The organism is Corynebacterium sp. SA-MJD20WY100 (assembly GCF_039822565.1).
Lineage (GTDB): Bacteria > Actinomycetota > Actinomycetes > Mycobacteriales > Mycobacteriaceae > Corynebacterium > Corynebacterium phoceense_A.
In genome coordinates this window covers 1-115,343 of the sequence record NZ_JBCJKS010000004.1, presented here as the reverse complement: position 1 = coordinate 115,343, position 115,343 = coordinate 1, and the positions used below count along the sequence as shown (strand labels likewise).

At 64.7% G+C, this 115,343-nt stretch carries 106 protein-coding genes and 1 pseudogene (1 of these 107 running past the window's edge); 76 read left to right on the top strand and 31 right to left on the bottom strand.

The window, feature by feature from the left end:
* The 11 genes from ruvC to ABJ196_RS03560 all read left to right on the top strand — a co-directional run.
* Positions 1-96, top strand: partial view of a crossover junction endodeoxyribonuclease RuvC gene (gene ruvC / locus ABJ196_RS03610; RefSeq protein ID WP_066493289.1) — the 3' portion only. It extends 468 nt beyond the left edge of the window; the window shows 96 of its 564 coding nt (coding positions 469-564); its start codon lies off the left edge, out of view; it ends in the stop codon at positions 94-96.
* A gap of 9 nt (positions 97-105) precedes the next feature.
* Positions 106-720, top strand: a complete 615-nt coding sequence (ruvA, locus tag ABJ196_RS03605) for a Holliday junction branch migration protein RuvA (RefSeq protein WP_347305258.1) — start codon at positions 106-108, stop codon at positions 718-720.
* Positions 721-739: 19 nt separating this feature from the next.
* Positions 740-1,852, top strand: a complete 1,113-nt coding sequence (gene ruvB / locus ABJ196_RS03600; protein WP_347305257.1) for a Holliday junction branch migration DNA helicase RuvB — start codon at positions 740-742, stop codon at positions 1,850-1,852.
* Positions 1,853-2,035: 183 nt separating this feature from the next.
* On the top strand, positions 2,036-2,389 hold the full coding sequence (yajC, locus tag ABJ196_RS03595) for a preprotein translocase subunit YajC (protein WP_347305256.1): 354 nt from the start codon (positions 2,036-2,038) through the stop codon (positions 2,387-2,389).
* Between the two features lie 280 nt (positions 2,390-2,669).
* Complete coding sequence (gene secD / locus ABJ196_RS03590) at positions 2,670-4,505, top strand: protein translocase subunit SecD (RefSeq protein ID WP_347305311.1); 1,836 nt, start codon at positions 2,670-2,672, stop codon at positions 4,503-4,505.
* Between the two features lie 3 nt (positions 4,506-4,508).
* A complete protein-coding gene (gene secF, locus ABJ196_RS03585; protein ID WP_347305255.1) occupies positions 4,509-5,645 on the top strand; it encodes a protein translocase subunit SecF in 1,137 nt (378 codons plus the stop codon).
* A gap of 56 nt (positions 5,646-5,701) precedes the next feature.
* Positions 5,702-7,324: an ABC transporter substrate-binding protein gene (locus ABJ196_RS03580; protein WP_347305254.1), complete on the top strand. Its 1,623-nt coding sequence runs from the start codon at positions 5,702-5,704 to the stop codon at positions 7,322-7,324.
* A gap of 41 nt (positions 7,325-7,365) precedes the next feature.
* Entirely contained in the window at positions 7,366-7,911 is a 546-nt protein-coding gene (locus ABJ196_RS03575; RefSeq protein WP_347305253.1) for an adenine phosphoribosyltransferase, read from the top strand.
* A gap of 87 nt (positions 7,912-7,998) precedes the next feature.
* Positions 7,999-10,296, top strand: a complete 2,298-nt coding sequence (locus ABJ196_RS03570) for a bifunctional (p)ppGpp synthetase/guanosine-3',5'-bis(diphosphate) 3'-pyrophosphohydrolase (RefSeq protein WP_347305252.1) — start codon at positions 7,999-8,001, stop codon at positions 10,294-10,296.
* Between the two features lie 213 nt (positions 10,297-10,509).
* Positions 10,510-12,579, top strand: coding sequence for a bifunctional UDP-sugar hydrolase/5'-nucleotidase (locus ABJ196_RS03565; protein WP_347305251.1), 2,070 nt, complete (start codon positions 10,510-10,512; stop codon positions 12,577-12,579).
* A 104-nt stretch (positions 12,580-12,683) separates the two neighbouring features.
* The gene (locus ABJ196_RS03560; protein WP_347305250.1) at positions 12,684-13,388 is read left to right on the top strand and encodes a YetF domain-containing protein; all 705 of its coding nucleotides are present in this window, start codon (positions 12,684-12,686) and stop codon (positions 13,386-13,388) included.
* Positions 13,389-13,482: 94 nt separating this feature from the next.
* Here the strand turns inward: ABJ196_RS03560 and ABJ196_RS03555 are convergent, their stop codons facing one another.
* The 3 genes from ABJ196_RS03555 to ABJ196_RS03545 form a co-directional block, all read right to left on the bottom strand.
* Positions 13,483-13,728 carry a hypothetical protein gene (locus ABJ196_RS03555; RefSeq protein WP_141628958.1) on the bottom strand — a complete coding sequence of 82 codons (246 nt, stop codon included), beginning with the start codon at positions 13,726-13,728 and terminating at the stop codon, positions 13,483-13,485.
* A gap of 149 nt (positions 13,729-13,877) precedes the next feature.
* Entirely contained in the window at positions 13,878-14,252 is a 375-nt protein-coding gene (locus ABJ196_RS03550; protein ID WP_347305249.1) for a hypothetical protein, read from the bottom strand.
* A gap of 373 nt (positions 14,253-14,625) precedes the next feature.
* The gene (locus tag ABJ196_RS03545; RefSeq protein ID WP_257034691.1) at positions 14,626-15,477 is read right to left on the bottom strand and encodes a peptidylprolyl isomerase; all 852 of its coding nucleotides are present in this window, start codon (positions 15,475-15,477) and stop codon (positions 14,626-14,628) included.
* Positions 15,478-16,135: 658 nt separating this feature from the next.
* Between ABJ196_RS03545 and ABJ196_RS03540 the strand changes: the two genes are divergently transcribed.
* Both ABJ196_RS03540 and hisS read left to right on the top strand, forming a co-directional pair.
* Positions 16,136-16,780 (top strand): MBL fold metallo-hydrolase, encoded by a 645-nt coding sequence (locus tag ABJ196_RS03540; RefSeq protein WP_347305310.1) that lies wholly within the window; start codon positions 16,136-16,138, stop codon positions 16,778-16,780.
* A gap of 6 nt (positions 16,781-16,786) precedes the next feature.
* Complete coding sequence (hisS, locus tag ABJ196_RS03535) at positions 16,787-18,067, top strand: histidine--tRNA ligase (protein WP_257052215.1); 1,281 nt, start codon at positions 16,787-16,789, stop codon at positions 18,065-18,067.
* Positions 18,068-18,107: 40 nt separating this feature from the next.
* On the opposite strand, the gene ABJ196_RS03530 is transcribed toward hisS, so the two are convergent.
* The 7 genes from ABJ196_RS03530 to ABJ196_RS03500 form a co-directional block, all read right to left on the bottom strand.
* A complete protein-coding gene (locus tag ABJ196_RS03530) occupies positions 18,108-18,686 on the bottom strand; it encodes a helix-turn-helix domain-containing protein (protein ID WP_347305248.1) in 579 nt (192 codons plus the stop codon).
* Between the two features lie 587 nt (positions 18,687-19,273).
* On the bottom strand, positions 19,274-20,683 hold the full coding sequence (locus ABJ196_RS03525) for an L-serine ammonia-lyase (RefSeq protein ID WP_347305247.1): 1,410 nt from the start codon (positions 20,681-20,683) through the stop codon (positions 19,274-19,276).
* A gap of 184 nt (positions 20,684-20,867) precedes the next feature.
* Complete coding sequence (locus tag ABJ196_RS03520; protein ID WP_347305246.1) at positions 20,868-21,539, bottom strand: FMN reductase; 672 nt, start codon at positions 21,537-21,539, stop codon at positions 20,868-20,870.
* Positions 21,532-22,653 carry an LLM class flavin-dependent oxidoreductase gene (locus ABJ196_RS03515; protein WP_347305245.1) on the bottom strand — a complete coding sequence of 374 codons (1,122 nt, stop codon included), beginning with the start codon at positions 22,651-22,653 and terminating at the stop codon, positions 21,532-21,534. The genes ABJ196_RS03520 and ABJ196_RS03515 overlap by 8 nt, the downstream gene beginning before the upstream one ends.
* A gap of 91 nt (positions 22,654-22,744) precedes the next feature.
* Entirely contained in the window at positions 22,745-23,464 is a 720-nt protein-coding gene (locus ABJ196_RS03510; RefSeq protein ID WP_347305244.1) for a CBS domain-containing protein, read from the bottom strand.
* Between the two features lie 100 nt (positions 23,465-23,564).
* Positions 23,565-25,112: an inorganic phosphate transporter gene (locus ABJ196_RS03505; RefSeq protein WP_347305309.1), complete on the bottom strand. Its 1,548-nt coding sequence runs from the start codon at positions 25,110-25,112 to the stop codon at positions 23,565-23,567.
* Between the two features lie 252 nt (positions 25,113-25,364).
* Entirely contained in the window at positions 25,365-26,282 is a 918-nt protein-coding gene (locus ABJ196_RS03500; protein ID WP_347305243.1) for a neutral zinc metallopeptidase, read from the bottom strand.
* Positions 26,283-26,613: 331 nt separating this feature from the next.
* Between ABJ196_RS03500 and aspS the strand changes: the two genes are divergently transcribed.
* From aspS to mltG, 6 genes are all read left to right on the top strand, one after another.
* Positions 26,614-28,416, top strand: coding sequence for an aspartate--tRNA ligase (gene aspS / locus ABJ196_RS03495; RefSeq protein ID WP_347305242.1), 1,803 nt, complete (start codon positions 26,614-26,616; stop codon positions 28,414-28,416).
* Positions 28,417-28,551: 135 nt separating this feature from the next.
* Positions 28,552-29,859, top strand: a complete 1,308-nt coding sequence (locus tag ABJ196_RS03490; protein ID WP_347305241.1) for a phosphotransferase — start codon at positions 28,552-28,554, stop codon at positions 29,857-29,859.
* Between the two features lies 1 nt (position 29,860).
* Positions 29,861-31,222, top strand: coding sequence for a replication-associated recombination protein A (locus ABJ196_RS03485; protein ID WP_347305240.1), 1,362 nt, complete (start codon positions 29,861-29,863; stop codon positions 31,220-31,222).
* 119 nt (positions 31,223-31,341) lie between these two features.
* Positions 31,342-34,026, top strand: coding sequence for an alanine--tRNA ligase (gene alaS, locus ABJ196_RS03480; protein ID WP_347305239.1), 2,685 nt, complete (start codon positions 31,342-31,344; stop codon positions 34,024-34,026).
* Positions 34,027-34,030: 4 nt separating this feature from the next.
* Positions 34,031-34,546 carry a Holliday junction resolvase RuvX gene (ruvX, locus tag ABJ196_RS03475; RefSeq protein WP_347305238.1) on the top strand — a complete coding sequence of 172 codons (516 nt, stop codon included), beginning with the start codon at positions 34,031-34,033 and terminating at the stop codon, positions 34,544-34,546.
* 101 nt (positions 34,547-34,647) lie between these two features.
* A complete protein-coding gene (gene mltG / locus ABJ196_RS03470) occupies positions 34,648-35,832 on the top strand; it encodes an endolytic transglycosylase MltG (RefSeq protein WP_347305308.1) in 1,185 nt (394 codons plus the stop codon).
* A 51-nt stretch (positions 35,833-35,883) separates the two neighbouring features.
* On the opposite strand, the gene ABJ196_RS03465 is transcribed toward mltG, so the two are convergent.
* Entirely contained in the window at positions 35,884-36,888 is a 1,005-nt protein-coding gene (locus ABJ196_RS03465) for an HNH endonuclease signature motif containing protein (RefSeq protein WP_347305237.1), read from the bottom strand.
* A 184-nt stretch (positions 36,889-37,072) separates the two neighbouring features.
* On the opposite strand from ABJ196_RS03465, the gene ABJ196_RS03460 reads away from it, so the two are divergent.
* Positions 37,073-37,897: a shikimate dehydrogenase gene (locus ABJ196_RS03460; RefSeq protein ID WP_347305236.1), complete on the top strand. Its 825-nt coding sequence runs from the start codon at positions 37,073-37,075 to the stop codon at positions 37,895-37,897.
* Here ABJ196_RS03460 and arsB read toward each other — a convergent pair.
* Entirely contained in the window at positions 37,894-38,952 is a 1,059-nt protein-coding gene (arsB, locus tag ABJ196_RS03455) for an ACR3 family arsenite efflux transporter (protein ID WP_347305235.1), read from the bottom strand. The genes ABJ196_RS03460 and arsB overlap by 4 nt on opposite strands.
* 83 nt (positions 38,953-39,035) lie before the next feature.
* Here arsB and ABJ196_RS03450 point away from each other — a divergent pair, with 83 nt between their 5' ends.
* From ABJ196_RS03450 to ABJ196_RS03405, 10 genes are all read left to right on the top strand, one after another.
* Positions 39,036-39,386, top strand: coding sequence for a metalloregulator ArsR/SmtB family transcription factor (locus ABJ196_RS03450; RefSeq protein WP_347305234.1), 351 nt, complete (start codon positions 39,036-39,038; stop codon positions 39,384-39,386).
* 39 nt (positions 39,387-39,425) lie between these two features.
* A complete protein-coding gene (locus ABJ196_RS03445; protein ID WP_347305233.1) occupies positions 39,426-39,851 on the top strand; it encodes a prepilin peptidase in 426 nt (141 codons plus the stop codon).
* Positions 39,852-39,913: 62 nt separating this feature from the next.
* Entirely contained in the window at positions 39,914-41,125 is a 1,212-nt protein-coding gene (gene aroC / locus ABJ196_RS03440) for a chorismate synthase (protein ID WP_257052178.1), read from the top strand.
* Positions 41,126-41,722: a shikimate kinase gene (locus ABJ196_RS03435; protein ID WP_347305232.1), complete on the top strand. Its 597-nt coding sequence runs from the start codon at positions 41,126-41,128 to the stop codon at positions 41,720-41,722. It begins immediately after the preceding gene.
* 9 nt (positions 41,723-41,731) lie between these two features.
* Complete coding sequence (gene aroB, locus ABJ196_RS03430; protein ID WP_347305231.1) at positions 41,732-42,808, top strand: 3-dehydroquinate synthase; 1,077 nt, start codon at positions 41,732-41,734, stop codon at positions 42,806-42,808.
* A 10-nt stretch (positions 42,809-42,818) separates the two neighbouring features.
* Positions 42,819-43,253 (top strand): type II 3-dehydroquinate dehydratase, encoded by a 435-nt coding sequence (gene aroQ, locus ABJ196_RS03425; protein ID WP_347305230.1) that lies wholly within the window; start codon positions 42,819-42,821, stop codon positions 43,251-43,253.
* 144 nt (positions 43,254-43,397) lie between these two features.
* Positions 43,398-44,489 carry an aminopeptidase P family protein gene (locus ABJ196_RS03420; RefSeq protein WP_347305307.1) on the top strand — a complete coding sequence of 364 codons (1,092 nt, stop codon included), beginning with the start codon at positions 43,398-43,400 and terminating at the stop codon, positions 44,487-44,489.
* Between the two features lie 113 nt (positions 44,490-44,602).
* Positions 44,603-45,166 carry an elongation factor P gene (efp, locus tag ABJ196_RS03415; RefSeq protein WP_066493128.1) on the top strand — a complete coding sequence of 188 codons (564 nt, stop codon included), beginning with the start codon at positions 44,603-44,605 and terminating at the stop codon, positions 45,164-45,166.
* A gap of 41 nt (positions 45,167-45,207) precedes the next feature.
* Positions 45,208-45,822: a transcription antitermination factor NusB gene (nusB, locus tag ABJ196_RS03410; protein WP_347305306.1), complete on the top strand. Its 615-nt coding sequence runs from the start codon at positions 45,208-45,210 to the stop codon at positions 45,820-45,822.
* Between the two features lie 78 nt (positions 45,823-45,900).
* A complete protein-coding gene (locus tag ABJ196_RS03405; RefSeq protein WP_347305229.1) occupies positions 45,901-46,575 on the top strand; it encodes a GNAT family protein in 675 nt (224 codons plus the stop codon).
* Here the strand turns inward: ABJ196_RS03405 and ABJ196_RS03400 are convergent.
* Entirely contained in the window at positions 46,541-47,227 is a 687-nt protein-coding gene (locus ABJ196_RS03400; RefSeq protein WP_347305228.1) for a DUF5808 domain-containing protein, read from the bottom strand. The genes ABJ196_RS03405 and ABJ196_RS03400 overlap by 35 nt on opposite strands.
* A 2-nt stretch (positions 47,228-47,229) precedes the next feature.
* Positions 47,230-47,547 carry a PadR family transcriptional regulator gene (locus ABJ196_RS03395; RefSeq protein ID WP_347305227.1) on the bottom strand — a complete coding sequence of 106 codons (318 nt, stop codon included), beginning with the start codon at positions 47,545-47,547 and terminating at the stop codon, positions 47,230-47,232.
* Positions 47,548-47,635: 88 nt separating this feature from the next.
* Between ABJ196_RS03395 and ABJ196_RS03390 the strand changes: the two are divergent.
* Positions 47,636-48,465: pseudogene (locus tag ABJ196_RS03390) on the top strand (PPK2 family polyphosphate kinase).
* Between the two features lie 107 nt (positions 48,466-48,572).
* Here the strand turns inward: ABJ196_RS03390 and ABJ196_RS03385 are convergent.
* From ABJ196_RS03385 to ABJ196_RS03365, 5 genes are all read right to left on the bottom strand, one after another.
* Positions 48,573-49,079, bottom strand: coding sequence for a hypothetical protein (locus tag ABJ196_RS03385; RefSeq protein ID WP_347305226.1), 507 nt, complete (start codon positions 49,077-49,079; stop codon positions 48,573-48,575).
* 3 nt (positions 49,080-49,082) lie between these two features.
* Positions 49,083-49,640: a hypothetical protein gene (locus ABJ196_RS03380; protein ID WP_347305225.1), complete on the bottom strand. Its 558-nt coding sequence runs from the start codon at positions 49,638-49,640 to the stop codon at positions 49,083-49,085.
* A 2-nt stretch (positions 49,641-49,642) separates the two neighbouring features.
* Positions 49,643-50,140, bottom strand: coding sequence for a YbjN domain-containing protein (locus ABJ196_RS03375; protein WP_347305224.1), 498 nt, complete (start codon positions 50,138-50,140; stop codon positions 49,643-49,645).
* Positions 50,133-50,633 (bottom strand): YbjN domain-containing protein, encoded by a 501-nt coding sequence (locus ABJ196_RS03370; RefSeq protein WP_257034658.1) that lies wholly within the window; start codon positions 50,631-50,633, stop codon positions 50,133-50,135. Before ABJ196_RS03370 ends, ABJ196_RS03375 begins: the two co-directional genes overlap by 8 nt.
* A 75-nt stretch (positions 50,634-50,708) precedes the next feature.
* Positions 50,709-52,088 carry a TIGR01777 family oxidoreductase gene (locus ABJ196_RS03365; protein ID WP_347305223.1) on the bottom strand — a complete coding sequence of 460 codons (1,380 nt, stop codon included), beginning with the start codon at positions 52,086-52,088 and terminating at the stop codon, positions 50,709-50,711.
* 181 nt (positions 52,089-52,269) lie between these two features.
* Here ABJ196_RS03365 and pyrR point away from each other — a divergent pair, with 181 nt between their 5' ends.
* The 29 genes from pyrR (at position 52,270) to secG (ending at position 84,992) form a co-directional block, all read left to right on the top strand.
* The gene (gene pyrR, locus ABJ196_RS03360) at positions 52,270-52,851 is read left to right on the top strand and encodes a bifunctional pyr operon transcriptional regulator/uracil phosphoribosyltransferase PyrR (protein WP_347305222.1); all 582 of its coding nucleotides are present in this window, start codon (positions 52,270-52,272) and stop codon (positions 52,849-52,851) included.
* Positions 52,852-53,808 carry an aspartate carbamoyltransferase catalytic subunit gene (locus tag ABJ196_RS03355; protein ID WP_347305221.1) on the top strand — a complete coding sequence of 319 codons (957 nt, stop codon included), beginning with the start codon at positions 52,852-52,854 and terminating at the stop codon, positions 53,806-53,808.
* A gap of 33 nt (positions 53,809-53,841) precedes the next feature.
* Complete coding sequence (locus tag ABJ196_RS03350) at positions 53,842-55,194, top strand: dihydroorotase (protein ID WP_347305220.1); 1,353 nt, start codon at positions 53,842-53,844, stop codon at positions 55,192-55,194.
* 70 nt (positions 55,195-55,264) lie between these two features.
* Positions 55,265-56,419: a glutamine-hydrolyzing carbamoyl-phosphate synthase small subunit gene (gene carA, locus ABJ196_RS03345; protein ID WP_347305219.1), complete on the top strand. Its 1,155-nt coding sequence runs from the start codon at positions 55,265-55,267 to the stop codon at positions 56,417-56,419.
* A 32-nt stretch (positions 56,420-56,451) separates the two neighbouring features.
* Complete coding sequence (carB, locus tag ABJ196_RS03340) at positions 56,452-59,787, top strand: carbamoyl-phosphate synthase large subunit (RefSeq protein WP_347305218.1); 3,336 nt, start codon at positions 56,452-56,454, stop codon at positions 59,785-59,787.
* Entirely contained in the window at positions 59,771-60,655 is an 885-nt protein-coding gene (gene pyrF, locus ABJ196_RS03335) for an orotidine-5'-phosphate decarboxylase (RefSeq protein WP_347305217.1), read from the top strand. The genes carB and pyrF overlap by 17 nt, the downstream gene beginning before the upstream one ends.
* A 373-nt stretch (positions 60,656-61,028) precedes the next feature.
* On the top strand, positions 61,029-61,349 hold the full coding sequence (gene mihF / locus ABJ196_RS03330) for an integration host factor, actinobacterial type (RefSeq protein WP_066493167.1): 321 nt from the start codon (positions 61,029-61,031) through the stop codon (positions 61,347-61,349).
* A 25-nt stretch (positions 61,350-61,374) separates the two neighbouring features.
* Complete coding sequence (gene gmk / locus ABJ196_RS03325) at positions 61,375-61,953, top strand: guanylate kinase (RefSeq protein WP_257052139.1); 579 nt, start codon at positions 61,375-61,377, stop codon at positions 61,951-61,953.
* Positions 61,954-62,009: 56 nt separating this feature from the next.
* Positions 62,010-62,306 (top strand): DNA-directed RNA polymerase subunit omega, encoded by a 297-nt coding sequence (rpoZ, locus tag ABJ196_RS03320; RefSeq protein ID WP_066493173.1) that lies wholly within the window; start codon positions 62,010-62,012, stop codon positions 62,304-62,306.
* A 78-nt stretch (positions 62,307-62,384) separates the two neighbouring features.
* Positions 62,385-63,638, top strand: coding sequence for a bifunctional phosphopantothenoylcysteine decarboxylase/phosphopantothenate--cysteine ligase CoaBC (gene coaBC, locus ABJ196_RS03315; RefSeq protein ID WP_347305216.1), 1,254 nt, complete (start codon positions 62,385-62,387; stop codon positions 63,636-63,638).
* 113 nt (positions 63,639-63,751) lie between these two features.
* The gene (gene metK, locus ABJ196_RS03310; RefSeq protein ID WP_347305215.1) at positions 63,752-64,978 is read left to right on the top strand and encodes a methionine adenosyltransferase; all 1,227 of its coding nucleotides are present in this window, start codon (positions 63,752-63,754) and stop codon (positions 64,976-64,978) included.
* A 27-nt stretch (positions 64,979-65,005) separates the two neighbouring features.
* On the top strand, positions 65,006-67,036 hold the full coding sequence (locus ABJ196_RS03305) for a primosomal protein N' (RefSeq protein WP_347305214.1): 2,031 nt from the start codon (positions 65,006-65,008) through the stop codon (positions 67,034-67,036).
* Positions 67,037-67,438: 402 nt separating this feature from the next.
* Positions 67,439-67,948: a peptide deformylase gene (gene def / locus ABJ196_RS03300; protein ID WP_347305213.1), complete on the top strand. Its 510-nt coding sequence runs from the start codon at positions 67,439-67,441 to the stop codon at positions 67,946-67,948.
* 13 nt (positions 67,949-67,961) lie between these two features.
* Complete coding sequence (gene fmt, locus ABJ196_RS03295; RefSeq protein ID WP_347305212.1) at positions 67,962-68,909, top strand: methionyl-tRNA formyltransferase; 948 nt, start codon at positions 67,962-67,964, stop codon at positions 68,907-68,909.
* The gene (locus ABJ196_RS03290) at positions 68,906-70,450 is read left to right on the top strand and encodes a transcription antitermination factor NusB (protein ID WP_347305211.1); all 1,545 of its coding nucleotides are present in this window, start codon (positions 68,906-68,908) and stop codon (positions 70,448-70,450) included. The genes fmt and ABJ196_RS03290 overlap by 4 nt, the downstream gene beginning before the upstream one ends.
* 40 nt (positions 70,451-70,490) lie before the next feature.
* A complete protein-coding gene (rpe, locus tag ABJ196_RS03285; protein WP_347305210.1) occupies positions 70,491-71,156 on the top strand; it encodes a ribulose-phosphate 3-epimerase in 666 nt (221 codons plus the stop codon).
* Positions 71,156-72,175, top strand: coding sequence for a bifunctional diaminohydroxyphosphoribosylaminopyrimidine deaminase/5-amino-6-(5-phosphoribosylamino)uracil reductase RibD (gene ribD, locus ABJ196_RS03280; RefSeq protein WP_347305209.1), 1,020 nt, complete (start codon positions 71,156-71,158; stop codon positions 72,173-72,175). Before rpe ends, ribD begins: the two co-directional genes overlap by 1 nt.
* A 124-nt stretch (positions 72,176-72,299) precedes the next feature.
* Positions 72,300-72,935 (top strand): riboflavin synthase, encoded by a 636-nt coding sequence (locus tag ABJ196_RS03275; RefSeq protein WP_347305208.1) that lies wholly within the window; start codon positions 72,300-72,302, stop codon positions 72,933-72,935.
* A 30-nt stretch (positions 72,936-72,965) separates the two neighbouring features.
* Entirely contained in the window at positions 72,966-74,225 is a 1,260-nt protein-coding gene (locus ABJ196_RS03270) for a bifunctional 3,4-dihydroxy-2-butanone-4-phosphate synthase/GTP cyclohydrolase II (protein ID WP_347305207.1), read from the top strand.
* A 12-nt stretch (positions 74,226-74,237) separates the two neighbouring features.
* Positions 74,238-74,726 (top strand): 6,7-dimethyl-8-ribityllumazine synthase, encoded by a 489-nt coding sequence (gene ribH, locus ABJ196_RS03265; RefSeq protein WP_347305206.1) that lies wholly within the window; start codon positions 74,238-74,240, stop codon positions 74,724-74,726.
* 20 nt (positions 74,727-74,746) lie between these two features.
* Positions 74,747-75,289: a PH domain-containing protein gene (locus ABJ196_RS03260; protein ID WP_347305205.1), complete on the top strand. Its 543-nt coding sequence runs from the start codon at positions 74,747-74,749 to the stop codon at positions 75,287-75,289.
* Between the two features lie 8 nt (positions 75,290-75,297).
* Complete coding sequence (gene uvrC / locus ABJ196_RS03255; RefSeq protein WP_347305204.1) at positions 75,298-77,412, top strand: excinuclease ABC subunit UvrC; 2,115 nt, start codon at positions 75,298-75,300, stop codon at positions 77,410-77,412.
* Positions 77,413-77,450: 38 nt separating this feature from the next.
* Complete coding sequence (gene rapZ / locus ABJ196_RS03250; RefSeq protein ID WP_347305203.1) at positions 77,451-78,323, top strand: RNase adapter RapZ; 873 nt, start codon at positions 77,451-77,453, stop codon at positions 78,321-78,323.
* Between the two features lie 167 nt (positions 78,324-78,490).
* On the top strand, positions 78,491-79,474 hold the full coding sequence (yvcK, locus tag ABJ196_RS03245) for a uridine diphosphate-N-acetylglucosamine-binding protein YvcK (RefSeq protein WP_347305202.1): 984 nt from the start codon (positions 78,491-78,493) through the stop codon (positions 79,472-79,474).
* 147 nt (positions 79,475-79,621) lie between these two features.
* Positions 79,622-80,605 (top strand): DNA-binding protein WhiA, encoded by a 984-nt coding sequence (gene whiA, locus ABJ196_RS03240; RefSeq protein ID WP_347305305.1) that lies wholly within the window; start codon positions 79,622-79,624, stop codon positions 80,603-80,605.
* A gap of 666 nt (positions 80,606-81,271) precedes the next feature.
* Entirely contained in the window at positions 81,272-82,279 is a 1,008-nt protein-coding gene (gap, locus tag ABJ196_RS03235) for a type I glyceraldehyde-3-phosphate dehydrogenase (RefSeq protein WP_347305201.1), read from the top strand.
* 253 nt (positions 82,280-82,532) lie between these two features.
* Complete coding sequence (locus tag ABJ196_RS03230) at positions 82,533-83,750, top strand: phosphoglycerate kinase (protein ID WP_257034629.1); 1,218 nt, start codon at positions 82,533-82,535, stop codon at positions 83,748-83,750.
* Between the two features lie 66 nt (positions 83,751-83,816).
* Entirely contained in the window at positions 83,817-84,596 is a 780-nt protein-coding gene (gene tpiA / locus ABJ196_RS03225; RefSeq protein ID WP_347305200.1) for a triose-phosphate isomerase, read from the top strand.
* Between the two features lie 159 nt (positions 84,597-84,755).
* Positions 84,756-84,992 (top strand): preprotein translocase subunit SecG, encoded by a 237-nt coding sequence (gene secG / locus ABJ196_RS03220; protein WP_257034627.1) that lies wholly within the window; start codon positions 84,756-84,758, stop codon positions 84,990-84,992.
* Positions 84,993-85,336: 344 nt separating this feature from the next.
* On the opposite strand, the gene pgl is transcribed toward secG, so the two are convergent.
* From pgl to tkt, 5 genes are all read right to left on the bottom strand, one after another.
* The gene (gene pgl, locus ABJ196_RS03215; protein WP_347305199.1) at positions 85,337-86,098 is read right to left on the bottom strand and encodes a 6-phosphogluconolactonase; all 762 of its coding nucleotides are present in this window, start codon (positions 86,096-86,098) and stop codon (positions 85,337-85,339) included.
* A 29-nt stretch (positions 86,099-86,127) separates the two neighbouring features.
* Complete coding sequence (locus ABJ196_RS03210) at positions 86,128-87,111, bottom strand: glucose-6-phosphate dehydrogenase assembly protein OpcA (RefSeq protein ID WP_347305198.1); 984 nt, start codon at positions 87,109-87,111, stop codon at positions 86,128-86,130.
* A gap of 48 nt (positions 87,112-87,159) precedes the next feature.
* Positions 87,160-88,698: a glucose-6-phosphate dehydrogenase gene (zwf, locus tag ABJ196_RS03205; RefSeq protein ID WP_347305197.1), complete on the bottom strand. Its 1,539-nt coding sequence runs from the start codon at positions 88,696-88,698 to the stop codon at positions 87,160-87,162.
* Positions 88,699-88,896: 198 nt separating this feature from the next.
* Positions 88,897-89,982, bottom strand: coding sequence for a transaldolase (gene tal, locus ABJ196_RS03200; RefSeq protein WP_347305196.1), 1,086 nt, complete (start codon positions 89,980-89,982; stop codon positions 88,897-88,899).
* A 35-nt stretch (positions 89,983-90,017) separates the two neighbouring features.
* Entirely contained in the window at positions 90,018-92,150 is a 2,133-nt protein-coding gene (tkt, locus tag ABJ196_RS03195; protein WP_347305195.1) for a transketolase, read from the bottom strand.
* 353 nt (positions 92,151-92,503) lie between these two features.
* On the opposite strand from tkt, the gene ABJ196_RS03190 reads away from it, so the two are divergent.
* Positions 92,504-93,448 carry a heme o synthase gene (locus tag ABJ196_RS03190; RefSeq protein WP_347305304.1) on the top strand — a complete coding sequence of 315 codons (945 nt, stop codon included), beginning with the start codon at positions 92,504-92,506 and terminating at the stop codon, positions 93,446-93,448.
* Positions 93,449-93,552: 104 nt separating this feature from the next.
* Here ABJ196_RS03190 and ABJ196_RS03185 read toward each other — a convergent pair whose 3' ends face one another.
* The 5 genes from ABJ196_RS03185 to mptB all read right to left on the bottom strand — a co-directional run bounded on the left by ABJ196_RS03185 (position 93,553) and on the right by mptB (position 99,166).
* Positions 93,553-94,518: a quinone oxidoreductase gene (locus ABJ196_RS03185; protein WP_347305194.1), complete on the bottom strand. Its 966-nt coding sequence runs from the start codon at positions 94,516-94,518 to the stop codon at positions 93,553-93,555.
* A gap of 20 nt (positions 94,519-94,538) precedes the next feature.
* Positions 94,539-95,549, bottom strand: a complete 1,011-nt coding sequence (locus ABJ196_RS03180) for a heme A synthase (protein WP_347305193.1) — start codon at positions 95,547-95,549, stop codon at positions 94,539-94,541.
* Between the two features lie 91 nt (positions 95,550-95,640).
* Positions 95,641-96,423: an ABC transporter permease gene (locus ABJ196_RS03175; RefSeq protein WP_347305192.1), complete on the bottom strand. Its 783-nt coding sequence runs from the start codon at positions 96,421-96,423 to the stop codon at positions 95,641-95,643.
* Between the two features lie 25 nt (positions 96,424-96,448).
* Positions 96,449-97,372, bottom strand: a complete 924-nt coding sequence (locus ABJ196_RS03170; protein ID WP_347305191.1) for an ABC transporter ATP-binding protein — start codon at positions 97,370-97,372, stop codon at positions 96,449-96,451.
* 6 nt (positions 97,373-97,378) lie between these two features.
* Complete coding sequence (gene mptB, locus ABJ196_RS03165; protein ID WP_347305190.1) at positions 97,379-99,166, bottom strand: polyprenol phosphomannose-dependent alpha 1,6 mannosyltransferase MptB; 1,788 nt, start codon at positions 99,164-99,166, stop codon at positions 97,379-97,381.
* A 231-nt stretch (positions 99,167-99,397) separates the two neighbouring features.
* Between mptB and ABJ196_RS03160 the strand changes: the two genes are divergently transcribed.
* The 13 genes from ABJ196_RS03160 (at position 99,398) to ABJ196_RS03100 (ending at position 112,223) form a co-directional block, all read left to right on the top strand.
* A complete protein-coding gene (locus ABJ196_RS03160) occupies positions 99,398-100,198 on the top strand; it encodes a metalloregulator ArsR/SmtB family transcription factor (protein ID WP_347305189.1) in 801 nt (266 codons plus the stop codon).
* 55 nt (positions 100,199-100,253) lie between these two features.
* Positions 100,254-101,660 (top strand): Fe-S cluster assembly protein SufB, encoded by a 1,407-nt coding sequence (sufB, locus tag ABJ196_RS03155; protein WP_347305303.1) that lies wholly within the window; start codon positions 100,254-100,256, stop codon positions 101,658-101,660.
* 3 nt (positions 101,661-101,663) lie between these two features.
* Entirely contained in the window at positions 101,664-102,899 is a 1,236-nt protein-coding gene (sufD, locus tag ABJ196_RS03150; protein WP_347305188.1) for a Fe-S cluster assembly protein SufD, read from the top strand.
* Positions 102,900-102,952: 53 nt separating this feature from the next.
* The gene (gene sufC / locus ABJ196_RS03145) at positions 102,953-103,711 is read left to right on the top strand and encodes a Fe-S cluster assembly ATPase SufC (protein ID WP_257034614.1); all 759 of its coding nucleotides are present in this window, start codon (positions 102,953-102,955) and stop codon (positions 103,709-103,711) included.
* Positions 103,712-103,829: 118 nt separating this feature from the next.
* A complete protein-coding gene (locus ABJ196_RS03140) occupies positions 103,830-105,098 on the top strand; it encodes a cysteine desulfurase (RefSeq protein ID WP_347305187.1) in 1,269 nt (422 codons plus the stop codon).
* An 11-nt stretch (positions 105,099-105,109) separates the two neighbouring features.
* Entirely contained in the window at positions 105,110-105,565 is a 456-nt protein-coding gene (gene sufU, locus ABJ196_RS03135; protein WP_347305186.1) for a Fe-S cluster assembly sulfur transfer protein SufU, read from the top strand.
* Positions 105,565-105,975, top strand: a complete 411-nt coding sequence (locus ABJ196_RS03130) for a metal-sulfur cluster assembly factor (protein ID WP_257052107.1) — start codon at positions 105,565-105,567, stop codon at positions 105,973-105,975. The genes sufU and ABJ196_RS03130 overlap by 1 nt, the downstream gene beginning before the upstream one ends.
* A 687-nt stretch (positions 105,976-106,662) precedes the next feature.
* On the top strand, positions 106,663-108,294 hold the full coding sequence (locus tag ABJ196_RS03125; RefSeq protein ID WP_257034609.1) for an ABC-F family ATP-binding cassette domain-containing protein: 1,632 nt from the start codon (positions 106,663-106,665) through the stop codon (positions 108,292-108,294).
* A complete protein-coding gene (locus ABJ196_RS03120; RefSeq protein WP_347305185.1) occupies positions 108,294-109,235 on the top strand; it encodes a nucleoside hydrolase in 942 nt (313 codons plus the stop codon). Before ABJ196_RS03125 ends, ABJ196_RS03120 begins: the two co-directional genes overlap by 1 nt.
* A 162-nt stretch (positions 109,236-109,397) precedes the next feature.
* Positions 109,398-109,607, top strand: coding sequence for a hypothetical protein (locus ABJ196_RS03115; protein ID WP_347305184.1), 210 nt, complete (start codon positions 109,398-109,400; stop codon positions 109,605-109,607).
* A 99-nt stretch (positions 109,608-109,706) separates the two neighbouring features.
* Positions 109,707-110,468 carry an ECF transporter S component gene (locus ABJ196_RS03110; RefSeq protein ID WP_347305302.1) on the top strand — a complete coding sequence of 254 codons (762 nt, stop codon included), beginning with the start codon at positions 109,707-109,709 and terminating at the stop codon, positions 110,466-110,468.
* A gap of 4 nt (positions 110,469-110,472) precedes the next feature.
* On the top strand, positions 110,473-111,153 hold the full coding sequence (locus ABJ196_RS03105; protein ID WP_347305183.1) for an ABC transporter permease: 681 nt from the start codon (positions 110,473-110,475) through the stop codon (positions 111,151-111,153).
* Positions 111,144-112,223 (top strand): ATP-binding cassette domain-containing protein, encoded by a 1,080-nt coding sequence (locus ABJ196_RS03100; protein WP_347305182.1) that lies wholly within the window; start codon positions 111,144-111,146, stop codon positions 112,221-112,223. Before ABJ196_RS03105 ends, ABJ196_RS03100 begins: the two co-directional genes overlap by 10 nt.
* Positions 112,224-112,287: 64 nt before the next feature.
* On the opposite strand, the gene ABJ196_RS03095 is transcribed toward ABJ196_RS03100, so the two are convergent.
* Positions 112,288-113,652: a PFL family protein gene (locus tag ABJ196_RS03095; protein ID WP_347305181.1), complete on the bottom strand. Its 1,365-nt coding sequence runs from the start codon at positions 113,650-113,652 to the stop codon at positions 112,288-112,290.
* Positions 113,653-113,658: 6 nt separating this feature from the next.
* Positions 113,659-113,928: an ACT domain-containing protein gene (locus tag ABJ196_RS03090; RefSeq protein ID WP_257070298.1), complete on the bottom strand. Its 270-nt coding sequence runs from the start codon at positions 113,926-113,928 to the stop codon at positions 113,659-113,661.
* A 53-nt stretch (positions 113,929-113,981) separates the two neighbouring features.
* Here ABJ196_RS03090 and ABJ196_RS03085 point away from each other — a divergent pair, with 53 nt between their 5' ends.
* Together ABJ196_RS03085 and ABJ196_RS03080 are read left to right on the top strand one after the other, a co-directional pair.
* A complete protein-coding gene (locus tag ABJ196_RS03085) occupies positions 113,982-114,659 on the top strand; it encodes an NAD(P)H-binding protein (RefSeq protein WP_347305180.1) in 678 nt (225 codons plus the stop codon).
* Positions 114,660-114,897: 238 nt separating this feature from the next.
* A partial coding sequence (locus ABJ196_RS03080) for a hypothetical protein (protein ID WP_347305179.1) occupies positions 114,898-115,343 on the top strand: 446 nt, incomplete at its 3' end.

The following is a 115,343-nucleotide window of genomic DNA, read 5'->3' as shown; positions in this document are numbered from 1 at the left end:
GCCCGCCAAGCCCAGGCACTCGGCACAGGCTCCGGCGTCGCGCCTGGCACCACCGGCGGCACGAACGCTTCACGCACCCGTACGTCTCATCTCTAGGAGGATTCCATGATTGCATCCCTGCACGGCGAGGTCATCGACATCGCACTCGACCACGCCGTCATTGAATGCGCGGGCGTGGGCTATAGCGTGCTCGCCACGCCCACCACGTTGTCCACGCTGCGCCGCGGCGAGGAGACCCGAGTGCTTACTTCGCTCGTGGTCAAGGAAGACTCCATGACCCTCTACGGGTTTAGTGATTCCGCAGACCGCGACATGTTCCACACGCTGCAGACCGTCTCCGGCATGGGCGCCAAGCTCGCCATGGCGGCGCTGTCCGTCATGGGCGCGGGCGACCTCGCCGCAGCAATCTCGGGCGGGGACACCAAGCGCCTCCAGTCCATCCCCGGCGTGGGCAAGCGCATGGCCGAACGCATGGCCCTGGAGCTCAAAGACAAGGTGTCTGTCTTTACTTCTGCCGTACCCGACGCCGGAACCTCGGCGCCCACGGCACCCGCCTCGGCCACCGCCACGGTCGACGAAGTCACCGAGGCCCTCATTGGTCTGGGCTTCACCGACAAGGCGGCGCGCCCCGTTGTCGATGCCGTCGTCGCCGCCGAGCCCACTGCTGCGACCTCCGCTGTCCTGCGCGCCGCACTTGCGCAGCTGGGCCGTGCCAAGTAACTCGTTAGGATAAATGACCATGAGCGATGTAGAGCGCACCGAATTCAAGCTTCCGGATGAGCTTGCGGCCCAGGCTGCGGCGGCCTCGGCGGCGGGTATTCCCGCGACGAACCGCAACGCGGACGTCGACGCCTCCGAGCAGCCCGGCGAGCACGACATCGAGCGTTCCTTGCGCCCCAAGTCGCTCGACGAGTTTATCGGCCAGCCCAAGGTCCGCGAGCAGCTCGCCCTCGTGCTCACAGGCGCCAAGCAGCGCGGCGTGACCCCGGACCACGTCCTGCTCTCCGGCCCTCCAGGCTTGGGTAAGACGACGATGGCGATGATCATCGCCCAGGAACTCGGCACCTCGCTGCGCATGACCTCGGGCCCGGCCCTCGAGCGCGCTGGCGACCTCGCGGCGATGCTCTCCAACTTGATGGAAGGCGACGTCCTCTTCATCGACGAGATCCACCGCATCGCCCGCCCCGCCGAGGAAATGCTCTACATGGCGATGGAAGATTTCCGTATTGACGTCATCGTGGGCAAGGGCCCCGGTGCTACCTCCATCCCGCTCGAGATCCCGCCGTTTACGCTTGTGGGCGCGACTACCCGCGCGGGCATGCTCACCGGCCCGCTGCGCGATCGCTTCGGCTTTACCGCGCAGATGGAGTACTACGACACGGAAGACCTCACGCGTGTCATCACCCGCGCGGCGCACATCCTCGGCGTGAAGATCGACCCTGATGCCGCCGTAGAAATCGGTTCCCGTTCCCGCGGCACACCGCGTATCGCCAACCGCTTGCTTCGTCGTGTCCGGGACTTTGCCGAGGTCAACGGTGACGGCCACATCGATCTCGCCGCGGCCCAAGGTGCGCTCGAGGTATTCGACGTCGACGAGATGGGTCTCGACCGTCTCGACCGCGCGGTTCTTCGCGCGCTCATCGTCGGCCACGGCGGCGGCCCCGTGGGGGTGTCCACCCTCGCCGTCGCGGTGGGCGAGGAGCCCTCCACCGTCGAGGAAGTCTGCGAGCCCTACCTCGTGCGCGCCGGCATGGTCGCCCGCACCGGCCGCGGCCGCGTCGCCACCGCCGCCGCCTGGCAGCACCTCGGCCTCGAGCCGCCCGAGGGCACCATCGGCGCGACACTCTTCTAGTTTCTTGCTCCGCGATTGCCACAAATGCGTTCCTTCCGGGCGGAATCTTCACCATTTTTGGCACGTGCCAAGGCGTGGGTGCGTCATCGGTCGTAAGGAACGGCGCGCTCGTCTCCGCACGCTGTGAGCGAACGCCCCGCCAAGCTGCAGACGGGCAGGGAAGTGGCATGGCAGACTGGGGGCATGGATTTCCTTTTGCTTATCGTCCTTCTGCTTGTTCTCTTCGTGCCCTACATTCTGGTGATGCGCAAACAGAGCGCTGCGCGTAAGACGGTCGAGTCCTTCCAGTCCTCTATCACGCCGGGCGCGCGCGTGGTGACTGCGGGCGGCTTCCACGCGACCGTCGTTGCGGTGCGCGAGACCGAGCTCGACGTGGAGATTGCGCCGGGTGTTACCGCCACTGTGGAGCGCACCGCGGTCATCCGTCCGGAGTCTGATGCTGCGGCCAGTACGCCGGCAGCCGATACCACAGCGAACGAGGACTACCCGCCGCTCAACGAGGGCGGCGACGATGCACAGGGTGGCGCGCAGCGCTAACCGAAGGCAGGTCAGATGGCGCCGTCCGTGTGGGCGGCGCCTTTCGCGATCCGAAGGAACTCAATCGGGGAGCGTGAACCGACACGCGTGTGGGACGGGGTTGGACTTGTCACACACGCGCCCATTTCTTGGGGCGTGTTAAGGAATCGGAGGTGCAAGGAGGTACGATTGTGGATCGTGTCTGCGGCCTAGGTGTGTCACCTTCGTGCCGCAGTGATTATTTTGGTCCTTTTATTTCAACATCCCCAGAGGAGTACTAGCCTTGAGCAGCAGGTCTCGCGTGGGTAGCGGCAGCAGATCGTGGCCGAAGAGGGCGCTCGCCCTCTTCGTCCTTATCATCGCTGTCGTCTACGCCCTGGTTTTCTTCACCGGCAGCAAGTCGCCGACACCGAAGCTCGGTATCGATCTGCAGGGCGGCACCCGCGTCACCCTGGTGCCCCAGGGCGCGGAGCCGACGTCCGAGCAGCTGGCCCAGGCGCGCACCATTCTGGAGCAGCGTGTGAACGGCCAGGGCGTGTCCGGCGCCGAGGTCGTGACGAACGGCAACACGCTCGTTATTACCGTCCCGGGCGAGGACACGGCGCAGGCGCAGGCCGTGGGCCAGACCTCCAAGCTGCTCTTCCGCCCGGTCATGGCGCAGCCCATGCCGGATACCACGAAGATCAGCAAGGTCGCTGGCGATATGGCCAATCGCTGGGTGAAGTATGGCGTGCTCACTGCAGATGAGGCCAACGAGCGCCTCACGCAGCTGTCGCAGACGCTTACCCAGGCGGGCGCCCAGGCAGAGGCGGAGAAGGTTACGGAGAAGCCGCTGCCGGAGCCGTCTAACTCGATCGAGGAGGCCAAGCGCCGCGACGAAGTCACCGCGATGCTGCTCAAGGACCGCCAGTCCGAGGACGTCACCACGCTCTCGGCGGCCTCGACGCTGCTGCAGTGCACCCCGGGTGCCGTCGACCCGCTGGCCGGTGCGGATGATCCGTCCAAGCCGCTTGCGTCTTGTGACGCGACGACGGGCCAGGCGCTGCTGCTCGAGGAAGCCCCGCTGCTCAACGGCATCTCGGATGAGAACGGCACGCGTCTGACCGGTAACGAGATCGACACCGATAAGCCGATCAACGGCGGCCTTAACCCGCAGTCCGGCCAGATGGAGATCTCCTTCGCGTTCAAGACGGGCGAGGGCCCCAGCGGTTCCCAGACGTGGGCGGATCTCACGCAGGAGCGTCTGCAGCAGCAGATCGCCATCACGCTCGACTCGGCTGTTATCTCTGCCCCGGTCATTCAGGGCCAGACGCCGTACGGCTCTTCGACGTCGATTACCGGTAGTTTTACTCAGGACGAGGCACAGTCGCTGGCTAATAACCTGAAGTACGGTGCGCTGCCGCTGTCCTTCGTCGGTGAGAACGGCGAGCCGGGTGGCACGACCGAAATCGTCCCGCCGTCCCTGGGTAAGGCCGCGCTGGAGGCTGGTCTTATCGCCGGCATCGTGGGTCTTATCCTCATCCTCATCTACTCGGTGTTCTACATGCGTGCGCTGTCGGTCTTCTCGATCCTCACGCTGATCGCCTCGGCCTTCCTTACCTTCGGCACCCTCGTGCTGCTGGGCCGTTGGATTGGCTACTCGCTCGACTTGTCCGGTATCGCTGGTCTTATCATCGGCATCGGCGCGACGGCGGACTCCTTCGTCGTTTACTACGAGCGCATCAAGGATGAGTTGCTCGAAGGCCGCACGTTCCGCTCGGCGGTTCATACGGCATGGGAGCGCTCCCGCGCCACCATCGTGACTGGTAACGCCGTCACCCTCATCGGCGCCGTCGTCGTCTACCTCCTCGCCATCGGTGAGGTGAAGGGCTTCGCGTTTACCATGGGCCTCACCACGGCGTTCGACCTGGTTGTGTCCTTCCTCGTCATGGCGCCGCTCATGCAGCTCATCGCTTCCAAGCCCGCCTGGGCTAAGCCTGCGCTCAACGGCCTGGGCGGCATTTTCAACCTCGTCGAGGAGCGTCGCGAGCAGGGCTTCTACGCCAAGCCGGCCAAGAAGTCCGCCTCGACCGAGACCGCTGCCACCCCCGCCGCGAAGAACCCGGACACCCCGGACACCGCGGAGAAGGAGAACTAAATCATGGCAAGCAAGAAGATTTCCCGCTTCGACCGCCTCTACACCGAAGGCAGCGGCCTCAACGTCGTTGGCCGGTCCAAGCTCTGGTACGGCATCACCGTCGGCCTTGTCATCGTGTCCTTCCTGGCCATGCTGCTGCGCGGCTTCAACCTCTCCATCGATTTCGAGGGTGGCACCACGGTCAACATGCCGGCCGCTGACCTCGTCGCGACGGACGTTGCTGACACCTTCGAGGAAGCCACGGGGGTTACCCCGGAGATTGCTCAGGTCGTCGGCTCCGGCGACTCGGCCACCGTGGAGGTCACCTCCGAGCGCCTGAGCCAGGAACAGACGGACGCGGCTCGCCAGGCCATCTACGACAAGTACCAGCCCGTCGACCAGTCGGGTAAGGCTACCCCGGACGCCATTGGTGTCTCCACCGTGTCCGAGTCGTGGGGTTCCTCCATTACCCAGCGCATGCTGCTCGCCATGATCGTCTTCCTTGCGGTTGCTACGGTCTACGTCGCCGTCCGCCTGCAGCGCTCCATGGCGTTTGCCGCCATCTTCGCGCTCATCGTCGACGCCGTCATCATCGCTGGCATCTACGCGCTTTTTGGCTTCGAAGTCTCGCCGGCCGTCATCATCGGTCTGCTCACCGTCCTCACGTTCTCCCTCTACGACTCCGTCATCGTCTTTGACAAGGTCAACGAGAACACCGAGGGCATTACAGGCCAGCGCAAGCATAACTACGCGGAGCAGGCCAACTTCGCCGTCAACCAGACCCTCATGCGTTCGATTTCGACCTCGGTCATCTCGGCCCTGCCGATTATCGCGTTGCTCGTCGTCGCCGTCTGGCTGCTTGGCATTGGTACTCTTCGCGACCTCGCGCTCATTCAGCTCATCGGCGTCATCGAGGGCATCTTCTCCTCGCTGTTCCTTGCCACCCCGCTGCTCGTGTCCATTGCCAATCGCACCAAGGACATCAAGGCCCATAACGCGCAGGTCGCGGCGTTCCGCGCCCAGCATGGTGAGGACGCAGACGCCGAGCTTGCCGATGCCGCCCCGCGCACGGTCGCTTCGCCCGTCGCCGCTGAGACGGACGCGTTGCCCGCTTCGGCGTCGGAACGCCACGCTGGCGCCACGTGGCGCCCGGGCCGCTAAGCGTCCCGCGCGCCCGAGTCTCAGTGCCCGCCCCGTCTTCTTCTAAGGAGCACCCCGTGAAACGCCTTCTGGCAACGTTCGCCGCCCTCGCCACAGCATCGACCCTCGTCGCCTGTGGGGCAGGGGACTCCGAAGACAATGCTGCGCCGTCTGCGCCGGTGAGCACGGACTACTTCGGTTACCAGGTCGCCTCGCGCTTGGTGACCACCAACGCCGCGTCGGCTTTCGGCACGGCGACGAATGCGCAGGTGCTTTCCTCGCGCCTCTACCCGGCGGCCTTCGTGCCAGGGCCCGAGGGGCAGATCATCCCGAACACGGATCTGGTGAAGACGGAAGAGCTTCCGGAGCGAGCGGACGGTCTGCGCCAAATTCGCTACACCATCTCCGAGAAGGCGACCTACTCGGATGACGTCCCGGTCTCGTGCGAGGACTTCCTGCTTGCGTATACCGCAGGCTCCATGCCTGGAACGTTTGGCTCCGATATGCCGGTCATGGCCAGTGACGTGGAGGACGTGCAGTGCGCCGCCGGGGCCAAGGATTTCACGCTCGTGCTCAAGAAGGACAAGGGTGGGCGCTGGCGTCACCTCTTTGGCCCGGGCACGGTGCTGCCGTCCCATGTCATTGCCAAGCAGGTGGGCATGAGTCAGGAAGAACTCGTCACGGCGCTTGAGTCTTGGGATCCCGCGACCGTCGAACCCATCGCGGACGCGTGGCGCTTCGGCTTCATGCTGAGCAAATTTGACCCTGCTACGCAGGTGTCCTACGGCCCGTTTGTCATCGATAAGGTGGGCCCCGAGGGCGAGGTCGTCCTCAAGCGCAACGAGAGCTACTACGGCGATCCGGCCGCGCTTGACACCCTCGTCATCTGGCCGGCGAACGCGGACTCTCGCACACTCAAGGACACGGGCGCGCTGCGCATCGCGGACTCCCCATCAGCGAAGCCGGAGTGGCTCGACGTCAGCGCGGACGACAACCCCTACGAGGTCGAGTCCCACGTGGGCGCGCTCACGGATACGCTCACGCTGTCCGAGGAGGGTCTCTTCGCCGAGAAGTCGATGCGCCAGGCCTTTGCCAAGTGCGTTGATGCTGCGGCCATGGCGAAGGCCAGTTCCCGCGTCTCCGGCGTTGACGTCCCGCCGGTCTACCTGCACACCTTGAGCGCCGGTGACCCCATCGCGGCCCAGCTCAAGTCCATCGGCGACGCGCATGCGGCGGTGGATGTGCAGGGGGCATCGGCAGCCTCTGGCACGACGGTGCGTGTGGGCTACCAGGGCCCGGATGAGCGCCTGGCCGCAATGGTCGCGGCGCTCAAGGACGCCTGCGCCCCGGCCGGCATCACCATTGAGGACTCCTCCTCGGACTTCATGTCCAAGGCCTACCTCGAGATCGACCCGGATACCGGCGCTCCGACCATCGATGCCTTCCTCGGCGCGGTGGATCCGCTGAGCCAATACAGCTCGGTCGACGCCCGCATCGGGGAGGTCGAGGCGCTCAAGAAGGACGAGCTTGCGCTGTGGGACTCCGTACCTGCCATTCCGGTGGCCGCGCAGCCGCGCACCTTCGTCGTCGACCAGTCCGTGGAAGGCGTGCTGCCGAATACCGGCGCGTCTGGCATAGGCTGGAACATGGACCGTTGGCGCGAGGGTAACGCCCCCGCGGCGGCTTCGACGACCAGTTAGACGACCCGTTAGTTGACTAGTCTCTAGGATATAAAGACGTTATGAGCAAGACATACGCCAGCGCCGCAGAGGCGCTCAAAGACAAGATTCGCCTTGTGCCTAACTTCCCGGCTGAGGGCGTGCTCTTCGAGGACCTCACGCCGGTGCTCGCGGACGCGGAGGCCTTTAGGACGGTCGTCGACGGTCTCGCGGAGGCCTGCGAGGAGCTCGGCGCCGAGCTGATCGGCGGGCTCGATGCCCGCGGCTTCCTGTTGGGCTCGGCCGTGGCCTACAAGATGGGCCTGGGCATCCTCGCCATTCGTAAGGCCGGCAAGCTTCCGCCGCCGGTCCTGCACCAGGATTACTCGCTCGAGTATGGCAGCGCGGCCCTGGAAATCCCCGCCGATAGCTCGGAGCTTAAGGGCAAGAAGATTGCCCTCGTCGACGACGTGCTCGCCACCGGCGGCACGCTCTACGGCGCGAAGCTGCTCCTGGAGAAGGCCGGCGCCGAGGTCGTGGGCAACGTCGTCATCATCGAAGTGAAGGGATTGGGCGGACGTGAGCGCCTAGCGGGACCCCCGCTCGTTGTGTTGGGGAACACAGACTAGACTGAGAAGTCCTAGCACTGTTCCCCGTGCCGTGGCCTCGTTCCCGGCGGCGTTGGGGAGCCTCCGAGCAAGAAAGTGGGCGCGCATATGACTAACGACCGCGGCACCAAACGTTCCTCCGCCTCGGGCATGCGCAGCATGTCGGCCCGCCTAGCGCGGTCGCTGACGGGCGGCGGCCGCGTCAAGGTCAACCCGGTTCTTGACCCCTTGCTGTCCATCCACAAGGAGTTTCACCCCCGCGCCGATGTGGCCCTGCTCAACCGCGCCTACACGACCGCCGAGCGCCTGCACGAGGGCGTGTTCCGCAAGTCGGGCGACCCGTACATCACGCACCCGCTCGCCGTGGCGACCATCGCTGCGGAGATCGGCATGGACACCACCACCGTCGTCGCGGCCCTACTCCACGACACGGTGGAAGATACGGATTACTCGCTCGATGACTTAACTCGCGACTTTGGTCCGGAGGTCATGCGCCTGGTCGACGGAGTGACGAAGCTCGACAAGGTGGCCCTCGGCGCGGCGGCGGAGGCCGAGACCATCCGCAAGATGGTCGTCGCCATGGCCACGGACCCGCGCGTCCTCGTCATCAAGGTCTGCGACCGCCTCCACAACATGCGGACCATGCGGTTCCTGCCGCCGGAGAAGCAGGCGAAGAAGGCCCGCCAGACGCTCGACGTCATCGCACCGCTCGCGCACCGCCTGGGCATGGCGAGCGTGAAGTGGGAGCTGGAGGACCTCGCCTTCGCGATTTTGTACCCCAAGAAGTACGACGAGATCGTGCGCATGGTCGCTGACCGCGCGCCCTCGCGCGACAAGGCGCTGAAAGAAATCATCGACGAAGTCTCGCGCGCACTGCGCGACAATGGCATCGACGCCGAGGTCATGGGCCGCCCGAAGCACTACTGGTCGATATACCAAAAGATGATCGTCCGCGGACACGAGTTCGCTGAGATCTTCGACCTCGTGGGCATCCGCATCCTCGTGGACGACGTGAACTCCTGTTACGCGGGTATCGGCGTGGTCCACTCCTTGTACTCGGCGCTGCCGGGCCGCTTCAAAGACTACATCTCCTCGCCGCGCTTTGGCGTCTATCAGTCCCTGCACACCACGGTGATGGCTGCGGGCGGCCAGACCCTCGAGGTTCAGGTCCGCACGCACGAGATGCACTACAACGCGGAGTTCGGCGTCGCGGCGCACTGGCGCTACAAGGAGATGAAAGGCAAGAACGGCCAATCAAACGAGGAAGTCGACCAGATGGCGTGGATGCGCCAGCTTCTCGACTGGCAGAAGGAAGCCGCAGACCCCAACGAGTTCCTTGATTCGCTGCGCTATGACCTCACGAGCCAGCAGATCTTTGCCTTTACGCCCAAGGGTGACGTGGTCAATCTGCCCGCAGGCTCCACGCCCGTGGACTTCGCTTACGCCGTCCACACGGAGGTCGGCCACCGTTGCATTGGCGCGAAGGTCAACGGCAAGCTCGTTGCCCTCGAATCGACCCTGAAATCCGGCGACAAGGTGGAGATCTTTACCTCCAAGGACGAGAACGCTGGCCCGTCCCGCGATTGGCAGGAGTTCCTCGTCTCGCCGCGCGCCAAGGCAAAGGTGCGCCAGTGGTTCGCTAAGGAGCGCCGCGAGGAGCACCTTGAGGCCGGCCGCGACGCGCTCGCCGCCGAGGTCCAGCGCGGCGGTCTGCCCATGCACCGCCTGTTTACCGCGCAGTCGATGAAGCAGGTCGTGCAGCAGTTGCACTTCGCCGACGTGGACGCGCTCTACACCGCCATCGGCGCGGGCCACGTCTCCGCGCAGCATGTCGCCAACCAGCTCATGGCGCTCTTTGGCGACCAGGACGACGCTGTCGATGCTCTCGCGTCACGCACCTCGCTGTCCGAGCTCGAGGCCACCACCAAGGCACACACCGCGGATTCCCACTCGGCGACGGGCGTCCTCGTGGAGGGTAACCCGGACGTCATGGCGAAGCTCGCGAAGTGCTGCCAGCCGGTGCCCGGTGACGAAATCTTTGGCTTCGTCACCCGCGGCGGCGGCGTGTCTGTCCACCGCGCGGACTGCACGAACGCGGAAAAGCTCCGCTCTGAGCCCGAGCGCATGATGCGCGTGGAGTGGGCGACGAGCAAGCCTTCCGATGGCGCCTTTGCCGCCACCGTGCAGCTCGAGGCGCTCGACCGTCAAGGCCTGCTCTTTGAGCTCACCCGCATCTTCAGCGACCAGAAGCTCAACGTGCTCAACATGAGTTCCAACCGCGGCGACGACAACATCGCGACCATCCGCTTTACATTCTCCGTCTCCGATATCAAGCAGCTGGGTCAGCTCATGACCTCGCTGCGTAATACGGAGGGCGTCTTCGACGTCTACCGCGTCACGGCCTAGCCGCGCCGCCCGCCGCCCCGCAGATTCTTCTGTGGGGCGTTTGCATGCCGTTAAAGAAACGCGGCGCGACATCTTGGTGACACCTTGATGAATTTCGCGGGCCAGTCGGGTAAAGGCCCTGTTCATTCGTGGGGATTCGCGCTGCGCGGGGAGGGAATTGGCGTTATAAAGAGGCGTCGTATTGTTCATCCCTCTTTCTCTTTTGGAGCTTTCATGACTAACTTCCGTCGCTTTGGCCAGCTGCTCGCAGCCACGACCGTGACCGCTACCATCCTCACCGGCGCACCCGCCGCCTTCGCCGAGGATTCCGTGACTTTCTCCGTTTCCAACATCACGGACCTGCACGGCCACCTCGCCAATGGCCTCAACACCGAAGAGGGTGCACAAGAGGGCGACGAGATGGGCGTCGCTTTGCTGCAGTCGCTCATCAAGAAGGTCAACGAGGGTCAGAACTACGCGCTGACCACCTCCGGTGACAACGTCGGCGGCTCCGCCTACATCTCCGCTATCTCCGGCGATAAGTACACGATGGACGCGCTCAACGCCATGGGCGTGGCGGCATCGGCAGCCGGCAACCACGAGTTTGACAAGGGCACCGAGGATCTCACGGGCCGCATCACCGCTAGCTCGGACTTCCCGATCCTCGGCGCCAACATCACGAAGGACGGTAAGCCGCTTCTCGATGCCTCCGTGGTCAAGGAGATTGACGGCGTCAAGGTCGGCTTCGTCGGCTCCATCACGAAGAACACCGAGAACAAGGTTGCTCCGGCGCTCATCGAGGGCGTGGAGTTCGGCGACCCGGTCGAGGCCACCAACAAGGAGGCCACCCGCCTCAAGGAGTCCGGCGAGGCCGACGTTGTCATCGCGCTGTTCCACGAGGATGCTCAGGAGTACGCCAAGGGCTTCAACAAGGATGTTGACGTTCTCTTCGGTGGCGACACCCACCTGAAGACCCAGGGCACCGTGGAGCGTGAGGGCGCGCTGCCGCTGCAGTGGGCACAGGGCTGGGAGTACGGCAAGTTGCTCAACGACGTGGACATCACCTTCGACCGCGATGCGGACAAGATCACCGACATCACGCTCACCCAGTACGACGCGACTGCCGCCGCAGACCTGACGGAGGATGAGGCCATCGCGCAGATCGTTGTCGAGGCACAGACCAAGGCCAAGGAGCTGGGCAAGGAAGTCATCGGCACGACCGAGCAGGCCATGTTCCGCGGCTCTGACGAGGGCAAGGATTCCGGCTCCAACCGCGGCGTCGAGTCCACCCTCAACAACTTCATTGCGCAGGCCCAGCGTGCCTCCGTGGCCAAGGCCACCGGCAAGACCATCGACCTGGGTGTCATGAACGCCGGCGGCGTGCGCGCGGACCTCGACAAGGGCGAGACCACCTACGAGGAAGTCTTCACCGTCCAGCCCTTCGGTAATTCCGTCGCGTACGGCAAGATTTCGGGCAAGGACCTCATCCAGGCTTTTGAGAACCAGTGGCAGCCGGGCAATTCCCGCCCGCGCCTGTCCCTGGGCGTCTCGGACAACGTCTCGGTTGTCTACGACCAGACGGCGTTGCAAGGCAAGCGCGTCCAGTCCGTCACCATCGACGGCAAGCAGGTTGAGGCTGAGAAGGACTACACCATCGCGCTGTCCACGTTCCTCATCGGCGGTGGTGACGGCTTCTTCGCCGAGGGCGCCATCAAGGACGTGACTGACCTGGGCTACATGGATACCCAGGCCATGATTGACTACATCAAGGCGGGCGACGCCAAGGTCCGCGCCGGCCAGTCCGACGTGGGTGTCCACATCGACGGCGAGGTAGTCCCGGGCAAGGAGATCACGGTCAACCTGTCCTCCCTCAACTACTCGACCGAGGGCGAGCCGATGGCGAAGACCGTCACCGTGGAGCTCGGCGGCGCGAAGGTCACCGCGGACATCGACAACGCGGCGCAGGCGGGCGACGCCCAGTACGGCGAGCGCGGCCGCGCCTCCGTCAAGCTCACCGTCCCGGAGGGCATCACCGGCGCGCAGGAGCTGAAGATCACCACCGACGCGGGCACCAGCGTCGCGCTGCCGTACGACTTCGGCGGCGACGACAAGGGCGACGGCTCGAGCGATAACGGTTCCAGTAAGAAGGATTCCAGCGCCGACGGCTCCTCCATCGGCGGCGGCATTGCGGCTCTCGTGGCCGTCATCGCCGCGGTCGCTGGCGCGCTGGCCATGGCGGGCAACGCGCTGCCGGAGCCGGTGCGCTCCATCATCGCGCAGCTGCGCGCTCAGCTGAAGTTCTAACACTGAAGTTTTAGCGCTGCCAACCGCACTCAGCGGGGCGTTCCCTCCAGAAACGGCAGGGGGCGCCCCGCTTTCGTGGTGCTGTGGATAGTAGGGTCGAAGACGTGAAAGTTTTAGGCAATGAGCTCGCGTACCAACTCGGCATCGAACCCCACCGCATCATCGTCGTCGTTGTCGCGACCGTGGGGATCTATTTGGCCTTCATGATTCTGGTCAAGCTCTTCGGTTCGCGCGTGCTCACGCCCATGTCCGCGTCGGACGCCGTCATCATCATTATGTTCGGTGCCGTCTCAGGCCGTGTCATCGTGGGCAATCCTCCCACGCTCGCCGCGGGCGTTGTCGGCCTGGCAACCCTGATGGCGCTCGAGGCCGCCTTCGGTACCGTGCGTCGCTACGTGGGCTGGTCGCGTTTCATCGACCGCCGTCCTGTCCTCCTCATGTACAAAGGCCGCAAGCACGTGGAGAACATGCAGTTTGCGCACATCAGTAACTCAGACATCATCTCGGCCATGCGCAAGGCCGGCTTGGGACGCTTTCAAGATGTGCAGGCGATGGTGCTTGAGCCTACCGGCCAGATTTCCATCGTGAAATCGGGCCAACCACTCGACAACACGATTCTCGCCGACGCACGCGGCGCCGTGGAGCTTTGTCAACAGCTCGAGGCCGAACAACGCGAAGCAGAAGCTGCCGCAGCTGAAGAATCCAGCGGGGGAGAGACGCAGGTTGAAAGCAGGGGTACAGCTCAGCCGCCAGTGAATACGCCGACGCTCGACATCAACGCGGCGAAACCCCCTAAGGATACGAACTAGCGCGGATTCGTCGGCGCACATAAGAAACGCCCCGGCGGTGGACTCCAGAATCCAGGAGTCGCCGCCGGGGCGTTGGCGCGTTCGCGGGTAGAGACTACGCAGCGAAAGACATGGCGCTGTCGAGTGCCTTGATGATAGAGGTGAAGACAGAGATCCAGTCGCGGATCTCGCCCGGGCTCACCTCTTCGTCATCGTCGGAAGAGCCAGCGAAGAAGCTGTCGCTCGAGCCAGACTCGGTAGCGGTGACGTCGTCCTCAGCGGCGGCGAAGCCGGTGCCGGCGAAGGTGAGGGCGATGGCGGTCGCACCAGCAACGAGGGTCTTACGGATGGAGTGCTGCATGGAAGTTCCTTTGATTCAGGGTGATGGGGTGGGGATAAGTAGGCTGGTGAGACGGGACGCTTAGACGAAACCGCCCTCGCAACTAGAAAAGGTGGAGGGCGGCTATCTATTCTTCAGTCAAGAAATGCGCGATGCGCTCTGACTTCTTCTTAGAACGGAAGGTCGAAGTACTTGCCCAGGAAGGCGAGCAGGGTGCCCAGGGCGCCGATGACAGCGGTGAAGATGGCGATCCAGTCGCGAATTGCCTGCCGGTCCTCTTTGGAGATCGAGGAGCCATCGTCCTTCTTGTCGTTTTGGTCCTTGGTGGTCCCAGGCTTCTTGGAGTCGTCTGCATCCTTGGAGCCATCCTTGGAAGGGGTGGGGGTGGCGGTTGCGGTTGCCGTGGGGGTGGCGGTTGCGGTTGCCGTGGGAGTGGCGGTTGCGCTGGGGGTGTTGTCCTGAGCGGAGGCAACGGAAGCGCCACCGAAAGCAATGGCAACGGCGGTAGCGGAGGCAATGAGCGCCTTGCGGGAGAAGAACTTCATGTTGTGAATCCTTAAAAAGAAGTCGCGGTGTTACAGACGCGTTTGATAGTAACGGTGTCGTTATAGCTTTGCAAGCGCATTTTGATAATCAACCCCCGATCTGTTATCTCCCTGTGAGCTCGAAAGTTTGGTGGTCTGTGCCTGTTAGATCTATGAGCTGGGCGCCTATCTGAGAGTTTTAAGTTTCTTCTTTAGGAATTGAATGACGCGGGTGTGATTTTGTGTCAATCGTCACAGCTCAATGGAGATGAACATTAAGTGGAGGAGAGGCCCTCAGAACGCCGGCGTGTGCGAGGGTGGGTGAAGGGGCATCGGAAAGCTAGGCAGGACGCAGAATGCCCGCCCCCGGTGAGGGCGGGCTGGGATCAGAGTATTAGGCGACCGAGACGGACTCGATCTTGACTTCCTTGGCGGGGGCACCATCGGTGGCGCCATCCTGGATGCCGAGGCTGGCGATCTTGTCCACGGTCTCCATGCCCTTGTCGGTCACGGTGCCGAAGTAGGTGTAGGCCGGGGCCAGCGGGGAGTCGTCGTAGTTAATGAAGAACTGCGAGCCGTTGGTGTCCGGACCGCTGTTCGCCATGGCGAGCGAGCCCTTGGGGTAGGTCACTGGGGAGGACTGATCCTCGATCTCGTCGGTGGGGTACTCGTTAGCGAACTGGAAGCCCGGGCCGCCGGAGCCGGTGCCGGTGGGGTCGCCGCACTGGATGACGAAGATGCCAGACGAGGTCATGCGGTGGCAGACGGAGTCATCGTAGTAGCTCTGCTTGGCCAGGGAGGTAATGGCGTTGACGGTGCACGGTGCGAGCGCGCGGTCGAGCTCCATGGGGATATCGCCCTGGTTGGTCTTGAACGTGACCTTGGCGGTGCCCTCGGTGGAGATGTCCTTGCCGTCCGGGACCTTGGCGCCGTTGTTGTCGGAACCCTGGGACTCGTTGTAGGTGCACTCCACGGTCTTTGCCAGCGGCGTGGCGCGCTTGCCGGTCAGGGCGACGGCTTCCGGGGTGGCGGTCGTGGTGGCGGCCTGGGAGGACTCGGCGACCGACGCTGCGTCGTCGTTGCTGCGGGTGGCCATGTACGTAATGCCGCCGCCGATGGCGAGAATCGCGAGGAGGGAGGCGAGCACGACGCCGAGCGGGCGGGCCTTTTCTTTGCGGTCGCGAGACTTGAGCTCGCGCTCAAGCTGGTTGAGCGCCTCTGCGCCGCGCTGGGAGTTATCAGCCACTGGAGTTCTACGCTTTCTGTAGGTAACGGGCACGTTTCGGGGGCTCCGTTCGCGCCGCGTGCGGTGGGGCCCGCGGCGCGAGGAAGCTAGCGCCATTATCTTACGCGACGCGGTGTCCACGGTTTCACACGTGGGCACACTGGTCATCCTTTATGACTAGATTAATAGTTACTGTAATACCCCTTGGTATGGCCGCACTCACTTGTACGCTGACTCCGCAGAGACGAATGGTGAGGTGCCGAAGTACAGTCAGACTCTTCTCGCTTTCGAGCTCGTGGGTGCTGACTTTAAGCCGGTGAAGGACTCGGATTTCGCTGGCAAGCGCCTGGTGCTGTCCATCTTCCGGTCGATTGATACGGAAGCGTGCAGCTTCTCTGTGCGCGAGTTCAATGAGCGCGCGGCCTACGTGGAGGACATGATCTCGAATGGCCCGGCGTTCGCGCGGGAGCGTTTCTGCTCGGTGGAGAGTTGTGACGGTGACGGGCTTTCGCTTCACGTTTGTGATGATTACGGCATGACCATCCCCACTCCGCCGGCAAACGGCCTGCCTGCGAGCGGCGTTGTGGTCACGGACCCTGGCCACAAGGTCATCTACGCGGAGCTTGAGTGCTGGCCCGATGACGACGCGCTCTATTCACCGCGCGGTAGTCTCGTCTCCATGGATATTTATGGATTCGGAGCCGGCCCCTACAAGGCAAACACCTATATCATTGCCAACGGTGCGCGTGCTTTTGTTGTCGATCCCGGCCTGCATGCGCGCCAGCGCGTGCTCGATTGTGCAGCCGAGCACTCGTTGACGCTCGAGGCGATTGTGCTCACGCACGGTCATGTGGACCACTCGCGCGAGGCAGGGGACCTCGCGGCGGAGCTCGATATTCCGGTCTATATTCACCCGGACGATGAATTCTTCCTCGACAAGGCCAAGGGCATGTCCGAGCAGTCCCGCCAGCTCTTCGATGCGGAGAATATGGTCCCCATCAAGGACCTGCGCTATCTTTCCGGCTCCACCCTCGAGCTTGCCGATGCCCCCTTTACCCTCCGCCATGCCCCCGGTCACTCGCCCGGGTGCGTGCTCATTATCGGCGAGGATTTTGCGCTTACGGGCGACGTGCTCTTCCGCGGCTCCATCGGCCGCACGGATCTTTATGGTTCGGATCCGGCGGCTATGCAGGCCTCGCTGCGCGGACCCGTGTGGGAGCTTGACGATAAGCTTGCTATTCTGCCTGGCCACGGGCCCACGTCCACCATGCGCGCGGAGAGGGCGACCAATCCGTTCCTCATCCAGATTGGGGAGGTAATGTAGGTGGCCGTGAGTGATAAGAAGCAGTTTAAGGCCCTGTCCGCGCCGAAGGGTGTGCCGGATTATGTTCCGCCGCAGTCGGCTACTTTCTACAAGGTCCGTGAGACCATGGTGCGCGAGGCGCATCTGTCTGGCTTCCAGCACATCGAGCTGCCCATCTTTGAAGACACCGCGCTCTTCGCCCGCGGCGTGGGCGAGTCCACGGACGTCGTGACGAAGGAGATGTATACCTTCGCCGACCGCGGCGACCGTTCCGTGACGCTGCGCCCGGAGGGCACCGCCGGTGTGATGCGCGCCGTCATCGAGCACAACCTGGACCGCGGCCAGCTGCCGGTCAAGCTCAACTACTTTGGCCCGTTTTTCCGCTATGAGCGCCCGCAGGCCGGCCGTTACCGTCAGCTCCAGCAGGTGGGCGTCGAAGCCATCGGCGTCGATGATCCGGCGCTCGACGCTGAGGTCGTAGCCCTGGCCGACCGCTCTTTCCGCGCCCTCGGTCTCTCGCAGTTCCGCCTCGAGCTTACGAGCCTGGGCGATAACACGTGCCGCCCGGCCTACCGGGAGAAGCTGCAGGAGTTCCTCTTCAAGCTGCCGCTCGATGAGGAGACCCGCCACCGCGCGGAGATCAACCCGCTGCGCGTCCTCGACGATAAGCGTGCCGAGGTTCAGGAGATGACCGCGGACGCGCCGCTCATGCTCGACTACTTGTCGCCGGAGTGCCAGGAGCACTTCGAGACCGTCACGGGTCTCCTCGACGACATGGGCGTGGAGTACACCATCAATCCGCGCATGGTTCGCGGCCTCGACTACTACACGAAGACGTGTTTCGAGTTCGTCCACCCGCTCCTTGGCGCACAGTCGGGCATCGGCGGCGGCGGTCGCTACGATGGCCTCATGTCGCAGCTGGGCGGCCAGGAGCTTTCTGGCATCGGCTACGGCCTGGGTGTCGACCGCGCGCTGCTCGCGCTCGAGGCTGAAGGCATTGAGCTGGAGGGCGCTCACTCCCGCGTCGACGTCTTTGGCGTGGCGCTGGGGGCCGAGGCGAAGAAGAAGATGGCGCTGATCGTCAACGACCTGCGCAAGGCTGGTATTTCCGCCGATATGTCCTTCGGCGACCGCGGCCTTAAGGGCGCGATGAAGGGCGCGGACCGCGCCGGTGCCCGCTTCGCCCTCGTCCTCGGCGACCAGGAGCTTGCCAACGGCACGGTGGCGCTTAAGGACCTCGCGGCCCACGAGCAGCACGACGTTCAGCTCGCGGACGTCGCCTCCGAGATTTCTTCGCGTTTGGCCTAGCACCTCGTCCTCCCCGCGCCAGCGTGGCGCGGGGATTTTTCTATTCTTGGTGTCCGGCGCGCACGCCGGCGAGATAGAGGTCAACCATCTGCGCCTCGATGTCGGGCTGATATTCGGCGAGATCCACCGTGCGAGGGCGAGCGAGCGCGAGCAGTCCCGTCACGAATTCGAGGTGGGTCACGCCTGGACCGATGGCGCCGGCCGCCTGGCCGCGCGCGATGAAAAGGTCGCCGCCGACGATGAGCTTTTCCAGCTCGGGCAGCAGCGTCGGGTCAAGCGCAGAGAGTTGCTCGGGGATGAATACCGGGACGAGCGTGGCCGCGCCGATATCGAGCAAGGCCTGGGCGTAGTCATGCACGAGTGCCTGTGCTGCCGCGGCGTCCGCGTCCTCGAGCCGGTGGTTGATGTCTTGCTGACGCTCGAGAAACGCGATGCCCATGCGCTCGGCACACGCGATGGCGAGGGCGTCCTTGTCCGCGAAGTTGCGGTAGAGCGTGGCGATGCCCACGCCAGCACGCTCGGCGACGCGGTCAAGTGTGACCTCTGGACCCTGGGCGCGGAAGAGTTCGATGGCGGCGTCGATGAGGGCATTGCGGCGGCGGAGGGCATCGGCACGCATGTGGAGACACTACTTTCTAGATAAAGACAAGATGGGTTTAGTGTACGACGCGGCACGGTCCGGGGGCGCTACCGGTTGGTCGCTGCGTTTACGCGCGGGAAGCACCGTCGTGGGGAAGTTATCGGGGATCGCACGCAGCGCTCCGACCTCGCGCACAATGGCAGTGTCGTAGACGCTCCGGAGACAATCGACGCGAGGCTCACGTTGAAAGCCACACTACTTGAGCATGGGAACTCCGCCGTAGGTGGGATACTCGCGTGTTCGGCTCCCCGCCGTGGAGTTCGAAAATCTCGGCAAGGCAAAGCGGTTGGATGCGGAAAGCTCCGTAGCGGCCGACGAGGTGAGTGGCGAGATCACCCGAGAGCATCGTTGCGTTAGAACCGGTGAGATAGATGTCGGCGTCTGCTGGTCAGGTGCCTCGCGCCCGATGTAGGCGGAGAGGGCATCGGCAGTGCGGATCGTTCGTCCTTATGCGGATTCGAGGTTGAGGTAGACGATGGTTGTGGCGTGTGCGGCGGCATCGCGCGCCAGTGTCTCGAGGAGGGTTGACGTGCCGCAACGACGCACTCCGGTGAAAACGGAACCGCCTAGCACTCGACCTGGGAGACGGCGAAGCCGAGCGTTTTCGCCAGGCCGCCGATGGAGGTCTCCTTGTACTTGTCCATCATGTCGCGGCCCGTCTCTGCCATCGTCTCCACGACGTCGTCGAGGGTGACGCGGTGTTCGCCGTCGCTCATCTTCGCCAGGCGCGCGGCATTGATGGCCTTGACGGCGCCGATGGCGTTGCGCTCGATGCACGGAATCTGCACGAGGCCGCCCACCGGGTCGCACGTGAGCCCCAGGTTATGCTCGAGGGCGATTTCGGCGGCGTTTTCGACCTGGCGCGGCGTGCAGCCGAGGAGCTCGGCCATGCCGGCTGCGGCCATCGAGGAGGCCGAGCCGACCTCGCCCTGACAGCCGACCTCGGCGCCCGAGATCGACGCGTTCTGCTTGATGATCATGCCCACGGCACCCGCGGTGAGCAGGTAGCGGCGTGCGGACTCGCGCGTGAAGCCCGCCTGGAAGTCGCGCGCGTAGTGGAGCACGGCCGGGATAATGCCGCACGCGCCGTTCGTGGGCGCCGTGACGACGCGGCCACCCGCGGCATTCTGCTCGTTGACGGCGAGTGCGTAGAGGTTGACCCACTCCATGGCGGAGAAGCCGCAGGATTCGTCATCCTGGCGGTCAAGCAGCTGTGTGTAGAGCTTCGGTGCGCGGCGCGTGACGTCGAGGCCGCCGGGCAAGATGCCCTTCGTCGCGATGCCCTGGGTGACGCATTCGCGCATGGTATCCCACACGAGGTCGAGATGGTCGAGCACGGCTTGGGCGCCACCCTCGTCGGCATGGAGCTTTTCCTCGTTAGCGAGGACGACCTGCCACACCGGCAAGCCGGTGCGCTCGCAGTGGGCGAGGAGCTCGGCACCGGTGGTAAACGGATAAGGCACCACGTCATCGACGGAGGCGGCGGCCATGCCCGCGGGGACCTCGTCCGAGGCGCGCAGCTGGGCGTCGAGCTCGGCGCGCGAGAGGATAAAACCACCGCCCACCGAGAAGTACTCGGAGTTCGACGCCACGAGGTTGCCGTCCGCGTCCCAGGCACTGAAGATGAGGCAGTTGGGGTGTTCAGGCACCGGCGTCGGGTCGAAACCGATCGAGAAATCGAGCGAGCCCAGCGGGCCCTTGACGCGGCCGGCGGAGGGGATAATCGAGCCAGGTGCGGGTTTGGCGTCGAGCGGCACGGTGAGCGGCTCCCAGCCGGCAAGTCCCAGGATGACCGCGCGGTCGGTCGCGTGGCCCTTGCCCGTGGCGGCGAGCGAGCCGCGCAGCTGTGTGTGGACCTTCGCCGGGAACTCTGGCAGAGACTCCACGAAAACCTTGGCCGCGCGCATAGGGCCAACGGTGTGCGAGGAGGAGGGGCCGATGCCGATCGAAAAGATATCGGTGACGCTAATAGTCATGGAAAGATGAGTCCTTCGGAAAATTGGGGGTTGCCAAAGGGATGACGACCCATCCTAACGCGCGGCCGCGATCGCGCCGCGCTGGCCCACGAGAGTGGGGTTAAATGGGGGTATTCGCAAGGTTCGCCCAGCTCATGCATAGTTTACGTCCGCCTGCAATAATGCAGACGGTCGCGGCGACGGACTAGTCGCCGGTATGTCCGCCCAAGAGCTGCTCGAAGGGCACGAAGTCTTCCTCGAGGTCGAGGCCCGTCTTTCGGCGCGGGGAGGCGTCATCATTGCTACCGATGCCGCTGAGTCCCCCGACGCGGTCCGTGGGCGCCACCATGAGGTCCGCGAGCTGAGCCGCGGCGCGTTCGATCCGGCGTGCAGTCTGAGCGCCTTCCTCGGAGCCGAAGGAGTCCATGGACTGGTAGATGCCCGTGGGTACGACGACGGCGTGCAGGTAATTAAACAGCGGGCGCATAGCGTAGTCGAGCATGAGTGCATGCCGCGTGGAGCCGCCCGTGGCACCAATGAGCGTGGGCAATCCGTCGAGCGCGTGCGTGTCGAGCGTATCGAAGAACATCTTGAACAGTCCCGAGAAGCTGCCCTGGAACGCCGGGGTCACGGCGACGAGCCCGTCCGCTGTGGAGATCGCGCGCTTGGCTTCGTCGAGGTGCGGGGTCACCGCGCCCCAGTTCGTCATGGCTTCGGCGAGCTCACCGGCGAGCTCGCGCAGCTCGAAGACGGTGGTCTTAACGCCCTCGCCGCGGGCGGTGATTTTGGATGCGGTGGCTGCGGAGAGGGCATCGGCAAGCTTGCGGGTGGAGGAGGGAGTAGACAGGCCGGCGGTGATGACGACGAGGTTACGCATGGTTTTCCTCCTTGGCGGGTGCGACCTGGAAGTGCGGGGCGTCGCGGTGGTCCTGGAGCCAGCCGTGGGTGGGCGGATCGGACGGGACGTGGTCCGGGCGGCGGGCCTCCATGCGGCGGCGCAGCTCGGGCACGACCTCAGTGCCGAGGATTTCCACTTGCTTGAGCGCGAGCTCCTGAGGGAGCCCTGCGTGGTCGACAAGGAAGAGCTGACGCTGGTAGTCGCCCACCCAGTCCGCGAACTGCATGGTGCGATCGATAACCTGCTCCACGGTGCCGACGGTCAGTGGCGTCTGTGCGGTGTAGTCCTCGAGCGAGGGACCGTGGCCGTAGACCGGCGCGTTGTCGAAGTAAGGACGGAAGGTGTCCTTGGCTTCCTGCTCCGTGTCTGCGATGAAGACCTGGCCTCCCAGGCCGACGATGGCCTGATCTGCGCGGCCGTGGCCGTACTTCTCGTAGCGGCGGCGGTACATCGCGACCATCTTCGCAGTGTGTTCCTTGTTCCAGAAGATGTTGTTGTGGAAGAAACCGTCGCCGTAATACGCGGCCTGCTCTGCAATCTGTGGGGAGCGGATGGACCCATGCCAGACAAACGGCGGCACGCCGTCGAGCGGGGCCGGGGTGGAGACGTACGACTGCAGCGGCGTGCGGAACTTGCCCTGCCAGTTGACGACGGGTTCGCGCCACAGGCGACGAAGGAGGTGATAATTCTCAACGGCGAGCGGGATGCCCTGGCGGATATCTTTGCCGAACCACGGGTAGACCGGGCCGGTATTGCCCCGGCCCATCATGAGATCCACGCGGCCGCCAGCGAGGTGCTGAAGGAAGACGTAATCCTCGGCGATCTTCACGGGATCGTTGGTCGTAATCAGCGTCGTAGACGTTGAGAGCTGAATTTTCTTTGTCTGCGCCGCGATGAAAGCTAGGTGCGTCGTGGGGGAGGACGGCACGAACGGTGGGTTGTGGTGCTCGCCGGTCGCGAAGACGTCAAGTCCGACTTCCTCGGCCTTGAGCGCGAGCTCCGTCATGTTCTGAATGCGCTGCGCCTCGGTGGGCGTGGTGCCGTTGGTGGGGTCTTTCGTGACGTCACCGATGGTGAAGATGCCAAACTGCACGGCCGTGGCCTTTCGCTATAGTTAATTCAGTAGCTATTTACGTTTAATCCTTGAATAATTCTATATGACGTAACAACAACCGGAAATTCATCTATTCCCACTCGACGGCGTCGATGAGTTCAGACAGGTCAGAGGGTGTGATGATGCGAATGGGGCTTTGGTTCTTCTTACCGTGCTCCGTCATGACGGCTGCACATGCGTGTGTGCCGTCCTTCGCGGGATCCGTCAATGCGTCGATGGCCTCTTGCGCGGTGGCCTGGCGGTCGAGGAACACGGCGCGGTCCGCAGGCTCGCCGAAAGTGAGGACTTCTCGCACGGTCACGGCGTCGAGCTGGTTATTGTCCTCAAGGTCTGCAGCGACCCAGCGGGTGATGACGTTGGTGGTGAGCAGCTGAAGGAAGGATCCATTTTCGTAGATGGGGATTTGCGAAAAGTCGTGCTGGGCGATGAGGCTGAGCGCCTGCGAGATGGGTGCGTCGGGTGCCAGCACGGCAACGTCCTGTCCACCCAGGATTGTAAAGGCCGTGGGCGGATTGATGAGGAGGTCGCGCAACCTTTCGATGCTCTCGACGACGCGCGGGTGTGGCTCTGCGATGGGATCGCCGTCGTAGTAGCGGCCATGCGCGATAGCGTTGCGCAGGTTGGAATAATCCTTGAGCGTTTCTGCCTGCTTGCCCGAGAGGATGTGACGCTCTACGGCGCGGTCTGCCATCCACCAGAACGAGTCAGAATTCTTAGCGTTGAGCCGGGAGCGCAAATGCTGTTCGATGTCATTGAAAGCGGCGAAGAAAGCTGCGGAGGTGTGCGTCATGGTGCCCGAGTCTACCTGCGTGTCTGCGCGTGTGGTCGCGAAAAATGTGTCTCGCCGCCGTCCTGGGGTGAGGGCGGCGGCGAGTGGTGCGGAGCGTTGATTAGAACGTGACGCGGAGGATAGCGACGGTGACCGCGGCGATGCCCGCGGCGGCCGGAAGCGTGATGACCCAGGCGAGGGCGATAGGCTTCATGAGGTTCCAGTTGGCTGCCTTGTTGACGATGCCGACGCCGAGCACGGCGCCGATGAGGATGTGCGTCGAGGAGACCGGCAGGCCGAGCAGAGACGCGGCCATGACGACGGCGGCGGCAGAAAGCTCGGCGGCGAAGCCCGAGGACGGGTGCATCTGGGTAAGACCCGAACCGACGGTCTGGATGACGAAGCGGCCGATGAACCATAGGCCGGCGATGAGCGCGATGCCCATGGCGATCATGACGGGAGCCGGAACTGCGGCTTCGTCCGCGATTTCGCCCTTCTTCAGGACGTCAATGACGGCGACGAACGGGCCAATTGCGTTAGCGATGTCGTTGGAGCCGTGGGAGAACGCGAACGCGGACGCGGTGAAGACCTGCATCCAGCTAAAGAGTAGGAAGGTGGAGCGGTCCAGCGAGTGCTTCTTTAGCGTACGGGCGAAGATGAAGACGGCCATCCACACAGCGGCGCCGACCATGCCCATCACCAGGAAATTCTGCAGGGCGGAGAAGTCGAGGCCGACGTTATTGAGACCCTTGAAGAGCATCATCGCGGAGATAATGACGGCGCCGATGGCGGCCAGCAACGGAACCCAGTTCTCCAGGGCGCGGTGCGCCTGGACGTTGTCCAAGTCCTTGTTGATGTGGTGGAGCTCGCGGTAGTAGTCCGACTCGAGGAGGTCCGGGTCATAGTCTTCCTCGGCGACGAGCGTGGCGTCACGCGCCATGGCGTTCGTGTAGGAAATTTGCTGCAGCTCATCCATGCGCTGGAAGCGGGATTTGTGCTCCTGGCGCAGCTCGGCGCGGCGCAGCGTGATCTCGCGCAGTTGCGTATCTGCGGCCTCGTTGTAGACGAGGATGGAGCGCTTAATCCAGCCGAAGAGCAGCCACGCAGCCACTCCGCCGAGGACCGGGGAGAGGACCCAGGAGAAGGCGATGGTGCCAATTTCGCCCCACTGCACCATGCTCCAGCCGCCCTTACCCGTGATGAAGCCTACGGTGAGTGCGGCGCCGACGATGCCGCCGACGATGGAATGGGTGGTTGAGACCGGCCAGCCCATGCGGGTGGCGACGAGCAGCCAGATGGCGGCGCCGAGGAGTGCCGACATCATGATGTAGACAAACTCCATCGGGTCGAGGCCATTGATGGCGTTTAAGTCGACGATGCCCGAGCGGACGGTGTCCGTGACTTCGCCGCCGGCGAGGATCGCGCCGGAGACTTCGAAGATGGCGGCGACCACGAGGGCCTGTTTCATAGACAGCGTGCCAGCACCCACGGAGGTACCGAAGGAGTTGGCAACGTCGTTGCCGCCAATGTTGAAGGCCATGAAGACCGCAAAGATGACGGCGGTGATGAAGACGATCTTGCTGGAGTCAGTGGCGACATAGCCGTTGGTCCAGAACAAGAACCAAATGAGTGTGACTGCAAGGAGTAGACCGAATGAGAGGTGCCAAATCCAGTCGTTATTCTTCTGCTCGCCGGCGACGCCCGTTGCGGACGCGCTAGGAGAGGGGGTGGTGGCTTGTGACAACGACTATTCCTTTCGCATCTAAGAACCGTACGGAGGAACTTATAGGACGAAGGTGTACGGGATATGAACACAAACCAGCTTCGGAGTGTCGATATACAAAAAGAAGCCCGCCCGATCGGTGAGATTGCCCACCGGTGAACGGGTATGTGACCTGGACTGTATTTATGCAGCTAGACCTTAAGATTTATAGGCGCCGCGCTCCAAGTAGTCGCACGCGGACATCGTGCCCTCACGGTAGCCCGTGAGGAAGGCGTTGCCACGCTGTTCCGAAGAACCGTGCGTCCACTGGTCGGGGCGGACCTGGCCACCGGAGCGACGCTGAATGTTGTCGTCGCCCACGGCGCGGGCGGTATCGATGGCGGACTGCGCCTGCTCGTCCGTGATTTTTTCGATGTACGGCTCCTCGCCGTTGGCGCCTGGCTCGGAGGCATAGTGTGCCCAGATGCCGGCGTAGCAGTCGGCTTGCAGCTCGATCTTCACCGCGTTGGAGTCTTCGCCCGGCTGGTTGTAGTTCGACAGGCCGAGCGTGCCTTCGATCTGCTGGATGTGGTGGCCGAACTCGTGCGCCACGATGTACTCCTGTGCAAGCGGAGCATTCTCGGCGCCGAATTGGGTGAGCTGGTCAAAGAAGGACGTGTCGAAGTACGCCGACTGATCGGCCGGGCAGTAGAACGGGCCGGTCTGAGCGCTGGCGTAGCCGCAGCCGGTATTGACGGCGTCCTGGAAGATGACCTGACCCGGCTGGGTGTATTCGAGGCCCGCCTGTTCGGGCAGGATGGCCGTCCACACTTGGTCGACGGAACGAGCCGTCGCCTCGACGCGGCAGTCGTCGTACGTGTTGGCGGCTTCCGCGGAGTCGCAGTGCGCGAGCGGATCGGTTCCGTCCGTGGATTCTCCGGATTCGACCTGGCCCTGAGAATCGTTCGCGCCCAGCATGCCGCCTAGGTCACCGGGATTGCCGCCCATGAGCAGGAACAAGCCGATGAGGAGCAGGGTGCCAATGCCGCCGCCGGCCGCAATGGTTCCGCCGCGGCGACCGCCTGAACCCGATCGTGCGCGCCTGCCTTCGTAATTTGCTCCTGAGCGAAATGTCATAAAATCAATCCAACCATAGTTTCGGACTACCCGTCCCGCAGGGTGGGGTAAAAGATAGGTAACGGGTGTGTATCCGGCGTCCGCAGGTTACTCACCCGGACGGGTGGGAGGTGACCTCATCACTGCCCGGCGAGGCGGGGGCGGGTAAACTTGAGGGCCGCCCTTTATGACACAGTGCGCCGCGCCGCGGAGCACGGCGCCAGGTGGGGTGCCGCCCCGGGTCCAACGCGGATCCATTCGGCGGGAACACGACTTGTGGGTCATACTGCGCGCGCCGTTTACGCGTGGCGGATGGTCCCGAGAAATAAAAATCTGAAAGGAATGAGCACTAGTGCTGCGTACCCATTTGGCAGGCGAGCTTCGTAAGGAGCTAGCCGGTGAGACCGTGACGCTGACGGGCTGGGTTTCCCGCCGGCGCGACCACGGCGGAGTGATCTTTATCGATCTGCGCGACCGCTCCGGTATTGCCCAGGTCGTCTTCCGCGAGTCCGAGGTTGCTGAGCGCGCCCACGATCTGCGCTCCGAGTACTGCGTTAAGGTCACCGGCGTCGTAGAGCCGCGCCCGGAGGGCTCGGCTAACCCGAACCTCGCCTCGGGCGAGATCGAGGTCAACGTGTCTGACCTCGAGGTCCTCAACAAGTCTGCTGCGCTGCCGTTCCAGATCGATGACCCCTCCACCTCCGGTGAGGTGGGTGAGGAAGCCCGCCTGCGCTACCGCTACCTCGACCTGCGCCGCAAGTCCCAAGGTGATGCCCTGCGACTGCGCTCTGCCGCCAACCGTGCTGCGCGCAAGGTCCTCGACTCGCACGACTTCACGGAAATCGAGACCCCGACGCTCACCCGTTCTACGCCGGAAGGCGCCCGCGACTTCCTCGTACCGGCTCGCCTGAAGCCGGGTTCGTGGTACGCCCTGCCGCAGTCCCCGCAGCTGTTCAAGCAGCTGCTCATGGTCGCTGGCATGGAGCGCTACTACCAGATCGCCCGCTGCTACCGCGATGAGGACTTCCGCGCTGACCGCCAGCCGGAGTTTACCCAGCTCGACGTCGAGATGTCCTTCGTCGATCAAGACGATATCATCGCGCTGGCCGAGGAAATCCTCGTCGAGCTATGGAAGCTCATCGGCTACGAGATCACCACGCCGATCCCGCGCATGACCTATGACCACGCCATGAAGTACTACGGCTCCGATAAGCCGGATCTGCGCTTCGACATCAAGATCGTCGAATGCACGGACTTCTTCAAGGACACCACCTTCCGCGTGTTCCAGAACGAGTACGTCGGCGCCGTCGTCATGGACGGCGGTGCCTCGCAGCCGCGCCGTCAGTTCGACGCGTGGCAGGAGTGGGCGAAGCAGCGCGGCGCTAAGGGCCTGGCCTACATCACGGTGGGCGAGGACGGCACGCTTGGCGGCCCGGTCGCTAAGAACATCACCGACGCTGAGCGCGAGGGCATCGCTGCCCACGTCGGCGCGAAGCCGGGCGACGCGATCTTCTTCGCCGCCGGTGACACCAAGTCTTCCCGCGCGCTGCTCGGCGCCGCGCGTGGCGAGATCGCCAAGAAGCTCGACCTCATCAAGGACGGCGACTGGGCCTTTACCTGGGTCGTCGACGCCCCGATGTTCGAGCCGTCCGCAGACGCGACCGCCTCCGGTGACGTCGCGCTCGGCCACTCCAAGTGGACCGCCGTGCACCACGCGTTCACCTCGCCGAAGCCGGAGTTCCTCGACTCCTTCGACAAGGACCCGGGCTCCGCGCTGGCCTACGCCTACGATATTGTCTGCAACGGCAACGAGATTGGCGGCGGCTCCATCCGTATCCATCAGGATGATGTCCAGAAGCGCGTCTTCGACGTCATGGGCATTGGCGCAGAGGAAGCCCAGGAAAAGTTCGGCTTCCTGCTCGACGCTTTCCAGTACGGCGCTCCGCCGCACGGCGGCATCGCCTTCGGCTGGGACCGTATCGTCTCCCTGCTCGGTGGCTTTGAGTCCATTCGCGACGTCATTGCCTTCCCGAAGTCCGGCGGCGGCGTCGACCCGCTTACCGATGCCCCGGCACCGATTCCGGCCGCGCAGCGTAAGGAGACCGGCGTGGACTTCAAGCCGGAGAAGGCGAAGAAGGACGCCGCCCAGGCTTAAGGCGAGCCTGTCGAGGCTTCGGCTGCTGCGGACCGGCGTGCTTTACGCGCACCGGTCGCAGGTAGCCTGAGCCCATGCCCACGGCGCGGCCCACGCGGCCGCGCCGCCAAGACTTTCTATTTCGCGTGCGCATCCATGCCGCACGCACTCGTGCAGGAGGCTGTAGAGACCATGGACGCAGCGACGGGTAGTGCCGCGCGCGATGGCGCGCTAGGCGCACCGCACGCTCCCCAAGAAGACCTTGACGTCAATCGCGTCGTCGCCATTGCGCGCGACCTTTTGGCGCGGCGCTTTGGCGGTACGCCGGACCTTGGCGACGTCGAGCTGCTGGGCGGCTCGGGCAACGCCACGGTCGTCCGCGCGCGGCTGTCCTCGTCGGCGTTCCTTCCACACCGCTCCGTCGTGGTCAAGCACATGCCCGTCACGGGCCACGCCATCGACGACTCGGCGTTCATGCGTGAGGTCGTTGCCTACCAGTTCACGACCTCGCTTCCCGAGGACGTGCGCCCTGGTCCGGTGCTGCTGGCCTATGACATGGACCAGCGCATCGTCGTGCTCACCGACATCGGCGACGCGGACACCCTCGTCGATCGCCTGCGCACCGCCGATGACGCGGAACGCATCAAAATTGTGCGCCTGCTCGGCGAGCAGCTCGGCCTCATGCATGCGGGCACCGCCAGCCGCGAACAGGACTATGAGGCGCTGCTCGCGCGGATGCTGCACAAACACCCCGAGTACCGCGAGAACCAGGTTAAGCGAGACGATGCACTGCAGCGCTCTATTCTCATGGGCCTCGACCTCCTGCGCGACGCGGGTCTCGAGCCGCCCGCGGAGTTCACGGAGCTGGCCACGCACGCCACCGAGATCCAGCAGTCCGGCCGCTCCCGCGCGTTTACGCCCTTTGATCTCTCGCCGGACAATATCGTGGTCGGCGACAAGATCTACTTCCTCGACTACGAGTGGGCCGGTTTCCGCAACGTCGGATTCGACGTCGCGTGTGTCATCGCCGGATTCCCGCAGTTCCTCTTCTCGCGCCCCATCTCCAACGAGGAGGCCGACGTCTTCGTCGGCGCCTGGGCCCGCGAAATCGCGGAGACCTGGCCACGCTACGCGGACGAGGGCAAGCTCCACCGCCTGCTTGTATCCTCGCTCATCGGCTGGGCATTGTCTTCGGTGACCATGCTCTATGCCGATAGCTTGGAGGGCATCCTCGCGCTCGCGCGCGGCGAGGACATCCTCGACACGGAAAACCGCGAGTCCATCCTCCGCAGCCCGGACGAGGGCCACTTCAGCGAGGACGAACTGCTCGTGCGCCAGGACCTCTTCGAGACCTTCGAGGCACTCGGCCGCTTCGCCGCGCAGTGCGAGACCGACGAATGCCTGGCCGTCTCCGTCTTCGCGCAGACCGTCGCCGCACGCCTTCTCCCGCCATCCACGTACTGATATGGCGCAGGAATCCCTCTTCGGCGAGCCTGCCGATGCTCCCTCCGGCGCAGCGCCCCGCCCCGGCCGCGATCTCTTCGCTACGCATGCAGGCAGCCCGCTCGCCGCGCGCATGCGCCCGCGCACGCTCGACGAGGTGCTCGGCCAAGACCATCTGCTCGGCGAGGGCAAGCCGCTGCGCCGCCTCGTTGAGGGCTCCGGCGAGGCCTCCGTCATCCTCTACGGCCCGCCTGGCACGGGCAAGACGACCATCGCGTCGCTCATTGCGTCGGCCATGGGCCAGAACTTCGTGGGGTTGTCCGCGCTCGACTCGGGCGTGAAGCAAGTCCGTGAGGTCATCACGCACGCGCGCCAAGAGCTCATCCAAGGCCGACGCACCGTGCTCTTTATCGACGAGGTCCACCGTTTCTCCAAGACGCAGCAAGATGCTCTGCTTGCCGCCGTGGAGAACCGCACCGTGCTGCTCGTCGCCGCGACGACGGAGAACCCGTCGTTCTCGGTCGTGGCACCGTTGCTCTCGCGCTCGCTGCTGCTCCAGCTCAACTCGTTGGAGCCGGAGGATCTGAAAACCTTGGCGCGGCGGGCCTTGGAGGACGAACGGGGCATCGGCAAGCGCGTGGGAGCTACAGAAGAGGCGCTGGACCAGCTGGTCCAGCTGGCGGGCGGCGACGCCCGGCGCACGCTGACCTACCTGGAGGCCGCGGCCGAGGCTGTGCCGGACGGCGGGGAGATCACCCCGCAGACGATCAAGGACAACGTCAACCGCGCCGTCGTTCGCTATGACCGCGACGGTGACCAGCACTACGACGTCGTGAGCGCGTTTATTAAGTCCATCCGTGGCTCGGATGTGGACGCGGCGCTGCATTACCTCGCGCGCATGATTGAGGCGGGGGAGGACCCGCGGTTTATTGCGCGGCGGCTTATGGTGCATGCGTCTGAGGACATCGGGATGGCGGATCCCACGGCGCTGCACACGGCCGTCGCGGCGGCGCAGGCGGCGCAGCTTATCGGTCTGCCCGAGGCGCGCATTCCGCTCGCGCAGGCGACCATTCATCTCGCGACGGCGCCGAAGTCGAACGCGGTTATCGCGGCGATTTCCGCCGCGCAGGCGGACGTCGCCGCGGGCAAGATCGGCCACGTCCCGCCCCATTTGCGCGACGGCCACTACGAAGGCGCGAAAAAGCTCGGCCACGCGGTGGGCTATAAATACCCGCACGATGACCCGCGCGGCGTCGTCGCGCAGCAGTATCTGCCGGACGAGCTGGCGGGCGCGGTCTACTACGAGCCCACCAATCACGGCGCCGAGTCGCGCATCCGCGATTACCTGGGGCGGCTGCGCAACCTCATTCGCGGGAAAAATTAGCGGCGCGTTTGCGCGCCCCGGTTCCGCCCGATGTGCGGGGAGCGGGTAAAGTTGTGCGAGTTAAACCCAGGGGCGCGCTGCGCCCCGCTGACGCTACCGCACATAAGGATGTTTGCGACGTGAAAACCCATGAGATTCGGGAACGCTTTACCCAGCACTTCGTCAAAGCCGGCCACCAGGCCGTGCCCAGCGCCTCGCTGATCCTCGACGACCCGAACCTGCTGTTCGTCAACGCCGGCATGGTGCCGTTTAAGCCCTACTTCCTGGGCCAGCAGAACCCGCCGTTTCCCAACGGCACGGCGACGTCCATCCAGAAATGCGTGCGCACCCTCGACATCGAGGAAGTCGGTATTACGACGCGCCACAACACGTTCTTCCAGATGGCTGGCAACTTCTCGTTCGGCCAGTATTTCAAGGAAGGCGCCATCACGCACGCCTGGGAGCTGCTCACCGGCTCGCTCGAGGACGGCGGCTTCGGCCTCGACCCGGAGCGCTTGTGGGTGACGGTGTACCTCGACGACGACGAGGCGCGCGACATCTGGCGCGACAAGATCGGCGTGCCCGAAGACCGCATCCAGCGCCTGGGCATGGAGGACAACTACTGGTCCATGGGCATTCCCGGCCCGTGCGGCCCGTGCTCTGAAATCTACTACGACCGTGGCCCGGAATACGGTGCTGAGGGCGGCCCCATTGCTGACGATAACCGTTACATGGAGATCTGGAACCTGGTCTTCATGCAAAATGAGCGCGGCGAGGGCATCGGCAAGGGCAATTTCGAGATCGTGGGCCCGCTGCCGAAGAAAAACATCGATACCGGCTTAGGCATCGAGCGCGTGGCCTGCATCCTCCAAGACGTGGACAACGTCTACGAGACTGATCTCCTGCGTCCCGTCATTGACGAGGCGGAGAAGCTTACCGGCTCCACGTACGGGGACGGCGCGCCGAAGGAAGACAATATCCGTTTCCGCGTCATCGCTGACCACTCCCGTACCGGCATGATGCTCATCCTCGACGGCGTCACCCCGTCCAACGAGGGCCGCGGCTACATCTTGCGCCGCCTGCTGCGCCGCATCGTGCGTTCCGCCCGCCTGCTGGGTGCCAAGGGCGCCACGCTGGAGCAGTTCATGAACACCATCATGGACACCATGACGCCGTCCTACCCGGAGATTGCAGACAACCGCGAACGCATCCTGCGAGTCGCCGTCACCGAGGAGAAGGCCTTCCTCAAGACCCTCGAGTCCGGCACGAAGCTCTTCGACGAGGCCGTCGAGGAACTTAAGAACACCTCACGCGCCAAGACGCCAAAGGTCCTTTCTGGCGACAAGGCCTTCGAACTGCACGACACGTACGGCTTCCCCATCGACCTCACGCTCGAGATGGCTAATGAGGCCGGCCTCGAGGTCGACATGGACGGCTTCAATGAGGCAATGGGCGAGCAGCGTCGCCGCGCGAAGGCCGATAACCAGGCCAAGAAGCACGGCCATGCGGACCTGTCCATCTACCGCGAGTGGGTCGATAACAACCCGACCGTATTCACCGGTTACGAGGAGCTCACCTCCGACGCAAAGGTCATCGGCCTGCTGCGCGGCGGCGAAAAGGTCACCGAGGTCTCCGAGGGCGACGAGGTTGAGGTCATCCTCGACCAGACGCCGCTCTACGCCGAGGCCGGCGGCCAGATGGCTGACCGCGGTCGCCTCTTTGCGGGCGAGACCCTGCTTGAGGTCGGCGACGTTCAGAAAATCGGCAAGAAGCTGTGGGTCCACAAGGCGACCGTCACGGCTGGCGGCCTAGACCTCGGCCAGTCCGTCACGGCGGAGGTCAACGAGGAGTGGCGCCACGGTGCCGTCCAGGCGCACTCCGCCACACACCTCATCCACGCCGCCCTGCGTCAGGTGCTAGGCCCCACGGCCGTCCAGGCCGGTTCCATGAACCGCCCGGGCTACCTGCGCTTTGACTTCAACTACACCGAGCAGCTCACCCCGGAGCAGCTGCAGGAAATCGCGACGATTACCAACCAAGCTGTCGACGCGAACTTCCAGGTCAACACCATCGAGACCTCGCTCGAGGAAGCTAAGGCCATGGGCGCCATGGCGCTCTTCGGCGAAAACTACGGCTCGAAGGTCCGCGTCGTTGAGATGGGCGGCCCGTTCTCCCTCGAGCTTTGCGGCGGCACGCACGTCGGCGCCACGGCTCAGATCGGCCCGGTCTCCGTGCTTGGCGAGTCCTCCGTGGGCTCCGGTGCACGCCGTATCGAGGCCTACTCGGGTCTCGACGCCTTCCGTTACTACTCCAAGGAGACCGCGCTTATCGAGGGCGTCTCCCGCGAGCTCAAGGTCCAGACCGAGGACCTGCCGGAGCGCGTCGCCCAGCTGGCAGAGAAGCTCAAGGCCGCGGAGAAGGAAATCGAGCACCTGCGCTCCGCCCAGCTCGCAGCGAAGGCTGCGGAGTTCCTCGCCGTCGCCGGTGACATCAACGGCTTCCGCGTGCTCACCGCGCGCCTGCCCAAGGGCACGTCCGGCAAGGACCTGCGTACCGTCGCGACGGAGATTCGCAACCGTGTCCGCGACGAGGCTGCCATCATCCTCCTCGCTGCCGAGGACGGCGCCAAGGTGCCGTTCATCGCCGCTGCTTCCGATGCCGCCATCGCCCGCGGCGTCAAGTCCGGCGACCTCGTCAAGCGCTTTGGCGAGTTCGTCGGCGGCAAGGGCGGCGGCAAGCCGGACATGGCGCAGGGCTCCGGCTCCAATGCCGCCGGCATCGAAGAGGGCTTCGCTGCCCTCAAGAGCTACGTCGAGTCGCTCTAAGCCAATGGCGAAAGTCGAACCCGATACGCCCGGCGTCGACGACCCGGGCCAGGGCCGCCGCCTCGCGCTCGACGTGGGCACGGTACGCATTGGTGTCGCCGTGTCCGACCGTGACGCGAAGCTCGCCATGCCCGTGGAGACCGTGCCGCGCGAGACGGGGTTCAAGGACCGCGACAAAGGCGACATCGACCGCATCCTCGAACTCATCGAGGACTATGATGTCGTGGAAGTCGTGGTCGGTTTGCCCCGTGATTTGCACGCCAATGGGTCAAAAAGTGTGAAACATGCCAAAGAAATCGCGTTTCGCATCCGCCGTAGGCTGGCCGCAGGTGCCACTATGGATAAAGTTCTACCTCCCGTACGCATGGCGGACGAGCGTCTCACCACAGTCGCTGCGACTCATGCACTGCGTGCGTCTGGCGTGAGCGAGCGCAAGGGCCGCGCGGTCATCGACCAAGCGGCGGCGGTAGAGATTTTGCAGTCGTGGCTAGACGGCCGCGCTAACGCCTTGGCGGACTAAATCCCCGCCCGCGGCTTGGCGCGACGCCTGGCCGCGGCACCCCCGGAAACGAGGAGATTGAAGCTTCAGTGAGCCGCAACGAACAGCGCATCGGCAAGCGCATGGAACCGAAGTACGTCAAGCGACGCCAAAACGGCTTGGCCGTGCTCGTCGCGTCCATCGTGCTGATCGTCGGAACGATCGGCTATGTCGCGTGGCATAACCTGCGCGATCTCGGCGTGCCTAAAGACTACGAAGGTGAGGGCAACGGCGTGACGCAGCTCGTGCAAGTCGAAGAGGGCAGCTCCATGTCGCAGCTGGGACCCCAGCTTGTGGAGAAGAACGTCGTCGCCTCGGAGGAGTCCTTCCAGACCGCCGTCGCCAACAACCCAATGGCCTCGCAGATTCAGCCCGGCTTCTTCCACCTCCAGGAGGAGATGAGCGCGAAGTCCGCGGTATCCGCGTTGCTCAACGACGAGAACAAGGTGGACATGCTCGACGTGCCCGGCGGTCTCACGCTCAGCGACGTGGTCGTCGTCGGTGGCGATATCCGCTACGGCATTTACTCGAAGATCTCCAAGGTCTCCTGCTCTGACGGTTCCTGCGTGGACAAGGCAGAGCTGGAGCGCGTCGCGGCCAACGTCGACCCGGCCGAGCTCGGTGCCCCGGAGTGGGCACTCGACGCCGTCCGTGCGCGCGGCAACGACCCGAAGCGCCTTGAGGGCCTCATCGCCCCTGGCCAGTACGTGCTGGACCCGAACATGTCGGCCCAGGAGATCCTCACCGACCTCATCACGCGTTCGACGAAGCAGTACAACGAGACCAATATCGTGGAGCGCGCGCAGGCGATGAACCTGAGCCCCTACGAGTTGCTCACCGCAGCCTCCCTCGTCGAGCGCGAGGCACCGGCCGGCGAGTTCGACAAGGTCGCCCGCGTCATCCTCAATCGTCTCGCCGAGCCCATGCGCCTCGAGTTCGACTCCACGGTTAACTATGACCTCGCGGACGTCGAACTCGCCACGACGGACGAGGCCCGCGCCCGCGAGACCCCGTGGAACACCTACGCCAAGGACGGTCTGCCGGATACTCCGATCGCGTCGCCGTCCGAAGAGGCCATCCAGGCCATGGAGAACCCGGCTGATGGCGACTGGAAGTTCTTCGTCACCGTCGACGAGCAGGGCACCACGGTGTTCAGCAACAACTACGATGAGCACCTGACCAACGTCGACCGCGCCATCAACTCCGGCATTCTGGACTCGCAGCGCGAGGCCGAAGGCGCCGGCGCGTCAGGCGACGCCGAGCAGTAACGCTGCCGCTTGCCGCCCCGTCCGCACTCCGCGGGCGGGGCGCTTGTCGTTTTAGTCCACCGTGCACTCGATGCGCTTGCCGTACGGTGTGACAAACCACAGCACGCCATCATCGTCTCGGAAATAGGAGTTTCCGTCTGCTTTCTTGCCGTTATGGTGGGCGCACAGCGGCACGAGATTCGACGCGTTCGTCATTCCGCCCTTCGCCCACGCGATGAGATGGTCGCGCTGGCACTTCATGGCAGGTGCCTTGCAGCCCGGGTGGATGCACTGCGGCCATAGCGCCCACGCCATGGCGGTTTGCTTCCGATTGAACAGCGGCGTGACCCGGTAGCAATCCACCGGCTCGTTCCACCGGGTGGCCAGCGTGACAAGCCCCGCGCCGAGCAGCTTCTCCTCGACGAGCTGTTTGCCCGTGCGCACCGTCCCGTCCGTGGCGCGAAACTTCTTCTCGCCTGCGGTTCCGTTGAGGATTTCCTCAACATCATCGAGAGTGATGACGATATGCGCCGCACGCCCGGGCACGGTGTCTTTGGCCTTGCCCTCGGTAAGCGCCTTGAATCCCTCTAAAAGGTTATCGAAATTCTGCGGCCCGGATTCGTTTACTCCGGGTAGAAGATTGAACAAGTCGATGAGCCACGGCTCGTTCGTGTCGAGGACGAGCTTGTGCCAGCCGTCCTTGCGGTACGTGTGGCGCGCCGTTGGCTTCTTCTCCGGCGCGGGCAGCCATTTCGCGGCCACCTCGTCGATTTTCTCGGCGGGCGTATCGCAGAGTTTCACGCGCAGCCGGTCGGGCGTCTTCTTCGCCTTTTTGACGTGGTTTTCGATCTTCTTCAGCGTTTTGACGGTATGCCTGCGGGTGCGCGCAGCATCGCGAGCCTTGCGCTGTAAGCGCGTCGCGTGCGTCGGACCCCAGTAGATGTGGGCGAGCTTTACGCCATCGGAGGCATCGGTCTTCGGTACGCCTTGGGCGCGGAGGTCTTTAGATTCGAGGCCGACGAGGTCGCGGAGAGAGTCGACGCCAATCGTGGTTGCTTCAACATAAGAGATAGCCATGCCTGCGACGCTATGGCCAGCGTCAATATCGCGGCAACGCTCCGTCCGTGCGCCTGTGGATAACTCCGATTTTCTTGCCCAATATAATGGGCAAAGATCCAGACTGTGGATACGGAACCGTAGGTTCTCGCCGGAACCCTTCGCAGTCTGCCGCTCACGTTCGTCCTAGTGAAAGGCCCTTTCCATGCCCCGCGCCGCCGTTCTTGGTTCCCCCATCGCGCACTCGCTCTCGCCCGTCCTGCACAACGCGGGCTACGCGGCCTTGGGGCTCGACGACTGGAGCTATGAGCGCTTCGAGACCACCGCCGAGGAGCTGCCGGAGCGCGTGGGGGAGTCCGAGTCGGACTTCCGGGGGTTTTCGGTGACGATGCCCGGCAAATTCGCCGCCCTCAACTTCGCGACGGAGGTCACCGACCGCGCGCGGCTTATGGGCTCGGCAAATACGCTCGTGCGCCTTGAGGGCGGCGGCTGGCGCGCGGACAACACAGACACCGAGGGTATCGCCGGCGCCTTGGCTGAGCTTATGGGGGACGAGCCCGGTACGGGCTGCAGGGCACTGGTCATTGGGGCCGGTGGCACGGCCCGCCCGGCACTGTGGGGCTTGGCGCAACGCGGCTACCGCGACATCGATGTCCTCAACCGCCGGGACCGCACGGCAGAGTTTGCCAAGCTTGCCGATGCCCTCGAACTCAACCTCACCCCTGTGAGCTACGCCGACAATCTGCGGGCGCGCGTTAAACAGGCTGACGTCATCGTCTCGACGGTGCCGTCCGCTGTACTCACGGACCACCTCGAGGCGCTTAGCCATGCGCCGGTGCTCGACGTCATTTACGACACGCTACCCACACCGCTCATGGCGTACGCTGCGGCGGACGGTTATCCCACGGTGGGAGGGCACATCATGCTTGCGCACCAATCTTTCAGCCAATTCGAGCAGTACACCGGGCTCTCGGCGCCGCGCGCAGCGATGGTGGACGCGCTCCTCGAAGCGCTGAAGAAGCGCGGCTAAACGCGCGCCGGCGGCAACGTCGCGTCAGCGGGGAAGAGCTTGGGCCCTGTCCAACGCATGAAGTAGACGAGCGCGACGAGCACGGGCACCTCGACGAGCGGGCCCACTGTACCGGCGAGCGCTTGGCCGGACTCGGCGCCGAAAGTACCGATGGCCACGGCGATAGCAAGCTCAAAATTATTGCCCGCCGCCGTAAACGCGACGGACGCGCAGCGATCGTAGGGCATGCCCGCGGCCCGGGCCGCGACGAGTGCGACGCTGAACATCACCACGAAGTAGCACAGCAGCGGCAGCGCGACGCGCGCGACGGTCCAGGGCTGCGCCATGACGTACTCACCCTGGAGACAGAAGAGCACGACGATGGTGTAGAGCAGTCCGAGCAGCGCAAGTGGGGAGACGACGGGCAGGAAGCGCTCTTCGTACCACTCGCGGCCAGCGGTGTGCTCGGCGATGAGCCGCGAGGCGACGCCAGCGAGCAGCGGGATGCCCAGGAAGACGAGCACGGAGAGCACAATGGCCCAGAAGGAGAAATCCGCGGACGTGGTAGACAAGCCCAGCCAGCTCGGCAGAATCTGGAGGTAAAACCAGCCGAGGACGCCGAACAAGAGGACTTGGAAGAGCGAGTTAATGGCGACGAGGACGGCGGTGGCCTCGCGATCAGCGCAGGAGAGGTCGGACCATACGAGCACCATCGCGATGCAGCGCGCGAGACCGACGATGATAAGCCCCGTGCGCAGCTCTGGCTGGTCCGGAAGGAAGATCCAACCCAACGCGAACATCAAGGTCGGGCCAGCCACCCAGTTGAGGACGATGGTGAGCGTCATGAGCTTCTTATCGGCGACGATGCCGCCCGCCTTGTCGTAGCGCACTTTCGCCAGCGGCGGATACATCATGACGAGCAGGCCGAGCGCGATGGGCAGCGAAATCGTGCCTATCTTGGCGCCGTCGAGCCACGCGGCGAGGCCGGGTGCGACGCGACTGAGCACCAGCCCAAGCCCCATGGCAAGAAGGATCCACAGGGGAAGGAAGCGGTCAAGGAATGAGAGCCGTGGCATGAATCTCCAAATTTATTAGTATAGATGTGAGTAAATATTAATTTTAATTTTCATAGTTTATGACGTCAATATAAAATGGGAGTATGAATTCGTCCCTGGAGATTCCTCTTCGCGATTTCTCTGAACCGTGCTGCAGCCTGGGTGAGGGGCTCCTCGAGGAGTCTGACGCCGCGCGCTTTGCCGCGCTCTTCGGTCTCCTCGCTGATCCCACGCGCTTGCGCCTGTTGTCACAAATCGCGGACGCGGGCTGCGCGCCCATGAGCGTCGGCGACCTCGTTGCTCTCACCGGCCTGACGCAGCCCACGGTGTCTCATCACCTTAAGCGACTCACGGAGGCCGGCCTGCTCACGCGCACCAAGGAAGGCCGCACCGTGACGCACGCGGTCGTGTCTGAGGCGTTCGCCGAGCTGCGCAGCGTGCTGCAGATCGGCTAAGCCTGCGCGTCACGCTCGGGGCCGCTAGTATCGGGCGGCATGTGGGGTGGACTCGTGGGGATGATCGTCGTGGCCTGGGCGGCCGCGTTGTGGCGCTTCGACGTGCGCGAGCGCCGGCTGCCCGCGTGGCTCACGCTGCCCGCTGCGGCTGGCGCTCTGCCGTGGATAAGCCTCGCCGGCTGCGCGTGGGCGGGACTGTATCTGGCGCTGGGGGTGGCCCGGGGCGGCATCGGCGGCGGGGATATCAAGCTTGCGCTACCGCTGGGCATCGCGGTGGCACACGTAGCGGGGTGGTCGGGCGTGCTTGCGGCTGTCTTCCTCGCGAACGTTGCGACGCTGGTCGCGCAGGCGGCGCGGTGGCACTGGGCTGGCGCGGGTGATCCCGCTCCCGCGCATGGCCCCGGCATGCTCGCTGCGGCGGGCAGCGTCGTCGCATGGGGTATGTGGGGGCCACAAGGCATATGAATTTAAAGGCTCTGGCGACCTAGTGCCAGCATGTGCCCGCGCGGCGTGCGATAATAATCCGCATGCTTCGTTGGACTACTGCCGGAGAATCCCACGGCCAGGCGCTCATCGCGATGATTGAGCACATGCCCGCTGGCGTTCCCATCACTGAAGAAGAGATTGCCTTGCAACTGTCCCGCCGTCGTCTGGGTTATGGCCGCGGCGCGCGTATGAAGTTTGAACAGGATGAGCTCACGCTGCTCACCGGCATCCTCCACGGAAAGACGATTGGCAGCCCCATCGCCATCCAGATCGGCAACACCGAGTGGCCCAAGTGGACCACGATTATGTCCCCGGCACCGCTGGACATGGACGATCCGGAGGTTGCTAAGGCCATGGAGTCGGGCCGCGGCGCCAAGCTCACTCGCCCGCGCCCAGGCCACGCCGATTTCGCCGGCATGGTCAAGTATGACCACGACGGCGCGCGCCCTATCCTCGAGCGTTCCTCGGCGCGCGAGACCGCCGCCCGCGTTGCGGCCGCTACCGTCGCGCGCAATTTCCTGCGCGAGACCCTCGGCGTTGAGGTATTTTCCCACGTCATCTCCATCGGGGCGTCTGAGCCTTCCGATGCCACCCCTACCTTCGCTGACCTGGAGGCTATCGACGCTTCGCCGGTGCGGGCGGCATCGGCAAGCGCGGAGGCGTCCATGGTCGCCGAGATTGAGGCGGCGAAGAAGCAGGGCGACACGCTGGGCGGCATCGTCGAGGTCATCGTGGACGGCCTGCCCATCGGGCTGGGTTCGCATATCTCGGGTGAGGATCGCCTGGACGCGCAGCTGGCGGCCGCGCTCATGGGCATCCAGTCCGTCAAGGGCGTGGAGATTGGCGACGGCTTTGAGGAAGCCCGCCGCCGCGGCTCCGAGGCCCACGACGAAATGGTGCGCGCGGAGGGCGGCGTCACGCGCCTCACGAACCGCGCGGGCGGCCTGGAAGGCGGCATGACCAATGGCCAGACGCTGCGCGTGCGCGCGGGCCTTAAGCCGATTTCGACGGTGCCGCGCGCGCTGAAGACCGTGGATATGGCCACGGGTAAGGCTGCGAGCGGTATTCACCAACGCTCCGACGTGTGTGCGGTGCCTGCCGGCGGCGTCGTGGCCGAGGCCATGGTGGCGCTCGTGCTCGCGCGAGCGGTCCTAGAGAAGTTCGGCGGGGATTCGCTCGCCGAGACGAAGCGCAATATCGCGGCGTACCAAGAGTATGTCGCTAAGCGCCTGAGCTTTCCGGAGGGAGAGTAGATGACCGACCGACTCAATAGCCCGCAGCCTGTCGCGGATGAGGTCACGGCCGCGGGGCCGGAGACCGTCGAGAAGGCCATCTACTTCGGTCACCGTCCGCGGGTCGTGCTTGTGGGCCCGCCGGGGGCTGGCAAGTCGACCATCGGCCGCCGCCTGTCGCGCGCGCTCAACTGTGAGTTCGTGGATTCGGACGCGCTCATCGAGGCCGCCGAGGGCCGCACCTGTGGCGAGGTTTTCGCAGCTCTCGGCGAGCCGGCCTTCCGCAAGCTGGAGGAAAAGCACGTCGCCAAGGCACTGCTGTCCGACGGCGTGGTGTCGCTGGGCGGTGGTGCCGTCATCTCGCAGGCCAACCGCGATCTGCTCGAGGCGATGACCGTCGTACTCATCGACGTGAGCGCGGAGGAAGGCGCGCGCCGCACGGCCGACGAGAACACCCGGCCGGTGCTCGCCGCTGCAGATCCCGTCGCGCACTACCGCCAGCTCCTCGAGGACCGCGCGGAGTACTACCGGGAGGTCGCGGACTTCCGCGCGCGCACTGACGGCCGCTCGCCGCAGCAAGTGGTGGGCGATATTTTGAGCTTCCTCGAAAGCCTCTAAGGAGAATTGATGATCCAGGACACCGTCGCCGTTAACGGCCCGAGCCCCTATGTGGTGAGCATTGGCCACGATTTGTCTAACGATATCGTCGCGCGGGTGCGCACCATCGGCGCGCATAACGTGGGCATCGTCCACCAGCCGGCGCTTGCGGCGGCGGCGCGCCAGATCGCTGCGGCGTTGGAATCGCTCAACGTCACGCCGCTGCTCCTGCCCATCCCAGACGCGGAGGCGGGTAAGACGCTCGCCGTGTGCGGCGAGCTGTGGGACCAGCTGGGCGAGGCGAATTTTTCGCGCGCCGACGCGCTCATCGGCCTGGGCGGCGGCGCGGCGACGGACCTCGCTGGTTTCGTGGCCTCTGGCTGGATGCGTGGCATCAAGGTCATCCAGGCGCCGACGACGCTGCTCGCCATGGTCGACGCGGCGGTGGGCGGCAAGACGGGCATTAATACGGCGGCCGGCAAGAACCTGGTGGGCGCGTTCCATGAGCCGGACTCGGTCTTCGTGGACCTTAACCTCCTGCGCACGCTGCCCCAGGACGAGCTGCGCGCTGGCTCAGCGGAAATCATTAAGACCGGTTTCATCCACAATCCGGTCATCATCGAGCGTTATCTCGCGGATCCGGCGGCGTGCCTCGACGTGGACGGTTTCCTGCCCGAGCTGGTCACGCGGTCCATTACCGTCAAAGCGCACGTCGTGGGCCAGGACCTCAAGGAGTCGGGCCTGCGCGAGACGCTCAATTACGGGCACACCTTTGGCCATGCGGTCGAGTTGCGCGAGCACTACACCTGGCGCCACGGCAACGCCGTCGCGGTGGGCATGATGTTTATCGCGAATCTCTCGGCGGCGCGCGGGCTTATTACGCCTGAGCTGCTCTCAACGCACCGCGCTATTTTGACCGCGATAGGCTTGCCCACGACGTATGAGGGCGGCCACTTCGAGGAGCTTTACGCCGGCATGACGCACGATAAGAAGAACCGCGGCGGCCATATCCGCTTCGTCGCGCTCACGGATATCGGCGCGACGACGCGCATTGAAGACGCCACCGAGGATGAGATGCGTGCGGCGTACGAGGCCATTTCGGAGTAAAGGAGAATTCATGAAGATTGTCGTTCTCAACGGACCGAATCTCAACCGCTTGGGCAAGCGCCAGCCGGAGATTTACGGCTCGACGACGCTCGCGGACGTGGAGGCCATGGTCGCCGACCGCGCCGCCCAGCTGGGCCTGGAGGTCGAGTTTTTCCAGTCCAACCACGAGGGTGCCTTGATCGACCGAGTCCACGCCGCGGCGGACGCGAAGGCGGGCGTCATCATCAACCCCGGCGGCTTTACCCACACCTCGGTCGCCTTGCGTGACGCGCTGGCGGAGATTGCTGACGGCGCGGGCTTCGTCGAGGTCCACATCTCCAACGTCCAAGCCCGCGAGGAATTTCGTCACTTCTCGTATTTGTCACCGATTGCGCGCGGCGTTATCGCGGGTCTCGGCACCTTTGGCTACCTCGCGGCGCTCGAATACTTCGCGCAGTCGGCGTAGGCGCAGCGGCGCGGCGTCAATTACCCCCAATCGAGCATTTCCGGCCGTGGACCGGGCTACCATAGAGGGCGTTCGTTTCGTCCGCACGAGACCCCGCGCGTCACGCGCTGGGGTCCCGGCCGTTGTATGACAGAGGAGACCACCATGGCCCTGGCTGATACCCGTTTTAGTAACCGTCGCCGCAAGCTCGCCGCGCAGCTCGCCGGCCAGCGCATCGACGCCATGCTGGTCACCCACCTCACGCACGTGCGCTACCTGTCCGGCTTTTCCGGATCCAACGGCGGCCTGCTGCTGCGCAAGGATCTCACGGCGACGATGGCGACGGACGGCCGCTACACCACGCAGATCGCCGAGGAGGTCCCGGATCTCAAGGCCATTCTGGGCCGCGCGGTAGGCGAGGAGCTGCTCAAGACCCTCACCGGCCCCATGCGCGTGGGCTACGAGGCGGACTACGTCTCCGTCTCCCAGCTGGAAAAGCTCACCGCAGCCGCGCCCTCCGATATCACGCTCGTGCCCGTCACCGGTGTTATCGAAGAAATCCGTCTGGTCAAGGACCAGCACGAGTTGCGCCGCCTCACCGAGATCGCGGAGCTGGCCAACACGGCGCTCACCCAGCTCATCGACGCGGGCGAGCTCGCCGCGGGACGCACCGAGCGCCAGGTCGCCGCGGATCTCGAGTACCGCATGCGCACCCTCGGCTCGGAGCGCGTGTCCTTCGACACCATCGTTGCCTCCGGTCCGAACTCCGCGAAGCCGCACCACGGCGCGGACGACCGCGTTATTGAAAACGGCGACCTCGTCACCATCGACTTCGGCGCGCACCTCCGAGGCTTCAACTCGGACTGCACGCGTACCTTCGTCGTGGGCGAGGCCAACGACTTCGCCAAGGAAATCTACAACGTCGTGCTCGAGTCGCAGCTGGCCGGCGTGCGCGCCGCGGTGCCGGGCACGAAGCTCGTCGACGTCGACGCCGCGAGCCGCACCGTCATCGAGGACGCAGGCTACGGCGAGTATTTCGTCCATTCCACCGGCCACGGCGTGGGTCTCGACGTCCACGAGGGGCCGTACGCTGCGAAGACCGGCACGGGCGAGCTGGCCGAGGGCATGACGCTGACCATCGAGCCGGGCATCTACGTGCCGGGCAAGGGCGGCGTGCGCATCGAGGACACGCTTATCATCACCTCGGGCGCGCCGCAGATCATTACGCAGTACCCCAAGGATCTGCGCGAGATTTAATTACCGCGTCCCGTGCGCGGGTCCCATTCCGGCTGGGACCGTGCGCGGTGGTAGGCTTAGACACTGTTTTCACACGCCCATCTATTCGTAAAACCCCAGGAGAAAAACCTTCCATGGCTGATACCACCGACTTTAAGAACGGCCTTGTCCTGAAGATGGACAACAAGCTGCAGCAGATCATCGAGTTCCAGCACGTCAAGCCGGGCAAGGGCCCTGCGTTCGTGCGCACCAAGCTCAAGGACGTCGTCACCGGCAAGGTCACGGATAAGACCTTCAACGCGGGCGTCAAGGTCGAGACCGCCACGGTCGACCGCCGCACGATGACCTACCTGTACAACGATGGCTCCAACTACGTCATCATGGACGACAAGACCTTCGAGCAGTTCGAGGTTCCGTTCGACAAGTTCGGCGACGCCGGCAAGTTCCTGCTGGAGAACATGCAGGTCCAGGTCTCCTTCCACGAGGGCGAGATCCTCTTCGGCGAGCTGCCCATCTCCGTCGACCTCAAGGTCGAGCACACCGAGCCGGGCCTGCAGGGCGACCGCTCCTCGGGCGGCACGAAGCCGGCCACCCTCGAGACCGGTGCTGAGATCCAGGTCCCGCTGTTCATCGAGATCGGCAACGTCCTCAAGATCGATACCCGCACCGGCGAGTACCTCTCCCGCGTCAACAACTAAGGCATCCTCTCGCTGTGAGTGATAAAGAGAAGTCGCGCGACATCAACTACAAGCGACATACCGCACGTTACCGCGCGCGTCGCCGCGCGGCCGACATCCTCTTCGAGGCCGAGAATCGCGATATCGATCCCGTCGCCATCGTGGAGGACCGCATTCAGCTTGCCCGCGACAAGGAGTCCGGCGTGGCTCCCATCGCGGAGTACACGGCAGAGATCGTCCGCGGCGCGGCCGAGGAACTCGACATTATCGACGAGAATATCGCCCGCTTCCTCTCGGAGGACTGGGAGTTCCATCGCCTGCCGGCCGTGGACCGCGCCATCATGCGTGTCGCGGCGTGGGAGCTGCTGTTTAACCCAGATGTGCCCACGGCGACGGCCATCGTCGAAGGCGTCGAGCTCGCCAGCGAGTACTCGACGGACAAGGCGGCACCCTACGTGCATGCCGTCCTCGACGACATCGCCCAGTCGCGCTCGCTGTCGAACCCAATGAACGAGTCGGGTCTCGGCGAGGACGCCGAGCTTGCCGATGCCCCCGCGTCCCCGGTCTTCCCCGAGGGCGAAGCCCCGGCCGACCACGAGGCTGCGCAGGCGCAGCCGCTCGACGAGTTCGGGGATCCTGAGTTCCCTCCGCTCGACGAGGACGACGCTGAGAAGTAACCGGCTGTGAGCCGAACCCACGCCCCATGGCGTGGGTTTTCGCTTTTCCGAAGTGGTGCGCGCAGTACGATGTACCGCATGACTGTTGATTCCGAAGCTGCACTGGTGGACATGTGGCCGCCGTTTGGATTGCGCATCGCGGCGCGCGATGACCGGCACGAGATTGTTGTGCGCGTCCTGCGCGACGAAGACGTCGCGCGTATTGCGGGCGTGGGCGTCCACGACGTCTACGGTGACGATGTGCCCGAACACGCGTTTCCGTGGGCCTTCCATAATTCGCCGCAGTCTTCGGCGCAGCATCGCTGGTCCAACCGCGCGAACTTGAGCTCCGAAGAGTGGTCGCTCGACTTCTTGGTGACCGCGGGCGGCGAGCCTATTGGCGTCGTCGACATGCGTAGCAGCGACTTCGCGCATACGCACGAGGTCTCGACGGGCTCGTGGGTCTTCCACCGGTTCCAAGGACAAGGCTTCGGAACGCTGGTGCGCCATGCCGTCGCGCAGTTCTGCTTCGACCACCTGGGAGCGGCCAGCATTGCCAGTGGCTGGGTCGTGGGGAACGCGGCATCGGAAAGCGTCTCGCGCAAGCTGGGCTACGAGTTGTTGCCGGACGACGGGGAGACCGCACCGTGCGGGCCGGAAGGTGAGCCGAGGCCCGTGCGACGGGGAAGGCTACGCGCCGCCGACTACAAGCCAGCGGCGCGCGTCGAATGCGTGGGCCTTACGCCGCAGCTTCGGACGATGCTGGGCGCTTGAGCTCGCGGTCGACCTGAGCGAGCGCCGACTTGATGACGGCGACGAAGCCCGCGACCTCGACGACGGGGATGGCGAGCGTGCCGGCGGCGCTGAGCGCGCGGGCGGTAGCGGGGGCATCGGCAGCCTGGCGGGCGGCGAAGGTGAGCAGCAGGGACATGGCACCCAGGGTGGTCGCGAGGAGGCTGCCAGTGACATCCAGCTTGTTGTCGCGACGCGTGGTCCATTCGGCGAAGCCAGCGACGGCTGCGACGGGGACGATGGTGCTCAGCGTGGCTCGGGCGGGGCTCGTCCATTTCTTGGGGGCGAAGGTGGCGGACCACTTCCGGGGAAGCGGCCTGCCGTCCTTGAGGGCGGGGAGGGCCGCTACGGTGCTCAGGGCGAGGAGCGTCCACGGTGCGCCGCGCAGGACGGCGATAGTGGTGGCCGGGATGTGGGCCTCGAGATCGGGGAGTGAGTCGTCAGGGCGGATGAGACCGAGGCGCGCTGCGATGGCACCGACGTTGAAGTCCCACCCGATGCCCGCGGCGCGCGGGACGAGGAGCTTGGGGTTTTCGGGCTCGAAAGCTCCGAGTCGCGCGGCGGGGTTGCTAAAGCCCGAGAAGTCAGCCGGGATACCGAGGAAACGGTGGGTGGTGGGATCGTAGAGTTTCATGGTTACTGTCCTTTCAGGATGGTGTCGACGTTCGTGGTGAGGGTCTGCCATTCGGCGGTGAGAGTGGCGAGCTGAGTGCGGCCCGCGTCGGTGACGACGTAGACCTTGCGTGGTGGCCCGCTGGGGGATTCCTCCCAGCGGCTGGTGAGGTATCCGGCTTTCTTCAGACGCGCGAGGAGCGGGTAGAGGGTGCCGGAGGAGACCTCGAGCCCTTGCGCGTTGAGCCGCTCGAGAAGCGCGCCTCCGTAGCCGGGGCTGACGTGAAGGGAACGCAGCACGATGAGTTCCAGTACGCCTTTGCGAAGCTGTGTATCTGCCATGCAAGCTCCTTTGCTGTGCCAACTACTATGTATTACATAGTAGCGTGATTCGAGGCAGAAGGGAAGGGCTCACGCGAACAGTGGGGGAATGTCGACATTTAAGATTGCCGACGCGCTAGCGCTGCGCGCCGGAAAGGACTTCGAGCTGTCCTCCGTCGATCCGGGCTCCACGCCGGGCTTTGACGGAGACAAGGACGAACTGGCCGCGCGCCCCAGTCACTACGACGAGGAGCTCAACGCCAATGGTCGTGCCTACGGGGAGAAGGCCCCCTCGGTGCTCGTCATTCTGCAGGGCATGGACACCTCCGGCAAGGGGGTGTCATTCGCCACGTGTTCAATACGTTTGATCCGCAGGGCACGGACTCCGTGGGCTTTGGCAAGCCGACCGAGGAAGGGATGAAGCACGACTTTCTCTGGCGCATCCTCAAGCACGACCCCAAGCCGGGCCACGTGGTCGCGTTTGACCGATCGCGCTACGAGGATGTGCTGATCCAGCGTGTCCACACATGGGGTGATGAAGACGAGATCGACCGCCGCTTCGAGGCCATCAAGGACTACGAACGTGAGCTCGTCAAGTCCGGCGTCCACATCATTAAGGTTTTCCTGCACCTGTCGAAGAAGGCGCAGAAAGACAACCTCCTCGAGCGCACCGGGCGGGAGGACAAGTTCTGGAAGTACGACCCGTCCGACGTCGAGGAACGCGCTTAGTGGGATGAGTACATGGCCGCCTATAAGGACGCCATTCGACGTACCTATGCCAACCACGCGCCGTGGTGCGTCATCCCCACGGACAATAAGAAGTACGCGCGCATGGCGCTCATGTTCCTCATCGTCGAGGTGCTGCGCCATCTCGACCTGCCAGGGGCGGCGGCGGATTGTGAACCGGAGTCCGAGCGCACGCGTATCGAGGAGTCTTAGGCGGCACATATCCCTTCAGGACATAGAGCAGGCCCGCTCGGTGCGGCGGGCGGGGCTTATATGTGCTGAAGGGATTTTTTGGCTGAGCGTGTGACCGGGCGTGCGTATTACTCGGCGTCGCACTCCTGGACGGTGCGGGCGAATTCGTTGAAGTTGTCGAGCGTGCCCAGCAGTGCTTCCTGCGCCGCGACGACGGCATAGTTAAGTGTGTGGAAGATTTGATCATCGTTCATGCCCGGGCCGGCCGTGAACGTGGCGTCGCCGCGCAGCTCCGCGTGTCCGTCCACGTCGCCCACGAGCGCGCGGCCGTCGAAGGCGGCGGCATTGAGCTCGTTGGTGATGACGTGGAAGACCGGGGCGATCTCGGCGAAGTCGAGTTCGGTGGGCAAGACGCATTCGACGCGCACGAGCTCGTCGGTGATGCTAAACACCCAGTCAAGGTCGTTGCGCTGAGCGATGGCCATATTCGGAGCATCGGGGTGGGCGACGGCGCCAAAGTCGTCCTCGTTGAGCGAGGCAATGACGCGCTCGAGGGTGACGGCGGGAAGGTCAGTGTGGGAGAAGAATTCGTAGGGGTTCTCGAACTCTGGTGCTTGCTGAGTTGCATCAGTCATGAACTAGTCCTCCTCGTTCCACGTGACGGCCTGGGGGAAGGCCTGCGCGACGGCCTCAAAAGCGGCGGAGAAGCTGCCAAAGACGCTCAGGATGAACGTGCCTAGCTGGTTGCGGCTCAGGCCTTCGCCGATGGCCATCGCACGGTTGCCGTTGATGACGATCTGCTCGGTGGGGTGCTTGCCCTGACCGTCGCTGAAGGTGTAGCTCAGCGTCGGCGCAACCATCTGCCAGTTGAAGTCCGCAATAAAGGGCGCGACGGTTTCCTCCGCGGACGCGTCGAAGCGGCCCTCCCACGTCGCAAAGGCGCTCAGGGTGTCATCCTGAATGTCGAAGTGGATTGTGAGATGCGGCAGGCCGGTCTGGAGGACGATGCGCTCGTCCTCCGGCGCCGCGGCCGCAGCGTCGGCATCCGTGTCAGTTTCGGGGTCAGCCTCGGAGTCGTTGGGTGCCGAGACGAGCACGTAATCTGCACCGAGGAGCTCGAAGATCTCCACGAGGCGGTGGTTGTTGACGGGCTGTACCTCGGTGTCGGCCGCGTGAGACGGAGCGTTGGAGGCCATTGCTATTCGCCGTTCTGGGCCTGATTGGCGGCTTCGGAGCCGAGCTTCGCCATCTCCTCTGCGGCGGCGACCATGGCATTCTGGGCGCCGATGACGCCGTCGACGGCGGCCTTGAGGGCGGCGGCGAGCTGCGTGTCGTTCATGCCGGCGGCGACGGGAATGTCGCGCTCGGTGCGCACGACGAGCGAGTCGTCGAAATCAGTGATGGCGGCGCGGGCACCCATCTGCACCGAGTTGATCTGGTTGGCGGCGAGGAAGAGACCGGCGTCCGCCTGCGAGAATTGTGCGTCCGTTTGCACGTCGCAGCGGACGATGAGGACGGAGTCGAGCACTGCGAACAGGCAGGGCAGACCGTTGAGGTTCGCCGTGGCGGAGTCGTCGCGGCCCTCGATCTTGTCGAGGGTGACGTCGAAGGTCGCCATGGCGTCGATGACGCGCTCGAGCGTCACGATGGGCAACGAGTTCGGATCCTCCGGGTTGAGGGTCTGCTGATTAGTCATGCTGGTGCTCCTCCCAGGTCACGAGCTGCGGGTACTGCGATTCGATGAAGGTCCACGCGTCCAGAATGGAGTTGAGCGAGGACATGACGAAGGCGCCGAGCTGATTGCGGGACACGCCTTCGGAGACGGTGAGCTCGCGCACGGCGGAGACGACGAGTGCCTTCTCGTCCGCGCCGCCCTCGTAGAAGCGCAGCGTGGGCGCGAAGTGCTCGGCGTTCCACTGGTTGATGTGGGTGAGGATGGTCGGGCCCTCAGAAACCGGTACCTGGCCGCGCCAGATGGAGTCGATGATGAGGGTGTCCTCGCGCACCTGCATGGCAATCGCGGTATTCGCGAAGCCGGAGCGGAAAACCTCGACGGTCGAACCGTCCTCGTGCTGGTGTTCCTCGGTGCGGTACTGCAGTCCTTGCTGGTCAAAAATCTCTGCGATACGGGCAACCGTCGCGGGGGATACCTCGGTATCCGGCAGGATCTTCTGCTCGGGTGAAGTCACGTGAGTCCTTACATAAGTAGTTTAAAGTGCGCCCACCAGCTTAAGGCATGCGGGCGCGTGGCGGGGCGAGCGGCCTTAGACGGCAGGCAGCGCGACGAGTTCCTCGCCGCCGAGTTCGTGGGCGAGCGCTGCGGCCATCGTCTCGAAGCGGTACGTGTGGTTCGCAGGCGAGAGCTTCTCGCTCGCGACGCGCTGGTTCGCCAGCGCCAGCTCCTGAGCACCCTCGCGGCCGAGCAAAAGGGCCGGGCCGAGGGTGGGGATGGGGATGATAGCGGGCCGGCCGAGCTCCTTCGCCAGCAGATGTGCCATGTCGCGGTTGAGTACCGGTGTGGGGCCTACGGCGTTGACGGGGCCGGTGAGCGAATCATCGATCGCGGCACGGAAGTAGATATCGGTGAGGTCGTCGTGCGCGATCCAACTCAGCCAAAAGTCGCCGTCGCCGAAGGTGCCGCCCAGACCCGTCTGGAAGAGCGCGCGGAGCAGCGGAAGCAACCCGGCGTTGCCGGTGAGCGCGACGCCGGTGCGGACCTGGACGACGCGGGCGGTATCGGCAGCAGGCGCCGTGGCGGCCTCCCAGTCGCGGCAGACCTCGGCTAAGAAGCCGTCGCCGGAGTCCGAGGACTCGGTGAGGAGTTCATCGCCGCGGTCCGGGCCGTAGTAGCCGATGGCGGAGGCGGAGACGAAGGTCTTGACAGACGGCGTGCGGGCGACCAGCTCCGCGAGCTTGCGCGTGGGACCGACGCGGGAGTCACGAATGGCGGCCTTGTGGGAGTCGTTGAAGCGGCCGAAGATGGGCTCGCCGGCCAAGTGAATAAGGACGTCGGCGCCCGCGAGAAGATCGGGTGCAGGATCCGCGGGATTCCAGAGGCGCTGGCCCTCTTTGGCCTTGGAACGCACGAGCTGGATGACGGTGTGACCGGCGGTGGTGAGCTGTGCCGTGAGGGCGCGACCCACGGCGCCGCGGGAGCCGGTCATGGCGACGGTCAGCGGGCGGGCCGCACCGTTGATACTTTGCACCCGCGCGAGGAAGTCGAAGTCCGCGATGAGCTGGCGCTGGCGGTAGGCAAACATCGGCGCCAGCGCCGAGGCCGGAATACGCGTGTCGACGGTGTCGGTGATGAGTGTGCGCTCGCCGCGCAGGGCGGCGCTGCCCGTCTCAAAGTCCGCGAAGGTGTGGGTGTGACGCCAGTTCGCGAGCTTGCGCATGGGCGCGTTGATGCACACGTCGGCGAAGCTGCGGCCGCGCTGGTAGCGGGAGAGATCGTGGCGCGCGACCCATGTGAGACCCGCAGGAAAGCCCAGGACAGTGGTGCCATCGGAGAGCCGTTCGGCCTGGCGGCGCGGGGTCATGGGCAAGAAAGGCGGGACAAGACGCGCTAAGGCGCCGGGGCGGGTGTGCCATTGCCACACGAGCTCGCGGGGTGCGTCGATGACGTGGGAAGCCTCAAAACTCAACGGGGTGGATTCTTCCTTGGGTAGGCAGGACGCGCGGCGGCGCCGTAAGAACTCCGTCCACTCTAGCCGAGGTACCCCCATTACGGCGGGTGGGTGCTAGAGTTGGAGTCGTTCGATTTGAGGACACACGTATATAGGCATCCTTTAAAGACCGCACTGTGAGGCGGGGAAGGAGGTCACGATGAGTGTTGATAACGCTACCGCGGACGCAACTGAGCTGCTCAGCTCGGATGACGTCGCGCGCACCGTTGCACGCATCGCGCACCAGATCATTGAAAAGACGGCGCTCGATTCGTCCGACGCACCACGCGTCGTGCTCCTTGGCATTCCCTCTGGTGGTGTGCCGTTGGCGGAGCGCTTGGCTGAAAAAATCAAGGAATTCTCGGGGGTGGACATTCCGGCCGGGGCACTCGATATCACCTTGTACCGCGACGATCTCCGCGGCAAGCCGCACCGCGCGTTGCGCCCCACGCTGATCCCCGACGGCGGCATTAATAACGCCACGGTCATCCTTGTCGATGACGTGTTGTATTCGGGACGCACCATCCGCGCAGCACTCGATGCCCTGCGCGACATCGGACGTCCGGACATCATCCAGCTCGCCTGCCTCGTCGACCGCGGCCACCGCGAGGTGCCCATCCGCGCCGATTACGTGGGCAAGAATATTCCCACGGCCCGCGACGAGGATGTGACCGTCCTCATCGAGGCTATTGACGGCCGCGATGCGGTGGTTTTGGCGCGCAACGCAGAAGGGGATAAGTAAATGAAGCACCTCATCGATATCGCGGACCTCACTGCAGACGAGATCCTAGGTCTCATGGACGAGGCCGACCGTTTCCGCGAGGCCATCAACGGCCGCGAAGTAAAGAAGCTGCCCACCCTGCGCGGGCGCACGGTCTACACGCTGTTCTATGAGAACTCCACGCGTACCCGTTCTTCCTTCGAGACGGCCGGCAAGTGGATGTCAGCGGACGTCATCAATATCTCCGTGGCGAGCTCGTCGGTGAAGAAGGGCGAGTCCCTCAAGGACACCGGCTTGACTATTGCGGCGATTGGCACGGACGCCATCATCATTCGCCACCCGTCCTCGGGCGCGGCGAAGCAGCTCGCTGGCTGGGTCGCTCCCAACGGCGATGGCCCGTCCGTCATCAACGCCGGCGACGGCGCTCACCAGCACCCCACGCAGGCTCTGCTCGACGCCACCACCATGCGCCAGCGCCTGGGGCTTTCCGATGCCGCCTCCTTCAAAGGCTTGCGCGTCAAAATCGTGGGCGATTGCCTCCACTCCCGCGTCGTGCGCTCCAACGTCGACCTGCTCACCACGCTCGGCGCCGAGGTCACCCTCGTCGCCCCGCCTACGCTGATGCCGTTTGGCGTGGAGGAGTGGCCGGTGCGCGTCTCCTATGACTTCGACGCCGAGCTTGCCGATGCCGACGTGGTCATGATGCTGCGCGTCCAGGCCGAGCGCATGAACGGCGGCTTCTTCCCGTCCCACCGCGAATACGCGGCGCTCTATGGCCTGTCCAAGGACCGTGCGAAGAAGATGCAGGCCCACGCCATTGTCATGCACCCAGGTCCCATGCTGCGCGGCATGGAGATCAACTACGCGGTCGCGGATCAACCGCGCTCCGCTGTCCTGCAGCAGGTCAACAACGGCGTGCACGTACGTATGGCCGTCCTGTTTACCCTCCTGGCCAACGGCGAGAATGCTGGCTTCTAGCCGGTTCGAGTACAGAAAGACGTTCAGTAGATTATGACTTCACCTGAGAATTTCCCGGCGACCGGTCACCAGTCCGCACCTGCAGCCGGCACGCTGCTTATCTCCAACGTCCGTCCGTACGGCGAGGGCGAGCCCGTTAACGTGCTCGTGCGTGACGGCGTCATCGAGTCCGTGAACGCCGACGCGGACACGAGTGCAGACCGCGTCGTGAACGGCGAGGGTCACGTGCTCCTGCCGGGCCTCGTGGACATGCACGTGCACCTGCGCGAGCCGGGCCGTGAGGACACCGAGACCATCGAGACCGGCTCTCGCGCCGCGGCCAAGGGCGGCTTCACGGCCGTATTCACCATGGCGAATACCATGCCGGTGATGGACCAGCCCATCATCGCCGAGTCCGTGTGGGCCAAGGGGCAGGCGCTCGGCGTGTGCGACGTCCACCCGGTGGGCTCCATCACGAAGGGCCTCGAAGGCAAGACCATCACCGAGTTCGGCATGATGAAGAACTCGGACGCCAAGGTCCGTATGTTCTCCGATGACGGCAAGTGCGTCCAGGACCCGCAGATCATGCGCCGCGCGCTCGAGTACGCCAAGGGCCAGGACGTCCTGCTCGCGCAGCACGCCGAGGATTCCCGCATGACCGAAGGTGCTGCCGCCCACGAGGGCGAGGTCGCCGCACGCCTGGGCCTGCGTGGCTGGCCGCGCGTCGCCGAGGAATCCATCGTGGCGCGCGACGCGCTGCTTGCGCGCGACTACGGCAATCGAATGCACATCTGCCACGCCTCGACGACGGGCACGGTGGAGCTGCTCAAGTGGGCGAAGGGCCAGGGTATTCCGCTCACCGCCGAGGTCACCCCGCACCACCTCATGCTCACCGACGAGAAGATCGTCGACTACGACGGACTCTTCCGCGTCAACCCGCCGTTGCGCGAGGAGCACGACACCCTCGCGCTGCGCGACGCGCTGCTCGACGGCACCATCGACTGCGTCGCCACGGACCATGCGCCGCACGGCTCGGAAGACAAGTGCGTGGAGTTCGAGCACGCCAAGCCCGGCATGCTGGGCCTTGAGTCCTCGCTCGCCGTCATCGCGAAGGTCTTCGTCGAGTCCGGCCTGGCCGACTGGCGCTTCGTCGCTCGCGTCATGTCCGAGCGCCCGGCCGAAATCACCCGCCTGCCGGGCCACGGTCGCCCGATCGCGGTGGGCGAGCCGGCAAACCTCACCATCGTCGACCCGCAGCGCCCCTGGACCTCGGACGTCGAGCACCTCGCATCCAAGGCCGAGAACAACCCGTACGCCGGCGAGAACTTCAACGCCCGCGTCACGCACACCTTCCTGCGCGGCACGCTCACGTACGACGTGGCTGCTGAGGAATCCGCTGCCGAGTAAGCGCAACGAGACCATAATGAATAGCACCACCCCATCTACACCACAGACCGCAACATCAAAGGATGAAACCTTGACTTCTGCTCCTATCCCCGCCGTGCTCGTTCTTGCCGATGGCAAGGTCTTCCGCGGCTTCGGCTTTGGTAAGACTGGCACCACGCTCGGCGAGGCAGTGTTTACCACCGGCATGACCGGTTACCAGGAGACCATGACCGACCCGTCCTACCACCGCCAGATCGTGGTCGCGACGTCGCCGCAGATTGGTAACACCGGTTGGAACGACGAGGACGACGAGTCGCACGGCTCGCAGATTTGGGTCGCCGGCCTCGTTATCCGCGACCTTGCACACCGTGTCTCTAACTGGCGTGCGGCGCGCACGCTGCCTGAGGAGATGGAGAAGCAGGGCATCGTCGGCATCCGCGGCATCGACACCCGCGCTCTTGTGCGCCATCTGCGCAACTTCGGCTCCATCGCCGCTGGCGTATTCTCCGGCGAGGCCGCCGAGCGCCCCGTCGACGAGCTGCTCGCCGAGGTCAAGGCACAGCCGTCCATGGCGGGTCTCGACCTGGCCGAGGACGTCTCCACCAATGAGCCCTACACCGTCCCGGCGGAGGGGGAGAAGAAGTTCACCGTCGTCGCCTATGACATGGGCATTAAGACCTCGACGCCGAAAAACTTCGCCCAGCGCGGCATCGAAACCATCGTCGTTCCGGCGAATACGCCCTACGCGGACATCAAGCAGTACAACCCAGACGGCGTGTTCATCTCCAACGGACCGGGTGACCCGGCCACCGCGGACGAGATGGTCGCCATCACCCGCGACATCCTCGCGTCTGGCACCCCGTTCTTCGGCATCTGCTTTGGTAACCAGATTCTGGGCCGCGCACTCGGCCTGAACACGTACAAGCTCAAGTTCGGCCACCGCGGCATCAACGTGCCGGTGAAGAACCACCTCACGGGCACCATCGATATCACCGCACAGAACCACGGCTTCGCGCTCGAAAACCCGGCTGGCGAGGGCAAGCCCGCCGGCGGCGCCGAGTTCGACACCGACTTCGGCCCGGCTCTCGTGACGCACACCTGCCTCAACGACGACGTCGTCGAAGGTGTGGCGCTCAAGTCCGGCATGGCCTACTCCGTGCAGTACCACCCGGAAGCCGCCGCCGGCCCGCACGACGCCAACCCGCTGTTTGACCAGTTCATTCAGCTCATGGACGACCACAAGTAAGCAACCAGGAAAAAGGGAAGAGAAAGAAATTCATGCCTAAGCGCAACGACATCAACCACGTCCTGGTCATCGGTTCCGGCCCGATCGTTATCGGTCAGGCCTGCGAGTTCGACTACTCCGGTACCCAGGCCTGCCGCGTCCTCAAGGAAGAGGGCCTGCGCGTCACGCTCATCAACTCCAACCCGGCCACCATCATGACCGACCCGGAGTTCGCGGACCACACCTACATCGAGCCCATCGATCCGGCCTACATCGAGAAGGTCTTCCAGAAGGAAATCGAAGAGGGCCACAAGATCGACGCTGTGCTCGCCACCTTGGGCGGCCAGACGGCGCTCAACGCGGCCATCCAGCTCGACCGTGCTGGCATCCTTGACAAGTACGGCATCGAGCTCATTGGCGCAGACATTCCGGCCATCGAACGCGGCGAGGACCGCCAGATGTTCAAGGACATCGTGGCCTCCATCGGCGGCGAGTCCGCGCGCTCCCGCGTGTGCCACAACATGGACGAGGTCCACGAGACCGTCAAGGAACTGGGCTTGCCCGTCGTCGTTCGCCCGTCGTTTACCATGGGCGGCTTGGGCTCCGGTCTGGCCTTTAACAACGAGGACCTCGACCGCATTGCCGGCGGCGGCTTGGCCGCCTCGCCGGAAGCCAACGTGCTCATCGAGGAGTCCATTCTCGGCTGGAAGGAGTTCGAGCTCGAGCTCATGCGCGACGGCGACGACAACGTGGTCGTCATCGCGTCCATCGAAAACGTCGACGCCCTTGGCGTTCACACCGGCGACTCCGTCACGGTCGCCCCGGCGCTGACCCTCACGGACCGCGAGTACCAGAAGATGCGTGACCTCGGCATCGCCATTATTCGCGCCGTCGGCGTCGATACCGGCGGCTGCAACATCCAGTTCGCCGTGAACCCGGACGACGGCCGCATCATCGTCATCGAGATGAACCCGCGCGTGTCCCGTTCCTCCGCGCTGGCTTCCAAGGCCACTGGTTTCCCGATTGCGAAGCTCGCCGCCAAGCTCGCCATCGGCTACACCCTCGACGAGGTCACCAACGACATCACCGGCGTGACCCCGGCCGCCTTCGAGCCGACCCTCGACTACGTCATCGTCAAGTCTCCGCGCTTCGCCTTCGAGAAGTTCCCGGGTGCGGACGACACGCTCACCACCACCATGAAGTCCGTGGGCGAGGCCATGGGCATCGGCCGCAACTACATTGCGGGCCTCAACAAGGTCATGCGTTCCATGGAAACCAAGATGGCTGGCTTCTGGACCCGCTCGGACGAGTACTTCGCCGGCGACCGTGCCACCGACATCGAGGCCGTCCTCAAGGACCTCGAGACCCCGACCGAGGGCCGCATGTACGACGTCGAGCTTGCCCTGCGCCTGGGCGCGACCGTCGAGCAGGTCTTCGAGCACTCCAAGATTGACCCGTGGTTCCTTGCCGAGCTCAAGGCCCTCGTCGATTTCCGCGAGCGGCTTTCCGGTGCCCCCGTGCTCGATGAAGACCTCCTGCGCGAGGCCAAGTACATGGGTCTGTCCGACGCTCAGATTGCCGCCGTGCGCCCCGAGTTCGCGGGCGAGGACGGCGTGCGTCGCCTGCGCTGGTCGTTGGGCATTCGCCCGGTCTTCAAGACGGTCGATACCTGTGCCGGTGAGTTCGAGGCGCAGACGCCGTACCACTACTCGGCCTACGAGCTCGACCCGAACGCCGAGTCCGAAGTTGTCGAGCAGCGCGACCGTGAAAAGGTCATCATCTTGGGCTCTGGCCCGAACCGCATTGGTCAGGGTATCGAGTTCGACTACTCCTGCGTCCATGCAGCCCTCGAGCTCTCCCGTGCGGGCTACGAGACCGTCATGGTCAACTGCAACCCGGAGACCGTCTCTACCGACTACGACACGGCCGACCGCCTCTACTTCGAGCCGCTGACCTTCGAAGACGTCATGGAGGTCTACAACGCGGAGGCTTCCTCCGGCACCGTCGCGGGCGTCATCGTCCAGCTCGGCGGACAGACCCCGCTGGGCCTGGCGGAGAAGCTCACCGAGGCTGGCGTCCCGGTCGTCGGCACCACGGCTGACGCTATCAACCTCGCCGAGGATCGTGGCGAATTCGGCCAGGTGCTGAGCCGTGCGGAGCTTCCGGCACCGGAGTTCGGCACCGCCACCTCCTTCGACGAGGCCAAGGCTGTCGCCGCCGAAATCGGCTATCCGGTGCTCGTGCGCCCGTCCTACGTTCTGGGCGGCCGCGGCATGGAGATCGTCTACGACGAGGCCTCCCTGCACGATTACATCGAACGTGCCACCGAGATCACCTCGGACCACCCAGTGCTCGTCGACCGCTTCCTCGATAACGCCATCGAGATCGACGTCGACGCGCTGTGCGACGGCGACGAGGTCTACCTGGGCGGCGTTATGGAGCATATCGAGGAGGCCGGCATTCACTCCGGCGACTCTTCCTGTGCGCTGCCGCCGATGACGCTCGGCCCGGAGGACATTGAGACCGTCCGCGAGTCCACGCGTCGCCTGGCCCATGGCATTGGCGTCAAGGGCCTGATGAACGTTCAGTACGCGCTCAAGGATGACGTCCTCTACGTCATCGAGGCCAACCCGCGTGCTTCCCGGACCGTGCCGTTCGTCTCGAAGGCGACGGGCGTGCAGATGGCGAAGGCTGCCGCGCGCATCATGATGGGTGCCTCCATCAAGGAGCTGCGCGCCGAGGGTATGCTGCCGGAGAACTATGACGGCGGTTCGCTCCCGCTCGAGCACCCCATCGCGGTCAAGGAAGCCGTCCTGCCGTTTAACCGCTTCCGCCGCCCGGATGGCCAGCCACTCGATACGCTGCTTAGCCCGGAAATGAAGTCCACCGGCGAGGTCATGGGGTTGGCCGACAACTTCGGCGCGGCCTACGCCAAGGGCGAGCTCGCTGCGTTCGGCGCGCTACCCACCGAGGGCACCATCTTCGTCTCCGTCGCCAACCACGACAAGCGCATGCTCATCTTCCCGATTCAGCGCCTGGCGCTCATGGGCTTCACGATCGTCGCCACCCGCGGCACCGCCCAGATGCTGCGCCGCAACGGCGTCGAGTGCGAGGTCGCGGTCAAGGTCTCCGAGAACCCAGAGGGCAAGGCCACCATTCGCGACCAGATCCTCTCCGGTGACATCGACCTGGTGCTCAACACCCCGGCTGGTTCCGCGGGCGCTCGTCACGACGGCTATGAGATTCGTACGGCTGCCGTCACGGCTGGTATCCCGTGCGTGACCACCGTCCAGGGCGTCACGGCCGCGGTCCAGGGCATTGAGGCCCTGCGCCAGGGCAACCTCACCGTGCGTTCCCTCCAGGAGCTTGAGCATGCCCCAGCCAAATAACTCCGTCACCGAGCGCAGCGAGGTGGCGCGCAGCGATGCGACGTTCGGTGAGCGTCTCGTCGCCGCTGGCCGCGAGCGTGGGCGTTTGTGCGTGGGCATTGACCCGCACGCTCAGCTGCTCGAGGCCTGGGGCCTCGACAACACCGTCGATGGCCTCCGCACATTCACGCAGACGTGTGTCGAGGCGTTTGCCGAGACGGCCGCAGTGGTCAAGCCGCAGGTCGCGTTCTTCGAGCGCTTCGGCTCGCAGGGATTCGCGGTGCTCGAGCGCGCGCTCGCGGACCTGCGCGACGCGGGCTGCCTCACGATTGCGGACGCCAAACGCGGCGACATCGGCAGCACCATGGCCGGCTACGCGGATGCGTGGCTGGGGGAGACCTCGCCGCTGCGCGCAGACTCGGTGACGGTCTCGCCGTATCTCGGCATTGGCGCGCTGGCGCCGGTCTTCGAGACGGCCGAGCGCGTAGGCGGCGGCGTCTTCGTCCTCGCCGCGACGTCGAACCCGGAGGCTGTCGATCTGCAGTCCATCACGGACTCAGACGGCCGCACCATCGCCCAGCGTATGGTCGACGAGGCGGCTACGTATAACGCGCCGCACACGGCTGCTGGCCGTCCCGGCAACGTCGGTGTCGTCGTCGGCGCGACCCTCGCGCACCCGCCGGTCCTCGACGCCCTGGGCGGCCCGGTGCTTCTGCCGGGCGTCGGCGCGCAGGGGGCATCGGCAAGCGATGTGCTTGCTATGACCCAGGCCGCGCCGGAGCTGGGCTTCGCCAACGTCTCGCGCTCCGTCCTGCGACAAGGGCCGAGCGTTGACGCGCTGCGCGACGCGGTGCGCAACCAAGCCGCGGAGTTTAGCGCGCAGACCTAGAATTTTTGCCGTCCTGAGCAGCCCGGATGCAGGCCATCCGGGCTCTTCGTGCGTTTTCGGGCCGGAGTATTTACGCAGGTAGGGGAGTTTTCTTGTGAAAATCCCAGCTCGATTTAATCCTTAGGCCGTTGTGCTGGTACTTTATGACACGCAGCGCGATGACGTGCTGAAACGTCGCACTCGTGGCGGCGCGTTCGGCCCTGTTATCGCCGCAGGAACAAAACCGGTGCTAGGATTGCCAGAAGTCGGTATGCTTCCATGGGTGTAACTCGCACGAGTTGCCCCCGTTGAGAGGCAGTTTTTACCGAGAACTTCGGCGCCTGTAGCGCCAAGCAGACCCATTAATCACCTAGAAATATCGGAGGATACCGAAGTGGCACTCCCTAAGTTGACTGACGAGCAGCGCAAGGAAGCACTCGCAAAGGCCGCTGAGGCCCGTAAGGCTCGTGCTGAGCTCAAGGCAGCACTCAAGCGCGGCGAGACCAACCTCAAGGAGGTCCTGGAGAAGGCCGAGACCGACGAGATCATCGGCAAGACCAAGGTGTCCGCACTCCTCGAGGCTCTCCCGAAGGTCGGCAAGGTCAAGGCCAAGGAGATCATGGACAACCTCGAGATCGCTCAGACCCGCCGTCTGCGTGGCCTGGGCGACCGCCAGCGTCGTGCCCTGCTCGAGCACTTCGGCTACGAGTCCTAAGCCCCGGACCTAGAAGAAGGCAGAAGTGTCTGGAGCACAAACACACGGTGAGCTCGTCGTTTTGGCGGGCCCTGCCGGCGTGGGTAAGTCCTCTGTGGTCCAGCGCCTGCGCAACGACGTAGACCAGCTCTACTTCAGCGTGTCCATGACGACGCGCCAGCCCCGTCCCGGCGAACGCGATGGGGTCGACTACTTCTTCGTTACTCCGGAGGAGTTTCAATCTCAGATCGATTCCGGCTCCATGCTGGAATGGGCAGAGATTCACGGAGGCTTGCAGCGTTCTGGAACGCCGGCAGGCCCTGTGGCGGAGGCCCGCGCGGCCGGCCGTCCCGTGCTGGTGGAAGTAGACCTGGCGGGTGCACGCAACGTCAAGCTTGCGTTGCCCGATGCTCACACTGTCTTCCTGGCTCCGCCGTCCTGGGAGGTGCTCGTCGAGCGCCTCACCGGCCGCGGTACGGAAACGCCGGAGGTCATTGAGCGCAGGCTGCAGACAGCCCGCAAGGAGCTGGCGGCACAAGATGAGTTCGACACCGTCATCGTCAACGAAAATCTCGATGACGCCGTCGCAGCTATCAGTGCTATCCTGCAAGGACAGTCCGCTTAAGCTGCGGAGACTGCCCAAAGAATTCTTTCACAACCACAATTGACGAAAAGGTGCATGTGACTAACGTGACCGCCGTGAACAACGAGGCCAAGGTCGAGCCGGTCTTCGATCCGCCCACGGGCATTACCGCCCCGCCGATCGATGAGCTGCTGGAGAAGGTCTCTTCCAAGTACGCGCTGGTAATCTTCGCTGCGAAGCGCGCGCGACAGATCAACAGCTACTACCAGGAGCAGGACGACGGCGTCTTCGAGTTCGTCGGCCCGCTGGTAACCCCGGAGCCGGGCGAGAAGCCGCTGTCTATCGCCTTGCGCGAGATCCAGGCTGGCCTCCTCGACCACGAGGAAGGCAAGTAAGCCGCTCGCTCCGTCGCGACCACCCCGCGTCTTACCGTTTTCACGGGCAGGACGCGGGGTTTCGCGTATTATTGGCCCGTGACTTCTTCCGCTTCTGCATCACCTCGAAATATTGTTGTCGGCGTCGCCGGAGGCATTGCCGCCTATAAAGCCTGCCATCTCGTGCGCGATTTGAAAGAGCACGGCGACGACGTGCGCGTCGTGCCCACGCCCAACGCATTGCAGTTCGTGGGTGCCGCGACTTTCGAGGCCTTGTCCGGCCATCCCGTCTCCACGACGGTCTTCGATGCCGTCGACGAGGTCCAGCACGTCAACGTGGGCCAGCATGCCGATGCCGTCGTTATCGCGCCCGCTACCGCCGACGTCCTTGCACGTCTCGTGGCCGGACGCGCCGATGATCTGCTCACCGCGACGGTGCTCGTGGCCACGTGTCCCGTCATTGTCGTGCCTGCCATGCACACGGAGATGTGGAACAACCCGGCTACGCGGGAGAATGTGGCTACGCTCCGCCGCCGCGGCGTGACCGTCATGGAGCCCGCACATGGCCGACTCACGGGCAAGGACTCTGGCTCAGGACGCCTGCCGGAGCCGTCCCAGATTGCGGAGTTTGTCCGCACGCAGCTCGCCGGCTATCGCACGCCCTTCGACTGGGAGGGGCGCCGCGTGCTTATCTCGGCTGGCGGCACCCAGGAGAACGTGGATCCAGTGCGCTATATCGGCAACCGTTCGTCGGGGCGCCAGGGCTATGCGTTGGCGGAAATTGCCGCGCAGCGTGGTGCGCGCGTGACCATCGTCGCTGGCGCGACGGACGCGTTGGAGACTCCCTCGGGTGCAGAGATTGTACGCGTGGGCTCGACGCGGGAGATGGACGCCGCCATGAACGAGCGCGCGCCGGAGGCCGACGTCATCATCATGGCCGCGGCCGTGGCAGACTACCGCCCCGCGGATGTCGCCGACTCGAAGATGAAAAAAGGGAATGCGGACGAGGAGCTTGCGACGCTGCACCTCGTGGAGAATCCGGACATCCTCAAAGGCCTCGTCGCGCGCCGCGACGCCGGTGAGCTCAAAGACGGCGTCGTCATCGCCGGCTTCGCTGCGGAGACGGGCGATGCGACGCATTCGGCGCTCGATTACGCGCGCGCGAAGTTTGAACGCAAGGGCTGCGACGTGCTCATGGCGAACGAGGTCGGCGTGGGCAAAGTCTTCGGCCAGACGACGAACTCGGGCTGGCTTTTGCGTCGCGGTGCCGAGCCGACCGTTGTGGAGCTGGGCAGTAAACAGGTGGTCGCGGCCCAGATCTTGGATGCCGTGAATGCAATTGCCTCGGAGTAGGCCGCGTTAATTGCCAAGATAGACCGCTTGGTCTAATATTGCCCTTTGTCAACGCTTGGGGCCAGAACCATGCGCCGTCTATTCACCCCTGTTATACAAAGGACACACATAACGTGACGAATAACGCCGTGACCGCGACCCGACTCTTTACGTCTGAGTCGGTCACTGAAGGCCACCCCGATAAAATCTGTGACGCCATTTCCGACACCATCCTCGACGCCTTGCTCGAGAAAGACCCCCACGCCCGCGTCGCCGTGGAAACCCTCGTAACGACCGGCCAGGTCCACGTCGTGGGCGAGGTTTCCACGACGGGCTATGTCGAAATCCCGCAACTCGTGCGCAAAACCCTCGTCGACATCGGATTCATCTCCTCCGACGTCGGATTCGACGGCACCACCTGTGGCGTCAACGTCGCCATTGGCGAACAGTCCCCGGAGATCGGCGCAGGCGTCGATGTCGCGGACGAGATTCGCTCCGGCGAGGCCGGTGACGACCTCGAGCAGACCGGCGCCGGCGACCAGGGCCTCATGTTTGGCTACGCCACGAACGAGACCCCGGAATTCATGCCGCTGCCCATTTCCACGGCTCACCACCTTGCACGCCGCCTCACCGCCGTGCGCAAGGAGGGCATCGTCCCGCACCTGCGCCCGGACGGCAAGACGCAGGTCACCTTCGCCTACGACGAAGACGATAACCCGGTGCGCATCGACACCATCGTCATCTCCACCCAGCACGATCCGGAGGTCGACCGCGAGTGGCTCGTCGAGCCGCTGCGCACCGAGGTCGTCGAGTACGTCATCAAGGCCAACGACCTCGATCGCTACTACGACGAACGGACGAAGTTGCTCATCAACCCGTCGGGCTCCTTCATTCTCGGCGGCCCTATGGGCGACGCGGGCCTCACCGGTCGCAAGATCATCGTCGACACCTATGGCGGCATGGCGCGCCACGGCGGCGGCGCTTTCTCCGGCAAGGACCCGAGCAAGGTCGACCGTTCTGCGGCCTACGCCATGCGTTGGGTCGCGAAGACCATCGTCGCCGCTGAGCTCGCGGACCGCGCGGAGGTCCAGGTGGCCTACGCCATCGGCCGCTCCCAGCCGGTCGGCCTGTACGTCGAGACTTTCGGCACCGCCAAGAATGGGCTCACCGACGGCCAGATTCAGGCCGCCGTCAACGAGGTCTTCGACCTGCGCCCGCACAAGATCATCGCGGACCTTGACCTGCTGCGTCCGATCTACCGCGCGACCGCCGCGTATGGCCACTTCGGCCGCACCGATGTGTCCCTGCCCTGGGAGGACACCTCGCGTGCGCCGCTGCTGCGTGCCGCCGCCGGTCTCTAGCCCCCGCACGCGCTAGAATCGAGCGCTATGCCTAAGAAAACACCCGCCGCCGTTGACCCGGTCGTGCGGGTGTTGCCGTTGTTACGGGTGGCGCACCTGGACCGGGCGTTCGACTACTACGTCGACGAGGCGGAGTCCGAGGTCGCCCAACCCGGCGTTCGCGTGCGCATTCGCTTCAATGGCCAACTTCAGGACGGCATCATCCTGGCCCGCGGCGCGGAGACTGAATTCCAAGGAACGCTGCGCTTTATCGACCGCGTGGTTTCGCCATATCCCGTCTATACGGAGAAACTCTCTGCTCTCGTGGAGTCGCTTGCCAAACGCTACGGCGGCGCGCGCTCGGATATCATTCGCGTGGCAATCCCGCCGCGCCACGCGAAGGCGGAAGAGTCAGATCTCACCACGCCATGGGAGGAACTCGGCGAGTCTGTCGAGCCTGACCTGTCCGGATGGTCCGCTTATCTCCATGGTGAATCCTTTGTCGATGCCGTCCTCGCCGGAAACGTCGCCCGCGCCGCGTGGCAGATCGCGCCCGGCGATGATTGGGCCAGCGCGCTCGCGGCCTTAGGCGCGAAGGTCGCCCGCGACGGGGGAGGAGTGCTCATGGTCGTTCCAAACCAGAAGTCCCTCGATCGTCTCGAAGCAGCTTTCCGCGCCGTCGTAGGTGCCAAGCAGGTCACCACGTTGGCGAACTCCTTGGGCCCTCAGGCGCGTTACCGACGCTACCTTTCGGCTCTCCAGGGCCAGGCGCGTATTGTGCTGGGCACGCGTTCTGCCGCCTTCGCACCTGTACACGACCTGCGACTGGCGGTCATCCTTGACGATGGCGACGATAACCTTGTCGATCCGCTCAAGCCTTATGTGCATGCCCGTGAGGTTCTCACAACGCGCTCCGCGTTGGAACATGCCAGCCTTATCCTCGCCGGCCATGCGCGCACGGCGGAGACCCAGCTCCTCGTCGAGTCTGGCTGGGCTCATGACCTTGTGGCGAGCGCCGCGACATTGCATGCCCGTTGCCCGCAGATTGCCGCGGTGGGCCGCTACGGCCTTACTATCTCCCGCGACATGCGCGGCGGCACGACCTCCGTGTCCGGCCCCGCGTACCAAGCCGCCCGTGGTGCGCTCGAACGCGGCGAACCCGTCCTAGTCCAGGTCCCACGTAAGGGCTACGCGCCCATCCTCTCGTGTGGCAACTGCGGCAACCCCGCTCGCTGTCGTCACTGTGGCGGCCCACTGGGCATGAGCCAGCAGGGCTCCGACCCTGAGCGCGGCTCGCTGCCCACCTGCGCCTGGTGCGGCCGCGTCGACGCCAAGCACCGGTGCACCGAGTGCGGATCGCCCAAACTCCGCGCCATCGTCCTGGGCACTGAGCGCACCGCCGAGGAACTCGGCCGTGCGTTTACGAAGACGCGGATCATCGTCTCCGGCGGTAACAAGGTGATAGACGAGATCCCGTTTAAGCCGGCGCTTGTGATCGCCACGCCCGGCGCCGAGCCCCACGTGGAGGGCGGGGAGCGCTACGGCGCAGCGTTGCTCCTCGAGCCCGGCGCGTTGCTGGGGCGCCAGGATATGCGCGCCACCGAGGACGCCCTCGATACGTGGGCGCATGCCGTCACCCTCGTGAGTCCTGCCATGAAGGGCGGGGAAGTGATCATTACCGCGGAGCCGGAGCTGCCCGTCGTCGACTACCTGTGCCGGTGGGACATGGTGGGCGCCGCGCAGGCGGAGCTCGCTGCTCGCCGTGAAGTGCGTTTCCCGCCCGCGGTCCACATGGCTGCCGTCGATGGCGCCCATGCGTCGCTCGAAGAGTTCTTACGCACCGCTGAGCTTCCCGATCATGCCGAAGTCCTTGGTCCGGTCCCGCTGCCTGTCGGAGTGACCCCGCCGGGGCAGTATGACGAGGAGAAGTACGGCCCGGCGCAACGCGTCCTCATTCGCATTCCGCTGGGGCCGCGTGCACAGCTGGGCACCGCGCTGCGGAAAGCGAATGCCGCGCGCAGCATCCGCAAAGACGACCTCCCGCTGCGCATCCAAGTAGACCCCATAAACATCGGTTAAACCGGAAGAGGTTGTTTCTCAAGTTATTGGTGTTAATGAAACCCAGCATTGCACACGATTGATTTTTACTCCCGTAGCGTATGTTTGGCGATTAATGTTTAATCCGGCACGGAATTGCGTCCGATAAGGACGAGCGGGCCAACCCCGCGTCAACGTCTGGCTGGGCTCTTCCTGTTTCGCCGCCCCAGCAACGACACAGCAGCCAGGCTCCACCCAGCCTGCGACTAGGTAGCAATTGGGCAACAACTCAGTTGCCGCGTGAGTCCACGCCGTCGCGCGAGCTTCCCCGAGAAGCACGAGCCAACGCGCGGGGCCGTCGCGCTTTCCGGGCCGGACGTGCACTATTCTGGTCACTTGACTGTCTATTACCAAAGACTATTACGCAGGAGAACGAGCAGCACCTTGAGCATTCGCGATATCCGCATCTACGGCGATCCGGTCTTGACCAGCATCGCCACGCCTTTCGACACGTTTGATTCGAGTCTCGAGCGGCTCGCCAATGACATGCTCGAGACCATGGAAGACGCCGGTGGAGTGGGCCTGGCCGCCAACCAGATTGGGCTCACCAAGCGCATCTTCGTCTATGACTGCTCGCACGTGCAGCCGGGGATGCGCGGCGCGCTCGTCAACCCCGTGTGGCAGCCGCTGGGGGACATGCTCCAGGTCGGCCCCGAGGGCTGCCTGTCCATTCCGGATATCTCGGCGGAGACTGTGCGCCATGAAACGGTGCGCGTGTCCGGCTTCGACGTCTTCGGGCGCCCCGTCGGCATGGTCGTCTCCGGGCTCATGGCCCGTTGCGTTCAGCACGAGACGGATCACCTCGACGGCGTGCTCTTCCTCGACCGCCTCCACGGCGACGTGCGCAAGCAGGCCATGGCTGAGGTCCGCGCCTCCGACTGGTTCAACGCGTAAAAGGAGACCCCACATGCGACTGATTTTTGCTGGCACGCCCGAACCCGCCGTCGTGGCTCTAGAAAAGCTCATCGCCTCCGAGCACGAGGTCGTGGCCGTCATTACTCGTCCCGACGCGCGCCGGGGCCGCGGCCGCACGCTGCACCCCAGCCCGGTCAAGGCGCTTGCCATGGAGCACAATATTGAGGTGCTTACGCCCACCACGCTGGGGCCCGGCACCGAGGACGGCCAGACCCTGCGCGCCCGTCTCGCGGAACTCCAGCCCGAGTGCATTCCCGTTGTCGCTTACGGCAATCTCATCACCAAGGATCTCCTCGACGTGCCTACGCATGGTTGGGTAAATCTGCACTTCTCGCTGTTGCCCGCCTGGCGCGGCGCCGCTCCGGTCCAGGCTGCCATCGCCGCCGGCGATGACGTCACGGGAGCCACCACCTTCCGCATCGACGAGGGGCTCGACACCGGCGTCGTCCTCGGCACGATGACCGAGTCTATCCGCGCCACGGACACCGCTGACGATCTCCTCACGCGCCTGGCCTACGCCGGCGGCGATCTCCTCGTCGCGACGATGGACGGTCTCGCTGCCGGGATCATCGATCCGCGCCCGCAAGAGGGTGAGGCGACGTACGCGCACAAGATTACGACCGAGGACGCGCGCATCAACTGGTCGACGCCTGCCTTCGCCGTCGATCGCCACATCCGCGCACACACCCCAGGCCCCGGGGCCTGGACCATGCTGGGGGAGGACCGCATCAAGGTTGGCCCCGTCCAGCTTGCCGATGCCCCCTCGCCGCTGGCCCCAGGCCAGCTCGCCGTCACCAAGAAGGCAGTCTTCGTCGGAACAGCGACGGACACCGTACGCTTGGGGCAGATTCAACCGCCAGGAAAGAAAATGATGAACGCCGCAGACTGGGCGCGTGGTGCGCTCGCGGATGTCGATAATGGAGAGGTGACGTTCCAGTGACCGGAGGATTCCGTTCCCGTTCGAAGTCGGGAGACAAGCCCACACCCGAGCGCGACAACCGCGAACGGCGCGAGGAGCGCCGCGACCGTGGCCAGCGCCGCGATGACCACCGCGGTTCCCGTAACCGCGATCGCGGCAAGGGCCAGGGCCAGCAGCGCCGTGGCAGTTCCCGCGAGCAAGCCGCCAAGGATTTCCTGCGCTCGGCGCGCCAGGTAGGCGTCGACGCACCGCGCGCCGTTGCTTTCGATACGCTGCTGCGTGTCGAGACCGATGACGCCTTTGCCAACCTCGTGCTGCCCAAGGCGCTGCGTAAGGCGAAGCTCGAGGGCCGTGACGCGGCATTTGCTACGGAGCTGACCTATAGCACACTGCGCGCCCTCGGCGTCCTCGACGCGGTCATCGCACGCTGCGCAACCCGCGGTCTCGAGGCCATGGCGCGCGAGGTTCACACCGCGCTGCGCCTGGGCACCTACCAGGTGCTCTACACCCGCGTGGAACCGCACGCCGCGGTCGACACGACGGTGCGCCTCGTCGAGGCCGCCGGGCACGAGCAGGCCAAGGGCTTTGCCAACGGCATCATGCGCACCGTTACCCGCACGACTCCGGAGGCGTGGCTCAACCGGCTGGCACCCGCCGGAGAAATCCCAGCGCTTGCGTTCAAGCATGCGCACCCGGCCTGGATTGCCGAGTCCTTCTCTCGCGTCCTCGGTCTCGGTGAGCTCGAGGAGGCGCTCGACGCTGACTCACAGCGCCCGCTCGTCCACCTCGTGGCCCGCCCCGGAGAGATTTCCGCCGAGGAACTCGCGCTGATGACCGGCTTCGAGGAAGGCAAGTATTCGCCGTACGCCGTCTACATGGAGCACGGCGACCCGGGCGACCTTGAACCCGTGAAGCAGGGCCTGGCCGCGGTTCAGGACGAAGGCTCGCAGCTTATCGCCCGCGCCGTCGCGGAGGCCCCCATCGAGGGCGCCGATGGCGGACGCTGGCTCGATCTCTGCGCTGGCCCCGGCGGTAAGGCGGCACTCATGGGTGCGCTCGCTCGCATCGAGGGTGCGCGCGTCGACGCCGTCGAGGTCTCGCCGCACCGCGCCGAACTCGTGCGTAAAACCACGGACGGCCTGCCCGTCGACGTCCACGTCGCCGACGGCCGCACCCCGGGCCTTGAGCCCGGCTTCGATCGCGTCCTCGTCGACGCGCCGTGCTCGGGCCTTGGCGCCCTGCGTCGACGCCCGGAGGCACGCTGGCGCAAGGAAGAGGCGGATATCGGCAAGCTTGCGCCTCTACAGTTCGAGCTCCTGAGCTCGGCGCTAAACCTCGTGCGCCCGGGCGGCATCGTCGTGTACTCGACCTGTTCACCGGACCTGCGTGAGACCCGCGCTATCGTCGACCGTGCCAGGCAAGAGCTCGGCGCTGTCGAGCTCGATGCGCACGCGCTTATCCCGGACATGGGGGACACCGGCCGCGAGCTGTCCGTGCAGATGTGGCCGCACCGTCACGGCACGGACGCGATGTTCTTCGCTGCGCTGCGTCGCGGGGCCTAAATTCCCCGTGGCGCGCGGTCACGCACGCTAGACTTTAGGCATGTCTGAACCGATTATTGCGCCGTCCATTCTCGCCGCCGACTTCGCCCAGCTGGGCACCGAGGTCGCCTCCGTCGCCGCGGGCGACTGGCTCCACGTCGACATCATGGATGGCCACTTCGTGCCTAACCTGTCCTTTGGCCCAGACGTCACCGCCACGGTGGACGGTCTTACCACGCAGGAGCTCGACGTGCACCTCATGATCGAGGAGCCGGAGAAGTGGGTCGAGACCTACGCCAAGGCCGGCGCGGACTGCATCATCTTCCACGTCGAGGCCGTCGCCAACGAGGAGGCCGCACTCGCGCTTGCTCGAAAAATTCGCGGCCTGGGCGTGCGCGCTGGGTTTTCCATCAAGCCGGGCACGCCCATCGAGCCGTGGCTGGATAAGCTTGAGCACTTTGACGAGGTGCTCGTCATGAGCGTGGAGCCGGGCTTCGGCGGCCAGAAGTTTATGCCGGAGATGCTCGACAAGGTGCGTGCGCTGCGCTCGACGATTGATGAGCGCGGGCTCGGCACGGTGATTGAGATCGACGGCGGCGTCTCCGCCGAGACCATCCGCGCCTGCGCCGAGGCTGGCTGCGACGCGTTCGTTGCCGGTTCTGCGGTGTTCAAGCAGGAGGACCGCGCCGCGGCCGTCGCTGAACTGCGCGAGCTGGCGACCCTGTAGTGGCCTCGATTGCAGAAGCGCTCGCGCTCGCCAAGTCCGCGGGCCTAGGCGTCAAGGGCACGACGAGCCCCAACCCGCCCGTGGGCGCGGTGCTTGTCTCTCCGAACGGCGAGGTGGTGGGCGTAGGGGGCACCCAACCCGTAGGCGGGCCGCATGCCGAGATCATGGCGCTGCGCGAGGCCGGGCCTTTAGCGGAGGGTGCGACGGCCGTCGTCACGCTAGAGCCGTGTTCGCATACCGGCCGCACCGGTCCGTGCGCGGTGGCGCTCGCGGACGCGGGCGTAGCGTCTGTCGTCTACCTGCATCCAGACCCGAATCCGCAGGCCGCAGGCGGGGCCGAGACTCTCGCCGCGCGCGGCATTGCAGCGCGCCTCGCCTCCGTTGAGGAGCGCGCCGCGGCCGCGTCCGTCGAGGACTCACTCGTCCCGTGGCTCGCGGCCATCCGGATGGGGCGCCCACACGTGACCCTCAAGTTCGCGCAGACCCTCGACGGTCTCACCGCCGCGGTGGACGGCACGAGCCAGTGGATCACCGGCTCGGACGCGCGGGCGCACGTCCATGCGGACCGCACGCGTCGCGACGCCATCCTCATCGGCACGGGCACCGCTTTAGCGGATAATCCTTCGCTTACCGCCCGCCGCGCCGATGGCTCGCTCTACGAGGCACAGCCGCGCCGCGTCGTGGTGGGCGCGCGTTCGCTTGAGGGGCGTGCCGCGCACCTCGAGGAGCTCGGCTTTGATCAGTACGCCTCGCCGTCCGCGGCGCTGGACGCGCTGTGGGAGTCCGGGGCGCGGGACGTGCTCGTCGAAGGCGGCGCGGGGCTTGCGAGTTCCTTTGTGGAGGAGGGATTCGTCGACGCCGTGCGCGCGTATATCGCACCGAAGTTGCTTGGGGCCGGGCGTGGCGTGCTTGCCGAACCGGTCGCATCAACACTGGCGGGTGCGTTGGCGTTGCGGCGCACGCGCGTGGAGGAACTGGGTGCGGATCTCGTCGTGGATTTCACAGTCGAGCGGTCGTAGTTGCCGAAAACCGTCGAGAAAGTCGCTCGCAGAAGACGATTTTTGGCAGCCACGTAGGCAACGGACCGGAATAGGACGCCCACAGCGGCGTTGGAAGAATGGAACTGTTTAAAGGAGCTTGGGATTGTTTACCGGATTGGTGGAAGAAGTCGGCCGCGTGAGCGCGATGGAGCCGCAGGGCGATGCGATGCGTCTGAGCCTCACGGGTCCGCTCGTGACGAGTGATGCGGAACTTGGCGCATCCATTGCCGTCAACGGCGTGTGCTTGACCGTCGCTACGCTGGACGGCGACACGTTTACGGCCGATGTCATGCAGGAATCGCTCAACCGGACGGCGCTGGGGGAGCTCACCGTGGGCGCGCCGGTGAACCTCGAGCGCGCGCTGCTACCCACCACGCGCCTGGGCGGTCACATTATGCAGGGCCACGTTGACGGCACGGCGCGGTTGCTCAGTCGTACGCCGTCTGAGCACTGGGAGGTTCTGCGCTTCGGACTGCCGCGCGAGCTGGAGCGCTATGTCGTGGAGAAAGGCTCCATCGCAGTCTCCGGTACGTCGCTCACGGTCGCGACTATTTCTCAGCCGGGGGCGAACGAGCCGTGGTTCGAGGTCTCCCTTATTCCAGCCACGCTGCGCGAGACCATCCTGGGCGAGCTTACGCCTGGCGCACGCGTCAACCTTGAAGTTGACGTGCTGGCCAAATACGTAGAGAAAATGCAGCTCACAGCAGATCCAGCGGACGTGCACCCCGAAAGTAAGTAGTACGAGCGTTCCAGACTAGAGTTGACAGACATGAGTGAACAGAGCGTGCGCCTCGATACCGTCGAGGAAGCCATTGCAGATATCGCAGCCGGAAAGGCCGTCGTCGTCGTTGATAACGAGGATCGTGAAAACGAAGGCGACCTCATCTTCGCCGCAGAGAAGGCCACGCCAGAACTCGTCGCCTTTATGGTGCGGTATTCCTCCGGCTACATCTGTGCGCCGCTCACCCCGGATGACTGCGACCGCCTCAACCTGCCGCCCATGATGGCGAAGAACCAGGACGTGCGCGGCACCGCGTATACCGTCACGGTCGATCTCGCGACGGGTTCTACGGGCATTTCCGCGAAGTCGCGCTGCGAGACCATCCTGGCGCTCGCCAACCCCGAGTCGCACCCGGGCGACTTCACGCGCCCCGGCCACGTGGTTCCGCTTGCTGCGCGCCCGGGCGGTGTGCTGGAGCGCGACGGCCACACGGAGGCATCGATAGACTTGGCTCGCTTGGCAGGCCTGCGACCGGCTGGCGTGCTGTGCGAAATCGTCTCCGAGGATGACCCCACGGACATGGCGCGCTCGCCGGAGCTGCGCCGTTTCGCCGACTCCCACGGCCTGAAGATGATCTCCATCGAGCAGCTCATCGAGTGGCGTCGCCACCACGAGAACCAGGTCGACCGCGTTGTCGAGACGCGACTGCCCACCGAGTTCGGCGAGTTCACCGCGCTCGGCTTCCGCAATAGCCTGGACGGCCAAGAGCACGTGGCGCTCGTCGCGGGCGACCTCAAGGCCCTCGACGGCGCCGAGGATGTCCTCGTGCGCGTGCATTCCGAGTGCCTCACCGGCGACGTCTTTGGTTCGCACCGCTGTGATTGCGGCCCGCAGCTCCACGCCGCGCAGAAGGTAGTTCACGACGCCGGCAGCGGCGTCATCGTGTACCTGCGGGGCCAGGAGGGACGGGGCATCGGCTTGCTCAATAAGCTGAGAGCCTATGAGCTGCAGGACAACGGGCGCGATACCGTTGACGCCAACCTTGAACAAGGCCTGCCTGAGGACGCGCGCGAATACTCGGCCGCGGGCCAGATTCTGCGCGACCTCGGTATCAAGAGCGTCAACCTGCTCACCAATAACCCGGCCAAGGGCGAAGGCTTGGCGGGCTTCGGTGTGGAGATTACCGGCCGCACCCCGCTGGAAATCGAGGCCAACGCCGATAATATTGAGTACCTGCGCACCAAGCGCGACCGCATGGGCCACGACCTGCCGCAGGTCGCGCGCTGGGATGCGGACCACGCCAAGTAGAGGAGACCCACAATGAGCAAAGAAGGACTGCCCGAGGTCAAGGCCGTTGACGCGCAAGGAATGACCGTCGCCGTGGTCACCTCCACGTGGAACGCGGAGATCTGCGACCAGCTCGAAACCCGCGCCATCGCGGCAGGCACGGAGGCTGGCGCCACCGTGGATTCCTTCCGCGTCGTGGGCGCGCTCGAGCTGCCTGTCGTTGTGCAGCGCGCGGCACAAAGCTATGACGCAGTCGTGGCGCTTGGATGCGTCATCCGCGGCGGCACCCCGCACTTCGAGTACGTCTGCGACTCCGTCACGCAGGGCCTTACGCGCATTGCGCTCGATACCGGCAAGCCGATTGCCAACGGCGTGCTCACCACGAACGACCACCAGCAGGCAGTGGATCGCGCGGGCTTCGACGGCTCCGTGGAAGACAAGGGCGCGGAGGCCATGGTCGCCGCGTTGGATACCGTTGCCGCCCTGCGTAAGGTAGAAGAAACCGCGCGCACGCGCGCCTAGTCCAGGAGGCACTGCTACACATGACTGAACAGTCGAAAGACGCCCCGCGTCGCATCGAGCTCACGGACGAAGAAGTCCTGGAGTACACCGCCGCGGACCCGTTCGCGTCGACGTCCACCAAGCCGTGGGAGCTCACCTTAAAGTCCGCGTACCTGCGCAAGATCGCCATCCTCTGCGTCATCGTCATCATGGCCGTTCATATCTTTATGGGCGTGACCGTCGGCTTATCGTATACCGGCGCGTCCGTGACCACGCTCGACCGCTTCGCTTACCCAGGCGTGGGCCTTATCATTTCATTCTTCGTGTGGCTCATGCTCACCCGTCCGCGCCTGCGTGCGAATTCGGACGGCGTGGAGGTCCGCAACCTCGTGGGCACGCGTTTCTACCCGTGGCAGCTCATCTACGGCCTGTCCTTCCCGGAGGGCTCGCGCATGGCGCACATCGAGCTGCCCAACTTCGAATTCGTTCCCGTCTGGGCCTTGCAGTCCGGCGACAAGGCCACCGTCATCCGCGACGTGCAGGCCTTCCGCGACCTTGAAGCCGATTACATGCCGGAGGATTAAGCTCCTCTATGGCCGACCCCACCACTTACCGCCCGGCGCCGGGGGCTATCCCCACGGACCCGGGCGTGTATAAATTCCGCGACGAGAACCGCCGCGTCATCTACGTCGGGAAGGCGAAGAATCTTCGCGCGCGCCTGTCCAACTACTTCCAGGACATCACGCAGCTCCACCCGCGCACCCGCCAGATGGTGCTCACTGCCGCGAGCGTGGAGTGGACCGTCGTCGCCAGCGAGGTCGAAGCCCTCCAGCTCGAGTACACGTGGATCAAGCGCTTCGACCCCCACTTCAACGTCATGTACCGCGACGACAAGACGTACCCCATGCTGGCCGTCTCCGTCGGGGAGCAGATTCCGCGTGCCTTCTTCTACCGCGGCCCGCGCCGCAAGGGCGTGCGCTACTTCGGCCCGTATTCGCATGCCTGGGCCGTGCGCGAGACCCTTGATCTGTTGACGCGCGTGTTCCCCATGCGCACGTGCGCCAAGGGCGTCTATAACCGTCACCAGGCCCTCGGCCGCCCATGCCTTCTCGGCTATATCGGCAAGTGCGACGCCCCGTGCATCGGCCGCGTGAGCCCCGCCGAGCACCGCGAGACCGTCAATCACCTGGTCTCCTTCATGAACGGCAACACCGCGCCGGTAACGCGTCGTCTCACCAAGGAGATGGAAGAAGCCGCGGAAAGCCTCGAGTTCGAGCGCGCCGCCCGCCTGCGTGATGACCTTGGCGCCATCAATAAGATTATGGAGCAGCAGGCCGTCGTCTTTACCGACGGCACGGACGCGGATCTCATTGCCGTCGAGACGGACGAGCTCGAGGCCGCCGTCCAGATTTTCCACGTCCGCGACGGGCGCATCCGCGGCCAGCGTGGCTGGGTCGTGGACAAGGTCGGGGACCAGGCCAGCTCCGAGCCTCTCGAGGAGGGCCAGCCAGACCCGGCGCTCGGCGCCGTCATCCAGAACTTCCTCATCCAGTTCTACTCCGATGCCGTCGAACGCCAAGCCCAGGAGGACGCCGAGGACGCCAAGCTTGCCGATGCCCCCTCCACCGCGTTGCCATCGCCCGAGGGCGCCTCCGCGCCCCTCGAGGGAGACTTCGCACGCCGCGGCGTCGACCAAGCCTCCCACGAGGAGGCAAAGAAGGTGCAGGTCATCCCACGCGAAATCCTAGTCCAGGCCATGCCGGACGAGGCCGCGGAAGTCCAAGAGCTTCTGGAGCGACTGCGCGGCACGCATGTCTCGCTGCGCGTGCCGCAGCGTGGCGACAAGCGCGCGCTCATGGAGACCGTGCGCAAGAATGCGAAGGAGCAGTTGCGCCAGCACAAGCTCAAGCGCGTAGGCGATCTCACCGCGCGCTCAGCCGCGCTCCAAGACATTCAGGAAGCCCTGGGCATGGAGCAGGCGCCGCTGCGCATCGAATGTACGGATATTTCGCATATCCAGGGCACGGACGTCGTGGCCTCCCTTGTCGTTTTCGAGGATGGTTTGCCACGCAAGTCGGACTACCGGCGCTACCGCATCAAGGAAGCCGCCGGCGACGGCCACTCCAACGACGTGGGCTCCATCGCAGAAGTTACGCGCCGCCGCTTCAAGCGGCATAACGAAGACAAACTGGCGAACCCAGACGAGGAAGTCGAGGAGTCCACGTTTAGTGACGAGGCCGTGGCGGAGGAATCCGCCGAGGCCGGCCGCCGCTTTGCCTACCCGCCGCAACTCTTCATCGTCGACGGTGGTGCACCGCAGGTCGCCGCGGCCCAGGAGGTCTTCGACGAGCTCGGCATCGTCGACGTCACCCTCGTCGGCCTGGCCAAGCGTCTCGAGGAGATCTGGGTGCCGGGGGAGGAGGATCCCGTCATTTTGCCCCGTAACTCCCAGGCGCTGTACTTGCTTCAACAGGTCCGTGACGAATCCCACCGCTTCGCCATCACGTACCACCGCCAACAGCGCTCGAAGCGCATGCGCTCCTCCGTGCTCGATTCCATCCCAGGCCTCGGCCCGCAGCGCAGGACTGATCTGGTCAAGCACTTCGGCTCCGTGAAGAAGTTGAAGCTCGCATCCGTGGAAGAGATTGGAGAAGTCAAGGGATTCGGTCCCAAGTTGGCACACACTGTCTACGAACACCTTCATTAGCACGCGCGGGTTCGCCCCGCGCGTCTACTATGGGGCATATGAAGCAGTTTGAAACACCACCCATCCTGTTGACGGGTATGTCTGGCGGTGGCTTGTCGACCGCCGCCAAGGTCCTTGAAGACAAGGGCTATTACGTGGCCCAAAATATTCCGTCGGTCATGGTCATCGAGCTGCTGAAATTGTGTGCGCAGGACGATTCCCCCGTGACCAAGGTTGCTGTCGTCGTCGACGTGCGCAGTCGCGTTTTTCCTGGCTCGCTCATCGACACCATCGACGGCCTCGAGAAGGCAGACATGCGCCCGACCGTCCTCTTCATGGACGCGCGCGACGACGTGCTCATTCGCCGTTTCGACGGCGTCCGTCGCACGCACCCGCTCCAGGGCGGGGATACCCTCAAGCACGGCATCCAGCGCGAACGCGTGCAGCTTGCTCCCGTGCGTGCCCGCGCTGACGTCATCATCGACACCACGAATCTCTCGGTGCATGATCTGCGCCGGGCCATCGAGGCCGCATTCGGCAACATGGGCTCTGAAAAGCAACACATCACGCTGGAGTCCTTCGGCTTCAAGCATGGTTCGCCGCGCGACGCTGACCTCGTCATGGACGTGCGTTTCCTTCCCAATCCCTACTGGGTCCCAGAGCTCCGCGGCTATCGCGGCACCGACGCGCCGGTGAGCGACTACGTTCTCTCGCAGCCGGGCGCCGGCGATTTCATTGATCGCTTCATCAACATGCTTGATTCCATGCTCGCTGGCTACCGCCACGAGGGGAAGAACTTCATCACCATCGGCATCGGCTGCACTGGCGGGCACCACCGCTCGGTCGCTGTTACCGAGGAGGTCGCGCGACGCCTGCGCGAGGAGGACCGCGTCGACGTGAGCGTTCTCCACCGCGACATCACACGCGATTAATCCCAGACGCGTCTTTCGGGGAGCCTTCCTCTTACCCGTTAGCCCGTAACGACGCGGCCTTTTGGCCGATTACTAATAAAAGCATAATAATTGTATAGGATTTCCCCAATTCAGTGCGCTCCCTGTGCGCTATCCCTTACTTGTTAGAAAGGAGCGGCGAACTCCCCATGGATCGACTCCCTGCCACTCCCCATCACATCGCCTGCCTGGGAGGCGGGCATGGCCTTTTCCAAACCCTACTTGCCGCCCGTGACCTTGATTCGGAGAAAATCTCGGCCATCGTCACCGTCGCTGATGATGGCGGCTCGTCCGGTCGGCTGCGCCGTGAGCTCGATCTCATCCCGCCCGGAGACCTGCGCATGGCGTTGGCGGCCCTCGCCGACGGCGGCGAGCAAGAAGGGTTGTGGGCCACCACGTTGCAGCACCGCTTTGGCGGAACTGGCGCTCTTGCCGGTCACTCCGTGGGCAACCTGCTCATCGCCGGACTCACGGAAGTGGTCGGGGAGATGCAGCAAGCGCTCGATATCGTCGCGCGTCTCACGCGCTCGCATGGCCGCGTTTACCCGGTCGTCGAGCAGCCGCTTGACATAGAGGCTGAGGTCGCCGGGCTCGATGAGGACCCGACGGTTATGCGCCCAGTCCGCGGACAGGTCGCCGTCGCCACCACGCCGGGCAACGTCCGCCGCGTTCGCATTCTTCCGCAGGCGCCGGCCGCTAACCCTGCAGCCCTCGAAGCCTTGTCGCGTGCGGACTTCATCACGCTTGGCCCCGGCTCATGGTTTACCTCCGTCATTCCGCACGTGCTGGTGCCCGACATTGTCGATGCAATCAACGCTTCCAGCGCACCGCGCGTCGTGGTGTTGAATCTGTCCGCTGAGCCAGGGGAGACCCACGGTTTTTCCGCAGAGCGCCATGTACAGGTACTTGCGCAGCATGCTGCAGGGCTGCACATTGACCGGATCGTCGTTGACTCGGCCGCACCGCTGGCGGATACGGAGAAGAAGTATCTGCAACGTGCTGCTGATTCTCTCGGCGCCACGGTGATTTTCGCTGAAGTGAGCGCACAAGACGAGGACGGCGGGCGCCTTAATGTCCACGATCCCGCGAAGCTTGCGCGCGTCTTCGGCGAGATCTATCGCGGCGAGGTCTAGCCCCGCGCGCTAGACTATTGTTCGCTTTAAGTACCGGAGCTGTGTGCCCCGGCAGCTTTCTCCGTCCCAGGTAAGGAAAGCATGTCGTATTCATCGGACCTCAGCCTCGCACCCAAGGCGAGGAAGAAAGGGAGCGTCGAGGTGGCTTTGTCGCTGACAGAAAAGGTCAAACAGGAGCTGGCCCAGGTCACGCTGCCGCGTCAGTCGGCGCGTGCGGCAGAGGCGTCGGCCATGCTTCGGTTCGCTGGCGAACTGCTCGTCAACGGCGACCACATGAGCTACGAAGTCGAATTCGATGATGAAGTGACCGCCAAGCGGCTCGCGGAATTCCTCGACGATCTTTACGGCGTGAAGTCCTCGACCCACATGGTGGGACCGGGCTCGACGTCAAAACGTCCGCGCGTACAGATGCGCGTGGGCGACGCAAAGGAACTCACGCGACGCCTCGGTCTCATTACGCGCTCTGGCCACCCCGTCATTGGCTTGCCACCGCAGGTCGTTTCCGGTTCTGTCGCCGACGCCGAGGCTGCGTGGCGCGGCGCATTTCTTGCTCAGGGCGTGCTCACGGAACCTGGACGCTCGTCGTCACTGGAAATTGTGTGCCCGCGCCAAGAGGCTGCGTTAGCGCTCGTTGGCTGCGCGCGCCGTTTGGGCATTGCCGCTAAGACGAAAGAAACGCGCGGCGCTGACCGCGTGGTCGTGCGCGAAGGGGATGCCATCGGTGCACTGCTCACCAGGATGGGCGCGCACCGCACACGCTTAGAGTGGGAACGCAAGCGCTTGCGCTCGGAGGCTCACGAATCCTCCAACACGCGTTTGGAGAACTTCGACGATGCCAACCAGCGTCGTTCTGCGCGTGCCGCAGAGGCCGCAGCCAACCGCGTGTCCCGCGCGATGGACATTCTGGGCGACGACGTGCCCGAGCATCTGGCAGATGCCGGCTACCTCCGCGTGAAATTCCGCGATGCGTCGCTTGAGGAGCTCGGCCGCCACGCGGATCCGCCCATGACCAAAGACGCTGTCGCGGGCCGCATTCGACGCCTGCTATCGATGGCCGACAAGCGTGCGGAAGAACTCGGTATTCCGGACACGCATGAGTACGCACACGGACCGAAAAACGACAGCGAATAGTCGCTGTGGACGCGCCTCACGACTTCGTGAGGCGTGTTTCTTTATGTCCGTGTGTGTCCGTTTCCCTGTCTGTGGGCGTGAGGAACGCCGAGTGTTTGCCTAATGTTCATGTCCGAGACGCGGGCGCAGTGCTTCCGATGGCAGAGCACACGTTGTGGTGCGATGGGGGAGGAGGGTTCACAAGGGCGCAGCCAGTCAAGGGCGCAGAAAGTGGGTATGGGCTGGTGCGATGCTGCTCCGCTTGAAGCTCTGCGGTGGATGTTCCGGGGTGCAGTCCCTTCTCAGCTCCGTTGCCTTACCCTATTTGAGCCAGAGTGTGGGGTGATATTTATCGCAACGTAAAACAACACAAACGGGCATTGGTGGACTATGTCCATCTAGCTGGTGATTTGTGTTGGGTATCGCCGCGGTTTGTGATGTATACCATAGTAAAACTGGTACTCTGATGTGGTTTTTAGTGGGGACGGGCAATTTCTTAATGCAGCATTCGGAAACCGTCGGTACACTCGGAATCGTTGGGAAGTTGTCGAGGACTTCGTCACACAGAAGAACACCATAGGTAATCAGCACGGCGCTCAGCGCGTCGAGCGGGAGAGACCACAATGACGCTTGAAACCTCGGTAATCCCATGGAATAACGAACGTCAATTTTTGAGGAGACACTAACGTGACTATCCGCGTAGGCATCAATGGCTTCGGCCGCATCGGCCGCAACTTCTTCCGCGCCGTCCAGCAGAACCCGGGCGACCTGGAGATCGTCGGCATTAACGACCTGACCGACAACCACACCCTGGCTCACCTGCTTAAGTACGACTCCGTGCTGGGCAAGCTCGGTGCTGAGGTCTCCTACGATGACGAGTCCATCACCGTCGACGGCAAGAAGATTCACGCTTCCGCTGAGCGTGACCCGAAGAACCTGAACTGGGGCGACCTCAACGTCGACGTCGTCATCGAGTCCACCGGCTTCTTCACCGATGGCGAGGCTGCTAAGGCTCACATCGAGGCTGGTGCCAAGAAGGTCATCATCTCCGCTCCGGGTAAGAACGTGGACGCAACCTTCGTCTACGGCGTCAACTCCGACAGCTACGACGCTGCAAACCACAACGTCATCTCCGCAGCATCCTGCACCACCAACTGCCTGGCTCCGATGGCCAAGGTCCTCAACGACAAGTTCGGCATTGAGAAGGGCCTCATGACCACCGTCCACGCTTACACCGGTGACCAGCGCATCCAGGATGCTCCGCACCGCGACCTGCGTCGCGCTCGCGCCGCAGCCCAGAACATGGTTCCGACCTCCACCGGCGCTGCCAAGGCCGTGTCCCTGGTTCTTCCGGAGCTCGAGGGCAAGCTCGACGGTTACGCAATGCGCGTCCCAGTCATCACCGGTTCCGCAACCGACCTGACCTTCCAGGCATCCCGCGACGTCACTGTTGAGGAAATCAACGCCGCCATCAAGGAAGCTGCCACCGGCGAGTTCGGTGAGACCCTGGGCTACACCGAGGATCCGATTGTCTCCACCGACATCGTCACCGACTCCCACGGCTGCATCTTCGACGCTGGCATGACCAAGGTCTCCAACGGCAACCTGGTTAAGGTTCTCGGCTGGTACGACAACGAGTGGGGCTACACCAGCCAGCTCGTCCGCACCACCAAGCTCGTTGCCTCCAAGCTGTAAGAGCCAGGCCGCTCACCGCCGCGCTTCGTGAATCGCATGAACGTACACGCATCCATTACAGGCTCGGCGGATAAGCACCTGAAATGAGTTACCGGCCCTCGCGAACGCCCTCCAGGGCTCGCGCGGGCCGGTATTCTTTTAGGGGCTAGGCGCGCCCCGTCATCACATCGACATTCGCGTCTTCTTTAGCTTTAAAACTGCATAGCTCGAAGAACAACGTCGACTAATACATCACTTCCAAGGAGATATGCTCATGGCATTCAAGACCCTCGATGATCTGCTCGCCGAAGGCGTGGAGTCCCGCCACGTCCTCGTCCGTTCTGATTTCAATGTCCCGCTCGACGAGGACGGCAACATCACAGACCCGGGTCGCATCAACGCCTCGTTGCCCACCATCAAGGCTCTCGTCGATGGCGGCGCAAAGGTCATCCTCACCGCCCACCTTGGTCGCCCGAAGGGCGAAGTCAACCCGAAGTACTCGCTCGCACCAGTTGCAGAGGCGCTGTCTGAAGCCCTCGGCCAGTACGTCGCACTGGCATCCGACGTCTCCGGTGAGGACGCACACGAGCGCGCCAACGGTCTCAACGACGGCGACGTCCTGCTCGTCGAGAACGTTCGTTTCGATGCTCGCGAGACCTCCAAGGACGAGGCTGAGCGCGGTGCCTTTGCCGATGAGCTCGTCGCACTGGCTGCTGACAATGGCGCCTTCGTCTCCGACGGCTTCGGCGTTGTCCACCGCGCACAGGCATCTGTCTACGACGTTGCCAAGCGTCTGCCAGCCTACGCGGGCAAGCTCGTTCAGAAGGAAGTTGAGACCCTCGCTACGGTCGCTGAGAACCCGGAGCACCCGTACGTTGTCGTCCTCGGCGGCGCCAAGGTCTCGGACAAGCTCGGCGTGATCGAGGCCCTCGCTGGCAAGGCTGACAAGGTCATCATCGGTGGCGGTATGTGCTACACGCTGCTCGCCGCTCAGGGCTACAACGTTCAGAAGTCCCTGCTGCAGGAAGACCAGATTGATGCCTGCAAGGAGCTGCTCGAGCGCTTCGGCGACAAGCTCGTCCTGCCGGTCGACCTCACTGCTGCGTCCGAGTTCGCCGCTGACGCCGAGACCAAGGTCGTCAGCCTCGACGGAATTCCGGAGGGCTGGATGTCTCTCGACATCGGACCGGAGTCCGTCAAGCACTTCGCCGAGGTCATCGCCACCTCCAAGACCGTGTTCTGGAACGGCCCGATGGGTGTGTTCGAGATGGAGGCTTTCTCCAAGGGCACCGCGGGTGTCGCACAGGCTATCATCGACGCCACCGCAAACAACGGCTCCTTCACCGTCGTCGGCGGCGGCGACTCCGCCGCGTCCGTCCGTCTGCTGGGCCTGGATGAGGACGGCTTCAGCCACATCTCGACCGGTGGCGGCGCTTCCCTCGAGTTCCTCGAGGGCAAGGAACTGCCGGGCGTCAAGGTTCTGCAGGCTTAAGAAACCCCTCGCGTCACTCACTCGACTTCGCTCATCGAACTCCACTAGAAAAGGACACCTCACACCATGGCACGTACCCCGCTTATTGCTGGTAACTGGAAGATGAACCTCGACCACCTCGAGGCTATTTCCCAGGTCCAGAAGTTCGCCTTCGCCCTGCCCAAGGACTACTACGAGAAGGTCGACGTGGCCTTCATGGTCCCGTTCACCGACCTGCGCTCCGTCCAGACCGTGGTCGATGGCGACAAGCTGCAGATCACCTACGGCGCTCAAGACATCTCCAAGCACGATTCCGGCGCCTACACCGGCGAGGTTTCTGGCGAGATGCTCGCTAAGCTCGGCGTTACCTGGGCTGTCGTGGGTCACTCCGAGCGTCGCGAGTACCACGGCGAGACCGACAAGCTGGTCTCGGAGAAGGCTGCCGCTGCTATCAAGCACGGCATTTCGCCCATCGTCTGCGTTGGCGAGCCGCTTTCCGTCCGTGAGTCGGGTACTCACGTCGACTATGTCGTCAACCAAACCCGTTTCTCCCTCGAGGGCCTGTCTGCCGAGGATCTGAAAAAGACCGTCATTGCCTATGAGCCTGTCTGGGCTATCGGCACCGGCAAGGTTGCGTCTGCGGACGATGCACAGGAAGTGTGCGCTGCTATTCGCCAGCTCGTGCGCGAGCTCGCCGGCGACGAGGTCGCTGACGGAATCCGCATCCTCTACGGCGGCTCTGTGAAGACCGACTCCGTCGCCGAGATCGTGGGCAAGCCGGACGTCGACGGTGGCCTCGTGGGCGGCGCCTCCCTCAACGGCGAGGACTTTGCTAAGCTCGCCGCTAACGCTGCTATCAACGCGTAGTTTCCAGGCCGCCACGCGGTAGGACTCGCACAACACCAGCACGGACCGGTACTCAATCCGGCCCGTGCTTCGTGTATTGTTGAGGGAAGCAATCGCGCCCGCCGTCATACGGCGCGAGGCGCGGAAGAGACTTATACACCCCAAACAAGGAACGTTTACATGGTTCTGACCCTCCAGATCATTCTGGTTATCGCAGCTATTCTGATGTCTGTCTTCGTGCTTCTGCACAAGGGCAAGGGCGGCGGCCTGTCCAGCCTCTTCGGCGGCGGCGTCCAGTCCAACCTTTCGGGTTCCACGGTCGTCGAGAAGAACCTCGACCGCTACACGATCATCATGGTTATCGTGTGGCTCGCGTGCATCGTTGGGCTGAACCTCATCCAGGCTTTCGCCGGATAGGTTCGTAGCTTGCGCTACCGTGCGGTAGTCAGCTCCCAAGTGGAGTTGGCCACCGCATTTTTTATGCCCGTATGACGTCGTGTCCGGCTGCAATGCCGTAGAGAATGAAAGCAATTGTCCGGTCACGGTTGCCGTCGGCGAGAGGGGAGATGTGCGGTCGGCCTTGATGTCCTAGAGGGGGTAGTGCCTGCGTAGTAGACACGCCCTTTAAGTTCGTCGTTCCCCGGCGGCGGGGCGGGCGACTAAGCTAAGGCTATTTCAACTCCGAACGTAATTCGACGATTATGTTAAAAAATGCCCGCCCACCACGATTGTGGGCGAGCGGGGAAAGCTGTGCGAGGGCTTTAGATATCGCCGGCGGCGTCCTCAGCGACGTAGAGGACGGTCTCGACGCGGCCTTGTGCGCCGCAGGCCGGCCAGTAATCGGGGTCATCGCCGTGGGCGACACGCGCGGCGGCTTCGGCCTTGGCCTCGCCGGCGACGAGCAGCCAGACGCGGTCGGCTGACTGCACGGCCGGGAGCGTGAGCGTGAGGCGCTCGGCTGGGGGCTTTGGTGAGTCGGAGACGGCGACGACGCGGCGCTCGGACTCACGGACGGCATCGGAATGCGGGAAGAGCGAGTTGATGTGGCCCTCGCCGCCCATGCCGAGCAGATGGAGGTCAAAGCCTTGGGGCGCGTATTCCTCGAGCTCGGCCTCGTAGGCCTGGGCGGCGGCTTCCATGGCGATGGCGCCGAGGTCATATCCGTGGATGTGGGACTCGGGGATGTCGACGTGCTGGAGGAGCGCGCCGCGGGCCTGGCCCTCGTTAGAGTCCGGGTCAGAGGTGGGCACGTTGCGCTCGTCGCCGAAGAAGATGTGCACGCGGGACCAGTCAACGCGCAGGGCCGGGAAGTCCTCGCCCTGGGAGTCCGCTGCTGCGTCGAGACGGGCGAGCTCACGGAGCATTCCGATGCCCGCGCCACCACCGGTGAGCACGACGCGTGCGACGCCATCCCCATGGACTCCGCCGCCGGGCGCCTGTGCGGCGGCCACAGTCTCGATGAAAGCGAGGGCGGATTGACGTATGAGTTCCTGAAGGTCGTCGACGCGATGAACGGTAACCATGGTTATCTATTGTGCCTTAAAAATGTGGGTTATGAGTATGAAACGCGGTTGAGTGCGCGCAATGCATGGGCATAGGTTTTATCTGCATGGAGGTAGCGCAGTTCCTCCGAAAGGACCTCGGCTTGGGTGCGCACGCCCAGAGCCACGAGGGATTCGGGAGCGCCCGGGACGGAGACGCGCACCGTGGATTCGTCGATAACCTCGACGGTGATATCGGTGTTCGCGCGGTAGAAGACGAGCTTCCGGATGGGGAAGTATGCGTCGCCCTTGGTGGGGTCGGCGACGGAGTTGAGGTCCGTGTCACCGAGCGTGATAGCGCAGTTGGTGCGGCGTACCGCGACGGCGAGGCGATCGGCGAGCCACGCGGCGGCGAGGTCCACGGCGGGATCGCCGGCCGGGCCGGAGATTTCCACGGCTTCGACGGGCTCGTGCGGGTGGCGGTCGAGCGCGGAAGCGACGATGCCGCGCCAGAGAGTGAGCGAGGCCCACGTCATGTCCGAATCGCCGGGAGCGTAGCCGCGGGAGAGCTGCTGCAGGCGCAGGTAGACGGTCTCCACGTTGTACTCGGCGGCGCCAACGTTGGTGATCCGGCGCTGGGCGAGCGCACCCACGGGATGGTGGGACGGGGCCTCGGGGAACTGGCTGGGCCACCAGGCGACGATGGGGGTATCGGGAAGCAGTAGCGGCGTGATGACGGCCTCGGCCTGGTCTGCCAGCGAGCCGTGGAGGCGCATGACGACCATCTCGGAGGCGCCGGCCTCGCCGCCCACGCGCAGCTGTGCGTCGAGCGAGGTGGGGGCGCTGCGGTCGCCGGTGACGACAACGAGGACGCGCGAGGGGTGTTCGTGCGAAGCGTCGCGCACCGAGGCGAGAATCGCCTCGATATCGTCCGCGACATCAGCCACGACGATGAGCGTGAGCACGCGGCCCGTGGTGAGCGTGTAGTGCTCCTGGGCCTCGATGAGCTTCGAGGCAATCTCGCGGGTGCTCGTGTGCGGCAGCGGGATAATCATGCTGGAAGTAAACCCTTCTGGTCTGTGGAGAACGACTCGAGCTGGTGGTTAGGGGCGGCGCCAGGCGTGGCCACGGCGCGCGAGCATGCGGTCGGCCGAGCGCGGACCCCACGTGCCCGCGGGGTATTCCTCCGGCTGGCCGGCCTCGGCCCAGTAGTTGAGGATGGGGTCGAGGATGGACCAGGACAGCTCGACCTCGGCGTTCGTGGGGAACAGCGAGGACTCGTCGAGCAGGGCGTCGAGGATGAGGCGCTCATAGGCCTCGGGGGATTCCTCCGTGAAGGCCTCGGCGTAGGCGAAATCCATGTTGACGTCGCGGACCTCCATCGTGGAGCCGGGGACCTTGGAACCGAAACGCATGGTCACGCCCTCGTCCGGCTGGACACGGATGACGACGGCGTTTTGGCCGAGAGCCTCGGTCTGGCCTTCGCCGAAGGGCTGGTAGGGCGCGTGCTTGAATACGAGGGCGATCTCGGTGACGCGGCGGCCCAGGCGCTTGCCCGTGCGCAGGTAGAACGGCACGCCGGCCCAGCGGCGGGAGTTCACCGAAAGTGTGCACGCGGCATAGGTCTCCGTGGAGGAGTGTGGGTCGAAGCCCTCTTCCTCGCGCAGCCCTTGGACGTACTTGGAGCCCTGCCAACCGGCGGCGTATTGACCGCGGGCGGTCGTCTTATTGAGCGGGTACTCGGGCTTAGTGGCGCGCAGGACCTTGATCTTCTCGGCCTGAAGCGCGGCGGGCTCGAAGGAAGAGGGCTCTTCCATGGCGACGAGCGCGAGCAGTTGGAGGAGATGGTTCTGGATGACGTCGCGGGCGGCGCCGATGCCGTCGTAGTAGCCTGCGCGGCCGCCCAAGCCGATGTCCTCGGCCATGGTGATCTGGACGTGGTCGATGTAGTGGGCATTCCACATCGGCTCGAAGATCTGGTTGGCGAAACGCAGGGCCAGGATGTTTTGCACCGTTTCCTTGCCGAGATAGTGGTCGATACGGAAGACCGAGGACTCGGGGAAGACGGCGTTGACGATGGCGTTGAGTTTGCGCGCCGACTCTTGATCGTGGCCGAAGGGTTTTTCGATGATGACGCGGCGCCAGGCGTCCGTGCCCTCGGCGGGCGTGGCCATGCCGACGCGCTGCATTTGGTGGCAGATGACGGAGAAGAAGTCCGGCGGGACCGACAGGTAATAGGCCCAGTTGCTGCCGGTACCGCGGGCGACGTCGAGCTCGGCGAGGCGGTCGCGGAGGAGATCGAAGCCGGCGTCGTCGAAGCTACCGGTGACGAATTCGATACCTTCGGCCAAGTGCGTCCACACGTTTTCGCTGAAGGTGGTGCGTGCGCCCTTCTCTACGGCGCCGCGCACGTAGTCGCAGAAGTCCTGCTTCGACCACTGGCGGCGGCCGAAGCCCACGAGCGTGAAACCGGCAGGAAGCAGGCCGCGGTTCGCCAGGTCATAGATAGCGGGAAGGAGTTTCTTGTAGGCGAGGTCTCCGGTTACGCCGAAGATGACCATGCCGGAGGGGCCCGCAATGCGCGGTAGGCGCTTGTCGTTGGCGTCACGCAGGGGATTGACCCAGGGTCGTGGGGCAGTCACGAGGCAGATGCTTCCTTTCACCACAGTGAGGGTGCCGCGAGGATCGCGGCAGCCACTAAGAACGACAGCTAGTCTAACCCCTCACGGCGCTCAGGAGGAACAGCGTGGGGCGCGCGGCGGCTCCACGGTGCCCACAACGTGAAAAGGCCGGCACCGCGGTGAGGCGGTGTCGGCCGTAAATAGCGCGCGTGGCGGCGACTAGAGGCGGGCGCTCATGGACTCGAGCAGCTCGTTCCAGGCGGCGACGAACTTCTCTACACCCTCACGTTCGAGGACGGCGAAAACATCGTCGAAATCGATGCCGACGGCAGCGAGCTTGTCGAAGGTCTCCTGGGCCGCGGCAGCGGTGCCGGTGAGTGTGTCACCGTGCAGGTTGCCCAAATCGAGAACGGCGTCGATGGTCTTTTCCGGCATAGTGTTGACCGTGTTGGGACCAGCGAGCTCGGAGACGTAAAGCGTGGCGGGGTACTCCGGGTTCTTCACACCGGTTGACGCCCACAGCGGACGCTGGACGTTGGTGCCCTCCGGCAGATCCGTGGCGTTCGCGAGCTCGTCGACGAAGAGGCCGTAGGCGAGGTGGGCGTTCGCAACGCCGGCGAGGCCGCGCAGTGCGAGTGCTTCTTCAGAGCCGATGGCCTCAAGGCGCTTGTCGACCTCAGTGTCGACGCGGGAGACGAAGAAGGAGGCCACGGAGTGGATGGTGCTCACGTCAACGCCACCCTCGGCGGCGCGGCGGATGCCCTCCTTGAACGCGGCGATGACCTGGCGGTAGCGCGCCACGGAGAAGATCAGCGTGACGTTGACCGACATGCCCTCGGCCAGCGCGTCCGAGATGGCCGGCAGGGAGGCGTCCGTCGCCGGGATCTTGATCATGAGGTTGGGGCGGTCGACCTTGGCCCACAGCTCGCGGGCCTGGGCGATGGTCGCGGCGGCATCGTCAGAAATGCGCGGGTCGACCTCGATGGACACGCGGCCGTCCTTGTGGCCAGAGGCCTCGTAAATGGGCGCGAAGACGTCGCACGCAGTGCGGACGTCGTCGATGGCGAGCGAGTAGACGGCCTCGTCCACGGACGCGCCTTCCGCCTTGAGCTTGGCGATGTCCTCGTCATAGGCCGTGCCCTGGCCCATCGCCGCAGCGAAGATGGCCGGGTTGGTAGTCACGCCGACGATGGACTTCGTGTCGATGATCTCCTGCAGGTTGCCTGACTGGAGGCGATCTCGGGAGAGGTCATCGAGCCACGTGGAGGTGCCCAGGGTGTGCAGCGTGTCAATGTAGTTGCTCATACTCAACAAAACTCCTTTGCGCGTAGGTGCAAAATTTAGGCCTTGGCTGCGGCGGCCAGGGACTCCTGGGCGGCCGTAACGACGGCATCGGCAGTAAAGCCGAACTTTTCGAAGAGTTCCTCGGCCGGGGCGGAAGCGCCGAAGTGCTCGAGGGAGACGTTGCGGCCGAAGGTGCCGGTGTACTTGAACCACGGCATGGCGACGGCGGCCTCGATGGAGACGCGGGCGCGAACGGCGGACGGGAGGACGGACTCGCGGTAGGCCTCGTCTTGCTCGTCGAACCACTCGAGGCACGGCGCGGAGACGACGCGGGTGGCGGTGCCGGCCTCCTCGAGGGCCTGTGCGGCCTCGACGGCGAGCTGAACCTCGGAGCCGGTGGCGATGAGGATAACGTCCGGGGTCTCCTTGGAGCCCTCCACCAAGACATAGGCGCCGCGGCGCACGCCATCGCGCGCCTTCTCTGCGGTGCCCTCAAGCACCGGCAGGCCCTGGCGAGAGAGCGCGAGGCCCTTCGGAGCGGCCTTGTACTCGAACGCGGCGGCCCAGGCCTGGGCGGTCTCGTTCGCGTCAGCCGGGCGGATGACGGAGAGGTTCGGGATGGCGCGCAGGGCAGCGAGGGTCTCGACCGGCTGGTGGGTCGGGCCGTCCTCGCCGAGGCCAATGGAGTCGTGGGTCCACACGTAGTAGGTATCCGTGGACATGAGCGCGCCCAGGCGGACGGCGGGGTACATGTACTCGGAGAAGATGAGGAACGTGCCGCCGTAGACGCGAGTATTGCCGTGCAGGGCGATGCCATTCATGATGGCGGACATGCCGTGCTCACGAATGCCGAAGTGGAGGTTGCGGCCGGTAGGCGACGCGGTCCATGTAGTAGTCGTGATGGAGTCCGGACCGAAGGAATCCGCGCCCTTGATAACCGTGTTGTTAGAGCCAGCGAGGTCGGCGGAGCCGCCCCACATCTCCGGAACCTTGGCAGCGAGCGCCTGGATGGCGGCCTCGGAGGCCTTGCGGGTGGCGAGCTTTTCACCGGCCTGCCACACGGGCAGCTCCGCGTCGAAGTCGGCCGGCAGCTCGCGGGCGGTCATGCGGTCGAAGAGCGCCTTGTTGTCTGGGTTGGCCGTAGCCCATGCATCGAACTTCTTCTGCCACTCGGCGTGGGTGGCAGCGCCGCGCTCGGTGAGCTTACGCGTGTGCGCGAGGACCTCGTCCTCGATGAAGAAGGACTGCTCGGGATCGAAGCCGAGGACATCCTTGACAGCGGCGACCTCGTCGTCACCCAGGGCCGCGCCGTGGACGCCACCGGTGTTCATCTTGTTCGGGGCCGGGTAGCCGATGACGGTCTTTACGCGAATGAAAGACGGACGTTCGGTCTCCGCCTGGGCGTTCTTCACGGCCTCGAGGATGGCCACGACGTCCTCACCGGACTCGACGGTCTGGACGTGCCAACCGTAGGCCTCGTAGCGGGCCGCGGTGTCTTCCTGGAAGGCGACGTTGGTGTCGTCCTCGATAGAGATGTTGTTGTCGTCCCAGAAGACGATGAGGTTGCCCAGCTTCTGCGTGCCAGCCAGCGAGGAGGCCTCAGAGGTTACGCCCTCCTGGACATCGCCGTCGGAGCAGATGGTGTAGATGAAGTGGTCGAACGGGGACTCGCCGGCGGGAGCCTCCGGGTCGAATAGACCGCGCTCCTTGCGGGCGGCCATCGCCATACCCACAGACGACGCGAGGCCCTGGCCCAGCGGGCCCGTGGTGATTTCGACGCCCTTGGTGTGGTGGACCTCCGGGTGGCCCGGCGTGAGCGAGCCCCATGTGCGCAGTGCCTTAAGGTCGTCCATTTCGAGACCGAAGCCGCCGAGGAAGAGCTGAATGTACTGGGTGAGCGAGGAGTGCCCGACCGACAGCACGAAGCGGTCGCGGCCAGCCCACTCGGGATCCTTCGGATCGTGGTGAAGGACACGCTGGTAGAGCGTGTACGCCAGGGGAGCCAGGGACATGGCGGTGCCGGGGTGGCCGGAGCCGCAGTTCTGGACGGCATCGGCAGCGAGCACGCGCACGGTGTCGATCGCCTTGGTGTCCAGATCGCTCCAGTCGGCGGGATAGTTGCGGACCGTCTTGGCTTCCAGCTCTGGGGTCAGCGCTGGGGCGGTGGAATTCGAGGGGGACGTCGACATAAGAGTCTTTAAACCTCACTCACTCTTCTCGTATACATATCTATTAACTGACCCCTTTTAGTGTAGACGGCCACGCCGCTTACCCCCACCAATAATTCCTCCGCGCGCCAGATTCGGGATCTCTGCCCACTTACCGGTAGTCTGTGGGGTGCTGTTGGCGCACCTTTCGCGCTGCGCGCTGGCCGACCTGCGGAGGCAACCTGTAGAAAATCAGCGCGCGGACCACGGGAACTTTTGAATAAGTACATGCGACTACTTAGAATGCGCGCCTTGTGGGGCTGCGCACCTTCCCGCCGGGGTACAGGCCGCGGCGCTGGATACACATGCGAATTGGAAAGCTGGAGGGCTATCCCTTGGAGACAATCAAGGCCTATATTGCGCTGACGAAGCCGAGGATCATCGAGCTCCTTCTCGTCGCCGCCATCCCGGCCATGCTCCAGGCGCAGCGCAGCGTCGACGCCGTAGCCGACAACCTGTGGCTCATCGTGTCCACCATCTTCGGCGGCTGGATGGGCGCGGCCGCCGCGCACACCTTTAACAACGTGCTTGAGTTCGAGCTCGACCAGAAGATGCAGCGCACCCGCGCACGTCCTCTTGTCCGCCACACCGTGACGCGCCGCAACGCCGCCATCTTCGCGTGGATCATGCTGGCGCTGTCCGTGCTGTGGCTGGGTGTGCTCGCTCACTCGTGGCTCGCGGCCTTCTTCGTCATCCTCACGAACTTCTTCTATGCCATCGTGTACACGAAGTTTTTGAAGATGCGCAACAGCCAGAACATCGTGTGGGGCGGCCTCGCCGGCTGTATGCCCGCCATGGTCGGTTGGGCCGTCATCCGCGATAACGCGCCCGACGCTGAGCCCGACCGCTGGTGGCAGGCCATCGTGCTCTTCCTCATTATCTTCTTCTGGACCCCGCCGCACACGTGGGCCTTGGCCATGAAGTACCGCGAGGACTACAAGGCGGCGGGCGTGCCGATGCTCCCGGTGGTCGCCCCCGAGGTCGTCGTCACCCGCCAAATCATCTGGTATACGATTGGCACGCTCATCGTGTCCTTCCTTATCATTCCGGCCGCAAGCTGGATTTATTTGGTCGCTTCGATTCTCTCGGGCGCGGCCTTCCTGTGGATGGCCGTGCGCCTGCATCAAGGCGTGAAGAAGGGCGAGAGGGTCAAGCCCATGCGCTTGTTCATCTACTCGAACAACTACCTGTCTGTGCTCTTCATCGGCTTGTCCATCGACGCCGTGGTGGGCTGGGAGCCCATCGGCCGTATGCTCGGCTGGTCGGCGGTGCTCTTCTAGCGTGTTCTAGGGGCTTCTGCATAAAAGGGATCCGCAGAGGGGATCGAGCGAGTATTGGAACTGGCTGGATCCCGTCTGGCGGATCCCTTCTGGGTTTTCGAGGCTTAGTCGTGGACGCGCAGGACGATGGAGCCGGTGGTCTTGCGGTCCTGGAGGTCGCGGTGCGCCTGGGCTGCGTCCTTGAGTGGGTAGCTCGCTGCGACGCGGAACGTGAGGTGGCCGTCGGCGACCGCTTGGACGACGGCCTGGGCGCGCATCTGGAACTCGCCTTCCTGGGACGTCCACGCGCCGATGGACGGGCGGGTGAGGAAGATAGAGCCGTGCGTGTTGAGCACCTGCGGGTCGACCGGCGGGACGGGGCCAGATGCAGCGCCGAAGAGACAGACCGTGCCGCGAGGGCGAACGACCTCGAGGGATTCCTGGAAGGTGTCCTTACCCACGCCGTCGTAGACAACGTCGACGCCGCGGCCGCCGTTGAAGCGGCGGACTTCCTCGGCCAGGCCCTCGGAGTAGCGGAAGACATGGTCGGCGCCAGCGTCGTAGGACAGCTGCTCCTTCTCGTCGGAGGAGACGACCGTGTAGACGGTCGCGCCGAGCGTCTTGGCCATCTGGGTGGCGATGAGGCCTACGCCGCCGGCGCCGGCGGTGATGAGGCAGGACGCGCCCTCACCGAGCTGGTAGACGCCGTGCGTGAGGTAGTGCGCCGTGATGCCCTGGAGGAGCATGGAGGCTGCAACCTCGTCGGAGAAATCATCGGGCACGGCGACGAGGCGGTTGCGGTCGACGCAGACCTGCTCCGCGTAGGAGCCGAAGGACTGGTCCCAGGCCACCTTGGTGCCCTCGGCAATCTCGCCGCGCGGGTCTTTGAGCACACGGCCGGTGCCCTCAAACCCGGGGACGAAGGGGGTCTTCGCGTGATAAATGCCCTCGCGGTAGTAGGTGTCGATATAGTTAACGCCCGCCACGTCCACGGCGACCAGGACCTGATCGTCGGTGGGAGTGGGGGCGTTGACCTCGACGTACTCGAGGACTTCTGGGCCGCCGGGGCGGGAAACCTGAATAGCAAACATGCTATTTAGGCTACCGAACCCTAGACACGTGCCGCTAGGGATTCGCGGCGCAGGGCGTACTTTTCGTCACCGCGCGGCGAACCGGTGATGAGATCCAGCGTGCCGTAGGAGCGGATCATGCCATTCGACCACAGTAGTGCGGTAAAGGCAGTGACCACGGAGGACATGCCGATGTGGACAGGGACGGTCCAGCGCGGAATGCCGAGGTGGAACTGAATGACGCCGATGCCCCACTGAATCAAAATCGCCACGATGAGCACCACGCCGGCGCGCTTCGCCGCCTGCGGAGCGCGGTGGCGGAAGAGCAGAATGACGGTGATGACGGTGAGGATCAAGTAGATGTAGAGGCAGAAGGCGTGCGTCAGCGCCATCCACTCGGTGTCGACCTCGAGGCGGCCTTCCATGCCCACGCCGTCGTCGCCGGAGTGGACGCCCGAGCCGGTGACCATCGTGCCCGTGATGAGGACGACGGACAGTGCAACGGTGGCCACGACGGCCAGCGAGCGGATGAACTGCGGGAAGGTGTGCTCCGGGGTGCCGTCGTCGGGCTGGAGGATGCGGTTGTACAGCATTGCGGCGAGCCAGACGAGAACCATGGACGGCAGGAAGTGGAGCGCCACGGCCCACCACTTGAGGTCCAGCCACACGGAGATGCCGCCGATAACGGCCTGCAGGACGATGCCCGCGACGTTGAGCCAGGCGTAGACCTTAAGCTCAGTGCGGCGGCAGGCCATGTACATGGCGATGACGGCGGCGCCGGCGGCGGCCCCGTCGACGAAGGTGAGCAGGCGGTTGCCGAATTCGATGGCCTGGTGAACGGCAGGTGCCGCGCCCGCCACGGGCACTAGTGAGCCTTGTTGACAATTGGGCCACGTATCGCAGCCCAGGCCGGATCCGGTGACGCGGACGATGGAACCGGTCACTGTGATCCCGGCTTGGCACAGCAGCAGGATCATCGCGACGACGCGCTGCTGGCGGATGGTCGGCGCGGCCTCACGGAAGAAGAGACGAATACGTTCAGAGATATTCACGGAACTAGAGGTTACCTTTCTTCACGGAACTTCCCGTAACAATTCGGGCCGTACCGGCCCTATTCAAGATAAAAGTCACATTCAGGCAGTTTTAGCCGTCGAACCGGAACCATTTCACCGCGATAGCCGACGCGGCGACCGCCCAACCCACGAGGACGAGGATCTGGAAGAGCGGAATCTCGCCGCGGAAGGCGTCAGCGAGCCCGCCGGCGAGTGCCACGGTGGGTACGAGCGTGAATACGCCGTTGTGGCCCAAGCCCGTGGAGTACATGGCCCAGCCCACGACGCCGAGTAGCAGGAACCAGATGAGGTTGGCGAGAGCGAGGACGAGCTCGCTCGACATCGTGCCGCCCAAGATGAGGCCGAGCGCGGTAAACGCGGCGACGCCGAAGACGAGCGTGACAGCCGCGAGCAGCACGCCGCCCAATGAGGTGCGAAAGCCCACGAGGTACGCCGTCAGGCCCAGCACGACTACTTGGACGAGGACCATCGAGGCCACGCCGATGATCTTGCCGCCGATGATGGCCCACGCGGGCACGCCCGAGGCGCCGGTGCGCTTGAGCGCGCCGTAGCGGCGGTCGAAGGCGAGCGAGATCGCCTGGCCCGTAAAGCCCGCCGAGGTCGCCGCGACGGCGAGGACCATGGGGAAGAGCTCGTCGAGTCCGTTGGCCTGGGAGCTGCCGGGCAGCGAGACGGCGTCGCCGAGACGCGCGCCGCCACTGAGCAGCATGATGGGGATGATGATGCTGAGCAGCTGTTGCTCACCGTGGCGCAGCATGAGTTTCGACTCGATGGCGCCCTGCGCCTTGAGGATGGCGCCCACGCCGGCGCGCTGGGGCGCTGGCGTGAAGGTGCCGGGTTGGTATGTCGTCATGGTGTCTCCAAAACTTGAACGTGAGTTAGCTGCGCAGTTCGCGGCCGGTGAGTTCGAGGAAGACGTCCTCGAGCGTCGCGTGTGCCGCGTCGAGGCGGCGCAGGAGTACGCCCTGGTCGGCGAGTGCGGCGGTGAGGGCGGCGATGGTGGCGGGAGTGGGGGCATCGGCAAGCGCGTAGTGCAAGGGGCGCTGCGCAACGACCTTGAGGGGGAGCACGGCGAGGTCGACCTCCCGGTCGGTCTCAAAGGTGAGCTGCGCGCCGCGGTTGTCGTCCATGAGCTCCGCGGGGGTACCCTCAGCGACCTTGCGGCCATGGTCGATGATGATAACGCGGTTTGCGAGGGCCTCAGCCTCGTCCATGAGGTGGGTGGTGAGGACGATGGTCACCCCGTCCCTTTTGAGGGCGCGGATAAGTTCCCACACCGCGAGGCGCGACTGTGCGTCCATGCCGGCGGTGGGCTCGTCGAGAAAGACGAGCTCGGGGCGGCCGATGAGCGCGAGCGCGAGTGAGAGGCGCTGCTGCTGGCCGCCGGAGAGGCGCCGGTAGGTATTCTTCGCCACGCCTTCGAGCCCGAGAATTTCGATGAGCCAGTCCGGGTCAAGCGGGTTGCGGGAGTAGCGCGCGGTAAGTTCAAGCATCTCGCGGACGCGAATGCCGGAGTAGGAGCCGCCGCCTTGGAGCATGATGCCGATGCGCTCGCGGACGCCGTCCGGATTCGTGGCTGGGTCAAGGCCCAGCACGCGGATGGAGCCCGAGGTGGGGGCGGTAAAGCCCTCGCACATTTCGATGGTCGTCGTCTTGCCGGCGCCATTGGGACCGAGGAAGCACAGCAGCTCGCCGCGGTTCACGTGGAAGCTCAGGCCGTCGACGGCGCGGGTGGCGCCGAAAGCCTTGACCACGGAGTCGACGACGAGCGCTGCCTCGTGTCCGTCAAAAGTTGTATCCACGGAGACTCAGTCTAAGTCATGAAGCCCCGCGCGACGCAAAAGAAGCGCCCATGTCCCAGCAACAACCGCGAAGGTGCCCATCGCCGCAAGGTAGATGACGAGCACCGTGCCCGGCGGCAGGGCTAAGCCGCGGGGTAGCACGAAGAAGCTCATGGGCACCGAATACGCTACGACGATGGTGCGAAAGAAGTAGCGGTTTGCCCACGCAGCCAGGGGAAAGACAGCCCATAGGATGTACCAGGGGTGCACGACGGGAAAGAGCGCGACGAGGACGGCGGTGGCCACGCCGAGGCCGCCCACGGGATGGATGGCGCCGCGGTACGTGGCCCAGAGCATGCGGAGCATAAACGCGCCAGCGAGCAACACGCCGGCCGCGCGCGTGACAGACAGGATGGCGTCCGTGTGGTCGCCCAATCCCAAGAGCATGCCCAGGAAGCCGGTGATGACGCCGATGTCCGTGGAAATGGAGATCCAGGAACGAATGGTCGCGGCGCCACCTTGACCCGTGATCCAGCCGAGGCCGATCCCCGTGATGGCCGAGACCGCGAGGATGGATGCAACGAGGGTTAGGACTTGGACCGCGACCGCGGTCGCGAGTGCCCGGGCTGTCGAGTAGCCGCGGCGCAGGGCGAGGCAGCGCGCAAGCGCCATGCCCGTAAAACCGAGCCCAATAAAGCCGGTGACCTTGACCATGCCCGCGCAGCTGATGAGCACGCCCGAAGCGATAAGCCATCCCAGCCAGCGCCAGTCACCCGGGCCGGCGAGCTTATCGATGCCCCGTAGCGCCAGCTCGACGCCCACGAGGACGAGGCCCAAGAGGATGGACTCGTTGTGAATGCCGCCCACGAGATGGAGGATGGCGAGCGGATTGAGGACGCCGAGCCAGAGGGCGGCGGCGGGGGCCACGCGGCAGCGGCGGGCGAGGCGTCCCGTGGCCCAGCCCGCGGCGACGATGCCTGCGAGCGAGAGGAGCCGGTGCGCGATAACCCCGGCCATAATCGAGTCGTGGGTGACTACGCTGATGACGGCCGCCAGCCCGAGCGAGACCGGGCCATAGGGCGAGGGGGAGTTGGCCCAGATGAAGGGCACGGAGCGCGCGAGCCGGTTATCCGCGCCCAGGATCTCCACCGGGCCGCCCGCGTACGGGTCGAGCCCCTGGTAAACGATGGACCCGTTGGCGAGATAAGAATAAATGTCCTGCGTAAACAGCGGCGCAGTAAAAATGAGCGGGATGACCCAGCAGGCCCACGTGCGCCGCATCTGACCTTCAGTGACGAGCCGTTGCACGCGCCGCGGCGTGGCGGGGCGCGCCAGGTACCAGCCCCGCGGGCCCTTCTCGCTCGCGCGCCAGCGGAAGCGCGGCAGATGGATGCGATGGCCCACGAACGGCGCCATGCCTACCCATGCCATGACGAGCAGGCCGATCCCCACGAAGACGAGCGCCGAGGAACTCTGAAGCAGCCGCGACATGAGCGCGCCCGAGGGTACGTTATCGTACGGATTGCCTACCACGGGCAAAGCGCCGGCACCCAGGCCGCCGAATGCGATAAGCAAGGAACCTGTCGTACCCATCCAGCGCAGCGCAAAGAAGCGGCGCAGCTGATTGATGGTGGAGCGCTCCGTCACGGGGGCAGCGACAGGCAGGAGGTCAAAGCGCGCGTCAGACTCGGTTCCGGAGGCGCCGTCTGCATGGAGCAGCGCCGAACGCGAGCCCGGGGCGCCGAGGCGCGGGAGGGCGTCGCGCAGGGCTGACTTGTCCGTCGCGCTCGCGTGGTCCGCGTTGTTCTCCTTCACCCGCCCTACTTTAGCGGGCACACCGACATGGGCCCGAATGCCGGGCGCCACGGGGAATGGGGGCACCAACGACACGCCGTCTACCAGCCCTGGTGGTATTTGGGAATGAATTAGGGAACACTAGTGTTGTCTAAAGACGTAAAGCCCTTTTGGACTTCTCAGAATGAGGATCTCTATTCATGTCGGCGCCGCGCTCCACGGCGCCACAACCAGCAGGAGGTGGACGAGGACATGACCCGCTCCGTTTCGGCGAGCAGCAACGCCTCGGAGACAACTGCTACGCGCGGCACGCGCTCCACGCGCACCGCACGCGCAGAAAAGAAACACGCGCAGCCGTCCCGCGAGGCAGACGTGCAGAAGGAAACCCGGTCGACGGAGGGGGACACCCGCCGCCAGATTATGCTTCTCATGCTCAAAGACGGCCCTGTGACGGCATCTCACCTGGGAAAGAAGCTTGGGCTTTCCGCCGCCGGCGTGCGTCGGCATCTAGACATTCTGGTGGAAAGCGGCCTTACCGAAATCGTCCATCGCCCCGGCAAACCCGGGTCCAGTGGGCGAGGACGTCCGGCCAAACACTTCCGCCTCACGGATCAAGGCCGTGCCCATTTTGGCCACGCCTACGATGAGCTGGCTTCCGATGCCCTCGACGCGCTGCGCGCCGTGGGCGGGCCCGAGGCCGTCAAGCTCTTCGCCAAGGCCCGCTTCCAGCGCCTCCTCGACGACGTCGCTCCATTGACGGACGCCGGCGAGGACGTGGAAGACACCGCCCGCAAGCTGGCCGAGGCGCTCGACGCCCACGGTTATGCCGCGACGGTGACGAACGCGGGGCACGGCATCCAGATCTGCCAGCACCATTGCCCGGTCGCGCACGTCGCGGCGGAGCACCCGGAGCTGTGCGAGGCGGAGCAGGAAGTCTTTTCCGCCCTATTAGGCACACACGTGCAGCCCTTGGCCTCCATTGCGGACGGCCACGGCATCTGCACCACGAATATCCCCGTAAATATCCCCCTGACAGCAATCGATAAAAAGTAAGTGAAAGGAGCGGGCTGTGACTCAAACACAACCGGCACCAGGGCTTGAAACCAAGATGAGTGATGACGAGATCATCTCCTCCATCGGTGGTTACGACTATGGCTGGCATGACTCGGACGAGGCTGGCCAGGCTGCACACCGCGGCCTGAGCGAAGACGTCGTCCGTGACATCTCGGCGAAGAAGAACGAGCCGGAATGGATGCTGGAGTCCCGTCTCAAGGCGCTGCGCATCTTTAACAAGAAGCCGGTCCCGACCTGGGGCCCCGATCTTTCGGACATCGACTTCGACAACATTAAGTACTTCGTTCGCTCCACCGAGAAGCAGGCGCAGACCTGGGACGACCTCCCGTCTGACATTAAGGAAACCTACGACAAGCTGGGTATTCCGGACGCAGAAAAGAAGCGTCTCGTCTCCGGCGTCGCCGCACAGTACGAGTCCGAGGTCGTCTACCACAAGATCCGCGAGGACCTTGAGGCCCAGGGCGTTATCTTCGTCGATACCGATACCGCCGTGCGCGAGTACCCGGAAATCCTCCAGGAGTACTTCGGCACCGTGATCCCGGCCGGCGACAACAAGTTCTCCGCCCTGAACAACGCCTGCTGGTCCGGCGGCTCCTTCGTTTACGTCCCCAAGGGCGTGCACGTGGACATCCCGCTCCAGGCCTACTTCCGCATCAACACCGAAAACATGGGTCAGTTTGAGCGCACCCTCATCATCGTCGAGGAGGACGCGTACGTGCACTACATCGAGGGCTGCACCGCCCCGATTTATAACTCGGACTCCCTGCACACCGGTGTCATCGAGATCGTGGTGAAGAAGGGCGGACGCTGCCGCTACACCACCATTCAGAACTGGTCCACCAACGTCTACAACCTCGTGACCCAGCGCGCCAAGGTCGAAGAAGGCGGCACCATGGAGTGGGTCGACGGCAACATCGGCTCCAAGGTCACCATGAAGTACCCGTCCGTGTGGATGACCGGCGAGCACGCCAAGGGCGAGGTCCTCTCCCTGGCGTTCGCAGGTGAAGGCCAGGTGCAAGACACCGGCTCCAAGATGGTTCACATGGCACCGCGCACGTCGTCCAACATCGTTTCTAAGTCCGTGGCTCGCAACGGTGGCCGTGCCGCCTACCGCGGCCTGGTCCAGGTCAACACGAACGCGTACCACTCCACGGCCAACGTCGAGTGTGACGCCCTGCTCGTGGATAACACCTCGCGTTCGGATACGTACCCGTACAACGACATCCGCAACGAGTACGTCACGCTCGGCCACGAGGCAACGGTCTCCCAGGTTTCTGAGGAGCAGCTGTTCTACCTCATGTCCCGCGGTCTCGAGGAAGAAGAGGCCATGGCGATGATCGTCCGCGGCTTCGTCGAGCCGATTGCCAAGGAGCTCCCGATGGAATACGCCCTCGAGCTCAACCGCCTTATTGAACTGCAGATGGAAGGATCGGTGGGCTAGACAGTGGTTGCCTCCAACGAATTCAACCCGGCTGACGTCACGAAGGGCGATCAGTTTACTTCTTTCAATGTCGAGGACTTCCCGGTCCCGCACGGCCGCGACGAGGTCTGGCGCTTTATCGCGCTGCGCAAGCTTCGCGGCCTGCACAACGGCCAGTTTGCCCCGGTTGTCGCGCAGAAGATTCAGGTCACCACGCCGGCTGGCGTCTCTACGCAGAAGCTTGAGCCTTCCGATGCCCGCTTGGGCACCGCTGGTGCCCCCGCCGACCGCGTCGCGGCGCAGGCATGGACCTCCATGCCCGAGGCTCAGCTCGTGACCATCGACGCCGAGGCCACCCCGGCCGAGCCGGTGGAAATCACCATCACGGGTGCTGGCGAGGGAGTGACTTCCTTCGGCGCGACCTCCATCCAGGTCGGCCACCACGCGCAGGCCACCGTCGTGCTCAAGTATGTCGGCTCCGGCACGCACGCGGATAACGTCGAGTTCATCCTCGGTGACGGCGCAAACGTCACCGTCGTCGTCGACGCGGACTGGGAAGATGACGCGGTCCACCTCGGCCACCAGGTGGTCAAGCTCGGCCGCGACGCCGTCTTCCGCCACAACACTGCGGTCTTCGGCGGCGAGATCGTTCGCCTCGTCCCGCGCGTCGTCTTCGACGCCCCGGGCGCCGATGCCGAAATGCTCGGCGTCTACTTCGCGGACTCCGGCCAGTACTTCGAGAACCGCCTGCTCGTGGACCACGACGTGCCAAACTGCCGTTCCCGCGTGTTCTACAAGGGCGCGCTCCAGGGCGTCGCCGGCCAGGCCGACGAGGCCCCGATGCACGAGAACATCGACATCGACGACGCGAACCCCGTCGCCGCGATGGGCGCCTCGAACCGCAACGAAGCTCGCACCTGCTGGGTGGGCGACGTGCTCATCCGTCCGTCTGCCACGAACACGGACACCTACGAGACCAATAACAACCTCATTCTCACCGAGGGTGCGCGTGCAGACGCCATCCCGAACTTGGAGATCCAGACCGGCGAGATCGTCGGTGCCGGCCACGCCGCCACCGTCGGCCGCTTCGACGACCTCGAGCTGTTCTACCTTATGTCTCGCGGTATTCCAGAGGCTGAGGCCCGCCGCCTCATCATCCACGGCTTCTTCTCCGAGGTCATCGGCCGCATTCCGGTCGAGTCCCTCCGCGCAGACCTCGAGGCTCGCGTCGTTGCTGAGCTTGCCAAGATCAACGCCTAAAACACCCAGCGTCACCCACCCACACGCCTTCTAGCGAAAGCAGGAAAACTTATATGTCTACCCTGGAAATCAAGGACCTCCACGCGCAGGTCGTTCCGTCCGATGAAAATGAGGCTCCCAAGGAGATTCTCAAGGGCGTCAACCTGACCATTAACTCCGGCGAGACCCACGCCGTCATGGGCCCCAACGGCTCCGGCAAGTCCACGCTGTCCTACGTCATCGCTGGCCACCCCAAGTATGAGGTCACCTCCGGCGAGATCCTCCTCGACGGCGAGAACGTCCTCGAGATGTCCGTCGACGAGCGCGCTCGTGCCGGCCTCTTCCTCGCCATGCAGTACCCGACCGAGGTCCCCGGCGTGAAGATGGCACAGTTCATGCGCTCCGCCGTCTCCGCCGTCCGCGGCGAGGCCCCGAAGCTTCGTGAGTGGAACAAGGAGCTTACCTCCGCCCGCGAGAAGCTCGACATCGACAAGTCGTTTGCACACCGCTCCGTCAATGAGGGTTTTTCTGGCGGCGAGAAGAAGCGCCACGAGGTCATGCAGCTCGACCTGCTCAAGCCGAAGTTCGCCATCATGGACGAGACCGACTCCGGCCTTGACGTCGACGCCCTGCGCATCGTCTCCGAGGGCATCAACCGCTACCAGGAGGAGACCGGCGGCGGCATCTTCATGATTACGCACTACAAGCGCATCCTCAACTATGTGAAGCCGGACTTCGTCCATGTCTTCGCCAACGGCCACATCATCACGACGGGCGGTGCCGAGCTGGCAGACCAGCTTGAAGCTGAGGGCTACGAGAAGTTCATCAAGTAGCACCCGCGCCCGGCCCGCCAGGACCATTCCCGGCGGGCCTTCGCGTCCCACCGCCGTCTGGCGGCACAACCGAATATTTAGATACAAACTTAGACGTGATTTTTAACAAGGAGGTGTCATGTCTGACCTAGACGTGACCGCCATCCGGGAACAGTTCCCGATCCTCTCGCGCACCGTGCGTGAGGATAAGCCCTTGGTCTACCTCGACTCGGGTGCCACCTCGCAGCGCCCGCTGTCGGTGTGGAAGGCTGAGGAGAACTTTGTCCTGCATACCAACGCTCCCGTGCACCGCGGCTCCTACCAGCTTGCGGAGGAAGCCACGGATGCCTACGAGACTGCGCGCGAGAACATCGCGAAGTTCGTCGGCGCCGACGGCGACGAGATCGCCTTTACCAAGAACGCCACCGAGGCCCTCAACGAGGTCGCCTTCGTGCTCGGCGATAAGCGTGCGGGCGACCTCTACGTCGGCGAAGGCGACACCATCGTCATCACCGAGGTCGAGCACCACGCGAACCTAGTGCCCTGGCAGGAACTTGCCGCCCGTACCGGCGCGACCCTGAAGTGGTACGCAGCGACCGCCGATGGCCGCATCGACCTCGACTCGCTCGAGCTCGACGACTCTGTCAAGGTCGTCGCATTTACCCACCAGTCGAACGTCACCGGCGCCCAAGCTCCCGTCGAGGAACTTGTCCGCCTCGCCCACGCCGTGGGTGCCATGGTCGTCCTCGACGCGTGCCAGTCCGTGCCGCACATGCCGGTCGACTTCCACGCGCTCGACGTTGACTTCGCCGCGTTCTCCGGCCACAAGATGTGCGGCCCTTCCGGCGTCGGCGTCCTTTACGCCAAGCGCGAACTGCTGGGGCAGCTGCCGCCCTTCCTCACCGGTGGCTCCATGATTCAGATCGTGAAGATGGAAGGCACCACCTTCGCCGAGCCGCCGCAGCGCTTTGAGGCCGGGACCCAGATGACCTCGCAGGTCGTCGGTCTCGGCGCCGCGGTCGAGTTCCTCAGTGAGATCGGCATGGACAACATCCACGCTCACGAGCAGGAACTCACCGCCTACGCGCTGGAGGAGCTGCAGAAGATTCCGGGCCTGCGCATCTACGGCCCGACCACCCCAGAAAACCGCGGTTCTGCCGTGTCCTTCGCCGTAGAGGGCATCCACCCACACGACCTCGGCCAGGTCCTCGACGATCAGGGCGTGTGCGTGCGCACCGGCCACCACTGCGCGTGGCCTGTGCACCGCGCCCTCGACGCTCAGTCGACGACCCGCGCGAGCTTCTACCTGTACAACACCCGTGAGGAAGTGGACGCGCTCGTCGCGGCCATCCACTACGCACGTAAGTTCTTCCGCGTCGATGGCGTCGACGAAGACGACGCGAAGTAGGGAAGTGCACCATGAACCTTGATTCCATGTACCAGGACGTCATCCTGGATCATTACAAGCACCCGCATCATGCTGGCCTGCGCGCTCCGTTCCAGGCCGAAGTGCACCACGTCAACCCGTCCTGCGGCGACGAGCTCACCCTCCGCGTGCAGCTCTCGGACGACGGTAAGACCGTCGAGGACGTCTCGTACCACGGCGAAGGCTGCTCCATCTCGCAAGCCTCCACGTCCGTCATGGCAGAAGAAGTCGTCGGGCTGCCCGTCGAGGAAGCCATGAAGAAGCTCGAGGATTTCGACCACATGGTCACCTCGCGTGGCGAGTACGAAGGCGACGAGGACCTCATCGGCGATGGCATCGCCTTTGCTGGCGTGGCGAAATATGCAGCCCGTGTGAAATGCGCGCTCCTGGGCTGGAAGGCCTTCCAGGCCGCCACCGCGGACGCCCTCAACGAACTGGAGAATAAATAATGAGCGACGAACTCATCGATCCGTACCAGAACGAAAACTCGAACTTTGACGGCGGCGGCCAGCGCCCGCCGCAGACCGAGGAACAGATTTCCAAGGCTTTCGACGTCACCGAATACATGCGTGACGTCATCGACCCCGAGCTCGGCATCAACGTGGTCGATCTCGGCCTCGTCTACGACCTCTGGTTCGAAGAGGTCGACGGCAAGGAGACTGTCATGATCAATATGACACTCACGTCGCCAGCCTGCCCGCTCACGGACGTCATCGGCGAACAGGTCGAAGACGCCGTGGTCGGCAACAAGCTGGCCGAAGCCGTCCAGATTAACTGGGTCTGGATGCCGCCGTGGGGCCCGAACATGATCACCGAGGAGGGCCGCGAAATGCTCCAGGCCCTCGGCTTCGCGGTCTAAGCCGTCCGAACGCACCAACCCGCACTCGCGCACCTACGCGTGAGCGCGGGTTGTCGCGTATCCGGGGGCCTTACGGCGCCGCTTCTCGAATCGGAAGAAGTAGTCAGCGATGCTGTGGAGGAGGGGAGTGTCGCCTCCCTCGCAGTCCTCGCGATGACCGTCAGACGGTGCGTGAGGTTCCGGATGCTGCGGGTTGTAGAGCTCGACGTTCCGCCTATCCAGATACGGCGTTTCTGTTCCCAGACGGCGACTTCCGGGAAGTGTTCTTCGATTCCCGGATTATGCTGCTCGGCTGCGACATAAAGCAGCGACAGCTGACCCGAGGTACCAGATTCATCCACGACGGCGAAGTAGCCGTGCGCGCCAGGGTCGGCGAAGGCCTCGAGGGCATCGGAAGCCGACGGCATTGTCGAGTCCTCGTTGAACGGCTTCTTGTGCCGCCGTCGTGAACACATCCTGTTCATCGGCAGCAATGGCATGCAGCGCAGTAGGTGGATTGGTGGAGTAAGACACGGTTCTTCTCATAGCGACTGGACGCGCATGTCGAAAGGGAAACGTCTGTGTCTACTCGGTGCCAGCCGACGGTGGGCCGCCGTGCCGCTGTGCGCGATAACCGCAAAGTATAGCGGTGCGAGTGAGTTGGTGGCGAGTTCCACCTAGAATGCCGGGTTGATAGACTGGCTCCTTGTGATTGTGACCAATGATTTCGAAGTGCGCGTCGGCGCCCGTACCCTACTCGACGCCCCGGGCCAGCACCTACGCGTCCAGCCGGGGGACCGTATCGGCCTAGTCGGCCGCAACGGAGCGGGCAAGACGACGACCATGCGCATCCTGGCGGGGGAGACGGAGCCCTACGGCGGCTCCGTGACCCGCTCGGGCCCCATTGGTTACCTCCCGCAGGACTCCCGCGAGGGCAATATCGAGCAGACCGCGCGCGAGCGCGTGCTCTCCGCCCGCGGCCTCGACGACATCAAACGCCGCATGGCCAAGCAACAGGAGATCATGGAAACTGCCACGGACGATAAGCACCGTGACAAGGCCATCCGCAAGTTCTCCCGCCTCGAGGAGGAGTACCACGGCCTCGGCGGTTACGAAGCTGACGCGGAGTGCGCACAGATCTGCGACAACCTAGGCCTGCCGCAGCGCATCCTCGACCAGCAGTTAAAGACCCTGTCAGGCGGCCAACGCCGTCGCGTGGAGCTGGCGCAGATTTTGTTCGCGGCATCGTCAGGCGAGGGCAAGTCCCAGACCACCTTGCTCCTTGACGAGCCCACCAACCATCTGGACGCGGACTCGATCACGTGGCTGCGCGGCTTCCTCGCTAAGCACGAGGGCGGGCTCATCATGATTTCCCACGACGTCGAGCTGCTCGAAGCCGTCGTGAACAAGGTGTGGTTCCTCGACGCCGTGCGCGCCGAAGCGGACGTCTACAACATGGGCTTTAAGAAGTACCTCGATGCCCGCGCCACGGACGAGGCCCGCCGTCGCCGCGAGCGCGCCAACGCGGAGAAGAAGGCCTCGGCCTTGAAAAAGCAGGCCGCCAAGCTGGGCGCCAAGGCCACGAAGGCCGCCGCCGCCAAGCAGATGCTCGCGCGCGCCGACCGCATGATGAACCAGCTTGACGACGTCCGCGTCGCCGACAAGGTCGCGCACATCGAATTCCCGGAGCCGGCGCCCTGCGGCAAAACCCCTATGAACGCGCACGGGCTCACGAAGATGTATGGCTCCCTCGAGGTGTTCGCCGGCGTCGATCTCGCTATCGACAAGGGGTCCCGCGTCGTCGTGCTCGGCTATAACGGTGCCGGCAAGACCACGCTGCTCAAACTCCTCGCGGGCGTCGAGCGCACGGACGGCGAGGGCGGCATTGTCACGGGCCACGGCCTGCGCATTGGCTACTTCGCGCAGGAACACGACACCATCGACCCAGACAAGACGGTGTGGGAAAACACCATCGAGGCCTGCCCCGACGCCGGCCAGCAGGACCTGCGCGGCTTGCTCGGCGCGTTCATGTTCTCCGGCGACAAGCTGGAACAGCCCGCAGGCACGCTCTCCGGCGGTGAGAAGACGCGTCTGGCCCTGGCCACGCTCGTGTCGTCCCGCGCCAACGTACTGCTCCTTGATGAGCCTACCAATAACCTCGACCCGCAATCGCGCGAACAGGTCCTCGAGGCTCTGGGCACCTACACCGGCGCCGTCGTCCTTGTCACCCACGACCCGGGCGCGGTCAAGGCCCTCAAGCCTGAGCGCGTCATCATAATGCCCGACGGCGACGAGGACCTGTGGAACGATGAGTACATGGAGATCGTGGAGCTCGCCTAATGCACCGCGTTCTATTCGACTGTGACCCAGGCATCGACGACACCCTCGCGTTGCTCTACCTCGCCGCGCTCCATCACGCCGGCGAGATTGAGCTTATGGGCGTGACCACGTCTGCTGGCAATGTGAGCGTGGGGGAGACCGCGCGCAACGCCGCGTGGGCGTTGGAAATTCTCGGCCTCAGCCACGTCCCCGTTGCTCCCGGCCAGCCCAGCCCTCTCGCCGTCCCGCTTGTCACGACGCCGGAGACCCACGGCCAGCACGGCGTGGGCTATCTCTCGCCGCCGGACTCCTTTGAGTATGCCGCGGATTGGCGGGCCATCTGGAGGCGTGCGCAAGAAGTCGGCGCGCACCTCATCATCACGGGGCCGCTTACCAACGCCGCGACGTGTGCCGCCGGCCGCAGCTTCGACGGCTTTGCCTCGCTCAACGTCATGGGCGGCGCCGTGAACTACCGCGGCAACACGACGCCCACGGCGGAGTGGAATTTCCATGTGGATCCGCACGCAGCCGCGCGCTTCTTTGAGAAGCTAGGGCACTCCGGCCACCTAGCCACGCTGTGTTCGCTTGAGGTCACCGAACAATTCCTCATAGACCCGCCGCGTCTCGACGCACTCATTGACGTCCTAGGCGACGCGCCCATCGCGACCGTCCTGCCCGAACTGCTGCGTTTCTACTTCGAATTCCACGAGGCCCAAGGCGAGGGCTACCAAGCCCAGATTCACGATCTCCTCACGACGATGATCGCGCTCGACCGCATCACCTTCGACGCCGTCGAGACCACCATCGCCGTCGAGGCGGATTCGCCGCTCCTGCGCGGCACCTCCGTCGCCGACCTCCGCAGTCACTGGGACGCCCCGCACAACGCCCGTCTGGTCATGGCCGCCGACGTCGACGCCGCCCACACCGAGCTTCTCCGCGCAGCCCGTTTCCTCGCCGAGTAGCTGGTGCTAGGGTCGGGGAGTACACTCTTCCTGCGAAGAGGACCGATCCCATGGCCATCGGGCTTCCCGAGCTGCGTCGTTGCACTACCACTCCTCGCGGACAAATCGCAGACGCTAGACTAAGCCACGTCCCTGAAGACTCTGACCGCGAAAGGAGGTGTGATGGCGCACCAGAAAGACCGCTCCATGTGGAAGATGAACCCCGAGCAACTCCAGGAGCATCTTGTCCTGCGTGCCCGCGCAACAAGGATACCGGACAAGAAGAAACTCAACTCCAAGAAGGCCTGCCGCCAGCACAACCAGCGGCAGGCCTTCGGCCTTTCTCGTCACACCCGCGACCCTGAAGTTTGTACCACCGCGCTCGCGTCGTAGACTATGGGCTGTTGCACGCCGCGTCCGAGGTGACATAGGACCGCGTACGTGCTCTATTCGTGTACCGCGCCCCGCGCGACCGACCTCTTCAAGGAACAGATGTCACAACTCTCGCTTAGTCCCGCCCGCCGGACGCTCGTCGTTATCGGCGGCCTGCTCGTTCTCTTCACCTGGCTTTACCTCGTCTTCGCCCGACCCACCGATTGGGAATCCGTGGCGGGCTCGAGCTCCGCACTCATTACGCTCGGCGGCTACGTCGGAGGCGCCGTCCTGCTCCTCGCCGGCTCCGTGCCGTCGCTGCCCGCACGCACCATCGCCGTCATCCCCGTCGCGCTCGTGCTCAACATCGTGGTCGGCGAGATCGTCGGCACGATCGGCCTGCCGCTCTACCTCGACTCCGTGGGCACGGTCCTCGTCGCCGCGCTCGCCGGCCCCATCGCGGGCCTGGCCACCGGCACGCTCTCGTCCGTCGTCTGGGGCCTCATTAACCCCGCGGCCCTTCCGTTTGCCGCCGGCGCCGCCGCCACCGGTTGGCTCGCCGGCTTGGCCGTCAAGTCTGGCGCGTTCAAGCACTGGTGGTCCGTCATCGTCTCCGGCGCCATCATCGGCATTATCACCGGCGCCATCGCCGCCCCCGTCGCGGCCTTCGTCTACGGCGGCACCGCCGGCGTAGGCACCGGCGCCGTGGTCTCGCTCTTCCGCGAGCTCGGCAACTCGCTGCTCGCCTCGGTGACCATGCAGTCCTTCATCTCGGACCCGCTGGACAAGGCCATCGTCTTCCTCATCGTCTGGGCCGCGCTCAAGGCCCTGCCCAAGCGCACGCTGGCCTCCCTGCGCCCCCAGCCTGCCGATGCCGCCTAGCCCCATGTCCTCACACCCCGCCACCGTCTTACTCGCCGCCGCGTGCGGCTGGTTCCTCGTGGTGGCGGTGAATACGCCGCTGTCCTCGGCGCTTATCCTTTCCCTGTCACTCGTGCTCGGCACCTGGGCTGCGCGCTCGGTCGCCGTCATCGCCACGACGCTGGCGCTTACCGTACCGGCGGCGCTGTCCATGGTGCTCATCCACGCCCCCTACGGCGAGCACCACATCTTCCCCCTCCTCACCAGCGACGGCCTGGCGCTCGCAGGCTTGCTGTCCTTGCGCTTCGCCGCCCTGATGGGCTGCGTCCTCGCCGCGGCCGCCGTGCTGTCTGTCGCCGAGGTCTCCAAGTGGATGCAGGTCTCTCGCGTCGGATATAAAGCCGCCTACGTCGTCGGTGCGTCCCTGCAGTCCCTGCCGCAGGGCCGCCAGGCCATGGCCGCAGTCCGCGACGCCAATCGCCTCGCCGGCGTGAAGATCGGCCTGCGCAACGTCGGCCCGCGCGTCATCATCCCCGTCATCGCGCGACTGCTCACGCAGGGCGCCCAGCGCGGCCACGCTCTCGCCGCCATCGGCTTCGACGAGCCCGGGCCGCGCACACTCCTCCAACCGGTCCCAGACTCTGCAGCGCAACGCGCCCTACGCTGGTTCCTCGTTCTCGCCACGGTGGTTATCGCATGGATCTAGAACCTATTCCCGGCGAGGTTACGACCGTTATGGTCGGCTTCGATGAGAACGCCGACGAGGTCGCCCACCAGCTCGCGACGCAGTGGGGCGTCGACACCGTCATTGGCGCCGACGCCTCCGCCCATGTCTCGCTCCTGCGCGCCACCGTCCGCGAAGAACTCGCCCTGGCCCTCGAGCATCGCGGAACCCCGCGCGCCGAGATGGCCGCACGCGTCGACGCCATGCTCGACGCCGTCGGCCTCACCGAGCTCGCCGAACGCGACCCGGCCCGGCTCTCCGGCGGCCAGACCCGCCGTCTTGTCTGCGCGGCCGTCGCCATCGCACATCCCAAGGTGCTCATCGTCGTCGAGCCCTACGCCGGCCTCGATCCGAACTCGCGAGCCCAAGTCGAGTCGTTGCTCCACGGGCTAGGAGACACCGCCGTCGTCCTCGTCCAGGCGGACACCCGTTCCACTCCACCCGACCTCACGCCCGTCGCTCCCGGTGACGGATTCACCCTCGGGCCGCTTCGCGCCACGCGCGGCACGCAGCGCCGACGCTGGTGGCAGCTTAGAGCCCCCGAGCACGCCGAGTTTGCTGTCGGCCCCGTCACCATCCCGGTGCAGCACGGCGGTGTCACGTGGCTGCGTGGTGGCAACGGCTCGGGCAAGACGACGCTTCTGCGCGCCGCCGCGGGACTCGACGGCCACGAGCCTGCGCACTCCTCGCTCGGCATGGCCCTTCAATCACCCATGGACCAGGCGATTACCCCAACGCTCGCGCAGCTCGTGGGCAGCGCCGCGCTCACCGCGGAGCTCGGGCTTCCACCGGACGCGCATCCCCTCGACGCGTCGGCCTCGCAGTTGCGCGTGGCACAGGTCGCGGCCACCGTCGCGCAGGGCCGCGACGTCATGGTCTTCGACGAGCCCGACACGCTTGCCGATGCCACCGGCCGCACCGCCCTGCACTCCATGCTGCACCGCGCGCTCAGCACCGGCTCCGCGCTCATCATCACGTGCCATGACCCAGCATTCGTCGCAGAAATCACAGCCTATGCCACGGTGCGCGAGTGCAGCCTCAGCACCGTGTGAGCATCGGGCCGTGCCGCTGGCCGGTGACCCACAGCGACGTCGGGGAGAAGGGGGCATCGGCAAGCTAGTTGCGGAAACCGTGGACCGGGGCGGGGATGAAGCCGCCGCGGTGAATGAAGGTCGAATTGCCCACCTGGTTGACCGGAATGACCGGGGCGTAGCCGAGGAGTCCGCCGAAGTTGACTTCGTCGCCGGGCTGCGTACCCGGAACCGGGATGACGCGCACGGCGGTCGTCTTATGGTTCATGACGCCGATGGCGGCCTCATCCGCGATCATGCCGGCGATAAGCTCTGCCGAGGTGTCGCCCGGGATCGCAATCATGTCGAGGCCCACCGAGCAGATGGCCGTCATGGCCTCGAGCTTCTCGATTTTCATGCTGCCGGAGCGCACGGCGTCGATCATGCCCTTGTCTTCAGAGACTGGGATGAAGGAGCCGGAGAGGCCACCGACGCGGGAGCAGGCCATCATGCCGCCCTTCTTTACTGCGTCGTTGAGCAGCGCGAGCGCGGCGGTGGTGCCGTGCGTGCCGACCTGGTCCAGGCCCATGTGCTCGAGAATGTGCGCGACCGAGTCGCCGAGCTCGGCGGTGGGGGCAAGCGAGAGGTCGATGATGCCGAACGGCACGCCGAGGCGCTCCGCCGCGAGGTTGCCCACGAGCTGGCCGGCGCGGGTGATCTTAAAGGCGGCCTTTTTGATTTCCTCGGCGACCTGGTCGAGGGTGGCGCCCTCGAGCGAGCCGAGTGCGCGGTCGACGACGCCGGGGCCTGAGACACCGACGGAGACGACGCAATCGGGCTCCTCGATGCCGTGGAAGGCGCCGGCCATAAACGGGTTATCGCCCACGGAGTTGGCGAAGACGACAAGCTTCGCGCAGGCGATGGCGGAATCGTCCTTGGTGAGCTCCGCGGACTCCTTGATAATCTCGCCGAGACGCTGGGCGGCGTTCATATTAATGCCGGCGCGCGAGGACGCGATATTGACCGACGAGCAGACGACGTCCGTGTTGGCGAGGGCCTCCGGGATGGAGTTGATGAGACGCTTGTCCGCGGTGGTTGCGCCCTTCTCGACGAGGGCGGAGTAGCCGCCGACGAAATTGACGCCGACTTCCTTGGCCGCCTTGTCGAGCGCCTTGGCCGCCTCAACGGGGCTGCCGTCCACGCCAGCGGTGACGAGCGCGATGGGCGTGACGGAAATGCGTTTGTTGACGATGGGGATGCCGAGCTCGGCCTCGATGCCTTCGCAGACCTCGACGAGGCGGGAAGCCTGGCGAGTGACGTGGTCGTAGATGGCCTGCGCGGTCTCTGCCATAGTGGAACGCGCGCAGCTGAGCAGGGAGATGCCCATGGTCACGGTGCGGATATCGAGACGGTACTTGTCGATCATCTCGATGGTGTCGATGACACCGGTGGTATTAAAACGTGTCGACATGGCTGCTTAGACCTCGTGCATCGCGGTGAAGATGGCCTCGGATTGCAGGCGAATGGCCTGGCCGGTGGCCTCGGCGACCGGCGCCATGTGCGCCTGGAGGTCCGTGATGGTCGTTTCACTCTCGTCGAACTCGACGCGCAGGATCATGGTGAAGAAACCCGACATGAGGGTCTGCGAGACGTCGACGACGTTGACGTTCTTCTCCGCGAGTGCGGTGGTGACGGCGGCGATAATGCCGGTGGAGTCTGCACCGGTGACAGTCATGATGGCATACATGTCTGTGTATTCTATACGGCTGCGCTCCTGCGTCGGTGGTACGGTGGGGCGGCATGACTTCCACCAACAAAACTGTCCTGTACATCGGCGGCCACGGCAAGATTGGGCTGCTTTCTACGCCCAAGCTGGTATCCGCCGGCTACGCGGTGCGCTCGCTCGTTCGTAAGGAAGAATACTTCGACGAGCTGCGCAAGTTGGGGGCGGAGCCGGTGCTCGGCGACATTACCTCGCTTACGCAAGCGGACTGGCAGAAGCTCTTCGACGGCGTCGACGTCGTGGTCTGGGGCGCTGGCAACGGTGGCCGCGGCGGCGCTGAGCTGACCACCGCCGTAGACCGCGATGGTGCACTCACCGTCATCGACGCCTTGGAGGCTCTCGCCGCCTCGGACCGGGCTGTCCCTAAGTTGGTCATGATTTCCTACATCGGGGCGACTCAGAATTCCCCGTCGCTGGAGGGCAACTCCTGGGACGCCTACGTTTCGGCGAAGAAGACTGTCGATGCCCGCCTTAGCATCTCTTCGCTCGACTACCTCATCCTTGGTCCCTCCGCACTCACCGAGGAGCCCGCTGGCGGCGTAAAGGTCGTGCCGGATGAGGCTTCCGGCGCGAAGGACACGCACACGTCGCGCGAGCTTGTCGCCGACGTCATCACGGAGGTCGTTTCCCGCGACTCATTCCCGGAGTCGCCGCTGGCGTTCATTGACGGCTCCGACTCCGTCTCGTCCATCTAGATCCGTTTCAGCCCGGCGGTCTTCTGTAGGCCGCCGGGCTGTAGTTTTCCCGCCCACCATGAGGGGCCCGCGCGGGCGCGCCATAATACCGAATCCTCACCACAACGCAAGTTTTTCTCAGAAAAGCCTGTGGAGAACTTTGTCGGTTGCACACTATAGTTGGCGATTTCGGGCAGTTATCCACAGATCGAATTTTCACCCTAGCGGGCCTTGACACGCGTTGTTTAGCGTCGAAGACATGAACTCTTTCGTCTCTCGGCTCAAGGAAGAAAACGTCGACTCCTTGCGCGAACTTACAGGCTGGCGCCGCACCGACTACTGGGACGCCGGCCTGTCGACCGCCGACGCCGATTTCTACATGCCTATCGTGCGCACCTTCTGGGAAGCCTCCCATCCACGCATCAGCGAAGCCCGCGACGCCGCCCGCCGGCTTGGCCACGGCATCCGCGTCCTGGCCAAAATCGACCGGCTCGCCAAGAAAGGCGACAACCCCAACGACCTGCGCGTCCTGCTGTGCGGCACCCGCGAACAAGACCTAGACAAAATCGCAGCGCAGCACACCACCCCACCAGAAACCAAGGACGAGGCCACCGTCGGCGTCTCCCAGGACGGGCGCAACCGGCTGGTCATCCGCTCCACCGAAGCGTGGCTTATGGACTATATCCATGGGCTGCCCGGGGTGGA

Coding starts and splice junctions, on each gene's coding strand:
- ABJ196_RS03435 (WP_347305232.1), top strand. CDS start 41,126: ATGACCGACCGACTCAATAGCCCGCAGCCTGTCGCGGATGAGGTCACG.
- ABJ196_RS03570 (WP_347305252.1), top strand. CDS start 7,999: ATGACTAACGACCGCGGCACCAAACGTTCCTCCGCCTCGGGCATGCGC.
- fmt (WP_347305212.1), top strand. CDS start 67,962: ATGCGACTGATTTTTGCTGGCACGCCCGAACCCGCCGTCGTGGCTCTA.
- ribH (WP_347305206.1), top strand. CDS start 74,238: ATGAGCAAAGAAGGACTGCCCGAGGTCAAGGCCGTTGACGCGCAAGGA.
- ABJ196_RS03565 (WP_347305251.1), top strand. CDS start 10,510: ATGACTAACTTCCGTCGCTTTGGCCAGCTGCTCGCAGCCACGACCGTG.
- secG (WP_257034627.1), top strand. CDS start 84,756: ATGGTTCTGACCCTCCAGATCATTCTGGTTATCGCAGCTATTCTGATG.
- ABJ196_RS03185 (WP_347305194.1), bottom strand. CDS start 94,518: ATGTTTGCTATTCAGGTTTCCCGCCCCGGCGGCCCAGAAGTCCTCGAG.
- tpiA (WP_347305200.1), top strand. CDS start 83,817: ATGGCACGTACCCCGCTTATTGCTGGTAACTGGAAGATGAACCTCGAC.
- ABJ196_RS03395 (WP_347305227.1), bottom strand. CDS start 47,547: ATGGCAGATACACAGCTTCGCAAAGGCGTACTGGAACTCATCGTGCTG.
- secF (WP_347305255.1), top strand. CDS start 4,509: ATGGCAAGCAAGAAGATTTCCCGCTTCGACCGCCTCTACACCGAAGGC.
- ABJ196_RS03090 (WP_257070298.1), bottom strand. CDS start 113,928: ATGTATGCCATCATGACTGTCACCGGTGCAGACTCCACCGGCATTATC.
- ABJ196_RS03130 (WP_257052107.1), top strand. CDS start 105,565: ATGAGCGACGAACTCATCGATCCGTACCAGAACGAAAACTCGAACTTT.
- ABJ196_RS03405 (WP_347305229.1), top strand. CDS start 45,901: ATGACTGTTGATTCCGAAGCTGCACTGGTGGACATGTGGCCGCCGTTT.
- ABJ196_RS03120 (WP_347305185.1), top strand. CDS start 108,294: ATGCACCGCGTTCTATTCGACTGTGACCCAGGCATCGACGACACCCTC.
- ABJ196_RS03445 (WP_347305233.1), top strand. CDS start 39,426: ATGTGGGGTGGACTCGTGGGGATGATCGTCGTGGCCTGGGCGGCCGCG.
- arsB (WP_347305235.1), bottom strand. CDS start 38,952: ATGCCACGGCTCTCATTCCTTGACCGCTTCCTTCCCCTGTGGATCCTT.
- ABJ196_RS03355 (WP_347305221.1), top strand. CDS start 52,852: ATGAAGCACCTCATCGATATCGCGGACCTCACTGCAGACGAGATCCTA.
- aroB (WP_347305231.1), top strand. CDS start 41,732: ATGATCCAGGACACCGTCGCCGTTAACGGCCCGAGCCCCTATGTGGTG.
- ABJ196_RS03550 (WP_347305249.1), bottom strand. CDS start 14,252: ATGAAGTTCTTCTCCCGCAAGGCGCTCATTGCCTCCGCTACCGCCGTT.
- ABJ196_RS03400 (WP_347305228.1), bottom strand. CDS start 47,227: ATGAAACTCTACGATCCCACCACCCACCGTTTCCTCGGTATCCCGGCT.
- ABJ196_RS03540 (WP_347305310.1), top strand. CDS start 16,136: ATGGATATTTATGGATTCGGAGCCGGCCCCTACAAGGCAAACACCTAT.
- ABJ196_RS03260 (WP_347305205.1), top strand. CDS start 74,747: ATGACTGAACAGTCGAAAGACGCCCCGCGTCGCATCGAGCTCACGGAC.
- ABJ196_RS03575 (WP_347305253.1), top strand. CDS start 7,366: ATGAGCAAGACATACGCCAGCGCCGCAGAGGCGCTCAAAGACAAGATT.
- ABJ196_RS03525 (WP_347305247.1), bottom strand. CDS start 20,683: ATGACTATTAGCGTCACCGATATCTTTTCGATCGGCATCGGCCCCTCC.
- pgl (WP_347305199.1), bottom strand. CDS start 86,098: ATGGTTACCGTTCATCGCGTCGACGACCTTCAGGAACTCATACGTCAA.
- aroQ (WP_347305230.1), top strand. CDS start 42,819: ATGAAGATTGTCGTTCTCAACGGACCGAATCTCAACCGCTTGGGCAAG.
- sufC (WP_257034614.1), top strand. CDS start 102,953: ATGTCTACCCTGGAAATCAAGGACCTCCACGCGCAGGTCGTTCCGTCC.
- ABJ196_RS03305 (WP_347305214.1), top strand. CDS start 65,006: ATGCCTAAGAAAACACCCGCCGCCGTTGACCCGGTCGTGCGGGTGTTG.
- pyrR (WP_347305222.1), top strand. CDS start 52,270: ATGAGTGTTGATAACGCTACCGCGGACGCAACTGAGCTGCTCAGCTCG.
- ABJ196_RS03095 (WP_347305181.1), bottom strand. CDS start 113,652: ATGTCGACACGTTTTAATACCACCGGTGTCATCGACACCATCGAGATG.
- ABJ196_RS03460 (WP_347305236.1), top strand. CDS start 37,073: ATGCCCCGCGCCGCCGTTCTTGGTTCCCCCATCGCGCACTCGCTCTCG.
- rpe (WP_347305210.1), top strand. CDS start 70,491: ATGTCTGAACCGATTATTGCGCCGTCCATTCTCGCCGCCGACTTCGCC.
- ruvB (WP_347305257.1), top strand. CDS start 740: ATGAGCGATGTAGAGCGCACCGAATTCAAGCTTCCGGATGAGCTTGCG.
- pyrF (WP_347305217.1), top strand. CDS start 59,771: ATGCCCCAGCCAAATAACTCCGTCACCGAGCGCAGCGAGGTGGCGCGC.
- ABJ196_RS03210 (WP_347305198.1), bottom strand. CDS start 87,111: ATGATTATCCCGCTGCCGCACACGAGCACCCGCGAGATTGCCTCGAAG.
- tkt (WP_347305195.1), bottom strand. CDS start 92,150: ATGTCGACGTCCCCCTCGAATTCCACCGCCCCAGCGCTGACCCCAGAG.
- ABJ196_RS03490 (WP_347305241.1), top strand. CDS start 28,552: ATGCCGCACGCACTCGTGCAGGAGGCTGTAGAGACCATGGACGCAGCG.
- rapZ (WP_347305203.1), top strand. CDS start 77,451: ATGAAGCAGTTTGAAACACCACCCATCCTGTTGACGGGTATGTCTGGC.
- tal (WP_347305196.1), bottom strand. CDS start 89,982: ATGAGCAACTACATTGACACGCTGCACACCCTGGGCACCTCCACGTGG.
- ruvX (WP_347305238.1), top strand. CDS start 34,031: ATGGCGAAAGTCGAACCCGATACGCCCGGCGTCGACGACCCGGGCCAG.
- ABJ196_RS03420 (WP_347305307.1), top strand. CDS start 43,398: ATGGCCCTGGCTGATACCCGTTTTAGTAACCGTCGCCGCAAGCTCGCC.
- ABJ196_RS03350 (WP_347305220.1), top strand. CDS start 53,842: ATGACTTCACCTGAGAATTTCCCGGCGACCGGTCACCAGTCCGCACCT.
- ABJ196_RS03105 (WP_347305183.1), top strand. CDS start 110,473: ATGTCCTCACACCCCGCCACCGTCTTACTCGCCGCCGCGTGCGGCTGG.
- ABJ196_RS03140 (WP_347305187.1), top strand. CDS start 103,830: ATGTCTGACCTAGACGTGACCGCCATCCGGGAACAGTTCCCGATCCTC.
- ABJ196_RS03230 (WP_257034629.1), top strand. CDS start 82,533: ATGGCATTCAAGACCCTCGATGATCTGCTCGCCGAAGGCGTGGAGTCC.
- ABJ196_RS03375 (WP_347305224.1), bottom strand. CDS start 50,140: ATGACTAATCAGCAGACCCTCAACCCGGAGGATCCGAACTCGTTGCCC.
- yajC (WP_347305256.1), top strand. CDS start 2,036: ATGGATTTCCTTTTGCTTATCGTCCTTCTGCTTGTTCTCTTCGTGCCC.
- ABJ196_RS03115 (WP_347305184.1), top strand. CDS start 109,398: ATGGCGCACCAGAAAGACCGCTCCATGTGGAAGATGAACCCCGAGCAA.
- ABJ196_RS03485 (WP_347305240.1), top strand. CDS start 29,861: ATGGCGCAGGAATCCCTCTTCGGCGAGCCTGCCGATGCTCCCTCCGGC.
- efp (WP_066493128.1), top strand. CDS start 44,603: ATGGCTGATACCACCGACTTTAAGAACGGCCTTGTCCTGAAGATGGAC.
- ABJ196_RS03160 (WP_347305189.1), top strand. CDS start 99,398: ATGACCCGCTCCGTTTCGGCGAGCAGCAACGCCTCGGAGACAACTGCT.
- ABJ196_RS03450 (WP_347305234.1), top strand. CDS start 39,036: ATGAATTCGTCCCTGGAGATTCCTCTTCGCGATTTCTCTGAACCGTGC.
- ABJ196_RS03385 (WP_347305226.1), bottom strand. CDS start 49,079: ATGACTGATGCAACTCAGCAAGCACCAGAGTTCGAGAACCCCTACGAA.
- mltG (WP_347305308.1), top strand. CDS start 34,648: ATGGAACCGAAGTACGTCAAGCGACGCCAAAACGGCTTGGCCGTGCTC.
- ABJ196_RS03555 (WP_141628958.1), bottom strand. CDS start 13,728: ATGCAGCACTCCATCCGTAAGACCCTCGTTGCTGGTGCGACCGCCATC.
- ABJ196_RS03110 (WP_347305302.1), top strand. CDS start 109,707: ATGTCACAACTCTCGCTTAGTCCCGCCCGCCGGACGCTCGTCGTTATC.
- ABJ196_RS03510 (WP_347305244.1), bottom strand. CDS start 23,464: ATGACGCACACCTCCGCAGCTTTCTTCGCCGCTTTCAATGACATCGAA.
- ruvA (WP_347305258.1), top strand. CDS start 106: ATGATTGCATCCCTGCACGGCGAGGTCATCGACATCGCACTCGACCAC.
- ABJ196_RS03085 (WP_347305180.1), top strand. CDS start 113,982: ATGACTTCCACCAACAAAACTGTCCTGTACATCGGCGGCCACGGCAAG.
- ABJ196_RS03100 (WP_347305182.1), top strand. CDS start 111,144: ATGGATCTAGAACCTATTCCCGGCGAGGTTACGACCGTTATGGTCGGC.
- sufB (WP_347305303.1), top strand. CDS start 100,254: ATGAGTGATGACGAGATCATCTCCTCCATCGGTGGTTACGACTATGGC.
- yvcK (WP_347305202.1), top strand. CDS start 78,491: ATGGATCGACTCCCTGCCACTCCCCATCACATCGCCTGCCTGGGAGGC.
- ABJ196_RS03175 (WP_347305192.1), bottom strand. CDS start 96,423: ATGACGACATACCAACCCGGCACCTTCACGCCAGCGCCCCAGCGCGCC.
- ABJ196_RS03520 (WP_347305246.1), bottom strand. CDS start 21,539: ATGCGTAACCTCGTCGTCATCACCGCCGGCCTGTCTACTCCCTCCTCC.
- carB (WP_347305218.1), top strand. CDS start 56,452: ATGCCTAAGCGCAACGACATCAACCACGTCCTGGTCATCGGTTCCGGC.
- ABJ196_RS03270 (WP_347305207.1), top strand. CDS start 72,966: ATGAGTGAACAGAGCGTGCGCCTCGATACCGTCGAGGAAGCCATTGCA.
- aroC (WP_257052178.1), top strand. CDS start 39,914: ATGCTTCGTTGGACTACTGCCGGAGAATCCCACGGCCAGGCGCTCATC.
- ABJ196_RS03500 (WP_347305243.1), bottom strand. CDS start 26,282: ATGACATTTCGCTCAGGAGCAAATTACGAAGGCAGGCGCGCACGATCG.
- ABJ196_RS03465 (WP_347305237.1), bottom strand. CDS start 36,888: ATGGCTATCTCTTATGTTGAAGCAACCACGATTGGCGTCGACTCTCTC.
- ABJ196_RS03530 (WP_347305248.1), bottom strand. CDS start 18,686: ATGCGTGCCGATGCCCTCCGCCGCCGCAATGCCCTCATCGACGCCGCC.
- ABJ196_RS03380 (WP_347305225.1), bottom strand. CDS start 49,640: ATGGCCTCCAACGCTCCGTCTCACGCGGCCGACACCGAGGTACAGCCC.
- sufU (WP_347305186.1), top strand. CDS start 105,110: ATGAACCTTGATTCCATGTACCAGGACGTCATCCTGGATCATTACAAG.
- uvrC (WP_347305204.1), top strand. CDS start 75,298: ATGGCCGACCCCACCACTTACCGCCCGGCGCCGGGGGCTATCCCCACG.